Raw genomic sequence first — 115343 nt, 5'->3', positions numbered from 1 at the left:
ATATAGAATTTTGTCTTATCATCCATTAATGATTCTGGAACAGTTGGATAAATAACATGTTTTTTAATATCCTCTTGAATTTCTTCTAAAGATTTATCTTCAGCGTGTTGCGTTGACACAACAATAGTATCAATACGTTTAGGTTTATCATTTTCATCATATTCTACAGTGACCTGAACCTTACCATCCGGACGTAAATAGTCTATAATGTCATCTTTACGTACATCTGATAGACGTTTCGCTAATTGATGAGATAAGAAAATAGGTAACGGCATATAAGTATCTGTTTCGTTTGTAGCATAACCAAACATTAATCCTTGGTCACCTGCACCAGTTGCTTCAATTTCTTCTTCAGAAATATCATCACGGTATTCTAATGCTGTATCAACACCTTGAGCGATATCTGGTGATTGTTCATCAATGGCAGTTAAAACGGCCATCGTTTGTGAATCGTAACCATATTTAGCACGTGTATAACCAATTTCTTTAATGGTCTCTCTTACAACTTTCGGAATATCAACATATGTCGTCGTTGATATTTCACCTGAAATTAATGCCATTCCAGTTGTCACTGTAGTCTCACAAGCCACACGTGCATTAGGGTCGTCTTTAAGAATTTCGTCTAAGATTGCATCAGATACCTGATCAGCAATTTTATCTGGATGTCCTTCAGTTACTGATTCTGAAGTAAATAATCGTTTATTGTTAGTCATGTTTTGCTCCTTTTAAAATATATTACGATAATTCTCTTTTATTTGAGCTAAATAAAAGAGCCTTCTACTACTACCTAGATAGAGTGAAGGCTCTTATACGTCCATTCGCTCTTATCGTTCAGACATTATACGTCTGCAAACGGTTTGGCACCTTTCTTTTTATATGTAAAAAGAGGTTGCTGGGTTTCATTGGGTCCATGTCCCTCCACCACTCAGGATAAGAGAATCCGTTAAAATTAATACTACCTAATAAGAGAATTAATGTCAATTTATGATTTAAGTTATTTTAGTAATAATTTACGGTGGATTAATTAAATTGATATGTTATACTATTGAAATGTAAAGGCTTACATTATAACTATCTGGAGGGATTAAGTATGTCGATTGATACATACTCTGAAACGACTAAAATTAAACAATTATTAGAAAAACCATCAACAAAGTTTCAACTATCAACAACTCAACTTTACAATAAAATATTAGATAATAATGAAGGTGAACTTACTGAATTAGGTGCTATTAATGCTAGCACTGGTAAATACACTGGCCGCTCACCTAAGGATAAGTTTATCGTTACTGAACCTTCATATAGAGATAATGTAGATTGGGGAGACGTCAATCAACCTATCGATGAAGAAACATTTTTAAAGCTTTACAATAAAGTATTAGACTACTTAGGCAAGAAAGACGAATTATATGTTTTTAATGGTTACGCAGGTAGTGATAAAGATTCACGTTTGAAATTAACTGTCATTAACGAATTAGCATGGCATAATTTATTTGCACATAACATGTTCATTCGTCCTGAATCTAAAGAAGAAGCAAAATCAATCAAACCTAACTTTACAATTGTATCTGCACCACATTTCAAAGCTGATCCTGAAGTTGATGGCACGAAGACTGAAACGTTTGTCATTGTGTCATTTAAACATAAAGTGATTTTAATCGGTGGTACAGAATATGCTGGGGAAATGAAAAAAGGTATCTTTTCAGTAATGAATTACCTATTACCTATGCAAGATATTATGAGTATGCATTGCTCTGCTAACGTGGGAGAAAAAGGCGATGTAGCACTATTCTTTGGTTTATCAGGTACAGGTAAAACAACGTTGTCAGCTGATCCTGAAAGAAAATTAATCGGTGACGATGAACATGGTTGGAATAAAAATGGCGTGTTCAACATTGAAGGTGGTTGTTATGCAAAAGCAATCAATCTTTCAAAAGAAAAAGAGCCACAAATTTATGATGCTATTGAATACGGCACTATCTTAGAAAACACAGTCGTTAAAGAAGACGGTACTGTTGATTTCGATGATAATAAATTCACTGAAAATACAAGAGCAGCTTATCCTATTCATCATATTGATAATATTGTATTACCTTCAAAAGCAGCACATCCTAATACGATTATCTTTTTAACTGCAGATGCATTTGGAGTGATTCCTCCAATTTCAAAATTAAATAAAGATCAAGCAATGTATCATTTCTTAAGTGGTTTCACGTCTAAATTAGCAGGTACAGAACGTGGTGTAACAGAACCTGAACCATCATTCTCTACTTGTTTCGGCGCACCTTTCTTACCACTTCATCCTACAGTTTATGCAGATCTTTTAGGAGAATTAATTGATAAACATGATGTTGATGTTTATTTAGTTAACACTGGATGGACTGGCGGTAAATATGGTGTTGGTAGAAGAATTAGTTTACACTATACGCGTCAAATGGTTAACCAAGCTATCTCAGGGAAATTAAAAGATGCAGAGTTTACAAAAGACTCAACATTTGGTTTAAATATTCCAGTTGAAATTAAAGATGTACCAAAAACAATCTTAAATCCTATCAATGCTTGGAGCGACGCTGAAAAATATAAAGCACAAGCAAATGATCTTATCCAAAGATTTGAAGATAACTTCAAAAAATTCGGCCCTGAAGTCGAACACATTTCTGACAAAGGTGCTTTCAATAAATAAAAGTAAAACAGGCTGGGACATAAATATATATTTCAAGTTACATTCATATTTAGGCAGTAGTTGACTGTAAAGTCATTCTTTTTCTTAAAGAAATTAGAATGACTTACACATGAGTATTAACTCATGTGTTCAGATTAAGTTTAAGAGGTATACATGAACTTAAAAGTTCATGCATAAAACCGTCTAAGTAATGAATTACAAAGACGGTCTAATGTACCAAGCTTTTTCATTTCTAGTCAACCTTGCCGGGGGGACGGGCCCCAAACATAGAGAATTTCGAAAAGAAAATCTACAGACAATGCAAGTTGGGGATGGACAACGATAAAGAAATACTTTTTCTTTAGAAATTAGTATTTCTTATGCATGAGTTTCACTCATGTATTCCTATTTTAAAGTACACATTAGCTGTGGCTAATGCGTAAGAACCACTTCATATTCAATGATTAGTGGTTCTTTATTATTTCTGTCCCACTCCCTATTTTTTGTTTATTTCTATTTGAGTCATCCATTTATGTATGTACTTTAAAGTTTCTTTTAAAGCAAATGGTCGAGGTACATGTCCTTCTTCCATTTGATAAAGTGTATCATAATGCACACCAATGTCTTTCAATCGTCGTTCTAGATAATAAGCTTGATGAATACCTACCTGTTTATCTTTACCACCATGTACAATTAAAATCGGTGGACTTTGCGGTGTAATATATTGTATCGCTTCTCTAACTTCATATGCTTCATGATCTTTTTTAGGGTGCCCAACCATTCTTCTCAGCATCCCTCTTAAATCCACACGCTCTTCATACATTAAATGTATATCAGAAACACCACCCCAAATGATATAACTATCAACTGGTAAATCTTGAAATGTTAGCAAGCCTTGCAACCCACCACGAGAAAATCCAATCATATGTATAAACGCGTTGGGATATTTTGAATGTAATATGCGTATAAGTTCAGTGACATCATTTAAATCTCCTCGATAAAACTCATCTTTACCTTCACTACCATTATTACCTCTATAATAAGGACCCACAACAAGTGTCTGTTCATTAGCAAATTGCATTAAGCGAGCTGCTCGTACCCGACCAACTTGTCCTTTTCCGCCTCTTAAATAAACCACTATTCTATTAACTTTACTATATGGTGTCATCATTAGTGCCTTCACTTTTAGATGATCAACATCATAAGTGATTTCATCAAACTGGTGCGTAGCTATTTCAATCGGCATTCTTTTCGTTTTAATAAAGTCCAAGTGAAATCACCCTTTCAAAACAGTGTAAAATGGCGTCATCTTGTAGCAAAAAACTACGTTCACTATATGGTATGTCTTCTATAGAAGTAAAAAGACAAGGGCCATCTGTTTCTAAATAGTCAGTTCGATTGGCTAAAGATGAAACTTGAATAAAATAAACATCTTTGACAAACCTAGAGGCATCGTTAGTTTTCACAGTATATTGAGCAATGTACTGTATTTCTTCTATAAATGCACCGGTTTCTTCATATAATTCACGCTGGATAGCATCAATGCTTGATTCTCCATGTTCCCTTTTGCCGCCAGGAAATTCAATACCTCTATTTTTATGTCGAGTAAATAATAACTTCCCTTGGTATACTGGTATTGCAAGAACGTGATTACCTGTTGGATTATCTGTATTCGCTTTATATGTTAACTGCACTTCTCTTTGGTCTTTATCTAAAAACTTCAAGTACATCACATTCCTTTATAATATGTTAAAATAACTGTATTCAAAATTCTGGTTGGAGGCTTTTTTATGAAAAAAATATTCTTAGCCTTGATACATTTTTATCAACGCTATATTTCTCCATTAACACCACCTACATGTCGCTTTTATCCTACATGTTCAGAATATACGCGTGAAGCGATTCAATATCATGGTGCTTTCAAAGGATTATATTTAGGCATTCGACGCATACTCAAATGCCATCCACTACATAAAGGTGGCTATGACCCAGTACCGCTTGCTAAAAATAAGTCTAAACATCACCATTAATACATTCTAATTTACTTCTATCTACTACAGGGGGAATGAATTCAATCATTCCCTCTTTTAAAATACCTTCATTTTCCACAAAGTCATTTTCAAAATAATAGCCTGCTGGCGTCACATCACCAGGATAATCACCATATTGAGATAACATTGCAGTAAAATAACGACTCAATCCGTATTCATACATACCACCTACAACAATATTAATACCCCTATTTTTTAGATAATCAATGGTTTCTATAACACGGTCAATACCACCTAATCTAAACGGCTTGAGTACAACAGTATCAATTTGATAATGCGAAACAATAAACTGAATATCATCAATTGATGTTGCCTTTTCATCAATTGCAATAGGTAATTGCGGTTCATTATCAAACTGTTTTAAGGTATTAATATTAGCAAACGGTTCTTCTATATATAATATATTTTGATTCATATCTTTATTTATTTCTTGGTATTGATTGATATCGAGTGACTCATTTGCATCGATGACAATATCAAATGGAAATTCTAATGACTTTAATTTATTAATATCAGAAATTAATTGATTTGAATATTTCACTTTTATACGTTTAGGTTGCGTTTGCTTTAACGTCGCAAATTGGGCATCACTCCATCCACTGACGGTAGCACCATATTCAACCTTAAATGCTTTAAGTTTATAATACATTTGATATAACGCCATGACAACTGTACTGCGGGCTGCCGGACAATGATTTAATGTGTTCAATAGCGACTGCCATTCTTCAAATGAATATACATCCTTATTCTTAATTGATACAAACCACTGTTCGATCTGTTGTTTAACAGAAGATATAGTTTCCTTATCGTACCATGGTGTTTTAAAGGCGTTGCACTCACCAAAATACGTATCACCTGTTTCAGTAATCAGTTCGATGATTAAACATTCTCTTTTGTCTAATGACACTTTAGGTGTCACAATAGGTGATTTAAATGCCTGACTATACAAGTAAAACTTCAACTCATTAATCTTCATTTTCAGATTCCTTTGACATCACTTTATTTCTTTGTAGTTTACCTGTTGAAGTATATGGTAATTCATTTACTTCATAAAAGGCTTTAGGTATTTTATATTTAGCTAAATGTGTGGAGAAATGTTGTTGTAAATCATTTTTATCAAAGTGGTCTTGGGCGATATAATATAGTACCGGTACTTGACCCCAAGTGTCATCATTTTGACCAATACATACGGCGTCTTCAATTTCAGGAAAATGTTTAGCTACAGATTCAATTTGGTATGGATAGATATTTTCTCCACCACTAATGATTAAGTCTTTACGACGATCATAAATCATAACGAAGCCATCATCGTCAATTTCAGCAATATCACCTGTTTTAAAAAAGCCATCTTCAAATGTATCTGTTAAATTAGAAGGATATAAATAACCATTCATTACATTTACCCCTTTTATGAGTAATTCACCGTGACCATTTTGATCAGCATCTTTAATTTTAACTTTGACATTATCACTCGGTTTACCAACTGTATCATATCGTTGAGCCAACATATCTGGTGTCGCAGTTAAAAATTGTGAACATGTTTCAGTCATTCCAAACGAATTATAAATAGGCAAGCGATAATCTAATGCTTGTTGAATTAAATTTGAAGAAAGCTTTGCGCCACCTAACAGAATCTTTTCTAATTGATATGGCTTTTCTAAACCTGCATCCATTAACCATTTTAATGTTTGTGGCACAAGTGACACATGAGTAATATCTTCATTTTTAATAATATCAAGCATATTTTCTGTATTATATTTCTCTAATAGTCTGACAGTAAATCCTTCCATCACACTACGTAATATCACACTCAAACCTGATATATGATAAATCGGGAGTACAGATAACCATTTAGATTGTTGACTATATCCTAAGCTCCTTTTACATCCTTCTGCACTTGCTAGATGATTCTTAAACGTTTGAGGCACAGCCTTTTGTGGACCAGTCGTACCCGATGTAAACATGATTGATGCGATATTTTCTAATTTAAAAATATTCATTTGATCTTCTATTTGATTTAAAAGCTGAATTTCCTCAATATTGTATATATTAAAACCTTCTAATTCTAAAGATGTCGTTGTGATAATTGTATTAACATCGATTGAATTCATTTGAGCAATCATTTCATTAGTCGTTAACCGAGTATTAATCATCGCAATTTCAATATTAGCAAGCCAACATGCATGTATTAAAATCAATGACTCAATTCGATTATTAATATGTAAACCAATTCTTGACTGAGATAATTGGTTTAAATGTTGTGAAAGTCCATGCGCTTCATCATATAAAGCTTTGAATGTAAGCGAGTGTTGTCCATCAGTCACAGCTATTTTATTTTTATTCTTGATAGATTGTTCTTTTAACCAAAAGTCCACGAGTCATTCCTCCATTTATCATTACATATTTAATTATAACGATTTTAATTGAATCTATCAGTGGTCAAATCTTAAATTTCTAAATAAAGTATGTAGAAATAAATGTATATCTACACCCTTGCATTCAAGAATGTCCTTTTAAATTATAAAAACTACACCTTGGGAAATACGTATATAAAATAAGAAAAAAATCCCTAAAAAGATTAAAAAAGATTTATATTAAAGATACAAATTATAGGAGGTGAATCACAATGCAATTTATCACAGATCTTATCAAAAAAGCAGTAGATTTCTTCAAAGGTTTATTTGGTAACAAATAATCTGCATCATGATCATCCTGGAACTCAAGTTCCATAATCCTATGGCCCTAAAGCATACCTTATCGTATCGCTTTAGGGTTTTTCTTATATGTTTGATATGCTATATGTGGATTATGTGGATATAGTTTTATTTAATTGGTAGACAAAGTTTGAATGAAAAAGAATATATTATAAATATTATTGTTACTAAGATACTCAGATATGCTTCATATATGACTTTGAAATTATAAACAGACATAAAATAATTGCAATGTTTTCAAAATCAATTGCAAAATTTCTGATAACCTTAACCCCTTCTATTTTTATAATCCCAAATCTGGTGATTACTAACATTTATTATATTGTTAAACAGTGACTCATAATCATATTGACTTCTCTTATAACTTTCATTTGAATTTATCCATAAAAAAAATAGAGATTGAAATAGTAATACTTCAATCTCTATAATATAATTTTTTGTTTAATTGTATAAATTCTCATGATGTACCTCTTTAAATTAAAAAAGGAGGAAGAGTACAAAACTCAATCCTGCATAATACTATGATATTCATTATTACGCCTTGCCTCATAGTAAGACGGCTACTGTAATTAATGTATTTTGTTTTAAAGTCCACGCATGGTCGTTGACTTATATATATATTATAACATTTTTATTTTATTTCTCAATATATAATTCTAATGTTTTATTTCTTTTTTTAACGTTGTGTGGTTGTCTTTCTTTATGGTCTTCAATTTTTGATTGGGCAACTTTACTCACTTTTATTAGAATTTAGACTTTCATTTAAATTCTCTTATCCTCAAATTAATGCCTAATTTAAAAGAAAACAAAAATAAGCCTAGAATGGATTAAAACCATTCTAGGCGTTTTTACGGAGAGTGAGGGATTCGAACCCTCGAGACGCTTGTGGCGCCTACACACTTTCCAGGCGTGCTCCTTCGGCCAGCTCGGACAACTCTCCATCATAATATGATAAATAAAAAAACAGAAGCGATATTTCACTTCTGTTTGTATGACTCCTACGGGACTCGAACCCGTGTTACCGCCGTGAAAGGGCGGTGTCTTAACCGCTTGACCAAGGAGCCATGGCTCCACAGGTAGGACTCGAACCTACGACCGATCGGTTAACAGCCGATAGCTCTACCACTGAGCTACTGTGGAATAATAATGGAGCGGGTGATGGGAATCGAACCCACAACATCAGCTTGGAAGGCTGAGGTTTTGCCATTAAACTACACCCGCATGTGAAATGTAATACGATTATGGGGCGGTTGAAGGGAATCGAACCCTCGAATGTCGGAACCACAATCCGATGCGTTAACCACTTCGCCACAACCGCCAAAAATGACGAATGGTTCAGGACAGAGTCGAACTGCCGACACATGGAGCTTCAATCCATTGCTCTACCAACTGAGCTACTGAACCATAATATTAATAATGGCGGTCTCGACGGGAATCGAACCCGCGATCTCCTGCGTGACAGGCAGGCGTGTTAACCGCTACACTACGAGACCTATTAAAACTATGTATTGCGGGAGGCGGATTTGAACCACCGACCTTCGGGTTATGAGCCCGACGAGCTACCGAACTGCTCCATCCCGCGATAATATTATTTTTGACTACTTGATTATTGTACCATCATTAGCTTAATAAAGTCAACACTTTTTTAAAACTAAATTTACATTGTTTGAATTAATAAAACAATCGATACGTTCAAGTTGCTTTAATACGCTCTCGCTTAACACTTTATTAGTATATTAAGTTTGTTACTATTAGTCAATATTAATTCCAAATTAAAATGTGTAAAAATTACTACTTGATTTCATTTTATAACAAAAGTGTCTAAATGGCCTTCTATTATATTAACTTTCATCCAATATTGATACCTTTTCTATTAAATGATCATCTTCTATTTTTCATGTTTTCTGTTTTTCGTCCCTTACTGCTACTAAATGGATCACAATATCAAATGACTAACGCCATACTTATCTATTCTAAATAAGTACGGCGCATATTTAAAATTATATTATTAATTTCCCTACCCTATTGCGTCATAAATCCTTGCATACGATTTTGTAGTGATGTGAATGTAGTAAAACCATCCTCTTCCATAAAATGGCCACCATCTTCAACAACTCTCATACGTCCATCTAAGGTATCCATAAGTCGCTTCGTTTCTTTATATGAAACATGTGTATCATTTTTAGAACTCAAACCATAAAAATGATCTACTTTACTTTTAACTCGTTCATAATTAATCGTTACTCCATGTAAATCAATATTTTCATCTATGTCTACTGCATCATCTTTAAAACCAGCAATACTGAATAGCCCTTCAACATTTTGTTCTAATGTTTCTATAAATTTCAAAGTCGCTATCGTTCCAAATCCATGTGTTACAAAATATGTATCTTTCTTTCTTACATTTAATTGTTGTTGCATTTGCTTAACCCACATATCAATTTTAGCAGAAGTATTAGCTTCTAAATTAAAAAGAGAGACTTTATATCCTTCTAACGTTAAATTGTGACCTAACCATTCATACCAATGATTATGTGCATTTCCTACACTTGAATGAACAATGATGACATCTGTCATTTTTATCAACCTCACTTCTAGATTAAGTAGCAGTCTTTATCATGAACGTATTTATCTTTATTCTATATCAAAAGCACTTTAAAAAGACATTGTTATCCTTTTAAAGTGCTTTAATTAAATTATAAAACGTATTAACGTAATTCCTCTAGCATTTCATCAACCGCATTATGACCTTGTTGGATACAATCAGGTAGGCCAACCGCTTCAAATGGCGCCCCTGTAATTTTTAATCGCGGATAAGTTCGTTTAATATGTTCTTGAATTTTTCTAATTTGTTTAATGTGACCTACATGGTATTGAGGCATACTTTTCGGTAATCGATTGACTATTGTGAATTCAGGATCACCTTTAAATGTCATCATTTGTTTTAAATCACGACGTACTATAGAAACAATTTCTTCATCTGTGTGATCATCCACAACAGTATCACCTGGTTTACCAACATAAGCTCTTATTAAAACTTTGCCTTCTGGTGTTGTAAATGGCCATTTTTTAGATGTCCATGTACATGCCGTAATATCTGTATTACTTGTTCTAGCAATTACAAAACCAGTACCATCATAAGTATTTTCAATATCTTTTTCATCAAATGCTAGGACAACTGTTGCCACTGTTGTTGAATCCATCGTATTGAAATAATCAAACGCTGGATCATGATTGAACCATTGCATAAACACTTGTTGAGGTGTAGTGACTAATACACCATCATATACTTCATTTTTACCATCAACAACCACTTGATAGTCTCTTTGAGATACAATAATATCTTCAACTTTAGTGTTATATTGAATGTCTACACCTTGATTTTTAACAGCTTCTTCAAGTGCTTCGATAAATGAGCTTAAACCATGCTTGAACTGTTTAAATTGTCCTTTAGGCGCACCTGGGTATAATTGACGTTGTTTAATACGTTGTTCTTTTTCATCTTTCATACCTTTAATTAAGCTACCAAAGGCTTCTTCTTTTTCTTTAAAATTGGGAAATGTACTCATTAAACTTAAGTCATCTATATTTGTACCATAGATACCACCCATTAGTGGTTCAATTAAATTCTCAAGAACTTCATCACCTAAACGTTGTCTAAAGAAATCACCTACTGAAATGTCATCTTCTATCTCGATAGGCTTTTTAAATAAATCTAATCCAGCTCTAAGTTTACCTAATGGTGAAATTAATTTAGTTTTGATAAAAGGTTTAATATCCGTTGGTATGCCCATAATAGAACCACCCGGTATCGGATATAATTTATTTTTAGCATAAATGTATGATTGACCTGTCGTATTGGTAATTAAATCATTACCTAATCCAATTTCATTAGCTATATCAGTCATAATCGTTTTTCTACCTAAATAAGACTCTGGGCCTAATTCAATCGTATAGCCATCTTTACGGTATGTTTGGATTTTTCCACCTGGTCGATTGGTTGCCTCATAAATGGTTACATTTAAATGAGGATTTTGTTTTTTCATATAGTAAGCACTTGTTAAGCCGGTTATACCTGCACCGATGATTGCTACATTCTTACTCAAAATCATTCACGCTTCCTTCTATTAAAATACTGATTTAATTTCGTCTACAATTGCACCGATAAATAATGGATGCGTATTAGGCATGTCTGGACGATAATAATTTGCACCGATGTCGTCACAAACAACTTTACATTCATAGTCATTATCATATAAAACTTCTAAATGTTCGCATACAAATCCTACTGGTGTATAGATAAAGTTTTTATAGCCATGCGCATCATATAAATCTCTTGTTAAATCCTGTACGTCAGGCCCTAACCAAGGTGTACCAGTATTACCTTCTGATTGCCAACCTTCAGCAACATGGATAATATTTGATTTAACTTTTAATTGTTCTGCTGTGTCATGTAGCTCTTTAGGATATGGATCATTGTTTCTTTCAATTAATCCTTTAGGTAGACTGTGTGCAGATACAACTAATACAGTATCGTCATGTTCTTCAGATGGAATCTGTTTTAAAGTATCATTAATTTGGTTAGTCCAAAATTCTAAGAATTTCGGTTGGTGATAATAATGTTTAACATGATGTAATTGAATACCGTATTTTTCAGCCTCTTGATCAGCACGTTCATCATAAGAGCCGACTGAAAAGCTTGAATAATGTGGTGCTAAAACTACAGTTACTGCTTCAGTAATCCCATCATTATTCATAGACTCAACCGCTTCTTCTATATATGGTGAAATATGTTTAAGACCTAAATATAACTTAAATTCAACATCGTCATATGCGCCGTTTAAGGCATCTTTTAATGCTTCTGCTTGTCTGTCTGTAGTACCTGCTAATGGTGACAATCCACCAATAAATTCATAGCGGTTTTTTAAATCTTGTAGTTCTTCATCTGTTGGTTTTTTACCGTGTCTGATATCAGTATAATAAGGTTCAATGTCACTTTCTTTGTAAGGTGTGCCATAAGCCATTACTAATAATCCTATTGTTTTACTCATTTATAAAACCACCCTTTAATCTAATCATATTACTTACGTTATTCAAATTGAATTAATAGAACTACTGTTGAGTATAATCATGTACAAATTGACTTACTTTGCGAAGTGTTTCTGGTTGAACTTCTGGGAAGACACCATGCCCAAGGTTAAAGATATGTTTGCCTCTAGACATACCTTGGTCTAAAATGTCTTTTAATCTCTCTTCAATTACTTCCCATGGCGCTAATAGCAATGATGGGTCTAAATTGCCTTGTAATGTTTTGTTTACGCCCATTTGTTGAGCTTGCTGAATGGATGTTCTCCAGTCTAAACCTAGCACATCAATTGGTAAATCATTCCATTCGTTAATTAAATGACTCGCACCAACACCAAACAATATAACTGGAACTTGATGTTGACGCTTAATACCATTTACTAGTTTATCCATACCTGGCTTAATATATTTTCTATAATCCTGAACATTTAAAGCGCCTACCCAAGAGTCAAAGATTTGAACCAACTCGGCACCTGCTTCTATTTGTGCATTAACGTAATCTATGGAAATAGCAACCAAATGATCCATTAAAGCAAACCAAGTAGCTTCATCTCGATACATCATTGCTTTAGTTAAATTGTAATTTTTAGATGGTCCGCCTTCTATCATATATGAAGCTAAAGTGAATGGAGCACCAGTAAAACCAATTAACGGTACATTTAATTTTTCTTCAGTTAATATTTTTATCGTATCTAAAACATATGGTACATCTCGTTTTGGATCAATTTGAGAAAGTTTTTCAACATCTTGTACTGATTTAATTGGATTTTGTATCACTGGTCCGATTCCAGATTTAATTTCAACATCTACACCAATAGGTTTTAACGGTGTCATAATATCTTTATATAAAATCGCAGCATCTGTATTGTAATTATCAACTGGTAAGTGTGTGACATATGCACATAATTCAGGTTGATGCGTAATCTCGAATAACGAATATTTCTCTTTTAATTTACGGTATTCTGGTTGTGACCTCCCTGCCTGACGCATAAACCAGACTGGTGTATGGGATGTCTTTTCACCTTTTATCATTTTTAAAATCGTATCATTCTTGGTATGCACCATTTAGTCCCCCTAAATTAAAATCATTCTTATCTATAATATCATATTGTATGTTCGTTCGTATTTTATTGTGCTTAAATGTCATAAAAAAGACATAGTAAAATTATTTGGAAATATGAACTACTTACAAATTGTCATAATTTTTTATTTAGATATTGAAATTCAATATAATAACTCGTCATTTTATATCATGGATATAATATAATTCCATTTAATTTCAGTTTAATTTGTAATAAATCAATACATTCTTATACATTTATTTTAAAAATCAGACTTTTAAGGTAGAAAATAAAAAATGATAATCGTATAATTAATAAAAACAAGGGAGGTAACTGTCATGAATTTATATACATCTTATGGGACTTATGGATTTTTAAATCAAATTCAACTTAATAATCCAGACCATGATTTATTCCAATATTCAGCATCAGATACTTCAGTTATATTAGAAGAAACTGAAGGAAAATCTGTACTAAAACATCCAAGTGCATATGAAGTATTATATAGCGTGGGCGAATTTAATGAAGAACATTTTTACTGCGCTCTATTCATTCCTTCATCTGAAGATCATAAAAATCAATTAGAAAAACAATTACTTCATTTTGGTGCACCTTTTGACAATTTCGGCGGGTTCAAAAGTTATCGATTATTACGACCATTAGAAGGCAATACATATAAATTGTATTTTGGTTTTGCTAATCGTAGTGCATATGAAGACTTTAAGTCATCTGACTTATTCCAAGATCATTTTTCTAAAGCAGCATTAAATCAATTCTTTGGATATAGTGGCCAACATTCAAGTTACTTTGAACGTTACTTATATCCAGTAGATCATAATTAAAAATAAAAAAGTTGTCCTATAGCAAAGATATTACTTTTGCTATTAGGACAACTTTTTATTTAATCTCTTAATAATGTTTCTTGGTATTTTAATTTTTTAATCGTACTTCTAATCGTTAAATATCCAACTAAGAAGAATACGATTGAAAAGAAAAATAATGTTGGATTCGTAATTGAAAATGTAATTGTAAATATCAAACCAATAATAATCATAAGTCTATATAAAAACTTCTCATAACCTTTGATAACAATTGTATCAGGTACAGGCCAAACCTGTGGCCATAGTCCATAAGCTTGTTGAGTATAGAACTGAGACATTTGTAATAATGTGATATACATAAATAAACTACCTATTAATATAGAGATTACCGGATTTGAAAGCCATACCATTAATATCACTGCTATAAGTGTCAATCTTAATATGATACTGAAAGCATCTCTACCTCGTACAAAACTTCGTATAAATAAATATAAGTACATTTGATTAGCATTAAATTTCCGACCTTTCGGTACCGGTAAAATAAAATCTAAATAACTACGTCTAACCGCTGACTCTCTCAAATGTTTGACATCGGTAAACATATTTACAAATTTATAATAATTTGTATGATGTCTATGTTCTAATCCAATCATTCTATCCCATGGATATAATTGTTTGTCTGCTTTAGGTTTTAAAGTAGCAATCAATACTAAAATTAATAAAGTGACAATTAACGCTAAATACGTTTGTAATCCGAGGATCAAATAATAGTTCATACTTAAAATAATAAAAAAGCCTATATTCATTAACCAAGTTGATACACCTAATCGATAACCAATCCATCTTAGGCATAACACTAAATAAGGTAGAATGAGTGCGAATACTACAAAAACAATATAGTATTGCAAATGGTGATGATTCAATTTATAAAATAATGGCAATGGTACGATGAGTAATACCAATTGCGTTACTATTCTTGCAAAGTAACTATATTGTATACTTAATGTCATATAGCTTTTCATGTACTTTTCAAATGGTAATAAAAAGATTTGATCTGCTTCTTTTAATAATGTTCTTAATGGAAATAATGAAGCAATCGCCAAAATGATACTAGTTATAAGTGCATAATCAATATGCTCCGGTATATGTTTTAACCACTCACCATACCCCATGATAAAAGCACCAAACAAGATTAAAAGAAAGACTGTAAAATGACCATTAAAAATAAATTTATTATAGTAATTTTTTTCTTTACGTATCGCCTTTTGACGCTTTCTAAATAATATTGTTGCTTGATTATTCATTGGCATGTCCACCTTGAGTAACATGTATATAAATATCATCTAGTGTATGATGGTTGAGCCCAGTTTGTGCCCTTAATTCATCTAAATTTCCAAAAGCGACAACTTCACCTTTATCTAAAATAATAAAACGATCGCAATAGCGTTCGGCAGTTGCTAAGATATGTGTACTCATCAACACAGTGCGCCCTTCATTTTTCTTTTCTACCATTAAATCAAGCATGGACTGTATACCTAACGGATCTAAACCTAAAAATGGTTCGTCAATAATATACAATTCAGGATTTACGATAAACGCACATATAATCATCACTTTTTGTTTCATACCTTTTGAAAAATGGCTTGGAAAAACCTTTAATTCATCTTGTAATCTAAATATTTTTAATAACGGTTCTGCCCTTTTCATTGCTTCATCTTGTGATAGTCCATATGCCATTGCAGTCATTTCAATATGTTCTTGTAACGTTAATTCTTCATAAATAACTGGTGACTCTGGAATATATGATAATTTTCGACGATATGTTTCAATATCGTCAGTTATATTAGTGTTAGAAATTGATAATGATCCAGATGTAGGAGTTAAAAGTCCTAACATATGTTTGATAGTAGTACTTTTACCAGCACCATTTAGACCTATTAATCCAACGATTTCGCCTTCTCTTAATTCAAAATTGATATCTTTAATTACAGGTCGTTTACCGTAACCACCTGTTAGATGTTCTACTTTTACTGTCATAAGGCACCTCCACGAGACCTATTGTATCAAAAATTATGAATTACACCTAAAATTAGCTATGATGAATGACGAATTTTTGTTAGTAATGCTATAATATATTTTAAGATGAAGAGAAGAGGAGTGTAATCAACATGTCTGAAACGATTTTCAGTAAAATTATTACTGGTGAAATTCCTAGCTTTAAAATTTATGAAAATGATTATGTCTATGCCTTTTTAGATATTTCTCAAGTAACGAAAGGTCATACACTTTTAATTCCTAAAAAAGCTTCAGCAAATATCTTTGAAACAGATGAAGAAACAATGAAACATATTGGTGTTGCCCTTCCTAAAGTAGCGAATGCAATTAAAAAAGCATTTAATCCTGATGGCTTAAACATTATACAAAATAATGGTGAATTCGCTGATCAATCAGTTTTCCATTTACATTTCCATTTGATTCCAAGATATGAAAATGACATTGATGGCTTTGGTTATAAGTGGGAAACACATGAAGATGTAATAAATGATGAAACTAAAAAAGAAATTGCTGCTCAAATTCAAGCTCAATTTGAATAATCATGCTTAATTTGTATTAAAATGGGTATAAGATGAATAATACAATTATCCGAGATATAAAAGTGAGGAGATTTATAATGAAAGTAACACGCGTATTGTTTGGTATTGGCGTAGGTGTTGCCGCTGGTTTCGCAGTATCATTGCGTAATCGTGATGACCAAAGCGTTAAGAATAACACTATTGATGGCGGACAGCCAACTGGCGCTCAATCAGAGTTACAACGTGAACTAGAAACAATGAAACAATCATTTAATGACATATTAAATTATAGTTCACAAATTAAAAATGAAGGTACAGAGTTCGGTAGTTCAATCGGTGATGAAATTAAAACATTAATCGGTAACTTCAAGTCTGATATTAACCCTAATATTGAAAAGCTACAATCTCACATTGAGAATTTACAAAACCGTGGCGAAGAAATTAGTAATACATTTTCTAAAGAAAAATAAATAATTTATTGTATGGTATTCCCTATTCAAAAATGTAATCATCGATTGCAATTGTTGAATAGGGTTTTCTAATATATTGACACACCTATTAAAAAAATATTATTTGATTGATTTATCCTAAATTCCTATTGACTTCATCCATAATTCAATAGATAATACCATACATATATTGACTAAGAAATGAGGCATGTTGCATGTTTTTATGTACAAGACAAATTGATATTCATGAAAGATTTGGTATCCCTAGAATTGCATTCATGAGTATTGTTGGTACCATTATAATGTTTTTGTTTAGTTATGAAGTCATGTACTTTTTTAGTAACACGCCATTATCTGATAAACATTTCCTAATTGTGCTTTTACTTGTATTTTTTATGTATCCATTACATAAAGGGGTTCATTTATTATTTTTCCTACCCTTTTACAAATCATTTCGAATTCATAAATTAACACGAAAAAAATGGATTCCATATTTTAATACTTATGTAAACACACCCATCCATAAAGTTTATTTTTGTATCAATTTGATATTACCTTTTATATTAATATCATCATTATTTATTTTTTTATGTATGTATTTTCCACAATATGGACATTATTGTATGTTTCTATTAGCACTTAATTTTGGTTTTTCTGTACTTGATTTACTTTATTTAAAAATTTTAGTGTTTTCAAATTATGGGAATTATATTGAAGAACACCAATCTGGCATACACATTTTGAAGAAAGAAAAATTTATCGCTTCTATATAGGTTTAAATATAAACTGTCTTTCAAGTTATTATCTTGATTGACAGTTTTTTTATGGGGATTGTTTTTAATCTTTAAATTACCTAGTACTATAGTCCTAAAGAGAGGGTTTTGAATTGGTACCTTCCCTTTTATATGTTATATTTACGTTGATTATATACATAAAGGAGCTAACAACATATGAAAGCATTTAACAAAATCATGATACCAGTGACTGCTAGTGCCCTTTTACTAGGTGCATGCGGATCAGATGCGACAGATTCAAAAGAAAACACGCTCATATCATCTAAAGCTGGAGATGTTAAAGTTGAGGATGTTATGAAGAAAATTGGTAAAGACCAAATTGCTAGTAAATCATTCAGTATCGCTCTAGATAAAATTCTCGCTGATAAATATAAAGATAAAGTAGATACTAAAGATATTGATAAAGATATTAAAAAAGAAGAAAAGCAATATGGTGGTAAGGAACAATTTGAAAGTGTCTTAAAGCAACAAGGTATGTCAATGGATGATTACAAAGATCAAAAACGTTTATCCGCATATCAGAAAGAATTATTAAATGATAAGATAAAAGTGTCTGATAAAGAAATCAAAGATAATACTAAAAAAGCCTCTCATATCTTAATCAAAGTTAAATCTAAAGACAGTGATAAAGAAGGATTATCAGATAAAAAAGCAAAACAAAAAGCTGAAGAAATTCAAAAAGAAGTTTCTAAAGATCCAAGTAAATTTGGAGAAATCGCTAAAAAAGAATCTATGGATAAATCTAGTGCTAAAAAAGATGGTTCCCTTGGTTATGTAACAAAAGGACAAATGATGGAAAGCTTCGACAAAGCGCTATTTAAACTAAAAGAAGGCGAAGTTTCTAAAGTTGTCAAAACTGATTATGGTTACCATATCATTAAAGCTGACAAAGAAACTGACTTTAACTCAGAAAAGTCAAATCTGAAATCTAAAATTTTAGAACAAAAAATTCAAAAAGACCCTAAATTATTAACTGATGCTTATAAAGAAATCCTGGACGAATATAAAGTAGATTATAAAGATAGAGATATTAAAAAAGCTGTTGATGATACAATTTTAGATCCAGACAAGATTAAACAACAAGAACAACAATCATCACAAGGTGGCGCTAGCATGCAACAAGGTGCTCCAGGAATGACAGGATCATAATTCGTAATTAGCATAATAGATAGTAACATTTTGCAATCTTAAATACACATGTTATAATATATGTAACAAAGATTTCAGTATGGAAACACCAATCCCCTCACTATTTGCGGTAGTGAGGGGATTTTTTAGTGTAGCTACATATGTCGCCTATTTACTTGTCGTTACGATGGCGTAGCCATTGCGCAAATAATGTAACGATACAACCACTAATAACAGTAGTTGCGATATGAACAAAGATTTCAGTCATGGAAGTAACACCCCCTCTCATCGTCTTAATGACGCCTGAGAGATAGGCGACGATATAATTATATCATCTCTACTCACTTTTGAAATATACTGATTATAGATTAAATTAAAAAAGGTGATGAATTCATATTCGAGTTCATCACCTTTTTTTCATATTAATCTAATTGTATTGGATTGTAGAATTGTCTATTTTCAAGACCAAAAATTCGCTCTGTAAATTGACCTTTATCCGTTTTCTTAAATGCTTTTTCAAACATGTTCATTTTAGCATCTATATTATCTATGAAAAATAGAATCTCGGCTTCTTTTAAATGTGGCATTTTAGGTGAACCAAACTCTAACTTACCGTGATGAGCTAAGATCATATGTCTTAATAACATGACCTCTTCACCATCAATGCCAAGTTCTTTTGCTGCTTCAGCCACTTCATCGCTTGCAATAGAAATATGCCCTAATAAATTACCTTCCACTGTATACGTCGTAGCCACAGGACCGCTTAACTCTTTTACTTTACCTAAATCATGTAAAATGATGGCACTATATAAGAGACTTCTATTTAATAGTGGGTATATATCACAAATAGATTTAGCAACTTTTAACATCGTTAAAACATGATAGCTTAAACCACTAGCAAAGTTATGATGATGTGAACTAGCTGCTGGAAATGTAAAGAAGCTTTCTTGATACTTTTTAATTAAGTGTCTTGTAATACGTTGTAAATTAGCATTTTCAATATCTAACATATAATGTGAAAGTGCTTCTTGTATTTCAGCTGGAGACATAGGTGCACCATCTACGAAATCTTGTGTATTCATGTTATCTTCAGGTGTCGCTAATCGAATTTGATTCACTTTCATTTGTTTACGGCCACGATAATTAATGACATCACCTTTTACATGTACGATTTCTTCTGGCTTCAATGTCTGCATATCTTCCTTCGTAGCAGTCCATAATTTAGCCTCGATATCTCCACTTTTATCTTGTAAATATAGCGTCATGTAGTCTTTACCTTGAGCTGTCACACCTTGTGTTGCTCTGTGGATTAAAAAGAAGTGATTAACTGAATCACCGGGATTTAATTTTTCTACATTTCTCATTATTTCCCGCCTTTCTCTAATTTATTTAAAGTAATCATTTCTTTAGTTGGAACAATATTATCATTAGTACATGTAAAGTATATTACTTGATGTTCCGTTGATAATGTTCTTAAATAATTTATCATTCTTTCTTTACGATCTTTATCAAAGTGTACAAACGCATCATCCACAATAATTGGGAATGGGTAATAAGGTTTTAATACTTTGATCAAACTCAATCTAAGTGCAACATATAATAACTCTTTCGTAGATTGACTTAACTCTACAGGTTGGTACATTTGACCATTTTCATGTTTAACTTGAATGGCTTCTTCTGAATAATAAATATTAGTATAAGCTCCATTAGTAAGATTTGTGAATATAAGAATGGCTTCATTAATCACCTGTGGTAAACGTTTATCTTTAATTTGTTTGATATGTTCATCTACTAAACTTTGTAAGTAACTTAAACTTGCCCAATCTTTAGCTATGCTATTCATTCTATTTTTTAGACTATGATACTCATGACGTAGTTGTGTTAATGTCGTATCTGTTTCCATATGATTAATTTGAGCATTGAGATCACTAACTTCAGATTGCATATCAAGATATTGTTCATTATATTGATCAACTTGCTGTGCTAGTAATTGATTTTCTTCATTTAACTGTGCTGTGGTTTTATCACTTAATTGTGAACTAGCATCATATGAGTAATTTTGATTTTCAAGATATTTTGTTAAATCATTGAAACGCGTCAATTGATTAGTATATGTTTGATACTTTTCATGATGTTGATAGTATTCTTCTTCTGTTGAGACGCCGATATGATTAAATAATTCGTTAATCGTTTGATTATTTTCCTCTAAGTGTGCTCGTAGCTGTGATAACTCATCATTTAATAATTTACTTTGTTCAGTATTTTTATGCCATTTTTCATTACTATCCTCAGCGTTTTTAAGCCATTGTTTCACATCATGGAAGAACGACATTTTGTTAAAATAAGTAAATTGTGATTGTGTAACTGCTTCTGCATGATTATAAAATGCCTCTAAATCACTTACTATTTGATGACGCTTTGAATTTAATTCATCAATATACTGGTCGTTTGATTTGATTTGTCCCATTGTACCTATACTTTCAACAATTAGGCTATCTGATATTTTAGGCGAAAGATGTAACTCTTGTTTCGCAACTTCTATATTATGATTGATATCATTTAAACGTTGTTCTGCCTTAGATAAAGCATTGTTCATATAATTGGATTTTTCATCTAGAACATCTTTATTTTTTAATGCATGTTGCCAATGATCACGTGTACGTTGCTGTTCGTCTAAATCAAAGTCTAAATCATATTGATTTTCTAAAACTTCTAATTGGTTTTCTAAATCGTCAATTTCTTGTGTGATTGTTTCACTATAATCTACTTCCTTAGATTTCACTAGGAATATACCGATAACAAACACAACAGTTAATACTGCAAATATAACTCCAAAAATCATGTTTTGAGTTAAAAATGCAAAAACGGTCAACGCTGCGCCAACTATTGCTAGTAAAATAAATACCATACGCAACATTTTTTGTCGTTTGCTTTTACGCTCTTGTTCAATTTCAAATGTTTCTTTTAATTTTTCATAGAGGTTTTCTTTCTCGTTTAATTCAACAATTTGTTGTTTGTGCTCTTTTTTCTTTTCGAACGTTTCTTCTGGAACAAGTAGATTTTCTAATTGATCTAATTCATTGCTATTTGCGTTTTGTTCAATTTTATTATCTTCAATGCTACGTTCTAATTGTTGAATATAAGCCACTTGTTCTTGCTTGTTTTTAATTTGATCACTAATATGACTCTTCATTGCTTCTGAACTATCAACATCATGATAAGTTTCATTCCAACCGATATTCGATTGCATACTTTCTTTATCACGTTGTTTATCAGAAATTTCTTTTTCTATAGATCGTAATTCATATTCTTTTTGTTTAATCTCATTTTCTTGTTGATATAAACTATTAAAAGCATCGATATCAGACTGTTTAACAGGTTCTATAGATTGATTATCTTCTTTGATGTGAGACAATTGCTGTTCTCTTAAACTGATGTCTCTAAGCAAGGATTGTCTTTGTGCATTTGCAGCTTCATAACGATCAATTCCTTTTTCAGGGAAGTGTAATGGTTCAACATTGAGTGCATGTTCTAATTGTTTCCATTCTTGTGTTTGATCATGTAAAGCTACTTCTTTTTGTTTTTCTTCATGCATTTTAGAAAGTTGGTTCAAGTTTTGTTTAATATTATCAAGGCGTCGTGACGATTTATCCTTTTCATCAACTAATCTATGATAAGTATCAAGTTTTGCTTCTTCATCTCGAATTTGCGCTTCTAATTGTTTTAACTGATCCACTTGTTGATTAATAATTGGATTTTTACCCGACTTTTTATACAATTCGTCCTTCTTCTGACTTATCGTATCTCTCATGCTTGTAAATTCAGTAGATCCTAAAGCGCCCGCTTCGAGTAAATAGTCTTGTAACTGTTTTTCGTCTAAATTACGATGAATATCTTGCAAGCCTAAGACATCAAAAGAAAATATACCTTGGTATGTTTTTTTAGATATATAATTCAATTTCTTTTGTAACCATTCTTCATCTCGCACGCTACCATCTTCTAGGTATACTTTAACATCACCTTGGGCACTACCTTTAATACGTTCAACTTCAACGACATTTCCATCGTCTAATTGAAGCGTCAATTTACCACCATATTGATTACCTAATCTTGGTTCTAAACGCGGCTCTTTAGACTTCTTAGTGGGAAATCCAAATAATATAGAATGGATGAAAGCTTGAATCGTTGATTTGCCAGCTTCATTTTCACCAAAAATTTCAGTAAATGATTGGTTAAACTCAATATTTCGTTGAACAAATTGTCCATAGCCATATATCTCAAGTGATTTAATTATCATTTTGTTCACCTCTCATGTCTGCCTTTAATAAGTCTTCAGCATGATTGACTAGCTCTGTTTTATCAAATGTTGTATAGTCATCTAAATATTTAGATGCTCGTGGATTTAAATATAAATCTGACATTGCTTTATCGAATACTGTTCTATCATTTAATAAATCATTCGAAAATTCATTTACTAAAGGCGACTCGTCGTTCGTTTTATATTTTAAATTTAAATCCTCAATAAATACAAAATCTTTTTCATTTTCTTCATAATCTGTAATCATTTCTTCGACTTGTAATATATCTTGAGGTGACATCGTTGATTCACTATTGATAATGACATTTAAACGGTAAAATGCTTTCCCTTCTTCTCGTACTTTATCTTTAAATGCTTGAATTGCTTCATACAAACCTTGTTTAGTCGTTTCTGAAGTTTCAATTGTCGCTTCTTCAAATTTAATGGATTGTGTCGGATAGAACTGTGTAGTTAGCTTTAAATTATCCCCTTGGATAAGTAAACAACCTTTTTCACCTTTTTCATTAAAATGTCGACCTTGTATATTACCAGCATAATTAATAACTGGTAAGTCACTTAATTGTTGTCTTTCATGAATGTGACCTAAAGCCCAATAATGGTACAATTTACTATTTAAATCTTCTAGTCTAAATTCAGTATATCTATCTTTAACTGATGACTTACTATAAGTACCATGTAGCACACCTATATGTATACCTTGTTGTCCCTGACTAGATGGAAAGCTATCAATTTTGTTCTCATAACTTGCATCATTTTGATAACTAAATCCATGTATAAAAATGGTCTCTCCATCTTTAGTTATTGCTTGATAAGTTTCTACTTGATTTGAAAATACAGATACATTTTTAGGCCAATTTGATGATATCTTTGTAGATAACGGATCATGATTACCATGACAAATGTATACGAAAATTTGTTCTTTTTCTAATCGTTCGAATTGCTCTTTTAAAAACACTTCAGCTCGTAACGTACGATTTTCTTTATCGAATAAATCACCAGCAATGATAATAAAGTCTACTTCTTTTTCTAATGCTAAATCAACAATATGTTGAAAACTTTCATATGCACTTTTTTGAACATCCTCAAATATATTAGGACTCAAATGACTTTTAGATTTAAAAGGACTGTCTAAATGTAAATCCGCACAATGTATAAATTTAACCATAAGCTCTATTCTCCTTATTAAAGACACTTAATGACTGTAGACAATTAAAATGTATTTAACATAATAAAAATACATTTACTATTCTAATTATCGAATAAAAATCCAGTCACAATATTCCTTTATATCTAATCATTTTACCATATGTGAAACATAACAGTCGATGTTGAACATAGTTATTCATCAATAACATAAAAAAGCTACAGCACTTAAATAAGTACTGTAGCTTTGATAAAATGACTAACTATTAGTCAGCATAAATTTCATCTAAAGGTTTAACGATGATTTGGTTAATTTCTTGGAATACTTGGCTCATTTTTTGTTCAGCTTGCATTAATGAAGAGATGTTTTCATCTTTTTCAATTGCTTGAGCTTGTTCTTGAGCTTTTTGTAAGTCTTCCTCAGGAATTTCTTCACCTTGCATTTGTTTTTGTTGGAAATTCATTTGAGTTTCACGGAATTCATCAAATAATTTTTTTGATTCTTCGTTATCTTTTACTTTAGCATAAGCATCTTTAATAGCTTTGTATTCATCACTATCTCTTAATGCTTGCTCTAATTGATTTGCATAATCATATAAATTTACTGCCATTGTTCATTGCACTCCTTTGAGTTAATTTGTGTTTCAACACTCTTAATAAATGTAACACATATCATTTAGTTAGACAAAGATTGCGACTATACCTTGGAAAATTCCTATAATACCACCAAGTATAAAACCTAAAGACATGATTAATTTTAATTCTTTATTAGCAATATCGATAATGATTTTTTCAATATAGTCTAAATCAAAGGTATTGATTTGATCTTCAACAAGTTGTCTTAAATTAATTTTATGCATAATCGTTGTTAAGTTACTTGATAATTGATGAATAATGATGTTGGTCAGTTTGTTAGATAATTCGTTTTCTAAATATTGGATAAACTGAGGAGCCAATTCATTAATAGGTTTTCTTATTTTATCTTGTAAATTAAATTGCGTAATCATTAATGATGTTGCAGTTGTAGCAATGTTTTCAAATTGGTCTTCTGATACTAATTCCCCTAGTTGCTTATTTTTGAATGTTTCAAATTCATTTTGAATGACTTGATCAATAATTGACTTGGCTTTGGGATGATTTGTTAAACGAATTAATTCTTGTTGTATTCGATCAGCAATACTCTCTCGTGTCATGAACATTTGTAATAAACCTACAATTTTCCCTTTTTCATTAAAGAATGTTTCTAACATATCATTGATGTCCTTCGTTCCTTTTGGAGAAGATAAATATACTCGCGCACGTTCACAAATCAAATCACCAACATCATTGAGTCTATGTTGAATGAGCTCAACCAATTCTTGTGGTAATACATCTTTAACTTCAGATTGTTGATGAGATCTATAATAGTTCATTAAAATCGATTCTACTTCTTCATGAAGTTGATGTTCTATAAAATAATCGATATTAAAATCGAATTTTTCTGCAATATGGTGAATCGTCATATCATCTGATTTCAGTTGTTGTATCTGTTTTAAAATAATATCGTTAATCGCACTTTTAGCTTTTCCATCATTTAATTTTTGTCTCATGAGCTCTTCTGTAAGCAAATGTTCTTCTATAACTTGACCAATCTTATTTGCGATTTCATCTCTTCTTTTCGGAATTAAACCAGGTGTGAATGGAATTCTTATTTTAAAAATATAATATGGATTGAACGGGTGAAATAACATTTTGATAGCTATGACGTTAGTTACCCCACCAATAATGGCACCGACCACCATCATAAACAAAATGATTAATAAAGCGTGCATGACATAGACTCCCTTCAAAATATAAAAATCATGATTTATTATAGCATTTAATTTCCTTAGGTTTCGTTAGTTTAAACTTATGAAACTTTTTCATATATCTTTTAACTTAAAATGTATCTTTAAATAACCCATAATAAAATAAAAGCCTAAGTCATCATTGTTTGACGGCCTAGGCTAATATGTATAGTCAGTAACTAAAACATCTTCTATGTTAATAAAAATAAGTGATTAAATCATTTTACGATTCTACTATCACTTATTCGAGAAAAAATTAAATATGAACTAATTCTTCTTTAGCATTTCTATTGAAATAAGTTTCTGCTTCTCTCATTTTAGAAGTACCGAAAATAGGTTGTTTTTCAGGATTTAATACACGGTAAATATTGCTAACTTTATTACTTTGTAAAATATAACCGCTTCTAGTTTCAATTGTATTCCAATAAATATCACTAGTTGTTGAGTGATTTGGGTATGCACAATGATTTCTAGAAATAGTTTGGACGATTTCTAATGGATCACAACCAAACGTGCTATTTAAAACATCTGAATCTCTAAATAATGCACAAATTGAAACACATGTTGTCCAATTTGGTAATACACGTTCTTTTTCAATTTGAACTAACGTTTTCTTTGAAAGCCCAATAGTTTGAGCCATAGTATCTTGTGTATATCCTGCTTCTATACGAACCATTTTAAATTTTGTTTGAATTAAATCTGTAAAACTCTGTCTATCCATTCTATTATCTACCTTTCTTGAAGAGAATTTATATCCGGACACAAGAAATTGCAATTATACACATTTCTTGAAACACAAATTACATCTTAATATATTTTTAATGAAAATAAAAGAGTCAATTTCGTTTTAAGCTCATTTTTATTAAAGGCAAAATTATCAAAATACTTAAATTTTTAACATAATTTGTAAAAACTTAGTTATTTAACCATCATAAATTGAGCGTAATTATTACTTATATTTATTTTTTTAATTAAATCAGTTTATTTTCCATAGCATAAATTGCAGCTTGTGTACGATCACTCACTTGTAATTTACTGAATATATGGCTCACGTGTGTTTTAATTGTTTTTTCAGATACAAATAACGTATTAGCAATTTCTTTATTGGTCTTTCCTTTGACCATTTCTTTAAGTACTTCTGTTTCTCTTTTAGATAATTTATTTGTAAAATGTGGCTTAGAACTCATAGAATCTAAAACATGTTTGGCGTCTGGATGGATGATTCTCTTCCCATCAAGAACATTATGAATCGTTTCAATAAGTTTCTGTGGTTCTACGTCTTTCATTTCATAGCCATCAGCACCTTTTTCTAAAGCAGAAATGACATGTTCATCATCAACATAACTGGTTAATACCAGAATTTTAATGTTAGGGTAGTTATTTTTCAAATATTCCGTTATTTCAATACCATTCATATCTGGCATAACTAAATCTAATAGCACAATATCCGGTTGTTCATTATTTTCAAGGTAATCTAAAAACAATTTACCTTCAGCAAACCCCTGTACTACCTCTATATCTTCTACAGTAGATAATAAAAATTCTAAGCCTTGTCTGACAATATGATGATCATCGACTAATATGATTTTCTTCATCGCTATACTCCTTTAAATAATCAGTTCAATGGTATTTCTATTTCAATACGAGTACCTTTTGATGGCTTTGAATAAATACGTAATTGTCCTTTTAATATATCAGTGCGTTGTTGTAAGTGTTTTAAACCATTCGCTGTATTGGACATTTGCTTTTCATTGTCAAATCCTTTTCCCTCGTCTTGAACAATCACAAAAAGTTTTTCATTGGTTTGTTTTAAAGTTAAAGTTACTTCTTTCGTATGTGCGTGTTTTCTAACATTGTTCAGACATTCTTGAACCATGCGATAAACATTCTCTTCAATCATATTTGTTACATCAATCAAACCATCCACATGAACGGTCAAATTTAACTGTAGTAATTCACTATAATGATTTAATGCATGTAACATACCTTGCTCTAATCCAACAGGTTTTAATTGCCATATGAGTGCACGCATTTCATTAACCGCATTTTGACTTGTTTCCTCTATAGTTTTAAAAGCTTTTTTTGACATCTCTTCGTTTGAAATACCATAGGCAGCATGTGCAGTTAATTTTAATGAAAATAACATTTGGTTAACCGAATCATGCAAATCTCTGGCTAACCGATTTCTTTCATTAATTCGGGCATTTTCCTTTTCTTTATCGGTTAACATGATTCGCTTGATTGCCGAACCAATTTGAAAGGCCACTGATTCTAACAGTGCTAAATCTTCCTGGCTATAATGACTTTTGTTTGGCGTTGCAACATTTAATAATCCAAATTGTTCTTCACCAGATCTAAGTGGCACTGTTGCGTGATGTGTAATACCATCTGTTTCCTCATGATGCGCTCGATTTGCCAAATTAATTCTTGAACAATTAATGATATTAGAGGCTTTCGTCAGTTTTTCATTTTGATAAGCACGTACACACCAACAAGACCCATCAGTCATATAGTGGCATTGATTTTTAGAGAGTGCGCCTGGTAAGTTCACACTAGAGACTAATTCATGGTTTCCAGATTGATTGATAAAGAAAATCCAACCCGTCGTAAAGTCACTTCCTTCAATCAAATATTGAATTGCACCTTGCATCATACTGTATATTTCTGTTTCTTCATTCAAAAATTCTGCAATTTCTTTAAGGAGAGCGATACGTGTTGGTTTTTCCATAAATACCTCCAAAAATATTTCGAATATCTATTCTATTATACCGTTTCATGTAATATAAAAAAACCGCTCAATGTCATAATGAATCATGACGGCGATTCAAAGGATACTAATTACTTTAATTTTATATTGCAATAATACATTTTGTGATATGATTAAAAGTAACTATAGGAGGATTTTATGAAATTTACAATACCTGAAAATTATGATCAATATACATTGAGAGAGATTTTCCAAGATTTAAAGTTACCTAAAAAAGACTTACACTTATTAAATATGTGTAAGGATATTACTATTAATAAACAAACAAGTCGTTTATCTGATAAGGTCAATTCCGGCGATGAAGTATTTATACCTACACCGGAAGAAAAAAGTAATTACTTACCAAGTTATCGATATGCACAAGTTTATTATGAAAATGACGACTTTGCGATTGTGTTAAAACCTAAAGGCGTCAAAACACATCCAAATGACCTAAAAGAAAGTAATACGCTAATGAATCATCTTATTTATACTATTGATAGTGATTATGTAGAACCCATACATCGATTAGACCAAGAAACTGTAGGTTTATTAATTGTGGCAAAAAATCCGTTAATGAAAAAGATATTAGATAGAATGCTAGAAGAAAATGACATCACTCGTATTTATAAAGCACATGTTAAAGCTTTATTACCAATTAAACCACAAACAATTGATATGCCAATTGGTAAAGATAAGTTTCATCCAAATAAGAAACGTATATCTAATACAGGTCAGCGTGCGATCACACATATTTTATCTTCAAATATGATTAAAGAAAATGTATGCGAGTTAGAAATTAAATTAGATACTGGACGCACACACCAAATTCGTGTACATCTAGCAGAAATTGGACACCCTGTAATTGGAGATCCATTATACGGAGATTCAACATTAAGACAATTAGAATTACATAGTTATAAAATCGAATTAGAACATCCATTAACTAAAGAATGGATATCAGTTAGTTTAGATGATGATATTTCATAAAAAAAAGCTAGGAAGATTAATGTAATTTAATCTTCCTAGCTTTTAATAATTATATTGTTTCTAGTGAGGGTCTACCATATCTTCTGGTTTAATCCATTCTTCAAATTGTTCTTCAGTTACATAACCAGATTGAATGGCTGATTCTTTAAGTGTTAAGCCTTCTTTATGTGCATTTTTAGCTATTTGTGCAGCTTTCTCATATCCAATATGTGGATTTAAAGCAGTAACAAGCATTAATGATTGATTTAAGTAATTATCAATATTTTCCTCAATAGGTTCAATACCTACAGCACAGTTATTATTAAATGTTTCCATACCATCTGCTAATAAGTATATAGATTGTAATGTATTGTGTAAAATAACTGGTTTAAATACATTTAATTCAAAGTTACCTTGTGAACTTGCGATACCTACTGCAGTGTCATTACCCATCACTTGCACTGCTACCATTGTTAACATTTCACATTGTGTTGGATTAACTTTACCTGGCATAATTGAAGAACCCGGTTCATTTTCAGGAATTGAGATTTCAGCTAAACCTGCTCTTGGACCTGAAGCTAACCATCTTACATCATTAGCAATTTTCATTAAATCTCCAGCTAGTGCTTTTAATGTACCATGCAATTGAACAACTTCATCATGTGCAGTTAATGCATGGAATTTATTTTCTGATGATACAAATGCATAACCTGTATTTTCTGAGATAAATTTAGCAACTTTGTCACCAAACTCTGGGTGTGCATTGATTCCTGTACCTACGGCAGTACCACCAATTGCTAAGTTTAGAATGTGTTGTTTAGACTCATTTAATAATGTTTCACATCTATCTAACATATAACGCCAACCACTAATTTCTTGCCCTAATTTAATTGGTGTAGCATCTTGTAAATGTGTACGACCAATTTTAATAATAGATTCAAATTCATCTTCTTTTTGTTTAAAAGTTTGACGTAAATGTTTTAACGCTGGTACTAATTTAGTTTCAACTTCATGATATAGTGCAACGTGCATCGCTGTTGGAAATGTGTCATTAGAACTTTGAGATTTATTCACATCATCATTGGGATGGATTGACTCATCACTTTTTTGTTCTTTTAAATATTCATTTGCTACATAACTAACTACTTCGTTCACGTTCATATTACTTTGTGTACCACTTCCTGTTTGCCATACAACTAGTGGGAAATGTTCATCTAATTCACCATTTAAAATTTTATCACAAGCATATACGATAGCATCTTTTTTAGCATCACTTAATTTTCCTAATTCGTTGTTAGCTAATGCAGCACCTCTTTTAAGTTGTGCAAATCCATATACGACTTCAATAGGCATTTTCTCTTTACCTACTGGGAAGTTTCTTTTACTTCTTTCTGTTTGAGCACCCCAATATTTATCTGCAGGTACTTCAATTTCTCCAAATGTATCATGTTCAATACGTACTGACATTTTATTCTCCCCTTATTATCATTGTTTAATCCTAGTATATCACTATTCAATTTGTCATATCAATTTAGAAGTAAAACGTTTACATATATTTTTTGTATAAAAAAACTCTAGTTACTAATATAAATTTAGTAAAAAACTAGAGCTTAATTATATATTATTGAAATTTTTGTTTTGTTGCTTGAACAGTCGCGATTGCTGTTAAAATATATAAAATCGCACTTATTACAATCGTAAATGGACTTATTTTAATTAATATACTTAAAATACCTGTTAAGCTATTATAAAACCCATCTAATGTATACATTAAAATACCTGTTATAGCTAAACAGCATATTACACTGATGATAATGCCAGATTGATTACTTTTTATAAATGTTTGAGCACTGACATCATCAATTAAACCATTCGAAAGATTTAACTGTAATTGTACTATTTTAAATAAAACTGGCAAGTATAGTGCGCCTAGTGCTAATGGAAATGCCTTGATTGAAATTAAACTTACAATAACAGTTGCGATCATTAAATATTTCCAATACTTCCCTAGCATATGTAATCTCCTTTTAAACATGATTCTTCAATATCTTATCATAATGCAAGAATTGATGGATGACATCCATTAAAATATTATTTCGTCTTTTCTATAAAAAATACTCTTGCAATAGAATTTTCACTATTACAAGAGTTAATATTTAATCTTGATCTAAATCAGAACGAACATCTGAATCATGAGATTGATTTAATTTTTCTTCATCATTTTCTTCAGAAATTTGTTCCATTTCTTTTCCTAAGTCTTTTAAATCATCTAAATCGGTTACCATTGCATTTTCTTCTTCGTGGTAATTCGTTTTAGAATCTTTATTTTGAGTCATATAGATAACCTCTTTCTGACTTATTCTTTATGCAAAGCGAGCTGTGAAGTATTCTTTCACGTCTTCAGGTAATCCAGCTGCTGCTTCTTTATCTAAAATAACGTTAACCATACGGTGCGCTTTTAAGTCTGCAGGTTCAAAATTAGATTTTCCATTTTCGTTATATAATTTTTCGACTACTTCACGTTTATTACTACCAGTAACAACTAAGAAGATTTCGCGTGCTTCTAATAACCCTTGTCTTACACTTACATCTAAATTACCATTTTCATCAATTGAAACAACTTGTAAGACTAATTTACCTTTATTTTCCTTTGTTTTAATTTTATCTGAAATAAAGTCATTAGCATCTTGGTTGTATGATAATGAATAAATTTGGCTTTGTGGTACACCTAACGCTTCATAATATGATTGATTTTCATCATAATCTAAAATATTAATTTGACTGAAATCAACTGCATGTAAATCAACATTCTTTTTTAATTCATCTAATACAGGTGCATGATCTTTTGTTAAATGAACACCTGCGATTGTCATTGGGTTGTTATTAAATTGTTTTCTCAAAATGTCTGCTGTATATTCAGCTACTCTTTGTTTATCTTCAAATACTTTAAAGTTCATTGCCATTTTAAAATACACTCCTCTTAGTTTGCTTACATAGAATAGTATGGTTAATATTAATTCATTTATACCCTAATTATTTATCGTTCAAACTAACCTATGATTATAGAATACTATTTTCTCATCAATTAATATAACATGTAGTCAACTTTTCGTTCATCTACTTTGAATTTCAAACATCTTTATTATGATAAGCCAGGAAATGATTGTTGTCTTAAAGCTTCGTAAATCAATAACGCTGCTGTATTTGAAAGATTTAATGAACGAATTTTATCACTCATTGGAATTCTTAATGCAGTATCTTGATACTTATCTTTGACCCAATCTGGTAATCCAGTTGTTTCTCTACCAAAAATAAAATAATGATTATTGTTCGTATCAGAAAAATCAAAGTCACTATATGTTTGCTTACCAAATTTTGTTAACAAATAGTATTCACCATTAGTTGATTCAAAAAATGATTCTATATCTTCATGATATGTAATATTAACATGTTCCCAGTAATCTAATCCTGCTCTTTTTAACATCTTATCATCTGTACTAAATCCAAGTGGTTTAATCAAATGTAAGTGCGTATTGGTACCAGCACAAGTTCTAGCTATATTACCAGTATTTGCAGGGATTTCGGGTTGAAATAATACAATATGGTTTGTCATTTATTTTTCTCTCCTCATTTCCAAGCCTTTTAACATTTCAACTTGGACTTCTTCAATTTCATTTTCATAATGTGTATGAATAAATTCGCGTGCATTTTCACCTTCAATTTGACCGATTGCCCAATATGCAGTCCCTCTAATCATAGGTCTAGGATCATTTAACGCAACTTCTTTTAAATCAGGTATAGCACCTGTTTCATTAAAATGAACTAAAGCTAATATAGCATTACGTTGTATAGGTTTTTTACCTCTCCACGCACCTGCTAAATGACCATATGTATTTTTAAATTCTTTATTACTCATTTGTAATAATGGGACTAATCTAGGTTTCAAAATTTCAGGTTCTAAAATAATGTCGTCATGTTCTGTATTAATGCCTTTATTTTTAGGACAAACTTGTTGGCATGTGTCACACCCATATAGTCGATTGCCGATTTTATATCTGTATTCATCAGCCAAATAACCTTTAGTTTGCGTTAAAAAGCTAATACATTTTTGACTATTTAATTGGCCATTGCCAACTAAAGCACCCGTAGGACATCTATCAACGCAAATGGTACAATCTCCACAACTATCTAAAATAGGATCATCTGGTTCAAAAGGTATACTAACAAGCATTTCACCTAGATAGGTCCATGTGCCTAAATCAGGATTAATAATAAATCCATTTCGTCCTGCAAATCCGAGTCCTGCACGTTCAGCTACCGCTCTATCTGATAATACCCCAGTGTCAACCATCGACTTAATTTCAACATCAGGTACTTTTGATTGGATATATGTTCCCAATAGATCCAATCGTTTTCTCATTATTGTATGATAATCTTGTCCCCATGAAGCACGTGCAAACATGCCGCGTCTATCACCACGTACACTTTTAGGTGCTCCTTTAAGTTTATTGGGATATCCAACTGCTATCGCAATAATAGATCTCGCTGTCGGTAAGCTTAATTTAGGTTCCGTTCTTAATGCTATATCAGATTCTTCAAACCCAGAAGCATATCCTTTTGAGTGATAATCTTCTAGCTTTTGTTTCAATTCATCAAATGGATCGGCAGTCGTAAAACCAATACTGTCAATACCAATTGTATGTGCGTATTCAATGATATCTTTTTTTAACTGCTTTACATCCAAAATTCTGCCCCCACATTATAAAAATATACTCTTGTTATTTTAACATATGAATAAATAGTGATGTATGATTATTGATTAAAAGTATGTAAGACATTGACTTTGTTACATCATTTAATATTTATTCAATTAACGTTAATCATTAAAAACATGTAACAATTGACTGTTAGCTTATCAAAAAATGAAAGTCTGAGAAATTGACATCTCTCAGACTTTCATAATTTAATTTTTTAACTATTTTATATTTATAATACTCTAGATAAGAAATTTTTAGTTCTTTCATGTTGTGGCTTTTCAAATATTTCCTGTGGTGTACCAGATTCAACAACAACGCCATCCGCCATAAATATTACTTTATCACTGACATCTTTTGCGAATCCCATTTCATGTGTAACGACAACCATTGTCATTCCTTCTTTTGCTAAATCCTTCATAACCTTCAAAACATCCCCAACTACTTCAGGGTCAAGTGCAGATGTCGGTTCATCAAATAAAATAACATCTGGGTGCATAGCTAATGCTCTTGCTATCGCAACTCTCTGCTTTTGTCCACCAGAAAGTTGATTAGGATAAACATCTGCTTTATCTTTTAATCCTACCTTATCTAGTAATTCAATCGCTTGTTCATTTAGAGTTGAATCATCATTCTTTTTTAACAATTTAGGGGCTAACATAATATTTTCCTTAACCTTTTTATGAGGAAATAAATTAAAGTTTTGAAACACCATGCCCATTTTTTGTCGTAACTGCTCTAATTGAACACCCTTTTTTGTTAAATCGTTTCCTTCAAATATGACATGACCTTTAGTGGGTGTTTCTAATAAATTCATACATCTTAATAAAGTACTTTTCCCACTACCTGATGGGCCAATGATAGCTACGACTTCACCTTTATTAATATCTAAATTAATATCTTTCAATACTTCATTGTTACCAAATTTTTTATTTAAATTTTGAATTTTAATCACTGGCTTTCATTCTCCCTTCTATAAAGTTCATGATGCGTGATAATGCAAAGGTTAGAATAAAGTACATTCCTGCTGCGACCAATAATGGTGTAAAAGGATCAAATGAAATACCTTGAACCACTTGTGCATTAAACATAATTTCTCCAACACCTATTGTTGATACAATTGATGATTCTTTAATTAAAGTAACAAATTCATTACCTAGTGCAGGTAAAATATTCTTAATAGCTTGTGGCATAATAACTGATTTCATCGTTTGGTTGTAACTCAAACCTAAACTGCGTGCAGCTTCTGTTTGTCCTTTATCGATGGAATTAATACCCGCACGAAATATCTCTGCAATATATGCTGATGAGTTTATAACTAACGCAATTGTTCCACAAATTAAAGCAGAAATATCTAGTCCAAGTGCTGCAGTAGTACCAAAAAATACTATGAAAACTTGTACTAATAATGGTGTACCTCTTAAGAATTCTATATATATTGAAGCAATCCAAGATAATGGTTTAAATTTACTTAATTTCATTAGTGCGATAAACGCTCCTAAAATAGCACCTAATACTACACCAATAAATGAAATTAAAATTGTATTTTCTAATCCTTTAATAAAGAAACTTTTATATTTTGTGTAAAAATTACCATCATCCTGCATGTCGTTTGCTGCTTTAGACATATACTTATCAATTAAATTCTTATCATTTACTTCATTGATTGTCTGATTTAATTTTTTTAATAGAATTGGTGAATTTTTAGGTACTGCAATACAAGTTGGTTTCTTTTCTTCATTAAATTTCACATCTGAAAATGCAAGTTCAGGATTTTGTTTTATGTATGCTTCTGCTACAGGTTTTTCAAGAATTGCTCCTACAGTTTTACCACTTTTCACAGATAAAATAGTTTCTGGTAATTTATTTAATGAAGTAACATCTGCATTTTCAATTTCAGTCTTAGCTATTTTTTCTTGATCTGTCCCTTTTTGAACTGCAATTTTTTTATCTTTAAAATCGCTAATAGATTTTAAATGATTTTTTTCATTTTTCTTAACTAACATAATATTATTAGTCATCATATATGGTTTAGTAAAGCTTACTTCTTTTTCACGTTCAGGTGTCGTTGTCATTCCAGAAATAATAATATCAATTTTGCCAGTTTTAAGCGCACCTAGTAAACTATCAAATTGCATATTAATAATTTTCAGTTTGAGATGATTATCTTTAGCAATCTTCTTAGCTAACTCTATATCGACACCAGCATATTCAGTTTTCCCATTTGCATTCTTTTCAAATTCCATCGGTGCATAATCAGCTGATAAGCCAACACGAAGTTCTCCACTCTCTTTTATTTTCTGCCAATTTGTATCATTTTCTTCAGCATTAATATTGGGTTGTTTCATTGTTAATGTTGAACCTACTATAATTAAAAATACCAAAAATACTTTAATAAAATATTTCATTAAAGCAACCCTCCTTTATAATATTCATTATTATACAAATACTTACATTAATATGCAATATTTATTTTTAAATACCATAAAAAAAGTGCAGCCTTAACGGCTACACAGAGTTTTGTTTAATCTTTAGGAATTTCAAATTTATATATTTCGTCACTATATGATTGTATAAATTTTTTACATAATTCATGTACTATAAATCCACTGATAAATGGAATAATAAAGTACCCTACAACTAGCATGATAATATTTGTCATTTGATCTCCAGGCATACGGTTTAAAGCATTTATAGGTCCAACAAGGCCAGTATATCCAAATCCAGCAGATAAAGGTGTACCTTTGATACCTATGAAATAAGCAATAATACCAGTAACAACTCCATTAATGATTAGAGGAATAGCTATGATTAAATGTTTTAAATAAACAGGTATCATCATTTTAGCTGCACCAATAAGCAATACCAAATTGACCCCAATAGAATTAACTCTTAAAGATCCAAATAAAAATGTAACACAAGCAGCAACAATACCCATATTCGCCGCACCACTACCTAATCCAGTTAAACCTATCGCAGTAGCAATGGCTACTAATGAAATTGGTGTAACCATAAGTAAAGAGAAAGTCACACTAATTAAAATTGACATCGTTAATGGATTAAGATCAGTAAATGAATTAATCAATTTACCAATTGTATGAGTAACGACTTGAACATATGGTAATGTCATCATACCAATAGTTCCACTAACAACTGGAATTAAAACTGGTAAAATAATCATTTCAAATGAGCCCAATTTTCCTTGGAATAATAAATATAAAAAACAGGCAATCATCACTACTAAAATAATATTGATTATATCCCCAATACCTTTAATCATAATGCCTTGATTATTAAATATTATTGCGCCTGAACCTAACATAGCAGAAGTACCAACAATAGCAGCACCTGACCCATTGAATTTAAATTGATGAGCTGCTAAAACTCCTACTATAAATGCCATAAAAGACTGTATAACCGTAACAAGACGAAAGATAGTCTCTAAGATCTCATTACCATCTTTAAAAAATTTAAGTAACTCTCCTAATAAAGCGTTAGGTAATAAGGCAATTACAACTCCTGCACCAACTGCATTTAGAATATTACTAAAGAAAATTTTACCACCCATTTTAGTACTATTTTTACTCATAATGAACCTCCAAAGCATAATAAAATTATCATATATCATATTACAAAATGATACAAACTAAAATATGATAAAGATAATCTACTTGAACTCTATACAGAAATTTATTGATATAAAAAAAGTGGTAAATGTGTTTACACAAATACCACTTTTCCTCATACTTTATCTATTTTATACCGGCGGTCGGGATCGAACCGACACTCCAAAAAGGAACGGGATTTTGAGTCCCGCGCGTTTGCCAATTCCGCCACGCCGGCTCAATATAAAGAAAAAACTTCCACTTGGAAGTAATATTGGAGCGGAAGATAGGACTTACACCTATACCTCATTCCGGGAAGGAATGTGTTCTAAGAATTGAACTACTCCCGCTTAATATAAAATTGGAGCGGAAGATAGGACTTACACCTATACCTCGTTCCGGGAAGGAACGTGTTCTTAGAGTTGAACTACTCCCGCTTGATATAAATTATGGAGCGGAAGATAGGATTTGCACCTATACCTCGTTCCGGGAAGGAACGTGTTCTAAGAGTTGAACTACTCCCGCTTGATGTAAATTATGGAGCGGAAGATAGGACTTACACCTATACCTCGTTCCGGGAAGGAACGTGTTCTTAGAGTTGAACTACTCCCGCTTAATATAACCTGGAGGCGGCAACCGGATTTGAACCGGTGATAAAGGTTTTGCAGACCTCTGCCTTACCACTTGGCTATGCCGCCAATAACTGGGCTAGCTGGATTCGAACCAGCGCGTGACGGAGTCAAAGTCCGTTGCCTTACCGCTTGGCTATAGCCCATTAATAATAAGGGCGGTTGAAGGGAATCGAACCCTCGAGTGTCGGAACCACAATCCGATGCGTTAACCACTTCGCCACAACCGCCATGGCAGGGGCAGTAGGAATCGAACCCACATCAAAGGTTTTGGAGACCTCTATTCTACCGTTGAACTATGCCCCTATTTAGATGGTGGAGGGGGCAGATTCGAACTGCCGAACCCGAAGGAGCGGATTTACAGTCCGCCGCGTTTAGCCACTTCGCTACCCCTCCAAGAGATGGTGCCGGCCAGAGGACTTGAACCCCCAACCTACTGATTACAAGTCAGTTGCTCTACCAATTGAGCTAGGCCGGCTTGTGAAATGGTTCAGGACAGAGTCGAACTGCCGACACATGGAGCTTCAATCCATTGCTCTACCAACTGAGCTACTGAACCATAATATTAATAATGGCGGTCTCGACGGGAATCGAACCCGCGATCTCCTGCGTGACAGGCAGGCGTGTTAACCGCTACACTACGAGACCTATTAAAACTATGTATTGCGGGAGGCGGATTTGAACCACCGACCTTCGGGTTATGAGCCCGACGAGCTACCGAACTGCTCCATCCCGCGATAATAATAAATAATAAAAACGGAGGAAGAGGGATTCGAACCCCCGCGGCCCGTTAAGGCCCTGTCGGTTTTCAAGACCGATCCCTTCAGCCGGACTTGGGTATTCCTCCATGATTATAGGTAAATTGCTATTAAATTAAAATGGCGGTCTCGACGGGAATCGAACCCGCGATCTCCTGCGTGACAGGCAGGCGTGTTAACCGCTACACTACGAGACCAAATATAAAACGGAGGAAGAGGGATTCGAACCCCCGCGGCCCGTTAAGGCCCTGTCGGTTTTCAAGACCGATCCCTTCAGCCGGACTTGGGTATTCCTCCAAAATTATATGGACCTTGCAGGACTCGAACCTGCGACCGAACGGTTATGAGCCGTTAGCTCTAACCAACTGAGCTAAAGGTCCTAAATATAATCTTACAACTAATAGTAGTGGCGGTGGAGGGGATCGAACCCCCGACCTCACGGGTATGAACCGTACGCTCTAGCCAGCTGAGCTACACCGCCGTTATCTAGTTTGTAAATTTAATATGGTGGAGACTAGCGGGATCGAACCGCTGACCTCCTGCGTGCAAAGCAGGCGCTCTCCCAGCTGAGCTAAGCCCCCATATATATAATAATTGTTGCTATCGGGAAGACAGGATTCGAACCTACGACCCCTTGGTCCCAAACCAAGTGCTCTACCAAGCTGAGCTACTTCCCGTAGAATAAGCGCGCCCGATAGGAGTCGAACCCATAACCTCTTGATCCGTAGTCAAACGCTCTATCCAATTGAGCTACGGGCGCATATTAATAATAAGATGGTGCCGAGGACCGGAATCGAACCGGTACGGTGATCTCTCACCGCAGGATTTTAAGTCCTGTGCGTCTGCCAGTTCCGCCACCCCGGCACTAATAATGGAGCAGAAGACGGGATTCGAACCCGCGACCCCAACCTTGGCAAGGTTGTATTCTACCGCTGAACTACTTCTGCATATGCGGGTGAAGGGAGTCGAACCCCCACGCCGTAAGGCGCTAGATCCTAAGTCTAGTGCGTCTGCCAATTCCGCCACACCCGCTATTAAAATGGTGAGCCATAGAGGATTCGAACCTCTGACCCTCTGATTAAAAGTCAGATGCTCTACCAACTGAGCTAATGGCTCTAAAGATGGTGCCGGCCAGAGGACTTGAACCCCCAACCTACTGATTACAAGTCAGTTGCTCTACCAATTGAGCTAGGCCGGCTATAAATGGTGGAGAATGACGGGTTCGAACCGCCGACCCTCTGCTTGTAAGGCAGATGCTCTCCCAGCTGAGCTAATTCTCCAGTATATTTGCCTGGCAACGTCCTACTCTAGCGGAACGTTAGTCCGACTACCATCGGCGCTAAGGAGCTTAACTTCTGTGTTCGGCATGGGAACAGGTGTGACCTCCTTGCCATTGTCACCAGACAAATGGAATGTATTATACATTCAAAACTAGATAGTAAGTAAAATGATTTTGCTTCGCAAAACATAAATTTTGATTAAGTCTTCGATCGATTAGTATTCGTCAGCTCCACGTGTCACCACGCTTCCACCTCGAACCTATTAACCTCATCATCTTTGAGGGATCTTATAACCGAAGTTGGGAAATCTCATCTTGAGGGGGGCTTCATGCTTAGATGCTTTCAGCACTTATCCCGTCCATACATAGCTACCCAGCTATGCCGTTGGCACGACAACTGGTACACCAGAGGTATGTCCATCCCGGTCCTCTCGTACTAAGGACAGCTCCTCTCAAATTTCCTACGCCCACGACGGATAGGGACCGAACTGTCTCACGACGTTCTGAACCCAGCTCGCGTACCGCTTTAATGGGCGAACAGCCCAACCCTTGGGACCGACTACAGCCCCAGGATGCGATGAGCCGACATCGAGGTGCCAAACCTCCCCGTCGATGTGAACTCTTGGGGGAGATAAGCCTGTTATCCCCGGGGTAGCTTTTATCCGTTGAGCGATGGCCCTTCCATGCGGAACCACCGGATCACTAAGTCCGTCTTTCGACCCTGCTCGACTTGTAAGTCTCGCAGTCAAGCTCCCTTATGCCTTTACACTCTATGAATGATTTCCAACCATTCTGAGGGAACCTTTGAGCGCCTCCGTTACCTTTTAGGAGGCGACCGCCCCAGTCAAACTGCCCACCTGACACTGTCTCCCACCACGATAAGTGGTGCGGGTTAGAAAGCCAACACAGCTAGGGTAGTATCCCACCAATGCCTCCACGTAAGCTAGCGCTCACGTTTCAAAGGCTCCTACCTATCCTGTACAAGCTGTGCCGAATTTCAATATCAGGCTACAGTAAAGCTCCACGGGGTCTTTCCGTCCTGTCGCGGGTAACCTGCATCTTCACAGGTACTATGATTTCACCGAGTCTCTCGTTGAGACAGTGCCCAAATCGTTACGCCTTTCGTGCGGGTCGGAACTTACCCGACAAGGAATTTCGCTACCTTAGGACCGTTATAGTTACGGCCGCCGTTTACTGGGGCTTCGATTCGTAGCTTCGCAGAAGCTAACTACTCCTCTTAACCTTCCAGCACCGGGCAGGCGTCAGCCCCTATACATCACCTTACGGTTTAGCAGAGACCTGTGTTTTTGATAAACAGTCGCTTGGGCCTATTCACTGCGGCTCTTCTGGGCGTTAACCCTAAAGAGCACCCCTTCTCCCGAAGTTACGGGGTCATTTTGCCGAGTTCCTTAACGAGAGTTCGCTCGCTCACCTTAGAATTCTCATCTTGACTACCTGTGTCGGTTTGCGGTACGGGCACCTGTTATCTATCTAGAGGCTTTTCTTGGCAGTGTGAAATCAACGACTCGAGGAAACAATTTCCTCTCCCCATCACAGCTTGACCTTATGAGTGCCGGATTTGCCTAACACTCAGTCTTACTGCTTGGACGTGCAATCCAATAGCACGCTTCGCCTATCCTACTGCGTCCCCCCCATCGATTAAAACGATACTAGGTGGTACAGGAATATCAACCTGTTATCCATCGCCTACGCCTGTCGGCCTCAGCTTAGGACCCGACTAACCCAGAGCGGACGAGCCTTCCTCTGGAAACCTTAGTCAATCGGTGGACGGGATTCTCACCCGTCTTTCGCTACTCACACCGGCATTCTCACTTCTAAGCGCTCCACATGTCCTTGCGATCATGCTTCGACGCCCTTAGAACGCTCTCCTACCATTGTCCTACGGACAATCCACAGCTTCGGTAATATGTTTAGCCCCGGTACATTTTCGGCGCAGTGTCACTCGACTAGTGAGCTATTACGCACTCTTTAAATGATGGCTGCTTCTAAGCCAACATCCTAGTTGTCTGGGCAACGCCACATCCTTTTCCACTTAACATATATTTTGGGACCTTAGCTGGTGGTCTGGGCTGTTTCCCTTTCGAACACGGACCTTATCACCCATGTTCTGACTCCCAAGTTAAATTGATTGGCATTCGGAGTTTGTCTGAATTCGGTAACCTGAGAAGGGCCCCTCGTCCAAACAGTGCTCTACCTCCAATAATCATCACTTGAGGCTAGCCCTAAAGCTATTTCGGAGAGAACCAGCTATCTCCAAGTTCGATTGGAATTTCTCCGCTACCCTCAGTTCATCCGCTCACTTTTCAACGTAAGTCGGTTCGGTCCTCCATTCAGTGTTACCTGAACTTCAACCTGACCAAGGGTAGATCACCTGGTTTCGGGTCTACGACCAAATACTAAACGCCCTATTCAGACTCGCTTTCGCTACGGCTCCACATTAGCTGCTTAACCTTGCATCAAATCGTAACTCGCCGGTTCATTCTACAAAAGGCACGCCATCACCCATTAACGGGCTCTGACTACTTGTAAGCACACGGTTTCAAGTTCTCTTTCACTCCCCTTCCGGGGTACTTTTCACCTTTCCCTCACGGTACTGGTTCACTATCGGTCACTAGAGAGTATTTAGCCTTAGGAGATGGTCCTCCCAGATTCCGACGGAATTTCACGTGCTCCGTCGTACTCAGGATCCACTCAAGAGAGTATATATTTTCGACTACAGGATTATTACCTTCTTTGATTCAACTTTCCAGATGATTCGTCTAATATATACTTTTGTAACTCCGTATAGAGTGTCCTACAACCCCAACAAGCAAGCTTGTTGGTTTGGGCTCTTCCCGTTTCGCTCGCCGCTACTCAGGGAATCGATTTTTCTTTCTCTTCCTCCGGGTACTAAGATGTTTCAGTTCTCCGGGTCTGCCTTCTGATATGCTATGTATTCACATATCGATAACATGACATAACTCATGCTGGGTTTCCCCATTCGGAAATCTCTGGATCAACGCTTACTTACAGCTCCCCAAAGCATATCGTCGTTAGTAACGTCCTTCATCGGCTTCTAGTGCCAAGGCATCCACCGTGCGCCCTTAATAACTTAATCTATGTTTCCATCCTACAGGAAACGCGTTATTAATCTTGTGAGTGTTCTTTCGAACACTAGCGATTATTTCTTATGAATTCAAGCTTTAAAACTCTAATTCACTCGGTTTTGCTTGGTAAAATCTATTTTACTTACTTATCTAGTTTTCAATGTACAATTATAATGGTGGAGACTAGCGGGATCGAACCGCTGACCTCCTGCGTGCAAAGCAGGCGCTCTCCCAGCTGAGCTAAGCCCCCAAATAAATATTAATTAATGGTGGGCCTAAGTGGACTCGAACCACCGACCTCACGCTTATCAGGCGTGCGCTCTAACCAGCTGAGCTATAGGCCCATTAATTATTTGTAAAACAAACAATCAAAACTGAATACAATATGTCAATGTTATTCCTTCATCTTCTTCGAAGATGTTCCGAATATATCCTTAGAAAGGAGGTGATCCAGCCGCACCTTCCGATACGGCTACCTTGTTACGACTTCACCCCAATCATTTGTCCCACCTTCGACGGCTAGCTCCATAAATGGTTACTCCACCGGCTTCGGGTGTTACAAACTCTCGTGGTGTGACGGGCGGTGTGTACAAGACCCGGGAACGTATTCACCGTAGCATGCTGATCTACGATTACTAGCGATTCCAGCTTCATGTAGTCGAGTTGCAGACTACAATCCGAACTGAGAACAACTTTATGGGATTTGCTTGACCTCGCGGTTTAGCTGCCCTTTGTATTGTCCATTGTAGCACGTGTGTAGCCCAAATCATAAGGGGCATGATGATTTGACGTCATCCCCACCTTCCTCCGGTTTGTCACCGGCAGTCAACTTAGAGTGCCCAACTTAATGATGGCAACTAAGCTTAAGGGTTGCGCTCGTTGCGGGACTTAACCCAACATCTCACGACACGAGCTGACGACAACCATGCACCACCTGTCACTTTGTCCCCCGAAGGGGAAAACTCTATCTCTAGAGCGGTCAAAGGATGTCAAGATTTGGTAAGGTTCTTCGCGTTGCTTCGAATTAAACCACATGCTCCACCGCTTGTGCGGGTCCCCGTCAATTCCTTTGAGTTTCAACCTTGCGGTCGTACTCCCCAGGCGGAGTGCTTAATGCGTTAGCTGCAGCACTAAGGGGCGGAAACCCCCTAACACTTAGCACTCATCGTTTACGGCGTGGACTACCAGGGTATCTAATCCTGTTTGATCCCCACGCTTTCGCACATCAGCGTCAGTTACAGACCAGAAAGTCGCCTTCGCCACTGGTGTTCCTCCATATCTCTGCGCATTTCACCGCTACACATGGAATTCCACTTTCCTCTTCTGCACTCAAGTTTTCCAGTTTCCAATGACCCTCCACGGTTGAGCCGTGGGCTTTCACATCAGACTTAAAAAACCGCCTACGCGCGCTTTACGCCCAATAATTCCGGATAACGCTTGCCACCTACGTATTACCGCGGCTGCTGGCACGTAGTTAGCCGTGGCTTTCTGATCAGGTACCGTCAAGATGTGCACAGTTACTTACACATTTGTTCTTCCCTGATAACAGAGTTTTACGATCCGAAGACCTTCATCACTCACGCGGCGTTGCTCCGTCAGGCTTTCGCCCATTGCGGAAGATTCCCTACTGCTGCCTCCCGTAGGAGTCTGGACCGTGTCTCAGTTCCAGTGTGGCCGATCACCCTCTCAGGTCGGCTACGTATCGTTGCCTTGGTAAGCCGTTACCTTACCAACTAGCTAATACGGCGCGGATCCATCTATAAGTGACAGCAAAGCCGCCTTTCACTATTGAACCATGCGGTTCAATATGTTATCCGGTATTAGCTCCGGTTTCCCGAAGTTATCCCAGTCTTATAGGTACGTTATCCACGTGTTACTCACCCGTCCGCCGCTAACGTCAAAGGAGCAAGCTCCTTATCTGTTCGCTCGACTTGCATGTATTAGGCACGCCGCCAGCGTTCATCCTGAGCCAGGATCAAACTCTCCATAAAAAATTATGATGTTTGATTAGCTCATAAAACTAAATTAATTGTTGTAACTTTCGTTACATTATTAGAATTAACGTTGACATATTGTCATTCAGTTTTCAATGTTCTTTTTTTCGCTTACAATATCTCATTATATCGCGTTTGTTTTATGAAGTCAACAATAAATTTAAATTCTTTTTTAAGAACTTTGTTATTAATGACTCAACAAAATCTATAATATAATGTTTGAATTGAAAGTTCAATAGTCAAAATTACACTTTATCAACATTTACTTTAAAAAGTTAATGAAATCTTTTCAAATAGTTAATATCGTTTTGACGACTTTTATATATTACCAAGTAATTATATTAACGTCAACGCATTTCAACTATTTAATTTGTAAAAATTTACTCGAAGTATACCTTATTTTAATTTAAAGTGAACTATCATTTTTTAAAGTGTAATCCTCATCTCAAAATTGATCCCTATTTTACAATAACTCTTCTTTCGTATCTGACTTAAGTTTTCTAAGTACATGTTATATTTTTTTCATATAAAACATTTACATTACTTTTTTATTCTTTTAAATATATAAAAACCATGTTTGACTATTATGAGTCAAACATGGTTTTTAATTATTATTTACTATTGATTTATCTTTATGAGTATATGATGCCTATTCTTCTTTATCTTTGCATTCTTTACATATTCCATAAATTTCCATTCGATGATGTGTTACGTCAAATTCAGTAACATGTTGTGCTAGCTGTTCCACTTCGTCTAATTGTGGATAATGGAAGTCAACTATTTTACCGCATTTTTCACAAATAATATGGTAATGATTGTGAGTATTGAAATCAAATCGACTTGATGCATCACCGTATGTGAGCTCTTTTACAATGCCTATATCTTTGAATACTCTTAAATTATTATATATTGTCGCAACACTTATATTAGGAAAATCTGGTGAAAGTGCTTGATAAATTTCGTCGGCACTAGGATGTGTTTTTGAAGAAATCATGAATTTCAAGATTGCTTGTCTTTGAGGTGTTATACGTATACCAGCTTTTCTTAAAGACGCAATTGATTCTTCAAGTTCATGTTCTATTGATTCTAATTCCGCGCTCATTTTTTTCACCATCTTTCTAGTTAATAATGATTATTACTTAATACTAATATAACTGTTACAATTTACAAATGTCAATAAAACAGTTGTATTTTCATTAATATCCTTTTTCTAGATCCACTTCATTCTCAATTACGCTGCTATAATTGAGAAAATGTTCCAAGTTTTTAATAAATATTTTTGTAACGTCCTCATTAATACCTTGATCATTTCCTGTAATATGCGCAGTTATAGTTACGTTGTCTAGTTCATATAATGAGTTATCTGGTGTTAATGGCTCTTTTTCAAATACATCTAAGTAAGCATGTCTGATTTCATTATTGCTTAATGCTTCAATCAATGTATCTTCCTCAACTATTGTACCTCTACCGACATTAATAAACATTGTACTTGCTTTCATTTTTTCAAAGTCTTCATATTTTAATAAATGAATCGTTTCATTTGTTTCTGGTAAACTATTGATTACTATATCGCCTTTTTCTAATAAGTCACTTAGATATTCAATTTTGTGTACTTCATCAAACCATTTTTTCTGTTTGCCTGATTTACTTACACCTATAACCTTCATATCAAAAGCTTTCGCTAACTTTGCTGTTCGTTGTGCGATTGCTCCTGTGCCTAAAAACAATATGCAATCACCATTTAATCTTCTGCCTGTCATTTTCGAATCATATATCTTGTTTTGTTGATTAATATAAGACGTTCTCATTTTCTTATAATCATCTAAAATAAATGCAATGATGAATTCAGATAGTTGTTTTGCTTGTACTCCCCTACTATTAGTTAACGTAATATTGTGTTCCTTAATATATTTTAATGGTAAAGAATTAACACCAGTAGCATACCAAGCAATCCACTTAAGATTTGGGCAATCCTCTAACAATGTTTCATCTAGATTTCCATCATATCCAATTAAGATATCGAGTGATTGTCTGTCTTCATTTGGTATATTTTTAGCTTTCTTAATAAATTTAAATTCTACCTGCGGAAATGTTTCTTTTAATTTATCTTCTAACTCTCCTAATCTAAACAGACTAACTACTTTCATCAATATCACTCCAAAATGTTTTTTAGTTCTTCAATTTGGGTCTTAACTTTTACTTTTTCAATAACATCTTTAACTATGCCCTGCTCATCTATAACAAACGTTGTTCGAACTATGCCCATGCTTTCTTTACCGAATGATTTTTTCAATTGATATACACCGACTTCATTGGAAAGTTGATAGTCTTGATCTACGAGTAAATCAAAGTTAAGCTTATGTTTCTCTATAAAATTTTGATGCTTTTTCTTAGAATCACCACTCACACCATAGATATTCACATTCAAATCATTAAACATTTCGATATTATCTCGAAAATCACAAGCTTCTGTAGTACAAGTTGGTGTATTATCTCTAGGATAGAAATATAATATTGTCACTTGACCTTTTATCGTTTCATTAGTAATGCGTTCTCCATTTTGATTTTCTAATGAAAATTCTGGGAATTGATCACCTTTTTTTAACATTTAATCACCTGTTTCTTCATTATGTTAATTTTATGATACGATAATAAACGACAATATTAAATTAAAAGAGGTTGATAATATGAACTTTACTGAAAGTGAACGACTTCAGGAATTATCGAATGAATATATTTTAGGTGGCGTAAACTCTCCATCTCGTTCTTATAAAGCAGTTGGTGGTGGAGCACCAGTAGTAATGAAAGAAGGTAAAGGGGCTTATTTATATGATGTAGATGGCAACAAATTTATAGACTATTTACAAGCATATGGTCCTATCATTACTGGTCACGCGCATCCTCACATTACAAAAGCAATTCAAGAACAAGCTGCTAAAGGTGTATTATATGGAACACCTACTGAATTAGAAATTGAATTTAGTAAGAAATTGCGAGAGGCCATTCCTTCTCTTGAAAAAATTAGATTTGTAAACTCTGGTACTGAAGCTGTTATGACTACTATAAGAGTTGCACGTGCCTATACTAAACGTAATAAAATCATTAAATTTGCCGGTTCATATCATGGACATTCGGATTTAGTACTAGTTGCCGCTGGTAGTGGTCCTTCACAACTTGGCTCCCCTGATTCTGCAGGTGTCCCAGAAAGCGTTGCTAAAGAAGTGATTACTGTACCATTTAACGATATTGAATCATACAAAGAGGCAATTAATCACTGGGGTGACGACGTTGCTGCCGTTTTAGTAGAGCCTATAGTAGGTAACTTTGGTATGGTAATGCCAGAACCAGGATTTTTAGAAGAAGTTAATCGTATTACTCACGAAAACAATAGTTTAGTCATTTATGATGAAATCATTACAGCGTTCAGATTTCATTATGGTGCTGCTCAAGACTTACTTGGTGTCATCCCTGATTTAACTGCTTTTGGTAAAATTGTAGGTGGTGGTTTACCAATCGGAGGTTATGGCGGCCGACAAGATATAATGGAACATGTAGCGCCACTTGGGCCAGCTTATCAAGCAGGTACTATGGCTGGTAACCCATTATCAATGAAAGCAGGTATTGCTTTACTTGAAGTTTTAGAACAAGACGGTGTTTATGAGAAATTAGATAAACTAGGGAAACGATTAGAAGACGGTCTATTACAATTAATTGAAAAACATCAAATCACCGCAACAATTAATCGTATATACGGTTCTCTCACATTGTACTTTACTGATGAAAAGATTACCCATTATGAACAAGTAGAGAATTCTGATGGTGAGGCTTTTGCAAAATTCTTTAAATTAATGCTTAATCAAGGTATTAATTTAGCTCCTTCTAAATTCGAAGCTTGGTTCTTAACTACAGAACATACTGAAGAAGACATTGATCAAACACTTAAAGCAGCTGATTATGCGTTTAGTCAAATGAAATAATTTTTAGTTATTCAAGCGGCTGTGATAAAAGAGTCCTTACCTATAATCCTGCTTTGGGGATGCCGTTAATTAATCCAAGACATAAACTTTGTCTTGGATTTTATTTATATAAAGCATTATAATTTCGGTTTGTTAGACTATGTCTAATTGAAAATAAATCACATTTTCTATTTATGAAATTTTATATTTATAGCATGTTAAGTATTGGCTACCTTACCTCTTATTATTAAACTACTCTATTTATTAAAATAAACGCCATAGTTAATGCAATTTAATTGTCATGAGTAATGCTCATATTCACTTGAAATTTATTGTCAGTCAGTGTATAACAATAATGAATACGAATTTATTATTATATTCAATAAAACTTAAAAGGAGCGCTATTTTTGAGACTTGGAGCTCGGATTTTAAAAACTGGTATAGCAATTATATTAGCTATGTCTATCGCTTCTTTACTACCTGATAATGTTGGTCTTAAATCATTAGCCGGCGTCAGTGCTGTTGTTGCAATGCAACCCAGTGTCTATAAGTCGATAAAAACAGTTTCAGACCAAGCTATAGGTAACATTATTGGTGCGTTATTGGCTGTCACTATGGTGACGATCTTTAGTGATAATTTCATTATTATGGGTGTCACAGTTATATTATTAATTGCAATTTTATTCAGATTTAACTTAGCCCATGTTGCTACATTAGCAAGTGTAACTGCATTAATCATTATGGGACAACATACAGGGTCTTTCTATGTTGCCGCTTTCTTTAGATTTGTTTTAGTGATGATTGGTGTACTAAGTTCTTCAATTGTGAACTTGTTATTCTTGCCCCCTAAATTCGAAACGAAAATCTATTATAATTCTGCTAACATTTCGTCTGATATATTTGTATGGTTTAAACTCGTATTAAATGATACATCCGAATTTCATAATATTAAACAAGATGGCGATCAACTCAATACTAGGATCAATAAACTAGAGCAGATTTATAATTTTTATCACGAAGAAAGACCACTATTTAAAAAGCATATCCACGCACAATATCGAAAGAAAATTTTATTCAAAGAAGTAGTAAGAACGACTAGATTAGCTTATGAAGTGTTAAATAGAATGTCACGTTATCAAAATGACTTACATCAACTAAATAATCAATTATTATTACAGATTAAATTAGAATTGGATTCACTTATTGCTTTCCATGAACAAATTTTAAAAAGTTTATCTAAAAAAGCAAAATATAATGTGGCTCAATTTCAATATGAAGTTGATAATCCACAAAAGAAAGATTTAATGGATGCCTTTCAAAATGAATTAATCCATAATCCATATCAAACGCTTTATTCCTATGCCAATATTATGCAAATCATCGCAGCTATTGAAGAGTATCGATATCATTTAGAACATTTAGATCGTTTACGTATTAGTTTCTTCACATATCACCGTTCAGATTCTGATATTGATATCGCTGATGAAGATTTTGATTTATAAACCTCAATGAATGTTAGCAATAAATATCCAATTCAAACAGAAAGAAGAGCTTAAGGCACTAAAATGCTTTAAGCTCTTCTTTGTCATATTTATAAATTTTGAATACTGTATAAGTGTTCATATGCACCTTTTTTATCGATTAATTCTTGATGAGTGCCCGTTTCGACAATTTGTCCATTTTGCATCACTACAATCTTATCTGCATGTGTGATTGTTGATAATCGGTGTGCCACGATTAAAGTAGTACGATCTTTACTTAACACATCAAGTGCTTCTTGAATAATCGCTTCACTTTCTAAATCTAATGCACTTGTTGCTTCGTCTAATATTAGTATTGGAGGATTATTTAAGAAAATTCGTGCTATTGATAGTCTTTGTTTTTGCCCACCTGATAATTTGACACCGCGTTCCCCTACTTCAGTGTCATATCCATCTTGTAAATTCATAATAAAATCATGAGCATTGGCCATTTTAGCCGCTTCAACAACTTCTTCATCTGTCGCATCAGGTCGACCTAATAAAATATTTTCTTTTACAGTGTCAGAAAATAATATATTATCTTGTTGAACTAAACCAATTTGATTTCTAAGGCTACCTGTTAAGAAGTCTTTAATATTATGTTGATCAACTAGTATTTCACCATCAGTAACGTCATAAAATCTTGGTATTAAATTGATTAAGGTAGATTTTCCTCCACCACTCATTCCTACAAAAGCAACTGTTTCTCCTTTATTTATTGTAAGATTAATATCTTTTAAAACTTCTTGTTCATTCTCATTATATTTGAAACTTACATGTTTTAATTCGATTTGACCTTGTTTAATCTCTATAGGTTGTGCACCTACACCGTTTTTAATGTCATAATCTTCATCAATTAATTGAAATACACGATCCATTGAAGCGAAACTTTGTGTAAGTGTAGTAAATGATGAAACTAAACGTCTTAAAGGTCCAAACAATTGTTCAAGATATCCAACAAATGCGGCTAAGGTACCTACTGTAATAGATCCACTAATAGCTAAATACGCACCTACACCAATTACTATTATTGGACCTATATCAGTTACAGTGTTAATTGCTGCAAATGAATATGCATTCCATCTTGTATGTTTGAAGGCTTTTTGTAAAAAGTTTTGATTTCGGTTATCAAAATTTTGTGCTTCATTGTCTTCAATAGCGAAGCTTTTGATAACAGACATACCTTGAACACGTTCATGTAAAAAACCTTGCACTTCTGCTAATGCTTGAGATCTAACTCTAGTTAACTTTCTTAATCTTCCAAAGAAGAAATATACAGTTAAAATATAAAATGGGAATATAAATATTGCTGCAAATGTTAATTTAACATCAAGGAAGAACATAATCGTTAAAGCAATAATAATTGTAATACAATCTAACCAAATGTTCATAAGACCTGTTAAGATAAAATCTTTAGTTTGTTCCACGTCATTAATTACTCGTGATATCACTTGTCCAACTTGATTGTTGGCATAAAATCGAGCACTTAATGCTTGTAAATGATTGTATAACTGTTTACGAATATCATATAAAATTTTATTACTTGTCCATTGTGCTAAATATTGTCTTATAAATTCAATTGGTGGCCTTACAATTAAAAAGATAAATAAAGCTATACCTATGGCAATTGCTAAATGTGAATATTTTTCACTAGCGCTTAGGGAGTGATTGTTAATAACACCATCAATCGCATATTTTATAAGTAATGGAATTAACATCGGTATACCGAATTTAATAATACCAACAATAATAGTAGCAATGATTCGATATTTGTATGGTTTTACAAATTCTAAATATCGTCTAATCATTTGTTGTAATCCCCCCACTTTTATTTGATTTTGATTTATTTAAAATGGAACAGAGGTTGGATACGGTAAATACTTTTTGAATAACAACTCATCGCAACTATCACTAATAATTAGAAAAATAGTTAATGAATGTTATTCTACGGTAATTTACTTACATATCTCAACCTCTGAATGATATGATTATCAAGTTTAGCTATGTTGATAGAGATTGGTTCATATCAAATTATCTTTTTAAATAATCCAATGCAACATGGAATAATATAAACCATCTCTATATGTTTTACATCTTATTTGCTTAATAATCTCTAATTTTCTTATATCGCTCTTTCCATACTTTAATAAAGTCTGGTGCGAACGGGCCTTTTTTCTGTTCAATCCATTGTTGTAAAATATCCACACTACGTCTCAATATAACATCTATATCATGAGGGTAGTTCATTTGATTCATATGTTGTTCATACTCATCTTCATCTAATAAATGATATTTACCATTAGGATAAACTTTAATATCAAGGTCATAGTCTATATATTTTAAAGCTTCCTCATCACATACAAACGGTGAAGACAAGTTACAATAGTAGTAAACGCCGTCTTCACGAAACATACAAATGACATTAAACCAGTATTCTGAATGAAAGTATACAATTGCTGGTTCTCTAGTAATCCATGTACGACCATCACTTTCTGTTACTAGTGTATGATCGTTACCACCGATAATTACATGATCAGTTCCTTTTAAAATAGTTGTTTCAGACCATACACGATGGATGTTACCATCATGCTTATAACTTTGAATCTTTATATCTTGTCCTTCTTTAGGTATGGATTCTTTTACCATACTCCACACCACCTTTATACTTTTTAACCATCTAGATTATATCATATTTATAAAGTACTTCTGAACTTTGATGCAATTAAATTTATGCTTTAAATTCATTTATTTTTCTATAGTTACCCTTCAATAAATTGATAAATCTTAGCCATAGGTACTGGAAAAGTAAATTGATCACGTTGTTCTAAATCGAACCATATCATATGATCAGGTAGAGATACTGATTCAATCTCAAGTTCCTCTGGTACACTATACACCTTAATATGCCATATTAAATGTGTGAATTGATGTTTTAATTTAAAAATAGGTTCAGATAAAGGCTCAATCTGGTGATTTAATTGCTTTGATATTTGGTCAATCGCATGGGCTGTTTCAAACATTGGAAATTCCCACATACCATTTAATAATCTTTCTTGTCTTTTTTCTAATAAATATTCACCACGACTATTACGAATTAGAAAAACACTTTGCTCAATCGTTTTCTTTTTAACAGTCTTAGTTTTAACTGGTAAATCTAATACAGTTCCTTTATCATATGCTTCACAATTTTCTTGTACTGGACAAAACATGCAAAGCGGATTTTTAGGTGTACAAATTAAAGCACCTAGTTCCATCATAGATTGGTTAAATGTACCAGCTTCTTCTTGTACATATGGTAGTAATTCTTGTTCATATGCTTTACGAGTAGATTGTAGTTTTATATCTCTACTGTCATTATTCAGTCTAGACCATACTCTAAATACATTGCCGTCAACGGTAGGGAGTGGATGGTCAAATGCAATACTCATAACCGCTGCTTGTGTATAGGGGCCAACGCCTTTTAAAGATTTAAAATGTTCAGGATCCGATGGCACAATACCTTGATAATCATGTTGAACTTCTTTAATCGCATGATGAAAGTTTCGCGCACGACTATAGTATCCTAACCCTTCCCAATATTTGAGTACTTCATCTTCATGTGCCTCACTTAAATCAGCAATAGTAGGGAAGCGTTGTATAAATCTATCATAATAATCAATAACTGTTTTAACTTGAGTTTGTTGCAACATGACTTCGCTTAACCATATATAATATGGATTCGTCGTTTCACGCCAAGGCATAGAGCGTTGATTTTGATTAAACCATTGCATTATATTATTTTTAAAATTGTCTTCTAAATACATATATTTCCCTTCCTACAACATTTATGATGTTTTAAATTAAGCACAATGGCTATTTTACATACATGTTATATAAAGTAATGTGAGTTGATTTTGTTATTCCAACTTTTAGATTATAATATATTATAAATTAAGACGAAATGAGTGAACATATATGGATACAGCCACGCATATCGTGATTGGTGTTGGTCTTACAGCACTTGCAACACAAGATCCTGCTATGTCTGATACATTTGCGGCAACCGCTACAACATTAATTGCAGGATCACTGATACCTGATGGAGATACAGTATTAAAACTAAAAGATAATTCAACTTATATTTCACACCATAGAGGTATTACACACTCTATACCATTTACAATCTTATGGCCTATTTTAATCACATTTTTAATTTTTGTCATATTTAACCATACGAACCCTTTACATGTATGGATGTGGGCTCAATTAGCTGTTTTCTTGCATGTATTTGTTGATATCTTTAATTCTTATGGTACACAAGCATTAAGACCTATTACAAATAAGTGGATTCAACTAGGTGTAATTAATACTTTCGATCCAATAATATTTATTATTTTATGTATTGGCGTGGCATTATGGACATTTGGTGTACATCCATACTTAGCCTTTTTCCCAATTATCGGGGTACTCATTATATACTACATTGTACGATTTAAAATGCAATCATTCTTAAGAAAACAAGCATTAAAGCAAATAAAACAAGAACATAATCCAGTTAAAGTTTTCGTTATTCCTACATTAAAATTCATGGAATGGCGTATAGCGATTCAAACAGATGAACATGATTATGTTGGTAGATCCTATGGTAGAAATATTGTTTTTAGTGATAAGGTCAAACGTCAACATTTATCAATTGATTCATTATTATGGAAAGTTAAAAACAATAAAGATATTAGAACATTTTTAAATTTCTCATCTATTTATCGTTGGCAAACAACACCATTAGAAGATGGTACTACTGAAATTAGATTAATGGACTTGAGATATTTAAATAACGATCATTACGCATTTGTTGCAATTGCCCATTTAACTCAACAAGATGAAATCGATCACTCTTACATTGGATGGGTATTTAGCGAAGATAAACTTCAACGTAAATTATTTGCCAAATAAAATAGCCAAGGCACTTGGATGACTTCAATCTCCAAGTCCTTGGCTATTTTTCTCGTTATTTCTTTTGATTAGTCTCTACTTTTTCATTTTTATTTATTTCATTTAAGCTTTCTTTCTCATCATTAGATTGAACTACTTTTTGTAATTTTATATTTTGATTTCTATATTTCGCATGAGCTACATAACGTGACAATGCAAAATTAATAATAGAAATGATCGCAATAAAACATACCATGTATAGGTGGTAAGGAATGTTTGCTACGCTCACATTTCCAAATAACACTGATTGCGCCAATCCATTAACCACATAATATAAAGGATTTAACATTAATAAATGTTCTACAAGTGACAAGTGTGTCTTTGGCATATAGATAATAGGTAATATAAAAAATTCTACTATACAAAAGATATAGAAATATTTATCAATTTTATAATTAAGAATTTTCAATAGACCAAATGTCACTGACAATAAACTTATAAGCACTATAGCAACAAATACAAAGTATAACGTAGCTATTAATGAACTTTCATAGTTTATAGGTTTCAATAATGCAATGATAGTCATTAGTATAAATATAACTACACTTCCAACTATAGCGGTAATTACAGTAGGTGTTACTGGTGTAATATGAAAAGATTTCGTAATTAAATAATCTTTAGCGTATAATCTATAACAACCGTATAAAGTGAGCATGATAAAGATAAATGCAAATAGTGTTAATAGTCTATATAACCAAATGCCATGGATAACTTCTGTAGCATTTGTAAATTTAAAAAATAGTTCTGCTATTAAAATAAACACTAAGCCAACTATAAAACTTAAAGTAAACCACTTCCATAAACTTTTAATCCTTTTTATGGTGTATGTTAAAAGATGTGGTAAGTTTTTAAAATATAATATTATATTATCGATCATGTTTACACCTACAATTCAATATATATCCATTTATTATCTTTTAAATCAGCAATAAAGTAACCATCTCCTGATTTACAAATCCAAATATCCTTTTTGATATTAAACTTATCTTTGAGCTCGCTTTTATCAACAATCGGAATGACAAATCCATTTAATTGATTCTCATCATTAAATAGCATTTTAATCGGTTGTGATGTAATATCAGCCACAAAACGATTATCATCTTCAGGTACTAGTGATTTTTTCACAGAATCATGGTCTTTATGTAAATGGCTGTTAAAATAATCCACATATTTACTGTAATTGGATTTAATAAATGGAGACAATGTTTTAAAACTATGTTTTTCATATAAACCTGCTGGATTAAAGTATTCTAATTGATTCTTAGCTATAGTATAACGTTTACCACTAACATCAACACGATAATTTTTACTGTTTTCACCATCAATAGTCACGACACTGTATTTGGGCAAAGTTAAATTGCTTGAACCAGAAAGTTTACTACTGCCCTTTAATGCAATTCCGTAAGCCAATTTATCCTCATATGTATCTTTTGATTGTGATTGAAGTGTAGCTTGGTTATTTTCAGGTACGTTAACAATGCCTAAATTATTCAATATAAATATGCCCATTAGTGCTAAACCTAAAATAAAGCTAACCATTAAAGTCCAAAATCTTACCAAGAATACCGGTGGTTTCGCATGATTATATCGTTCAATTCGTTTAAAATTATAAGTCATTTCTGGCATTCTTGTTCTACTTTTTTTCCAATCGAGATCAAATGATGCAAGTTCTTCTTTTGATTCAATACTTTTTCTATCTTTTTCATGCTCTTTAAAGGTAGGAATAACTTGATTAACAGAGCCTTCCATACGAATTTGACCATGAGAAACCCATGTAATATAGTTACTTACTTGTTCTATTTTATCAATGTCATCATCGATGAAGACCATTGTTTGATTATTATCTATGTATTCATTAGATAGTTCAACTGCTCTATCCATAAATGTTTCATCTAAATATTGAAGCACATGATTTAAAATGATGATGTTAGATTTGCATGATCTCGCCACGCTTAATAACAATTGCGCAAATTCCTGTTTTGACATTTTAGAAATAACTTGTTGCTCATTTACATGAGCATATTGTATAACTTGATCTGCTTTATGATTTGATATTTGATAAGGAAATAGTTCAACGATATGAGTGACATAATCCTTAACAGTTTGATGAATCATGCGTCTATCTTCGATATCTCCATAATATATATGATCCAGTTGTACTAATTTACCTTTATCTGGTTCGATAGATCCGGATAACAACCTTCCTATTAGCCTTTTTGATGAACCTGGTTCTCCAATAATACCTAAAGATTCTCCTTGGTATATATGTAGTGAAATATTATTTAAATCAATGTCTTCTGCGCCGTAACCAAAAGGTAAGTACCATTTTTTAGTTTTTTTGTTTCTATAATAGTGAGTGACTTTCAGTAACTTTAAAACGATTGAACTTCCCATTTTATTTCATCCTTCTACAATTTTAATAATGCAATTGGTAATCCTTCTTCGGGTTCACTACTTTTAATTCTGAAGCCCCAAGCAAATATACCTTTCAGTCTTTCTACTTTAAAATATTGATCACTACCATCATTTAATTGATAAATACGGCCTAACTCAATTTGGTTACGATCAACAAGGTAGCTTTCTGCTACAATGACTTTACTTTGATAGACGTCATATTCATTTAAAATACCGTTCATTTCTGCTTTTCTCATTTTTTCTTTATATGTTTGAATTTCATGTCTTAATTCTTGTTCAGACATCTCACTCAATTTCTTCTGTTCCATGTTCGATACCACTTTCTTCTAATTTAGATTTAATTTTATCATATTTATAGCCTTTTCTCATAAGCGTTTCTATCGTTTTTCTAATAACTTGTTGACCTTCATATTTTCTTTGTTGCTTGTTATATACTTTTTCTAAATCTGTTTGTAACATATAATCAAGTTGGTCTTCGTCTTCTGTGAAATCTAATTCATCCATAGCTTCTTTAATTCTTTCCATCGTATACCCTTTTTGCATCAATGATTGCATGACTTTTTGTTTTAGCTTAGACGTCGGACCTTTTTTAGTTCGTATTACTTTATTCGCAACTTTAACTATATCCTCTAGTGGCTGCTGTTCTAAATAAATTTCTGTATATTGGTCAATGATATTAGGTTCTATACCAGCTTGATACAACTTTTGCTTATATATTTCAGGACCTTTATCAGTTGTATTAATCATTGTATTTTTTAAACTTTCTGCATAGTCATCATGGTCTATTAGTTTTTCTTGGTAACAATAATCTATGACTTGTTGAATTGCCCCTTCAGAAACTTCGTTTTTTAATAAATGCTGTCTAACTTCTTTTTCAGTGCGTTTTCGATATGATAGAAATTGAATTGCATCATTTAAACCTCTACGATAATGATCATGCTTTTGTATTTGTTCCATATCTGAGGGCTCTAGTATTTGATCTTTCTTTAAATTAAATTTAACTAAAGTATCAATATCAATGCCCATTTCAAACTCGTTATCAAGATATAGATTAAATCTTTCTTTATTTTTCTTTTGAACTTCTAACTTAGTGATTTTAGGCATCATACACCTCCACTTGCGTATTGTATATTACATATTATGACATAGTTTGATGATTATCTAAAAACCATTGCTTTACAAAAAAATAAACACCCTATCAACTACACAATATTAGAACATCATTTACACATTACTGTAATTGAGTCAGTTTATATTGCGCGTGATAGGGTACTTTTTAGTTACCTAATTGTGCCATTGCTTCTTCATATTGTTCATCAGAAATATAATGAAGTTGCTTCATCTTTTCTAAGTTTGTTTTAACTCTATTTATAAAATTATCAGACATATCTTCGATATTATAAACACTTGGTGCATTGACTTTACTAGCTAATATAGCACTTTGCAATACACTAATTTGCTTTAAGTTTTGATTGTTTTTGTTAGTAGTTGCACCGAAATAATGATTGGCTGCACCTTCAACCGTATATTGATTATCACCAAAATATATATTATTTAAATAAAAACTTAGTATTTGGTTTTTATCATATTGTTTCTCAACTTTGTGTGCAACAAATAATTCTTTTAATTTTCTTGTAAATGAACGTTCATTATCGTAATAATAATTTTTAACAACTTGTTGTGTAATCGTGCTACCACCTTGAACATCATGATCACTTAATGTTGAAAATAATGCACGCGAAGTACCCTTAAAATCAAATCCATGGTGCTTATAAAATCGTTCATCTTCTAACGAAATAAATGCACCTCTTACATATTCAGGCATTTGATCAGCAGCAACGTAATCATTTTTATTTTCTATCGATTTTAAATCATCTACATTAGCTCTAGAAGACATAAAATACATTAATCCTAAAAATAGAACAATAATAATTGTTAATATGATTAAAATTCTTAAAAAAATACGTTTACTTTTTTTCTTTTTAGGTGGTTTTCCTACTGGTTGATAATAAGTATTATAGTGAGGTTCACGCATATCTTGTTGATACGTTTCATTCGATTGTGCAAATCTATCGCTTCTTTTCATGCATTTGCTCCTTTACTTAAACTCACTGTTATAATTTGAGTTTACCAGTAGTTAAGAGGATTAGCTATACTTTATCTTAAAAATCAGTCCCAGGGTGTACTTGATTCTATACGTTTTTACTTAAAATTGTCAAAAAAATGATTATAACTTCTGATCATTAATATTTAAATTCTATAAACAAAGCCTGTTGAAATTAATCAACAGGCTTTTGTGAACTCTTATTAAACTCATAAATTAGTCTTCTAGTTGTTTAACAATTTCTCTGTTAAAATCATCTAAATCATCTGGTGTACGACTCGTTACAATGTTGTTATCTACAACTACTGATTCGTCTACAACATGAGCACCCGCATTAGATAGGTCTTTTCGAACATTTAATACTGCTGTTAATGTTCTACCATTTAAATCATCAGTATCAATTAATACTTGAGGACCATGGCAAATTGCGAAAGCAGGTACATCATTTGTTGTGAAATATTTAGCAAAAGTGCCGTATCTACCTTCTGCATCACCACGTAAATGGTCTGGTGCAAATCCACCTGGTATTAATAAACCATCGTAATCTTCTGGTTTAGCATCGGCAATACTTACTTGAACTGTTGCTTTTTCACCATGTTTACCTACAACCTCTTGGTTTTCGTTATCTCCAACAATAACAGTTTCAATGCCAGCATTTTCTAATGCTTCTTTAGGGCTTGTTAATTCTATATCTTCAAATTCATCTGCTAAAATAATAGCTACTTTTTTACTCATAATGTAATCACCTTTCTATTGTTCGATTATATTTATTACTTTCACTCTTTTAGGTGAATTTAAACATCATCTAACAATTGAAAAATAATCGTCACTAAAGTGTCACTATTATTAATTACCTAATAATTATTTTGAAACTTGTTTCACTTTTTCTTCTAATTGGTCTAATAATCCAATCCACTCATCAATGTCTTCAACGCGTACTTCATCAGGGTTTACGTGATCAATATCTTCAATAAATTTGTTTAATCGTGTTTTAATTTGGTCAATCGTTTGTTGTTCACTCATATTAAATAAGCGCTCCTTTGATTTGTTTTTTTGATAATATCATCCTAACAGAATTTGACAAAAAGGGATATAATCTTAATAATGTTTACTGTACTTTTTACAAAATTTAAAGAGCAAGACTTGGTAAAAGTTAGATATACATATATTTTGTAATGAACAAATACATACTAATGATTTACATTTTTTCACATCTAATTTTATACTAACGTCTCCTCTTTTAGGAGTAATTATCATGTTAACAACTAATAAACAACCTATTTCAATATATAACGATCCTTGGGAAGCCTATAATGATGTCATTGATAATGGGCAACTTACTTTAAGTAATATAGAGTTTACAACTACTAATTTATGTAATATGAGATGTAGTCATTGTGCGGTTGGTTATACACTTCAAACAAAGGACCCCGAACCCTTACCCATGGATATTATATACCGTAGATTAGATGAAATACCAAATTTACGTACGTTATCAATTACAGGTGGCGAACCCATGTTCTCAAAAAAATCCATCAAAAATGTTGTTAAACCATTATTAAAATATGCACATCAGCGTGGGATTTACGTTCAAATGAATTCAAATTTAACATTGCCACAAGATAGATATCTAGATATCGCTGAGTATATCGATGTGATGCATATTTCTCATAACTGGGGTACTATCCAAGAATTTACAGATGTGGGATTCGGTGCTATGAAAAAACAACCACCTTTGAAAGCGAAACTCAAACTATATGAACAAATGCTTGATAACGCTAGCACGCTCTCTGAGCAAGGTATGTTCGTTTCCGCAGAAACAATGTTGAATCAAAGTACTTTACCCTATTTAAATAAAATCCATCAAGAGATTGTGAACGATATGAAATGTAGTCGCCATGAGGTACATCCAATGTACCCTGCTGACTTTGCTAGTTCATTAAATGTGTTGTCATTAAAAGAAATGAAAGAAGCAATACATCATTTATTAGATATTAGAAACGAAGATACATGGATGCTTTTTGGTACATTACCTATTTATCCATGTATTAATGACGAAAATGACCAACTTTTATTACAACGATTAAGAAATGCTAAAAACGTTACGATGCGAAATGACCCAGATGGTCGTAGCCGTTTAAATGTAAATGTATTTACAGGTAATGTCATTGTTACTGATTTTGGTGATGAAAATGGTACTATCTCTAATATTCAAAAAGATAAACTGACTGATGTTTTTAATCAATGGCTCAATTCTGATTTAGCACAATCACTCAACTGTCATTGTGCTGAATATCAGTGCTTAGGACCCAATGTTTTAGTGAAAAATATGTACTACCCTAATACAGATTTCAGAGAAAATGAAAAAGCAATGCATGCTAAACATATTTTCTCGTAACGCCTAATTTGTATAGCATTTTAATTTAAAACAGATATAGCTTAAAATAAAGTACCTCTATCTCAATGTGTTTCAATGCATTGAGATAGAGGTACTTTTATTATGAATTAATTTAAGTATTATCTTTCAATATGTTGGATTTTTGATAAATACTCGATTGTATTTTTGCTTTCATCACGACGTTCTTTGCGACGGGCCACACGTTGTGGCGCAGTTTCATGGAACCATTTTTCAACTTTATCTTCTGGATAGACTTGAGGTACTTGTGTTGGTTTACCACTTTGGTCCAATGCAACGAAAGTTAAAAAGCTGAGGGCAGCTAATTTTCGTTCACCTTCGAACACATCTTCAATAATAATTTGTACACATACCTCCATTGAACTACTACCTGTGTACGAAACCATCGCTTCATATGATAAAATATCCCCATTTTTAATCGGTAGTAAAAAATCAACAGAATCTGTCGATGCTGTAACAACTGAGTTACCAGCATGTTTCATTGCAGTAATTGCTGCAATTTCATCAACATTAGCCATTAATGTACCACCAAACATTGTATGATGATGATTTGTATCTTGTGGGTAGACTTGTCTAGACTTCAAACTTTTAGATTCTGACATTGCTTTTTTAGTCACTTGTTGTTTTGCCATTCATATCTTCCTATCTCTTAATGAATTTTGACTCCTCATATTTTATATAACATGATGTTTAGTTTGCCCAATTACCATTTTCAAATACGAGTTCTTTTGTATCATCTTCTAATATGCCATAAATAGTTAAATCTGCACTTCCAATCATAAAGTCTTCATGCACATTTGAATCATTTAAACCACTTGCAATTTTTTCTTCGGTAGTCATTTCTGTCCCACCTTCAATATTGAACCCATATGCTGAACCTATTGCTAGATGACAAGATGCATTTTCATCAAATAACGTATTATAAAAGATTGTATTACGATTAGAAATTGGTGAATCATCTGGTACTAACGCAACCTCACCTAATCGTTTAGCACCTTCATCTGTATCCAATAAGTCTCTTAACACATCTTCACCTTTATCTGCTTTAAAATCAATGATTTCTCCATCTTTGAATGTCAATGTAAAGCCATCAATAATATTACCATTAAAACTTAAAGGCAATTTATTTGTCACATATCCATTAACGTTGTTTCTATCTGGTGCAGTGAATACTTCTTCAGTAGGTATATTAGCAATAAAAGCCTGTTGATCACCATTGACATAACTAGTCGCATCTTCCCAAATATGTCCTTTTGGTAAGCCAACAACTAAGTCTGTACCTTCTGATAGATAGTGTAATGCTTTATATTGTTTTTTCTGCAATTTATCAGCATGCACACTTAAATTCTTGACATGAGATTGCCAATTTTGAATCGGATCGTTACCATCAACTCGTACAATATCAAACACTTCATCAACAAAAGTTGTATATGCGTCTTCCACTGATTTATCAGGATAAACGCGTTGTGCCCAAGCTTTAGATGGAAATGCTGCTACGACCCATGGAAATTGATTCTTTTGACTCGCTTCCATATAACCTTTATACGCTTTTGAATATTGTAATTGATATGCTTTTAATTTACTTGCATCGATACCACTTAATAAATCTGGATCTTCAGTTAAAATTGCTAGATTTGCAGCCCCTCTTTTTACAAAGTCCATTCTAGCTTCAACATCATATGACTTAACGTCGTTATTTTCAAAGTGGTCTAGAGATTCATGTTCAAATTTTAATCGTTTTAAACGTGGATCAGCATACTCAACTCTTACATCTGAAGCACCAGCAATGTATGCCTCTTCAACGACTAAATGAGTCAGTTCCAATGCTTCAACTGATGATCGAATAAATACGGGTTGCTTATCTTGGACATTCATCCCTACTCTAACTAATAGCTGTGCATATTGTCTTAATTTGTCTTGATAGTTACTCATTTAGGTTCCCCCTTATTGTCGTAATTGTCCTAGTGCATCTGCAATTGCAGTGACTTCGCTAGGTGAAAAAGAATCTTTTGAAGTGACAAATTGGTGAATTTCTTTAATTTCATCATGATTTGCCTCTTTAAATTTATCTGGATCGATAAGTGCTTTATTGACAATATTTAATTTTTGTCTAATCTCAGTAATCATCTCTTCATTAGATAATGCCACGCGTCTCACCTCTTTATATTAGTAATCATATTCTATCAAACTAACATACTTTATGGAACTTTAATAGAAATTGAAAAAATTTACTTTCTAATTGTTTGAAGAACCATTAAAATGGGGATATAATTACATGGTTTGGAGGAATCAATATGGTAGACGTTGCTTTTGTATGTCTTGGAAATATTTGCCGTTCTCCAATGGCTGAAGCTATCATGAGACAAAGACTTCAAGACAGAGGCATTAAAGATGTTCAAGTACATTCTCGTGGCACTGGAAAATGGAATTTAGGAGAACCTCCACATGAAGGTACTCAAAAGATTCTTAATGAACATCAAATTCCTTTTGATGGTATGATTAGTGAGCTATTTGAACCAACAGATGATTTTGACTATATTATTGCAATGGATCAAAGTAATATAGAAAATATCAAAGCAATTAATCCTAACATTCAAGGACAATTGTTCAAACTGTTAGAATTTAGTAATATGGAAGAAAGTGATGTACCAGATCCATACTACACAAACAATTTTGAAGGTGTATATAAAATGGTACAATCATCTTGTGATCATTTAATTGACTACATCGTAAAAGATGCAAATTTGAAAGAGGGGTAAAAAATTATGGAAAACAAATTCATTCCTGGTGTATTATTAGGCGCTGTTATCGGTGGCGCAGCAACATTAGCTGATAAATCAACTCGTAATTCATTAAAACAATCATTCTCTAATGTTAAAGAAGGCAAAAAATCTCAAAAACCTTCTAAAGTGAGTAGCATTAAAGATGAAGTAATGTACTGGAAAGATGTTATCGAAGAAATTCGTCGTAACAATCCAGAATTAGAACGTTCTATTAAAGATGCTAAAGACACATTTGTTAATAGAAAAAATGAACGTATTAGTAAGTAATGGAATGCCAAATGGGCAATTTTATTGAATATTGGCTTTATAGCCAATGAGTAATCTAGCTATATAAAATAGTGAAATACTTCTAATATTATTGTCCCACTCCATTAATACGGGGGTGAGTTTAAGAATTCATTTCCAAATGAGTTCTTTCTCACTCCCTTTCTTTACAACTAATCATAAATTAAAATTGCATTTAAAATTCGATGTCAAAGGACTAAAGGAGATTGTTATGTCAAAGAAAGAAAAAACAAGTTCCAAATTCCTTAACTCTGCAAAAGAATACGAAGAGCATAAGGATGACAAAAATAGTGATAATAAAATTAAAGTAGACCGTACATATATTGAACCACAGGAGTTTCAATCTAAGGAACCTAAGAAAGATAATCAAGTTTTCTTCTTATCAAGATTAAACAAACCTGCTAAATATACAAAGAATTCAAATTTCTTTTCATATTTAGTTTATCGAATTGGTAAAGATGATGCTTCAGGTTTAGCAGCACAAATGACTTATCATTTCGTTCTTGCGATGTTCCCTATGTTGATTTTCTTATTAACATTGTTACCATTCTTTAATATTGAACAAAGCCAAATTACTAGCATGTTAAGCAGTGCACCATCTGAAACATCATCAATCATAAAAGGTGTTATTGGCGATGTAACGAAGAACTCAAGTGGTGGCTTACTATCTGTCGGTTTGATCTTAGCAATTTGGTCAGCTTCAAACGGTATGACAGCAATTATGAACTCATTTAACGTTGCTTACGATGTTGAAGATAGTCGTAACGGTATTTTACTAAAACTTCTAAGTGTTGTATTTACAGTAGTAATGGGTGTTGTATTTGCTATCGCAATGGCATTACCAACATTAGGTTCTGCAATAAGTCATTACTTATTCGGGCCATTAGGCTTAGATTCTGAAGTGAAATGGGTATTCAATTTAATAAGAGTGGTATTACCACTTATCATCATTTTAGTTTTATTTATTGTGCTATATTCAGTTGCACCTAATGTAAAAACAAAAATCCTATCTGTATTGCCAGGTGCTATTTTTACTTCTATCATTTGGTTACTAGGATCATTTGCATTTGGTTGGTATATTTCTAACTTTGGTAACTATTCTAAAACGTATGGTAGTATCGCAGGTATCATTATTTTATTAATTTGGTTATACTTAACAAGTTTCATCATTATTATAGGCGCAGAAATCAATGCGATTATTCACCAACGTCATGTAATTAAAGGTGAAACACCAGAAGAAGCAGCATTGAAACATGATGATAACAACCAAAACCATTACAACGAAGATACAACTTATGAATATAATGATCATCGTGAAATTGGTAAAGATGAAGATTATAATATTGATAAAGATGCTAATGACAAGTATCAAGAAGATCAAAGTACAATGAAAGATAAAATTGTTAATAAAATTAAAAATAATGATTCTGAAGATAAACATTCTTAATCATAAAATTAAAGGCCAAGTGGAATTGATAAACATCATCCACCTGGCCTTTTTATAATTATTGAATTAAGTTATGTTGGAAAGCATAAATGACTGCTTGTGTTCTATCTTGAACTTCTAATTTACTTAGAATATTACTTACATGTGTTTTAACTGTTTTTATTGTAATGTGAGATGCACTAGCAATCTCTTGATTGGAGTAACCTTTAGCAATTAACAATAAAATTTCCATTTCTCTTTCTGTTAACATTTCATATAGCTCAGCGCGTTTTTTCATTCTGTTACGCATTTTAACTAATACTTCTGGTTCAAACACCGATTCACCATTGTATGTTTTACGAACCGCTTCTGCGATATCACTAGCACTTGTAGTCTTTAAAATATAACTATCTACACCAGCATCTAAAGCTCGATATACTTCTTTATCTTCAATGAAACTTGTAAGCATTACTACTTTGATGTGAGGTAAATCCTTTTTTATTTCTGTTGTCGCTTCTACACCATCCATATCATCCATCAGTAAGTCCATTAGAATTAAATCTGGTTGTAACTCGTGTGCCTTTGCAATTGCATCTTTCCCAGACTCTCCTTCTCCCACTACTTCAATGTCAGATTGTGTTGATAAGTAACTTGATATACCTATTCTAACCATCTCATGGTCGTCTACAAATAATACTTTAATCGCCATACGAATCCTCCTTGTTTAATGGTGCTTTAACTTCAATACGTGTACCAGAGTCTGGTAACGATACGATATGGAAGGTAGCACCAATTTCTAGTGCACGTTCACGCATATTCTTTAATCCATAACTTTGTTCAAGTTTCTCATCTACATTAAAACCTTTACCATTATCTTGTATACGTAAAAGCAGATAATCTTGCTTATTAAATAATTCAACCGTTACTCTTGTGCCATTAGAATGTCTCAATGTATTTGAAATTGCTTCTTGTGTAATTCTGAATAAATGATCCTCAATTCCTTTTGGCACTTTAAATTCTTGAATTTCATGCACTACTTTCATTGGTACTTTCTTTTGAAGGTCAATGACTAAATCTTTAATACCTTCACCTAATGATTTATCTTTTAATCCTAATGGTCTTAAATGAAGTAACAATGCTCTCATCTCTAGTTGTGAATCTTGGACCATCTTTTCAAGTACGGGTATTTGTTGATCTAATGGTGGTTCTAACTGTGTTTCTTTTATTGCAGATAACATCATACTCGCAGCGAATAATTGTTGGCTTACAGAATCATGTAATTCTCTAGCTAAGCGTTGTCGCTCATCTTCAATAATCTTTTTAACTTTAACATCATTCATATTGTAATTTTCGTTAGTTAAATTTTGTGTTTTCATTCTTAATCGATGTAACTCTTGATTTAACGGGACAAGTGTATGATATATTTCTAACGTCTCGCTATACAATTCAATATTTTGATCATTAATTCCAACAGTTTCCCCTTCAATTGATCGCTCAATTTGAGTTTTAATCCAATCATTCTGTTGATTAATTTTATATGCTAGAACTGATCCAACTATAATACATAATAATATAACTATAATATTTAAAAATAAGAACACTGGAATACCGAAAATTTGTGTATAAAACATTCCTTGAAAGTAAATGATGTTGACAAAAACTTTATCAATAAATAAGAACGCCGTTAACATACTATATATCAATATCAGCATTGACCCAATAGCTCTTATATAGTGATTCATCTATATATCACCTCTAGGTCACCAATAAATGTTGATACATAGACATTAACCGTATAATTTTCTTCTTTTGTCTTCTCTTCAACATGAATATTATTATTCTCTATCTTATATAATTTTTCATTTATATTTGCTGAACCATAAAATGCAGTAGCATGGATATTAATATTATAATTTAATGGCACAATCACTTGAACTTTACCTAATATATGTCTCACAACAATAGTATTGTTATCTTTAATATTCGCGGCTTTAGTCAAATCGATATGAATATCTCCAATTCCATGTTGGATTTGAACATCTTCCCACTTATATACATATACTGGTGTACGTTGCTCACCAAACCATTTCTGCTTAATAAATGCTGGCGATGTAACTTCTTCTTCAGTTGCTGTTACTTTTAAAGGTTTAAATTTATAAATTAAGTACCTTACAATTAATATCAATAAAAATATAAACAAAATGATAATCGTATATTTATTAGATAATAAGGTGAATGCAATTAATAAAGTACCAATCCAAAAGGATAACAAACCTCGTACTTTATGAAAGTAAATATATCCTACATAGACAAGTACACATCCTAAAAGTAAAACGAGTAAAAAGCCTATTTTTTCAAAGAATATATAATAAAAATTAGCAATAATCATTAATGCTGTAAAAACTATCAACAATTCTGTTGATATATATTTATGTGTCATGATTCGCCACCTTTCTATGCCACAGCACTCATATAATGAATTAAATGACATTCTTTTTCTATAGTCATTTTCTCTTTTGCTTGTTCACTTATTTTAGACTCAATTTGAGCACAATACGCTTCAATTTGATTTAAATTATTTCTTAATGACGCAATTTCATTATCATGTACCTCTTCTGCACATCTAATATTATATAAATCTGCGATATCTATATATTTATTTTCTAATGCTAAAGAAATACTGTCAATTAACTTTTTGAGTTGCATTCGCTTTTCACTTAAATAAGCTATATACTCTTCAATATCTTTCAATTTTTTGTCTAATTTCATTTTATAATCATCAATATTGTATCGTAATGATGTTTTAAATATTTTATTTAAGTAAATCTCCATGTAATTCATAGAACCACCTCGCCCTTGATTAGGTTCTATTATAAAACAATTCCGAAACCATCAGTAATAGGCTCCGGAACCATATCTTGTTAGTCCTTTAGTCTTAGTCTAAGTAAAATGAATAACTTTACTATCTAAAGGAAGAATATACTTTAATCTTCAATTTTAGTTGTTAATAAAGGACCCTCTTTGGTAACGATAACAGTATGTTCTATTTGTGCAACATAGCTTTTATCTCTTGTTTCAAATGCCCATTCATTTTTACCTTCAGTCACAAATGTTGCTTTAGATGAAATAAATGGTTCTACTGCAATAACAAGTCCTTCTTTTAAAAGTGTTTTATCTTTAGGATCATAGTAGTTCATGACATGATTAGGTGCTTCATGTAATGATTGACCAACGCCATGACCTGTTAGATTCTTAATAACTGTTAAATCATTTTGACGTGCTGTTGCATGCACAGCTTTACCAATATTACTCAATTTTGTACCTGGTTTTACTTTAGCCATTGCATTTTCAAATGCCATTGTTGCAACGTCACAAACTTTTTGTTTCATTGGATCACTTGCTTCACCTACCACAAATGAAATGCCAGTATCTGCATAATACCCATTTTTCAATGCTGAAACGTCAATATTAACTAAATCACCTTCACGAATCACACGTTTTCCAGGTATGCCATGTGCCACTTCTTCGTTGACACTGATACATGTCTGACCTGGAAAATTCTCATCATGAATTGGCGCTGAAATCGCACCATGTTCTTCGAATAAAACTTTAGCAATATTGTCTAACTCTTTTGTTGTAATACCTGGTTTAGTTTCAGCTTGCATTGTGTCTCTTACTTTTGCACAAATATAGCCAATTTCTTTTAAAGCTTGTAATTCCTCATCTGTTTTTACAATCATTTTTATCCCGTTCCTTTTTATTTATTATTCTATCTTATTATAGCAAAAATTTTTTGATATACTAAACATGAATGCATAGAAATGACTTTATTTTGTTTGATTAAGAAAGAGAATTTGTAAAAGCGTAAATCGTTTTAAAAATTCCCTTTTCAAGGGGGACAACATTTTGAATGAAAAATGGTATAAAAATCTCATTGGTGCACGCACTATCAAGACAGGTTTAGCTACATTTTTTACAACTGTCTTTTGTATGCTATTAAATCTCACACCAATATTTGCCATATTAACTGCTATAGTAACAATAGAACCTACTGCTAAAGCCTCAATTAAAAAAGGCTATCGCCGTTTACCTGCTACAGTTATTGGCGCATTATTTGCAGTTATATTTACATTTATATTTGGCGACCAATCGCCATTTGCTTATGCATTAAGTGCAACATTGACGATTTTAGCTTGTACTAAACTCAATTTGCAAGTAGGTACGACAGTAGCAGTATTAACGTCAGTTGCAATGATACCAGGTATACATGAAGCTTATGTATTTAACTTCTTTTCACGTTTATTAACTGCCTTAATTGGATTAGTTACAGCAGGTCTAGTCAATTTTATGATTTTACCACCTAAATATTATAATCAGTTAGAAGATCATCTTTATGACTCTGAAGAAAAAATGTACGCATTATTTAATCAACGATGTCATGAATTGTTACTTGGTCGATTTCAGTCTGATAAAAGTAATAAAAAGATTATTCAAATCAGTAATTTAAACCAGAAAATCGATATGCTAACTGGGTATCAACGTGATGAGCTCACATATCATCAGAACAAGGCTGATGATTGGAAAAAACTAAATAAATTAACGAATAGAGCTTATACTAATCGATTACTGATGACCCATTTAGCGAACATTATTTATTTACCTAAAGATGCACACGTATTCTTTACACCTGAAGAAAAAATGGCGATTCTAAAAATTAGTACAAGTATTAGCCAAATTCTATGTGATGGTACATTTAAACGTGAACGAAAATCCGCTTCAACACTAAAATCATCAGTGAAGCAGCTAGAAGAATTTGATCAAAATCAGATTAAAAGTCACCTTATTTATGAAATATTGTTAATCTATAAAATATTAGATCATCGTTATGCTTAAGGTGATGTCAAATATAAGAAAGAAGAGGTTGCGACTCGTTATAAAAGTCGCAACCTCTTCTTTTAAATTATTTACTTTTATTTGCACGATCTATTAAAACTTGTTTGGCAGCTTCTTCTTCAGTATTATCTATTTCTTTTGGTTCAAATGGTATACCTTTTCTTTCACAAGCTTTTTCTAATAAATAATCTGTAACTTCATGGTTTTTAGGTAAGATAGGACCATGTAGATAAGTTCCTAGTAAATTCTTATAGTGGATACCCTCTTTACAATCCGTATCATTATTACCATAACCATGTGTCACTCGACCTAGGGTACCAAATTGGTGATAAGTTCTTCCCCCGTGATTCTCAAAACCAACAATTGTTCCGAACGTATCACTTTCGATAATGATATCACCAGTTAATCGATCTTCTCTAGATTCAGTATAGAAATCTAAAATACCTAACCCATCTAATTCTGTACCATCTGGTGTAATATATTTAGTTCCTAAAAATTGGTATCCACCACAAATAGTTAAACCAGGCATTCCATCCTCAATAGCTTCTTTTAATGGAGTTTTAATTTTACTTAATTGTTTTGTAGCAAGTGATTGTTCACGATCACTGCCACCGCCAATAAAGAAGATGTCACAATCATCAAATGTTACACCCTCTGTTTCATTAATTTCTACCACATTCACTTTAATATTTCTTTTTTTGGCTCTTATTTTTAAGGCAATAATATTACCAATATCACTATATAAATTTAATTTATCGGACATAAAATGATATATCGTTAATTCGTGCTTCATTATGATTGTCCTCCTTCAAAAGAACGATTCAATTGTTCTAGCATCGGTGATAATGAAGTATAGTTCGGTATCGCTACTGTAAACCCTGTAAAGTCTATTGTTTTAGCAGTTGCTTTATATATATCCCTTTCAAGAATTACAGGTACATCCACTTCAGCTAATTTTAATCTTAGTTGTAATTCTTCAGCACGATTACCTGTAACAATAATTGCTTCAATATCTTGATGACTCAGTTTTTCAAAGTCTGCATCATAAATCCATGACGTATCTCTTCCATCTGCAGCATTATCATTTAAACTAATAACATATACTTTACGTCCTTCTAATTGCTCGCCAACTGATAAACTTGCATTCATTCCTGCTGGATTTTTAGCTAAGTTAATCATCGCTTCTTTTTGATTTAAAGAAAAATACTGCATACGGCCATTGTCAGATGTATAAGTTTCAAATCCTTTTTGAATAGATGCATCATTTAATCCTAATTCTCTTAACACAGTATAGGCTGCAAGCGCATTGTATGCATTAAAATCACCAGCAATTTTCATATTAAATGTGGCATTTCCTATATTTAATTTTAGGAACGGTGATGTTTCGAAGGAAGATACTTCATATTTAGGTTGTTCACGTTTGAAGCCACATTCACAATGATAATGACCAATTTGATTATAATGTATGTAATCATATTTAAGTAAACGACCACAATTTGGACAATATCTACTTTCATTCATTGTACTTTGTTCAAATTCATGAGCATGTGCTTTCATACCATAGTAAATACGAGTCTCACTTGCTATTTTAAGTCGACTTACAAATGGATCATCTGCGTTTAATAATAGTTTTATACCTTTATCACTAATTGATTTAGCAATATTATTTACCATGATGTCTATTTCACCAAAACGGTCCATTTGGTCTCTAAAGAAGTTTGTAAATACCATCATAGATGGCGTTACTTCTTTAAGTACTCTCGGTATCGATCCTTCATCTATTTCAATAATAGCGATTTTAGTTTGCTTTGTTGTTTGCATAATGAAGGCAGATGTAATACCTGCTGCCATATTGGCACCTTCATTGTTATGAATAATATCAATTTGATTAGCCTTTAATGTATGTCCAATTAAGTTAGATGTTGTTGTTTTACCGTTTGTACCACTTATGAAGACAATATCATCAACTTGTTCTGATAATTTTCTTAATATATTTTGATCCACTCTACGTGCGATTTGACCTGGTAAGTCAGTTCCATTTTTACCCACGGCTCTACTTGCCTTGCGCGCTAACTTCGCTAAATGGGTTGCAGTCCATTGTCTCATTTGTTTCCTCCCTATTACTATTCACTCGCATAATTATAACATGCAGAGGGTATAACTAAAAAGATTCTCAATTAAAAAGATAAAAATGCACTCCAGATTATAATAATTATTATTTACGAATGAGAATAAGTTTGTTATACTCATTTTAGTCAACAGAGAAAGAAAATGAAAATTTTCATATGAGGTGAATATTATGTTAAACAAAGAATTATTAGAAGCATTAAATGAACAAATGAATCACGAGTATTTTGCTGCTCACGCATATATGGCAATGGCATCTTATTGCGATTCTCAATCATACGAAGGATTTGCAAACTTCTACATTCAACAAGCTAAAGAAGAAAGATACCATGGTAAAAAAATCTATGATTATATTAACGATCGTGGTGGACATGCGAAATTTACTGCATTACCAGCACCTAAAGTAGATTTTAGTTCTATTTTAGAAACATTTAAAGACGGTCTAGCTCAAGAGCAAGATGTAACAAAACGTTTCTACAATTTATCAGAAATCGCACATAAAGATAAAGATTATGCTACAATTTCATTCTTAAACTGGTTCTTAGACGAACAAGTCGAAGAAGAATCAATGTTCGAAACTCATATCGATTACTTAAATCGAATTGGTGATGACTGTAATACTCTATATTTATATGAAAAAGAATTAGCTACTCGTACATTTGACGAAGAATAATTTAAAATAACTCTTTAAATCATTGATTAACAACAGAGGGACTGTCAATTAACCTAATAAGTTAATTGGCAGTTTTTTTCGTGAAATTTCAAAAATCATTTTTCAAAACACATTCCCTAATTAGAATGTTTATAGATGTTAACCTTTTCCCTTTTACTATCCATTATAGCTTTGATATATTAAAATATATTTTATGATCTTTGATAGAAAGGAGCGATACAATGAGCGAGAATGCATTTGTCGCACTAGACTTTGAAACTGCTAATGGAAAACGTACTAGCATATGTTCAGTAGGTATGGTTAAAGTAATAGAAAATCAAATTACAGAATCCTTCCATACTCTAGTCAATCCAAATGATTATTTTTCTGAACAAAATATTAGTGTACATGGTATACATCCAGAAGATGTAGCATCCTCTCCAAATTTTTCATATGTATATCCCTATATGATGCAGTTTATCGATCAACTTCCAGTCGTGGCGCATAATGCTGCATTTGATATGAATGTACTCCATCAAAGTATTCAAGCCATAGGGTTAGAAACACCTCATCTTACTTATTTTTGTTCATATCAATTAGCAAAAAGAACAGTACAATCACATCGCTATGGCTTAAAACACATGATGGACTATTATCAACTTGATTTCCATGGGCATCATGACGCGTTGAATGATGCGAAAGCTTGTGCAATGATCACCTTTAGATTATTAAAACATTATGATGATTTACCAAGCATGCTCAATATCTATGGTAAAGATTTAAAAGATAAAGGCTAATAATGTAGACATTATCTTACATTACTAGCCTTTTATATAAAATCATATATAGTCATATTGCGATATGCTGATTGCTCTAGGTTACCTACTGTAACACCTATTAATCGTATAGGTACATCAGGATCTTTCAAATCAGTATAAAGTGAATAGGCAATATTATAAATATCTGTTTCTGAATTAACAGGATCCCTTAAACTGGTTTGCTTTGATAACGTCTCAAATTGATAGGTTTTAATTTTCACCGTCACAGTTTTACCTGATTTTTGTAACTTATTTAATCTTTCCGCCGTTTTTCCAGATAATTCCCAAACCTTTCTTAAAATCTCATCATCATCATTAACATCTGTTGCAAAAGTACGTTCTGTTCCTACAGATTTTCGTATTCGGGTCGATTTTACCTCATTATGGTCAATACCTCTTACTTTATTGTATAAACCCCTCCCTCTTTTTCCAAACAAACGTATTAATTCAAATTCATCCTTATTGTATAAGTCTTGACCATTAAAAATTTGATTATCATGCATGACCTTTTCCGATGCTTTTCCAACACCTGGAAATTCACCAATATCCAAATTCATTAAAATGTCATGTACATTATTATAATCTATTACTGTGAGGCCATTAGGCTTATTCATGCCACTTGCCAATTTCGCTAAAAATTTATTATAAGATACCCCCGCAGACGCTGTTAATTCAGTTTGTTCTAATATATCTCTTCGTATAAAATTAGCTATTTTAGAAGCTGGTAGATCAGGTCTCACTAAATGTGTAATATCTAAATAAGCTTCATCTAAAGATAAGGGCTCTACAATTTCAGTATAACTGCGAAATATGTCCATAATTTTCTTAGAAGCTTCCCTATAAGCATCAAAGCGACTCGTTACATAATAACCATTAGGACATAGTTTATGTGCTTGTGACATGGGCATGGCAGAATGCACACCATATTTTCTAGCTTCATAAGATGCAGTAGAAACGACCCCTCTGTTACTTGCCTTTCCTCCAACAATTACTGGTTTCCCTTTTAGTTTCGGATTATCTCTCATTTCAACTTGCGCAAAAAAGTAATCCATGTCAATGTGAATAATTCTTCTTTCTTCCATTATTTCACCACACTTTCACTTTTAGTATTATCTTACTTTTATTATAAAATGTATGACGACGATTCACGAATTTCATGCTTTTAAATTAAGGCATTAAAATAAGCCATCTTCTCTTTTAAGAAAGATGACTATAATGATTGACTATTCTTGATTCATTTGACTAGGTTTGTGTTGATATAGATATAATCCTTCATCATATTTTTGAATATATTTAAAATTACTGGCAAGTGCTAACGACACTAATAAAACATCAAGCACGCAATAGCCAATATGGATACTAAACATAAATATCAACGAGGAATATGCATAAGTCTTAATTAGTACAAGTAAAAGTGAACTTATTAATACAAGAGGCGCTAACATGATTGTGCTAAATTGCCATCTGTTAAAGCAAGTTTCAGTAAATTGTAATAACATTGTTCCCTTTTTATATTTCATTTTAGGCTTTTCACCTTTAGAAAATAAAATAAATAATACACGATGTATCAACTCATGAATAATTAATAAAACTAAAAAGCCAGCAAAACCATAAACTAAGTTCATAACAATATTTTGTTCTATAATATGTGTCACGGTATAAGCCCACTTATATGTAAATAATATGACAAACATAATTAAAACAATTTGCATTAATACAAAGCGACGAATATTAATTTTATGTGGAAACAAATCAATTTTATGCACAACCAACCCTCCATTTTTCTCTAAAATCAACTTTAGTATACATTGTTTAGGATTGATACTAAAGGTATTTTCAAGAAAGTAAGTTGCTTGTAATATAATTTTAATAATCGTCTTGTTTTAGCAATCAACTTCTTCAAATATCTCGACAAATGATATTATTTTCTTTCAAATAATGCCACTGTTTCAATATGTGTTGTTTGCGGGAACATATCAACAGGTGTAATTTCTTTTAAATCATACTGATGATTAAGTATGTGTGCATCACGTTGTTGTGTAGACGGATTACATGATATATATACAATTCGTTTAGGATTAAGTTCTAATATTGTTTCTAAGAACGTTTCATCGCAACCCTTTCTTGGTGGATCGACCATAACAACATCTGGTCTTATTCCTTCTGCTTTCCATTTTAGAATAACTTCTTCAGCTTTCCCACAGACAAAAGTTGTATTTTCTAATTGGTTTTTAGTCGCATTTTGATTTGCATCATTAATTGCTGAAGGTACTACTTCGACACCATATACGTGTCGAGCATTTTCAGCCATGTATATAGCGATTGTACCGATACCACAATATGTATCAAGTACAATTTCATCCCCGGTTAATTGGGCATAATCTAATGCTTGTTGATATAATTTTTCTGTTTGATGTGAATTGATTTGATAGAACGATTGATCACTTATATTGAAAGTGACTTCACTTAATTGATCTTCAATTTCTTCTTCACCATAAAGCGTAATAGATTGAGGCCCCATTATCACATTTGAATGTGCATCATTAATATTTTGTTTAATACTTGTGACATTAGGATATTTTCGAACTAGTGCATCCACCAGAGATTCAGCTTGTTTGAACGCCTTACCATTGGTCACTAATATAATCATTAATTGATTCGTGTAATGTCCTGTTCTCACTACTAAATGACGAAGTAATCCTTTTTTAGTTTTTTCATTATAAACGCTTATATTTAGCTCAGATATCAGTTGTTTTAGATCGTTCATCACTTGTTGATGTTGTTGATCCTGAATTAAACAACTTTCCATATCAATGATGTCATGACTTCGTTGTCGGTAAAATCCCATTATTGGTTGCTGATCCTTACTTAAACCAACGGGGATTTGTGATTTGTTTCTATATCGCCAAGGGTCTTCCATACCAACAGTATCTTTGATAACTGTATTTGTAAATTTTGCTTTTCTGTGAAATAAATTAACCACCTGTTCTTTTTTCATATTGAGTTGTGCTTGATATGACATATGCTGAAGTTGGCATCCTCCGCATTTGTAATAATATATACATGGTGGCTCTACTCGAGCATCACTTTCAGTAATCACTTTTATTAATTTTCCAATTGCAAAGTTTTTCTTTACTTTAATCACTTTATACTCAATCTTCTCATCTATTAACGTATTTGGGATAAATATCGGATATCTATCAATTTTTACAACGCCATGGCCTTCATGTGTTAAATCTACAACCTGGCCTGTTAGTACATCATTTTTCTTCAATGTTTCCACTTTATTTCCCCCACATATAAAAAGGTTAGGACATATCATCTTGCCTATCCTAACCTTGTGTTCTTTAAATATTTATTAAACTTCGTCTTCTGAATTATGTTGATAATCCTCAGCCTTCATCTGTGGTGTTACTGTTGGTTGATCAAGTAATTCTTCATTATGAATATCATGAGGTGTAAATACATCGATATGTCTTTCTAAATTTAAGAAATTAGCTGGTAATTTGCCGCCATATTCACCATCAACATTTAATTGCATTTCAGTATATGATGAAATATTAATAGATTTTGCTTTTTCATATATCACTTTAGGATGCTTTGTATGTTCGCCTCTTGAAGCTAAAGTCATGATGTGACCTAATTCTGCTAAGTTCGCCTTTTCTACTATTATTAATGTATAGTAACCATCATCTAACTTTGCGTCAGGTACTAATTTTTCAAAACCTGCCATTGAATTAGTTAGTCCTAGTAAGAATAGCAATGCTTCTCCCTGAAAGACTTTATCATCATATTCGATTCTTAAATCAACAGCCTTCATTTGCGGTAACATTTCGAATCCTTTAATGTAATACGCAAATGACCCGACGATAGATTTTAATTTACTTGGTGTTTCGTATGAGACTTGTGTCAGTTGACCACCTGCTGCTAAGTTAATGAAGTAACGACTGTTCATTTTACCTATATCAACTTTAGTACTGTGTCCTTCAATTATCACATCAAGCGCACCCATTATGTCGTTTGGCAAATGCAACGCTCGTCCAAAGTCATTAACTGTGCCCATAGGTATAACACCTAATTTCGGTCTATTAGGTTGCTCAGCGATTCCATTGACTACTTCATTTAATGTACCGTCGCCACCCGCTACTATTAAAATATCATATTGTTGTTTAAGTGCTCGCTCTGCTTCTAAAGTAGCATCACCTTCGCGCTCTGTAGCATAAGCACTTGTTTCGTATCCAGCTTTTTCTAGTTTAATTAAAACATCAGGTAGCATTCGTTTAAATAGCTCTTTACCAGATGTCGGGTTATAAATAATTCTTGCTCGTTTTCTCATATCATATCCCTCGACTTCATATACTCATATTTAATATTAAATGATTTACACTCGAGTTGAAAGTATTTTTTAGAACTTGATAGTAATTTATTGTTTAGAAGCGCTTATATATGAGCTTTGCTAAAGTTTTCAAATATAACTATATTAAAGTGTTTAATTTAACTTTTGTATTAATTATTATTCATACGTTTTGTTTTATATCTAAATGCTTTCAATCTTAGTTAAGGACTACTTATTTCTCCACCAAAAAGAATGACATTCAAAAAACTCCTACAACGAATAGTTTACACTAAACGTTATAGGAGTGAAAATCAAATTATTTATCTTTTATCTAGCTCTTGTTTAAGTAATTGGTTTACTTTTTGAGGGTTTGCTTGTCCTTTAGAAGCTTTCATAATTTGACCAACTAAGAAGCCCATTGCTTTACCTTTACCATTTTTATAATCTTCAACTGATTGAGGATTATTATCTAATGCTTCATTAACAAATTTTAATAAAGTAGCTTCGTCTGAAATTTGAACTAAACCTTTATCTTCCATAATTTGTTTCGCATCTCCACCATTTTCTGCTAATTCAGGGAAGACTTTTTTGGCAATCTTACTGCTCATTGTGCCGTCTTCGATTAATTTAATCATACCTGCTAAGTTTTCTGGTGTTAATTTTGTATCTTGTAATTCTACTTGATTTTTATTCAAGTATTCATTTACGCCACCCATTAACCAGTTAGAAGTTAATTTCACGTCTGCACCATGTTCTATAGCACCTTCAAAGAAATCAGACATTTCTTTAGTAAGTGTTAAAACATGCGCATCGTATTCAGGTAATCCTAAATCATTAACATATTTAGCTTTACGTTCATCTGGTAATTCTGGAATTGTTTGACGAACACGCTCTTTCCATTCGTCATCTACATATAATGGTACGATATCTGGCTCAGGGAAATAACGATAATCGTCAGATCCTTCTTTAACACGCATTAAGATTGTTTTACCTGTTGATTCATCAAAACGACGCGTTTCTTGACCAATCTCTCCACCATTTAACAATTCTTCTTCTTGGCGTTTTTCTTCGTATTCTAAGCCTTTACGAACATAGTTAAATGAGTTTAAGTTTTTCAATTCAGCTTTTGTACCGAATTCTTCTTGGCCATATGGACGTAATGAAATATTAGCATCGCAACGTAATGATCCTTCTTCCATTTTACAATCAGATACACCTGTATATTGAATAATTGAGCGTAACTTTTCTAAATAAGCATACGCTTCTTGAGGTGAACGGATATCTGGTTCAGATACGATTTCGATTAATGGTGTACCTTGACGGTTTAAATCAACTAAAGAATACCCATCTTTATGTGTTGATTTACCAGCATCTTCTTCCATGTGTAAACGAGTAATACCAATACGTTTTGTTTTACCGTCTACTTCGATATCGATATATCCATTTTCACCGATTGGTTCATCAAATTGAGAAATTTGATAAGCTTTTGGATTATCAGGATAAAAGTAGTTTTTACGGTCAAATTTAGAATTTGTAGCGATATCCATATTTAAAGCCATTGACGCACGCATTGCCCAGTCTACTGCTCTTTTATTAACAACAGGTAGAACACCAGGATATGCAAGGTCAATTACGTTTGTATTTGAGTTAGGTTCTGCTCCAAAATGTGCAGGTGATGGAGAGAACATTTTTGAGTCTGTTTTTAGCTCAACATGAACTTCAAGTCCGATAACTGTTTCAAAATGCATTATTTCCACTCCTTATAATTTTTCATAAGCGTCATGTAGGTTGAATTGTGTTTCATATTGATATGCAACACGATATAACGTCTTTTCATCGAACGGTTTACCAATAAATTGTAATCCAATTGGGCGTCCGTTTGATTGTCCACAAGGAACAGAAATACCTGGTAAACCTGCTAAGTTAACTGGTGTAGTTAATAAATCATTGGCATACATTGTCAATGGATCATCAATCTCATCACCTAAATCAAACGCTGTTGTTGGTGCAGTTGGACCTACAACAATGTCATATTTTTCAAAGATTTTATCAAAGTCATTCTTAATTAAAGTTCTTACTTTTTGTGATTTCTTATAAAATGCATCATAATAACCTGAACTTAACGCGAATGTTCCTAAGAAGATACGGCGTTTAACTTCGTCACCAAAACCTTCTGATCTAGACATTTTATAAAGTTCTTCAAGTGATTGTGCTTCTTTGGAGTGATAACCATAACGGATACCATCAAAGCGAGCTAAGTTTGCTGATGCTTCTGATGATGCAATAACATAATATGATGGAATACCATATTTCGTATTAGGTAATGATACCTCTTCTACTTCAGCACCTAATGATTTTAATGTTTCTACTGCATTTTTTACTGATGCTTTAACATCTTCGCTAACACCTTCACCTAAATATTCTTTAGGAAGTGCTACTTTTAAGCCTTTAATATCTTTTCCAATTTCAGAAGTAAAGTCAACATCATCAACCGGAGCGCTTGTTGAATCATTAGCATCTAAACCAGAAATAGCTTCTAGCACTAATGCGTTATCTTTAACGTTACGAGTTAATGGTCCAATTTGGTCTAATGATGAAGCGAATGCGACTAAGCCAAAACGTGACACACGTCCGTATGTTGGTTTCATACCCACGATACCGCAATAAGATGCAGGTTGACGAATAGAGCCACCAGTATCTGACCCTAGACTAAATGGTACTAAACCTGCTGCTACAGCCGCAGCTGAACCACCTGAAGAACCACCTGGTACAGCAGAATGATCAAATGGATTCACTGTTTTCTTAAAGTAAGATGTTTCAGTAGAACCACCCATTGCAAATTCGTCCATGTTTAATTTACCAATTAAAACTGCATTTTCATTATGCAATTTATTCATAACAGTTGATTCATAGATAGGTACAAAACCTTCCAACATTTTACTTGCACATGTTGTTTCTAAATCCTTAGTTATAATGTTGTCTTTAATCCCCATTGGAATACCAAATAATTTACCTTCCATTTGGTCTTTGGCTTGTAATTCATCTAATTCTTGCGCTTTTTTCATCGCATTTTCTTTATCTAAAGCTAAGAAAGATTTGATTGTAGGATCAGTTTCTTCAATAGCATCATAAATATCACTTACAATTTGTGAAGGTTTAATTTCTTTATTTTTAATTAAAGTTAATAAATTCTCAACAGACTCATAGCGAATACTCATCTTAAGCGTCCTCCTCATTCATGATGGCTGGAACTTTAAATTGTCCATTTTCAGTTTCTTTTGCATTTTTTAATGCTAATTCTTGAGGAATGCCCTCGATAGCTTTATCTTCACGTAATACATTTTGTAAATCTAATACGTGGTATGTTGGTTCAACACCTTCAGTGTCTGCACTATCATTTTGTTTAGCAAAATCTAAAATACTCTCTAATGTATTGGCCATTTCATCCGTTTCTTCAGGAGAAATTTGAAGTCTGGCTAAATTAGCTATATGTTCAACTTCTTCGCGTGTTACTTTAGTCATTAAATAAAAGCCTCCTTATTACTCATTCATCACTAAATTGTATCAAATATTCATTTAAAAATCTAAGTATTTATTGCATAATGCCAATTTAAATCACTGTCCTCACTTTTTTGAACATGTTTTTAGTCATTTCCATTACATAATCCAATAATCAAAGATTGATTCATTTAGGTGTAACTTATTTATATGTATTTATCATATATTTCTATTAAAACACTAGATTTTATATTAATCATTTATGATTATGCAATATTTATAAGTGGGAATATTAATTAAAATTTATAATGTAAGCGCTATATCGCTGTTTTGTCAGTTCTTTAAAAATAAAATTTTATTTTTCCACTTTTCTAAACATTTAACTATAATGTATAATATTACATGTGACACAAATCAATGAATTATAAGAGGGAGTGGTTAATATGCTATATTTGGGGACTGCACTAAATCAACAAGTTGATGCAAATTGGCAAACTTACATCATGATCGCCATTTACTTTATTATTCTGCTTATTATAGGTTTTTATGGCTATAAACAAGCAACTGGTAATTTAAGTGAATTCATGTTGGGTGGTCGTAATATAGGTCCTTACATAACTGCACTATCCGCAGGAGCTTCGGATATGAGTGGTTGGATGATCATGGGATTACCAGGTTCTGTTTATAGTACTGGTTTGTCAGCCATTTGGATAACAATCGGTCTAACACTGGGTGCTTATATTAATTACTGGGTTGTAGCGCCTAGGCTAAGAGTTTATACAGAAATTGCAGGAGATGCCATTACACTCCCTGATTTCTTTAAGAACAGATTAAATGACCAACAAAATATTATTAAAATTATTTCAGGATTAATTATCGTTATATTCTTCACTTTATACACACATTCTGGTTTTGTTTCAGGCGGTAAATTATTCGAAAGTGCCTTTGGATTAAATTATCATTTTGGATTAATTCTCGTCGCTGTTATTGTTATCTTTTATACATTTTTCGGTGGTTATTTAGCTGTATCTATTACAGACTTTTTCCAAGGTGTTATTATGTTAATCGCTATGGTCATGGTACCTATTGTAGCAATGATGCAGTTAAATGGATTTGATACTTTTAGTAAAGTAGCAGCAATGAAACCAACAAATATGGATTTATTTAGAGGCACGACATTAATTGGTATTATTTCTCTATTTTCATGGGGATTAGGATATTTCGGTCAACCTCATATTATTGTTAGATTTATGTCTATTAAATGTCATAAATTATTACCAAAAGCGAGACGCTTAGGAATCAGTTGGATGACGATAGGCTTACTTGGTGCGGTTTGCGTAGGATTAACAGGTATTGCCTTTATCTCTGAACGTCATATTAAAATGGAAGACCCAGAAACATTATTTATTATTATGAGCCAAATACTATTCCACCCACTAGTTGGCGGATTTTTACTTGCAGCGATCCTTGCTGCTATTATGAGCACTATTTCATCTCAACTTTTGGTTACTTCAAGCTCATTAACTGAAGATTTTTATAAATTGATTAGTGGGGAAGAAAAAGCAGCAACACATCAAAAAGAATTTGTAATGGTAGGACGATTATCTGTATTAGTTGTAGCTATCGTAGCCATCGCTATTGCTTGGCATCCAAATGATACAATTCTCAATTTAGTTGGTAATGCTTGGGCAGGTTTTGGTGCATCTTTTAGTCCATTAGTATTGTTCTCATTATATTGGAAAGGTTTGACGAGAGCTGGTGCTATTAGCGGTATGATTAGTGGTGCTTTAGTTGTGATTATATGGATAGCATGGATTAAACCATTAGCTTCTATAAATGAATTATTTGGTATGTATGAAATTATTCCAGGTTTTCTTGTAAGTATTATTGTGACATATATTGTAAGTAAATTAACGGCTTCACCTGGAGAATTTGTAAATCAAGACTTAGCTAAAGTAAAACAAATTGTTAAAGAAAAATAAAAAATACGCGTAGAAAAGGCCAACCTTTTCTACGCGCTTTTTACTTTTATAAATTAATTATGATAAATGTGAACCTGTGGTTCTTTATCATCTTTATTTTTACTAATTAGTGCTCTTGGATTGTTACCATCTTTAATTCTAATTTCATACTCATCTATATCATCAAAGTATTTATTAGCTTGTTCTGTCACATATTGTGTGATTCCAATCGTTTCAGCCTGACCATAATAGTCAATTGGTAAATCCACTGTTAACTGTTTTGCTTTTTTATCTACAAATTTCACTTTACCTACTGCTTGAGTAAAGTTAGAGAAATAAGATTGTAGGTTATCATTAAATTGTTTAAAGTTATTATTTAATGATTCATCATATTTACCTGCTGTAGATGAAGGTAATAAAGCAGTTGTCTCATTAATTGTTTTCCAATCATTGATTTTCGTTTGACCATCATCAGCAGTTGCGCCTGCCATAAATTCACCCGGCGTAATAGACTCTTGGCTACTTTGTTTATATATAGCAAAGTGAATTGGAATATCTTTTAAGTCACTATTTTCTCTTAATCTAGATAATATTTCACTCGCCATTGCTTTACCTTGCTTCTCTATTTCTTTGTCATCTAACTTCTTGCTATACGTTTCGCCATCTTTCTCTTTCTGATAATAATATTCACTATTCATAGCTAAACCAATGGTCATACCCTTAATATTTTTACCTTTAGTATCACTATTACCATAGAAATCCTGTTCTAAAATATTAGATAAATAGGCTGGCGATTTTTCAGCTATTTTAGTTGGATTTGTTTCTCCTTGATGAGAAGGATTAAGGCCTAAATTTTCATTAGCTTTTTTATCTTTCTTCTCTTTATCACTCATTTTTTCTATTTCTTTTTTAGTATATTTGGGATCAAGATAAGCATTGATTGTCTTTTTATCTAAAAATTGCCCATCTTGATATAAGTATTTGTTTGTAGGAAAAACTTCTTTACTTAGTTCTAACAGACCACTCTCAAAGCCTTCGCTGTTATAGCTATTTGCCATATTATCTTGTAATAACCCACGTGATTGACTTTCTTTAAATGGTAAAATCGTACGATAATTATCGCCTTGTACGTTTTTATCTGTAGCCACTTGTTTGACCTGAGATGAATGACTTCCTTTAGTATGATCTGCTTCTTGGTCAGATGATTTATCTTTATCGTTACTGCATGCGGTTAAAATAAAAATTGTCGAGATAAGTAAAATTATTGTTCGCTTCATCGACGTACCTCACTCATTGTTTATTTCATTTTGTTTTGTTGCAAATTCTTCTTCAGTCCATATTTCCGTTCCAAACTTTTCTGCTTTAGTTAATTTAGAACCTGCATCAGCTCCAGCAATGAGTATATCTGTACTCTTAGTGACACTGTTCGTCACTTTCGCACCTTGCATTTGCAACCACTGCGAAGCCTCATTACGTGTCATTTGTTCTAATTTACCAGTTAATACAATTGTCTTACCACTAAAATCAGGATGTCCTTCAATTTCAGTAGTTTTAACACCTTTATATGTCATATTAACATCTTTATCTTTTAATTTTTGAATTAATGCACGAATGTCATCATTTTCTAAATAAGTGACTACTGATTGTGCTAATTTACCACCAATATCATGAATGGCAATCAATTCCTCTTCAGTTACTGTCAAAAGACGATCCATAGTTTCGTACTTTTCAGCTAGAACACGACTTGCTTTTACACCTAAATGACGAATGCCTAAACCAAACAATAAATGTTCTAACGACTGTGATTTAGCTTGTTTTATAGCTTCTAATAAATTTTCAACTTTTTTACTTCCCATACGTTCAAGAGGTAATAAATCTTCTTCTTCCAAATAAAAGATATCGGCAACATCTTTAATCAAATCATTTTCATATAACTGTTGAATAATTTTAGTACCTAAACCATCAATATTCATAGCCTGACGTGAAACAAAGTGAATAAGACCTTCGATCAACTGCGCTTGGCATTTAGGATTAATACATCGTAAAGCCACTTCGCCTTCTATTCTTACTAACTCATGACCACAACTTGGACAATGCGTCGGCATATGATACGTTTCAGCATCTTCAGGTCGACGGTCAATAATACTTTTCACAACTTCTGGGATAATATCGCCTGCCTTTTTGACAACAACACTATCACCAATTCTGATATCTCTTTCATGTATTAAATCCTCATTATGTAATGAAGCCCTTGATACAGTCGTACCTGCCACTCTCACTGGTTCGAGGATTGCCGTAGGTGTAACAACACCTGTACGTCCTATACTTAATTCAATGTCTAATAACTCTGTAACAACTTCTTCAGCAGGAAACTTATAAGCAATAGCCCATCGAGGTGATTTTTGGGTGAATCCCATTTCATCTTGTTGTTCCAAATCATTGACTTTGATAACGATGCCATCTATATCATAAGGTAAGGTTTCTCTTTCAGCTGTCCATTTTTCAATATATTTAAGCACGCCGTCTATATCAGATACTCTCTCACGTTCATGATTTGTCTTAAATCCTAATTGATCTAATTCATCTAATGCACCACTTTGAGTAGTCGCTTCAAAGTCAGTAAAATCGTTAATACTATATAAGAATACACTTAACTTTCTTTTAGCAGCTAGCTTAGAATCTAGTTGGCGTAACGACCCTGCTGCTGCATTACGAGGATTTGCAAAAGGTTGCTCGCCATTCTTTTCTTTTTCTTCATTTAAATTCATAAATGATTTTCTTGGCATATATGCTTCTCCACGAACTTCAAAATTAAGTGGTTCTTTAATTTTTAATGGAATGGCATGAATCGTTCTTAAATTTTCAGTTATATCTTCACCCGTTGTACCATCACCACGAGTTAATCCTTGTACGAAACGGCCGTTTTCATATTTTAAAGAGACCGCTAAACCATCTATTTTAAGTTCACACATATATTCTACTTTGCCAATATTTTCTCGTATACGTTGATCAAACTTTCTTAAATCTTCCTCATTGAAAGCATTACCTAAACTAAGCATAGGCGTATCATGATTCACTTTTTCAAAGGATGATTGTGCTTCGCCACCTACTCGCACTGTAGGTGAATCTGGTGTCTTAAATTCAGGATGTTCTTCTTCAATATGAATGAGTTCGTGTAATAATTTATCGTATTCACTATCTGGCACTGATGGGTTATCTTGAACATAGTATTCATAACTATATTGGTTTAATAAATCATGTAATTCATCTACACGATTTTGTAATTGACTCATCCACTAGTCCTCCTTTTTCTCAATTGGTGCAAATTGTGCAAGTAATCGTTTAGGTCCTTCTGATTTAAAAATAATATCTAATTCGACAGAACCATTCTTTTCGTTAACGTTACTAACCATTCCTTCTCCCCATGCTTTATGAGTCACTTTGTCTCCTACCTTCCAATCTGAAGATGTGACTTGTTTCTTAGATGACGTTGTACGTTTACTAAATCCACGTTTTTGAGTTGGTTTTGCTTTAGGTTGAATCGTTTGTCGTTTACTACCAGAATGACTCTCCATTAAATCTTCAGGTATTTCTTTTAAGAAACGTGATGGCATATTTGATTGAGAACGACCAAATAACATTCGAGTTGTTGCATTCGTAATATATAACGTTTCCTCTGCTCGTGTAATTGCTACGTAACAGATACGTCGTTCTTCTTCCATTTCGTGGTCATCATCACTTTTAATTGCTCTTATATGCGGGAATAGCGACTCTTCCATACCCATGATAAACACAATTGGAAATTCTAAACCCTTGGCAGAGTGCATCGTCATTAATGTAACACCCGATTCTGTATCCGCTTCATCAATATCAGCTACAAGTGATAAATCCGTTAAAAAGTTGATTAATGATTGCTCTTCTAATGGCGTGTTTTCTTCATAGTCTTTGGGAACCGACATAAATTCGTCCAAGTTTTCTAAACGACTACGTGATTCAAGTGTTTGTTCTCTATCAAGCATATCTCTGTAACCAGATTTGACTAGTACTTCTTCTACGATTTCGCTAATTTCAAGAAACTCTTGCTCTTTAATAAGATTTTGAATCATTTCGTAAAAAGCGATACATTCTTGAGTTACTTTTTTAGATAATCCAATAAAATCAACTTCACCTAATGCGTCAAACATACTGATATTATTTTGAACTGCATAAGTTTGAATTTTTTCAACTGATGACGGTCCTACACCTCGTTTAGGTACATTAATAATACGTTGTAAACTAATATCATCATTACTATTGGCAATCACTCTTAAATAACTTAATAAATCTTTAATTTCTTTACGATCATAGAATTTTTGTCCGCCAACCATTGTGTAAGGAATGTTTGATTTCATAAATGTTTCTTCAAGTACACGCGATTGTGCATTGGTTCTATATAAAATAGCCATATCACTATATTTTTTACCATTACGTTGATGCTTCATAATTTCACGAACAACATATTCTGCTTCATCACGTTCAGTTGTTGCTTCATAATAATTAATTTTATCTCCGCCTGTATTAGCAGTCCATAACCCTTTAGGCTTTCTTTCAGTATTGTTTTTAATGACTTCATTAGCAGCATTTAAGATTGTTTTTGTTGAACGATAGTTTTGTTCTAGGAAGATTGTTTTGGCGTCTGGATAATCTTCTTCGAATGACAAGATATTTTGAATATCAGCACCACGCCAGCCATAGATAGATTGGTCTGAATCACCTACAACACATAAATTTTTAAACTTGTTCGCTAGTAATTTAATTAGCGTATATTGTGCTTTGTTCGTATCTTGATATTCATCAACATGAATATATTGGAATTTGTTTTGATAATATTCTAAAGCTTCTGGTACTCTTTCAAATAAATTAATCGTTGTCATAATTAAATCATCAAAGTCCAACGCTTCATTTCTTGAAAGTTGACGCTGATAGCCTTTATACACAGTAGCAACCATTTGTGAATGATAATCATTAGCTTCTTTTTGAGCATCTTCTGGCGTTTTTAATTCATTTTTTAAATTGCTAATGGCACCAATAAACATACGTGGTTCAAAACGTTTACTATCGATATTTTCATTCTTTAAAACATCTTTGATCACTGATTTTTGGTCAGTTGGATCAATAATCGTGAAATTACGTTCTATGCCGATACGATCTGCATCTCGACGTAATATACGAACGCACATAGAGTGGAATGTAGACATCCATATTACTTGTGCTTCTTCGCCTACTAATTGTTCTACTCTAGCTTTCATTTCTTTAGCAGCCTTATTTGTAAACGTTATGGCTAAAATATTGTAAGGTGATACATCTTTCTCGTCTAATAAATAAGCGATTCTATGTGTTAACACACGTGTTTTACCAGATCCTGCACCTGCCATAATCAATAGTGGCCCTTCTGTAGTTCTGACAGCTTCACTTTGCTCTGCATTCATATTCTTTACTAATGAATTCATTTACTAGACTCCTTTATCTTAACTGTTTTTAATGCTTTCTTTATATCTTGATATACAATATCACCAACGACGATTGTATCAGCAAACTCAGCCATTTCTTTTGCTTGTGATAACGATGTTATTCCGCCACCATAAAATAATTGTGTTGTCGTTAGTGTATTTGCTACTGACTTCACTTTCTCTACATCCCCATATTCACCACTATATTCGAGATACATTATAGGGAAACGATATAATTCATTGGCCATTAATGCATATGAATCTACATCATCTATATCTAATTGCGTATTTGCTTTTGTTTTTTGCGCAACTTTACTATTTTCATTTAGTACTAAATAACCTTCAAAGACGACTTCTTCAAAGTTAATAACATGACCAAATTCCTTTAAAGCTTCTAATAGCATTTCATTATGATACTTTACATTGTTACTATTTAAAACAGTAGGTACAAAGTAAAAATCAAAACCTGGCATAACACTCTCTAAGTTAGAAATTTCAAGAACAAGTGGTAATGGATAACGTCGTACTCTACTCATTAAATGAATGACGTTATCTTCAGTTACGTTATCAGTGCCACCGATGATGATAGCATCTGTATTTGACATACCAATCGCATCTAAATCATCGTCTGAAATAGGCTTAGCAGGGTCTAATTTAAATACATGACGCCATTGTTTAATATCATACATTACGTGAAACTCCTTTTTTTAACATACCTTAAATTATATCATTTTTAACATGCTAGTTCTAAACAGATCATATGAAATTGTATAACTTATTTTTCACTTTTGATACTAAAAAAGAAACGATCGTTAACATATTAAAGATGTTGAACTTTAATAGTTACGATCGTTTTGCATTATTTTATTCTTTTGTATCGATATTAAGGCGATCTAATATCATTGTGTATGCATCATTGCCCCATTGTAAAGAACGCTTCACTCGAGAAATCGTTGCCGTTGACGCGCCTGATTCTTGTTCAATTGTTGCATATGTGTATCCTTGTTTAATCATTTTAGCAACTTGAAGTCGTTGAGAAAGTGATTGAATTTCGTTCACTGTGCATAAATCATCGAAAAACTGATAACATTCTTCTCTATTCTCTAATGTAAGGATTGCATCAAATAATTCATTTAACGCATCCCCACGTAATTTTTCAATTTGCATCATAACAGCTCCTATATGCATATTCTTTTTACTATTTTAACTTACTAACAAGGTAAAGTGTAGTAGTTTTAATTGAATTTGTATAGGATTTAATTATAATTTCTAATGTTATTCTAAGCCTGCTCTTTTAAAGATGGTGTCGACTTGGTTTAAATGGTGTTTTGGATTGAAACATTCATCTAATTCTTCTTTAGATAATACATCTGTAATCTTACTATCTTGTTCTATTAATTCTCTGAAAGGTGTTTTAGTTTCCCAAGATTTCATAGCCTTAGGTTGCACTGTATCATACGCTTCTTCACGTACCATACCTTTATTGATTAGAGAAAGTAATACGCGTTGTGAATAAATTAATCCAAATGTTTTATTGATATTCGCTTGCATATTATCCTCATATACTGTTAAACGATCTACGATATTTGTAAATCTATTTAATGCATAATCTAAGGCAATTGTTACATCAGGTAACATGATACGTTCAGCGGATGAATGTGAAATATCTCGTTCATGCCATAATGGTACATTTTCATAAGCGGTAGTGATATAACCGCGAATCACACGAGAAATACCCGTAATATTTTCAGAACCAATTGGATTACGTTTATGTGGCATCGCTGAAGATCCTTTTTGCCCTTTAGCAAAAGCTTCTTCAACTTCACGTGTTTCAGTCTTTTGTAGGTTTCTAATTTCAACTGCAAATTTTTCTAATGAAGTCGCAATAAGCGCCAATGTTGCGATATAGTAAGCGTGACGGTCACGTTGTAAAGTTTGAGTTGAAACAGGTGCTGCACCTAAGCCTAAATGTTTACACACATAGCTTTCTATTTCTGGTGGAATGTTCGCAAACGTACCTACCGCACCACTCATTTTTCCTACTTCTATTTCTTCACGTACATCTTTAAAACGTTTTAAATTACGTTTCATTTCTGTATACCATAATGCCATTTTGACACCGAACGTTGTTGGCTCGGCATGTACACCATGCGTTCTACCCATCATTAATGTATATTTGTAATTTTTAGCTTTTTCTTCTAAAACTTTTATGAATCTTTCTAAGTCTTTTTCAATAATATCATTTGCTTGTTTAATGACATAACTAAGTGCTGTATCTACAACATCAGTTGAAGTTAAACCATAATGAACCCATTTTCTTTCGTCACCTAATGTTTCTGAAACCTGTCTAGTAAATGCTACGACATCATGTCTTGTTTCTAATTCTATTTCTTTAGCACGCGCTACATCAACTTTTGCATTTTGACGAATTTTTTGAACATCTTCTTTAGGAATATATCCAAGTTCACTCCATGCTTCAGATGCTAAAATTTCTACTTCAAGCCAAGCTTCATAACGGTTTTGGTCTGTCCAGATAGACGACATTTCTTCTCTAGAATAACGTTCAATCATTTTTTAAACTCCTATCGTATGTATATTCATATTTCAAATTCCAAAATCTGTACATTAAAAGTAAAATAAACACAAAAGTTCGTCTTTGACGATTTACTTTAATTCTAACAGAATACCTATCGATTGTATAATTCTAATTAACTTATATTCCTATTTTATTTCATATTTTTGTCAAACACAATTCCAAAATCAAAACCACTCAAAGCAACTTATTGAGTGGTCTCTGTCATGTGTTATTCAGTTATCTTCTTACCAATAAAAATTATGTCTTGTTTTAAAACTTCTAAACTTCCATCTTTATTTTCTTTATAAATTGGCTTTTCAATGCGTCTTGTTGGCATATAACCATCGGCTTTCATTCTTTGTAGGCAATCAGCAATCGTCTCATTATCATTTACTTTATACTTCATGCTCAACAACACTTTCTAATTCTTCTGGTTCGTAAGCTTTAAGTTTACGTTTACGTACACCTTTAACCCAGAAGCCACCGTGAATATTTCTTGGCTCATAAGCAATGATAAAGGCTTTAGGATCTAAGTTTTTAATTGTATCCATTAACTTTAATTCATATTTTCTTGGCGTTAATATTTGCATTACCATTCGGCTTCCATCTCGTCCAAACGCTTCATAGTGTGTAACACCATACCCTAAGTTACGGAGTTCATTAGGTAAATCTAACTCGTATTCAGAAGATGTCACATTAACTACAGTATAACCGAGTGCCAATTTTTCTTCGATTTTCATACCCACAATGATACCTATTGAAAAACCAAATGCATAAGCAACAATATTTTGAATTTGATCTAAACTAGACATTACCAACCCTAGACCTACGACATAAATTAAGACTTCAACAAAACTTACAATCGCAGCCACATAACGGTAACCTTTTAAAGTTAAAATGGTTCTCATTGTTAAACATGTGACGTAACACACATTGATTACAAAGATAGCAAACACCATCAACCAAGGGTTTTGAGCAATCGCTGACATATTATTCCTCTTTTCTTACTTGAAATTCAAATTATTTTAACAGTCATTTTAAGCTTTGTCACGTCAAATTTAACTTTAATATTATAAAATGATTAATAACGTTATTTTTTATGAAAATGATAAAAAAGTACGTTCTATTCTTAGGTTAGTTTATAGATTACTTTCTAATTTTTAGGCCAAGTATAACGTGTATAAGCAAGTTCGCGTTTATGTGCATTTTTAACATAATGATTTTCAATCGTTTCTTTCGCTTCACTAGAAACCTCTTTGCCCTCTAAATAATCATCTATATCGTTATATGTTACACCTAAGGCTTCTTCATCAGGCAATTGAGGTTTGTCTTCCTCTAAATCTGCTGTAGGTGTTTTTTCATATAAATGTGCTGGCGCACCTAAATATTTAAGTAATGATCGACCTTGACGCTTGTTCAGACCAAATAGCGGCGCGATATCAGCTGCACCATCACCATATTTAGTATAAAACCCAGTGATATTTTCTGCAGAATGGTCAGTTCCCACAACAATACCTGATTGGTTTGAAGCAATTGAAAATTGTACTTTCATTCGTTCTCTTGCTTTTTCATTCCCTTTTTGGAAATCTGTTAATTGAATCCCTGCTTCTTGTAATGATTTTACACTTGTATCGACTGCAGGTTTAATATTAACAGTAATTGTTTGGTCAGGATTAATAAAGGTTAACGCGTCTTCAACCTCATCAGCGTCTGATTGCACACCATAAGGCAGTTTAACCGCTATAAATTGACATTCTCTGCCTTCTTCACGTAATTCGTTAACTGCTAATTGAACAAGGCGACCAGCTAATGTTGAATCTTGCCCACCAGAAATACCTAGCACTAATGATTTGATAAATGAATGAGATTGTACGTAACTCTTAACAAACTGTTTAATCTCTTGTACTTCTTTTTCAACATCAATTTGAGGTTTTACTTTCATCTCTCTTACTACGATATCTTGTAAATTACTCATGGTCTTCCTCCATTTCTTTTACATGTTCGGCCACTTCAAAGATGCGTTTATGTTTATTTTCCCAACAAGCTGTACTTAAATCAACTGGATACTCTTGGGGATTCAAGTAACGTTTGTTTTCATCCCAAAATGTTTTAAGTCCTTCTGTTAAATAAGCTTGTGCATCATGAACACTTGGTAAATCATAAACGAGTTGACCATTTTCAAAAATAGCATGATGTAAATCAATCGCTTCAAATGATTTTATAAATTTCATTTTAAATGTATGTACAGGATGGAATAATTTTAATGGCTTTTCTTTAGTTGGATCTTCTCCGTGTAAAGTAATATAATCCCCTTCTGCTTTACCTGTTTTCTTATTAATGATTCGATATACATTTTTCTTACCAGGAGTCGTTACTTTTTCTGCATTATTAGATAATTTGATACGATCACTGTATTCTCCATCACTATTTTCAATAGCAACTAATTTGTATACTGCCCCTAATGCTGGTTGATCAAATCCAGTAATAAGCTTCGTACCTACACCCCATGAATCTACTTTAGCACCTTGGGCTTTAAGACTTGTTATTGTTTCTTCATCTAAATCATTGGAGGCTATAATTTTGGCATCTTTAAATCCTGCTTCATCTAGCATACGACGTGCTTCTTTAGAGAGATATGCGATATCTCCTGAATCCAAACGTATACCAATAAAATTGATTTTATCGCCCAATTCTTTAGCAACTTTAATAGCTGTAGGTACACCCGATTTTAACGTATGGAAGGTATCTACTAAGAATACGCAGTCTTTATGACGTTCCGCATATTTTTTAAATGCAATGTATTCATCACCGTAAGTTTGAACTAGTGCATGTGCATGAGTACCTGATACAGGTATACCAAACAATTTTCCTGCTCGTACATTACTTGTGGAATTAAAACCACCAATATAAGCAGCTCTAGCACCCCATAATGCTGCATCTAACTCTTGACCACGACGTGTCCCAAATTCCATAAGAATATCGTCATTCGCTATTTGACGAATACGACTTGCTTTCGTAGCAATGAGCGTGTGGAAGTTAATAATATTTAATAATACTGTTTCCAGTAATTGTGCCTGAATTAAAGGGGCTTCTACTCTCATCAATGGTTCGTTTCCAAAACATATTTCTCCTTCTTGCATTGAATGAATATGTCCTGTAAATTTTAAATTTTTCAGATAATCTAAAAAATCATCCTGATAACCAATTGATCTTAAATATTCAATATCTGTATCTGAAAAACCAAAATTATCCATAAAATCTATAACACGTTTAAGTCCATTAAAAACTGCATAACCACCATTAAATGGCATACTTCTAAAGTACAAATCAAACACAGCCATTCTTTCATGAATACCATCATTCCAATAACTTTCAGCCATATTAATTTGATATAAATCATTTTGTAACATCAAACTGTCGTCTTCAAATTGGTACACTCGTATCTCTCCATTTCGACCATTCTTTTATCATTATTTTATCATAATTCAATTTAACTAGGTAACAACTGAATTGGTTTTACTAACTACACATGAATGATTTCAAAATTTACTTTCAAGCATTTTATGACTTTACCCATACATCTATGACGTTGCGACAAATTCGTGACAATTATCATTAATGAATGTGTAAATCAATCGTGTCGATTATAATACTTATGAGGTGTTTGAAATGTTAATAGATAAAGCAACAACATTTATCCAAACGATGTATTCTGAATTAAATTATACGCAAGATGAAGTTGATAAGAGACTTAAAGAAATTAATCAAGAGATTGAAAAAACTGGTACCTACACACATACATTAGAAGAATTAACTTATGGTGCTAAAATGGCTTGGAGACATTCAAATCGGTGTATCGGTAGATTTTTTTGGGAGTCACTTAATGTCAAAGATGCTAGAGATATCAATGATGAAACACATTTTTTAGAAACTATTGAAGTCCATATTATCAAGGGCACTAACGATGGAAAGATCAAACCTTATATAACTATATTCAGTCCTGACAAACCTCCTAAGATTTACAATAATCAATTAATACGTTATGCAGGTTATGAGGATTGTGGCGACCCATCTGAACGTGATGTGACACGATTAGCACAACATTTGGGATGGCTAGGAGAAGGTGGCGACTTTGACGTGTTACCCCTCATTTATCAAATCAATGACGGCCCAATTAAATTTTATGAATATCCTAAATCCATCATCAAAGAAGTCTCAATTGAGCATGAACATTATCCTAAATTGAAAGATTTAAATTTAAAATGGTATGCAGTACCTATCATTTCGAATATGGACTTACAAATTGGTGGCATTATCTATCCTACTGCCCCATTCAATGGTTGGTATATGGTTACTGAAATTGCAGTAAGGAATTTTACTGACAGTTATCGTTATGATTTATTAGAAAAGGTTGCAGAAGCGTTCGAGTTTGATACACTTAAAAATAATTCTTTTAATAAGGATAGAGCACTTATCGAACTTAACTACGCAGTTTATCATTCATTCAAATCACAGGGTGTTTCAATTGTGGATCATTTAACAGCTTCTAGACAATTTGAAATGTTTGAAAAGAATGAAGCAAAGCATCAGAGATCAGTAACAGGTAAATGGTCATGGTTAGCACCACCTATTTCCCCGACACTAACTAATAATTATCATCATGGTTTTGATAATACGATGCGTGATCCAAACTTTTTCTATAAACAATCAAGTGAGACAAAGTGCCCTTTCCATTAAAACATCATTAGAGGTGAAGGCATGCAAATATATTATTTAGGTCCAAAAGGTACATTTTCCTATTTAGCTTCTCAGAGGTTTGTTAATCAAAATCGAATACAACATTATGACTTTGTACCAAAAGCTAATTTATATGAAGTGATCAAATATGTTTCTCAAGATAACGCATCAATAGGAATTGTACCAATTGAAAATTCAATAGAAGGCACAATTAATATCGTTGCTGATTCACTTGCACAACAAAATGTATATGCACATGGCGAATTACATTTAGATATAGATTTTGCTTTATATGGTAAAGCCGGTAGTCAAATTAGTGATATCAAGAAAGTTTATTCGATAGCTCCAGCCATTAGTCAAACCTCAAATTATATTATGAAACATCAATTTGACTATGATTATGTTGATAGCACTGTTAAAGGATTTGATATGATTAATAAACATACGGGGGCTATCGCTCCACTAGCTAACGAGAATGATTATGATTTTGAAATTTTAGATACACATATCCAAGATTTTGCTCATAATGCGACACGATTTTTAATCATTAAAAACCATGCTAATTTCGATAGTAATACGAATACGTCAATGTTCCTAATCACACCAAAATACGATAAGCCTGGCCTTTTAGCGAGTATTTTAAATACTTTCGCTTTATTTAATATCAATTTATCATGGATTGAATCACGGCCTCTGAAGACTAAACTAGGCCAATATCACTTTTTTGTTCAGGCAGATGCACCTGTATCACAAGATGTCAAAAAAGTGATGACTATCCTTAATACACTTGATTTTGAAACCAAGCTTGTTGGTTCATTTTATAAATAAGATAATAAAGAACGCTTCTCCCTTACTCTAATAATTAGGGAAAAGCGTTTTTATATTATTTTATGTTTTCTACATTCTTTTTTTCTATAGACACTAAATGATCGTCTTGATTCAATGTTAAATCATCGATATCTTCGAGATGTATTTTTTGAGATTTATCATTAAATGTATTGCCTGCAATAAATATTTGCGTATGTTTTACATTATTATAACTTCTAATGTGTATAGCATCCTTTTCCATTTTTCCAATAAATTCATTGCCAATTACATTAAAATTAGAACCTGCTTGTGTCCCCATGTCTTTTCCAGTATAAGGATCCGCTGCGTTTTTACCATCTTTGACACCTAAAAAACGTATGCCCCCTACACAATTTATGAACTTATTTTTAGATATAAATGTATTTTGAGATTTTAGCGGCGTTAATGCATATTCTTGAATTTGATCAAACACATTGTCTCTGATATGAATATTTTCATAATAACGATGATATCTACTTGCATGTGACCCGATTGCCCTATTCCAAGGTTTCATTTTTGGGTCATCTGACGGTCCAAAATAACAATTTTCTATAATGGCATTTTTAGTTATTGTCCCATCGGTTGTACCAAATTTTGGAAAAGCACCAGGCATTTGGATATCCAGTTGAACCGCTTCCGAAAAGAATCTATCACCATCAATATCTAAGAAACCTTCAAAAGAACAATTCGCTATTCTTAATCCATTTAAACCACATGCATCTATGGCATGTCCACCTACAATATTTTTAAAAGTCACACCTATAAATTGAATGTCTTCTGCATGCCCCATGCATACAGCGGTGTTGTTATATGGAAAATGAGAGCCATTCATATCAAATGTGCCCCCCTTAATATGTATATGACTATTTCCTTTGTATTCATGATAGAAAATATATGGTTTCCCATTCTTTAATAGTGCATCTTTGCTATATCTCAATAATACTGTTTCATCATCTAAAAGCAGTGTTGTAGAATCATAAATCACTAACGCTTTGCCAATATGATAAGTCCCTTTTGGGATATACACCGTATGTTCACCATTTTTTGCTTTGTTCAATGCTTTTTGAATTGCTTTTGTATCTTTTACTTTATTATGACCTTCTGCGCCAAAATCTTTCACATTTATGAACATCCAATTTCTCCTTTGTTTCATATTTAATTGTAGTCCTCTTGATAAATATATATACTATGATTAATCTTATAAAACATTTTTTAAGCAATTAGATGAAATTTTTAATTAACTTAATAAAATTGAATGATATGATCGAAGACAATGATTATTTTTTATTTTGGGAAGGATGTTATTAAATGGAGAAAAAAGCTTTAATTGTAGTAGATTACTCAGTAGACTTTATTGCATCTGATGGAAAGTTAACTTGTGGTGAACCTGGACAAAAATTAGAAACATTTATTACAAATCGCATTCATCACTATATTAAAAATAATGAAGATATCTTTTTTATGATGGATTTACATTATGAAAATGATAATTACCACCCAGAATCTAAACTATTCCCACCACATAATATTGAAGGTACTTCAGGACGACAACTTTATGGTTCAGTTGGAGACATTTATGAAGCGAATAAATATCAAAGCAATATTCATTACTTTGATAAAACACGTTATGATTCATTTTACGGTACACCTTTAGATAGTTTATTACGTGAAAGAACAATTAGCACATTAGAAATCGTTGGTGTCTGTACTGACATTTGCGTTTTACATACTGCTATTTCCGCATACAATTTAGGTTATAAGATTCATGTGCCAAAGAAGGGTGTTGCTTCCTTTAATCTATCTGGACATGAATGGGCATTAAATCATTTTCAAAACTCATTGGGCGCAGAGGTAGAAGAATAAGCTATAGTCATGCTAAAATAACTATATAATATCAATAAAATAACTAATGAATAAGGGAGACATATATCCATGGCAAACACTTACATTTTTGGACACAAAAACCCAGATACTGACGCAATTTCATCAGCAATTATTATGGCTGACTTTGAACAATTAACAGGTAATGCAGGCGCTAAAGCTTATCGCTTAGGTGAAGTTGGAGCTGAAACTCAATACGCATTAGATCACTTCAATGTTGATGCACCAGAGTTATTAGAAGATAATTTAGACGGTCAAGATGTTATTTTAGTTGACCACAACGAATTCCAACAAAGTGCTGATACAATTGCTGATGCTACAATTAAGCACGTTGTAGATCATCACAGAATTGCAAACTTTGAAACAGCTAGCCCACTTTATTACAGAGCAGAACCAGTAGGTTGTACAGCCACAATTCTTTACAAAATGTACAAAGAACGTGGATTTGAAATTAAACCTGAAATTGCTGGACTTATGATTTCTGCAATTATTTCAGATAGTTTATTATTTAAATCTCCTACTTGCACTGATGAAGATGTCAATGCAGCTAAAGCTTTAAAAGATATTGCAGACGTCGACCTAGATGCATATGGTTTAGACATGCTTAAAGCAGGTGCTTCTACTACTGATAAATCTGCTGATGTATTATTAGATATGGATGCTAAATCATTTACTATGGGAGATTACGTAACACGTATTGCTCAAGTTAACACAGTTGATATTGATGAAGTATTAGATCGTAAAGAAGAATTAGAAAAATCTATGCTAGAATCAAGCGCTGAAGAAAAATATGATTTATTCGTTTTAGTTGTAACTGATATCATTAACAGCGATTCTAAAATTTTAGTTGTTGGTGCTGAAAAAGATAAAGTTGGCGAAGCATTCAACGTTAAATTAGAAGACGATATGGCATTCTTAACAGGTGTTGTATCTCGTAAAAAACAAGTTGTACCTCAAATTACTGAAGCTTTGACTAAATAATTTATTAGTAATATAGAAATATATTTGATTGTACTGAACCTGGGACATGATTTGATGTCTCAGGTTAATTTTTTATATTATACTTAATTATTTTTGTGTGAATCGGGTAAAGATATGTTAAGCATTTTTTTCTTGAGGATATTGTTATCTCAAATCCAACTTAAGGAGGTTCAACTTTTGAATTCAATTGATCAACTATTTGAAAATAGCAAAGCTTTTTTCAAAACACATCAAACAAAAGATATTAAATTTAGAAAGCAACAATTAAAGTTGTTAAGTAAGAGTATTAAACATCACGAAAATGAGATACTTGAAGCTTTGCAAAAAGATTTAGGTAAAAGTAATGTTGAAGCATATGCTACTGAAATTGGTATTTTGTTAAAAAGCATTAAATTAGCCCGTAAAGAGCTTAAAAATTGGTCTAAAACAAAACAAGTAGATACACCACTTTATCTTTTTCCTACTAAAAGTTATATCAAAAAAGATCCTTATGGCACTGTTCTTATTATCGGTCCCTTTAATTACCCAGTGCAATTAACATTTGAACCGTTAATTGGTGCGATTGCAGCTGGTAACACAGCGATTATTAAACCATCAGAATTGACACCTCATGTATCTTCAGTCATTCGTAAAATTGTTGAAGATGTTTATAAACCTGACTATATTGCTGTAGTTGAAGGTGGTATTGAAGAAACAGACCACCTTATTCACTTACCGTTCGATTATATGTTCTTCACTGGTAGCGACAAAGTAGGTAAAATCGTTTATCAAGCCGCAAGTGAAAACCTCGTTCCTGTAACACTTGAATTAGGTGGTAAATCTCCTGTAATTATCGATGAAACAGCTAATTTAAAAGTAGCTAGTGAGAGAATTGCTTTTGGTAAATTTACAAACGCAGGACAAACTTGTGTTGCTCCAGATTATATTTTAGTAGACCGAAAAGTAAAAGATGATTTTATCAAAGCATTAAAACAAACTCTAAATGAATTTTATGGTAAGACCATTCAATCTAGTCCTGATTATGGCAGAATTGTAAATCATAAGCATTTTAATCGCTTAAATGATTTACTACAACACCATAAAGAGAATGTCATTTTTGGTGGTCATAGTGATGAATCCGATTTATTCATCGAACCCACTATTATTGATGATATTCAAACTTCAGATTTAATTATGGAAGAAGAAATCTTTGGTCCATTATTACCAATCATCAGTTATGATCAATTTGATGAAGCTTTCGAAATAATCCAGTCTCGCCCTAAACCTTTGAGCCTTTATTTATTTAGTGAAGATGAAAATTCAACGCACCGTGTGCTTAACGAACTTGCCTTTGGTGGTGGTGCTATTAACGATACATTGATGCACCTAGCAAATCCTAATTTACCTTTTGGCGGTGTAGGTCTATCGGGTATCGGTAATTATCACGGCAAATACTCATTTGATACATTTTCTCATGATAAATCATATACTTTTAAATCGACACGCTTAGAGTCGAGCCTATTTTTCCCACCTTATAAAGGTAAATTTAAGTATATTAAAGCATTTTTCAAAAATTAAAAAAATAAATCCCTTAAGCAATATCGCTTAAGGGATTTATTTTTTAGAACATGACACAAACACCTTCTGGTGCCTGAGTTGATTGATCTTTTAACGTCAATGTGCCTTTTTCTTTATCTCTTTCAAATACCGTTAATTTAGATTGGCCTTCTTGATGTGCACAAACTAAGTAATCATCTGATTCTGTGATATTAAAATCTCGTGGGAATTCATCACCACTTTTGACAATATCAACCAATTCAAGTTTAGCCCCATTTTCTAAGACTTTGTAAATTGCAATGCTATCATGACCACGATTACTTACATATAAGAACTGTTGGTCATGCGATAAATGTACTGCTGCAAGTTTAGTTGCACCATCAAAATGTTCTGGAATTGTTAAATGACGTTCTAATTCTTTAAAACGACCATCTTCATATTTAGTCACGCTAACAATATTTGATAATTCATGTATGACATATGCATATTTTCCATTTTCATGAAATGCAATATGACGCGTACCATCAGCTGCATTAAATTCTGAAACAGCATGTTCTTTCAAACCATTTTCACTAAATGTGTATGACACAAGTCGATCTGTACCTAAATCAGCTGCTACTACATATTGACCATCTGGTGTCTCGTTTAAAAAATGCACATGAGGATGTTCTTGTCTTTCATGAGGTCCAAGTGGATAGTCATGCGCTAGCTCCTGAATCAATCTCTCTATTTCACCAGTAGTCGGATTTAATTGATAAATTCGAGCTAATCCTGCACCATAAATTGCTTCAAATAGAAACTCACCATTTGTTGATACTTGAACATAACATCCTGTTCCCTTTTGAGAAGCCAAACATTTATTGATTAATGTTAATTCGCCATTTTCTGCTATTCTAAAACTTGCGACACCACAATTGTCTCCTTCTTTTGTAATAGCATATAGAAAATGATTATTTCTTGTTACATACGTTGATGCTTCTAGTTGGTAACCAGTCGCCACTTCAACTATTTGCCCATTTTGTTCGTCTAAATCAAATTGATAAATCCCTTGTCCATTCTTCTTCGTATATGAACCAATATAACCTTTAGTCATTTCGTCAACGCCTCCTTATCACTTACCTCTATTCTATTAAATTTATATATATAAAGACAAACGTTTGGGTATGATTTTAGTTATAAACCTCTATACTTAAATTTTATATCTTGATAACCACACATGATTCTAGCGAAATACCACTTGCAAAACAGAACGTATGTTCGTATAATAAAAGTATAAATATTGAGGTGATTGAAAGATGATTAAGGATTTAAATAATAATCAGTTGGACTATCGAAATATTCCGCGCAACCAATTGAATAGAAATATTCCAAAAGGCCGTGGCATGGTTAAATGGGCACCATTTGCTACCTTACCTGAACAATTTGAAACGATTCATCAATATATCATCGATCAAAATAAGGTTGATCGTCCTGTGCTTTCCGACGATCAATTATCTGATTTGAATTTTCGTTTACATCAGTCCTTGCAGTTAAATCAACCAGTAGTCGTACAGTATTATGATGATGGATACTTTAAATCTATCGAACTTAATATTGAACGTATTGATGCTATAACTTTTGAAGTTGAAGGATATCCATCTCATTCTTCTGATAAATTCAAACTTTCTTTATTAGACATTGTACGTATTTCCCCTACTTAATTTCTTTTAAAGCAAATAAAAAAGCCACTGATGACGATTTCATCAGTGACGCTTTCATTAATTTAATCTTTAAATTAATTATTATTTTCGATATCTGAAACGATTTCTTTAGTTTTTCTTTCGATATCTTCAAAGTCTTTTTTGAAAATATAAGCAAATGCAACTACACCTACACCTACAACAACTGTAGTGATAGCTACTAAACTAAATACAAATTTAAATAAACCTTTAATAAAGTTCCACATTAAAATTCACCTCTATATTTTATATGCATATCTACAATACATTATGATAGCATATTTATCGTTATCAATAAATACATACCCTTTTTACTATTTTTATAAGCTCACTTTATAAAAATTTTTATGATAAGATGTAACTATAAAAAAGACGACTGATTTATTCATCAGCCGTCAGTGCAATATTATAATTATTTGTGCCACCAATTATAAATTGCGCCTTTTATATAATCATATTTACTACGCATGATATCATCCCAAAATAAATTATTTCTCAATGCTATCAGTAACTAATTACAATTTTATTATATATATAATTACATAAAATAACAATTAATGTAACATTAACATTATATTACAAAGTGTAAATTTTGAATAAGGAGTACTTTCATATGCAAAACGTTCAATCTGAAATTATGTGCTATAGAGGTTCACATTATGATTTAGGTATACACACTGCCAAATGGTTAAAACAAACTGACCTCTTAAAAAACAGAGAAAAAGAATGGAAAAAGCGAATTCCTAGATTTGATATAGATGTTAACGAAACACATTCTATTTTTCAAACGTATGCACCTAAAATTTGGGAAGAACTCATGGGTATGCAAGATGTATTAAAGTTACCAACACGTCAAATGATTTTAAACTTTGCACATTATCGTTTTACTGATTTAAAAGAAAGTGGTTGTACCGTATTTAACGGAACCAATTATTTAGTAAGAAATTATGATTATCATCCTGCTACTTACGATGGCAGATATTTATTATATCAACCTAATGATGGCGGATTAGCACAAATTGGTCCAACATCAAGAGTAACTGGACGAATGGACGGAATGAACGAAGCTGGTTTAGTAATGGCTTATAATTTTATGCATCGTAAAAAGCCAGCAAATGGATTTGTATGTTATATGGTAGGTAGATTAATATTAGAACTCTGTAAAAATGTCGACGAAGCGATTCAACTGTTAAAAGAGATACCACACCGTAGTTCATTTAGTTATATTTTAATGGATCAATCTTTAAATCATGCCATCGTAGAAATTACACCTCGTGATATCAATGTCAGATATGATACTATTTGTACAAATCATTTTGAATTACTAACGCATGAAAATAGAAATTATACTAAAGAATCTAAAGAACGACTAGCACGTGTCATTAACCAAACACATACACAACTTGATAAGCATCAAGCATTCAAATTATTTAATGATCCACAATACGACATATATAGTAAACTTTTCAACAGTTGGTCTGGTACCATTCATACATCGATGTACGAACCACAATCACTTACGGCATGGATGTCTTTAGGTGAGAATCAGATACCTTCAAGTATAGATTTTAATACTTGGCTTAAAGGCGAAGAGCTCACGCAACGTACATTTGAAGGCGTCATTGATACAGATTTAACTTTTGCCACACATTAAAAAAGTACAAAACGAGAACAAATAGACCTGTCTCGTTTTGTACTTTATCTTCCTTTATTTTATGACTATATCTCCATCAACCGTATAAAATTCAAGAATATTGTCACTCTTCCCTACTTTACTTTCATGAAAATGTTTATTCTCAATTAAAGACTTTCCTTTACCTGGTTGTAATTTCAACAAAGTATTTTCTGGTTTATCTTTATAAGAATAATGAATATCGCCTTTTTTAGTAGATGCCTTGATATCGTTTCTTGATGACATATTATTAAAATGAATATCTCCTTCTCCTAATAAAAAAATAGAATCGCTAATATTGCTGTTATAAACATTAATAAAACCGTTATTTAAGTTTACATGATTATTTTTTAAAGTAGAATTTTTTATAGATAATTGTGAGCTATTAGCCTTAATATCTGAATCATTAACACTTAGATTTTTTAAATCCATATGAGAATTTGTACTCAATATTTTTAAATGATTAGTAGTAATGTTGTCAATGTTAAAATTACCACCTCTAGATACATAAGAAAAAGTATTTAATTTTATATTTGGCACCTCAATAACAATCTGATTGTCATCTTTTCTAAACGGATTCAAATTAATAGCATACCCTCTATTAACATTTTTTACTTCTGAAATTTTCAGAGTCTTATTCTTTTTATCTAAGTTTACTTTATTATCCCCATTATATTTCACTTTAAATTTAGACCCGTTAACCACTTTGACATTAGCGTATTCCGTGTTAATTGATATATTTTTAAAATTAGAGTTAGAATATGATTTATTAATTTTCGTTTCTTCATAATTCTGTTTATCAAAGGTAAACCAGCAAACTGTAGCACCTATAAAGAAAACAAGAAAAATGATAAGACCTGAAAACATTATCTTTCTCATCTTTTAACGCTTCCTTTAACTGTTTTAATATACCATCTCAAATATTTTAGAATGAGTCTATATATCGTTTCTAATACTTTAAATGTTATAACAATCAACATTAATCCGAGTCCTGTGTATGCTATTGAAAAAAGAATATTACTCACTGAATCATGTATCCCTTTATAGAAAGACGAAAAGACTAAAATTAAAGGTGCACAAATTAATAGCACGGAAACAACAAACAAAATTACGAATATCATACATATAAAGAACACTGGAATTAAAACTAAAAATACTGATAGCAAACCTAAACTTAATGAAGCCGTAACAGCTCGTAACGTATTATGAAATGTTGGTTTATATTCAGCATATTCAATCGCGCTATGCGCTTTTACCTGTTTAGCTATATCATTAGGCTCTTTTAGCGCTTTAACTATTTCCGCTTCAGATTTACCTTTCAGTTCCTCTTCATAAAAGTAATGTTCATAATCATACATTTTTTTATCTTTTTCTTTTCTAGGTAGTTCGTCTAATGAGACTTCTAATTCATTCAAAAATGTAATTTTATCCATAGTATTGTCACTCTTTCTATCTATTTTTTCAATTAGTTGCAATACTAATGTTCAACTATTTAGTTACTTACTAAAGAATTCAATCCGCTTCACGATATCATCTTTATATAAAATATTTAATTTCAAATGATGTTCACGATCTCGATAAGTCATTGATTGATAGTTCTTACCTATTTTACTTTTTTGATAATCACTACCTAAATTATGAATAACTTCATCAATATGACTCCCAATTCTAATACCAAAATTTGTATGTATCTCTTTATCTTTAACAAGTACAATGCCTTTAACAACGTGTTTCTTTTTATGAACTTTAACTGTTAAATCATCATGCTTTTTATGATTATAAAATGTGTAACGATCTACTTTAATATTTTTATTTACATTAAAATCTTTTTTATGAAATTGTTCATTTAAATGTATTCCATTTATTGATGCACCTGATAAATCAACGGTTTTTATATTTTTATAAAATGAAAGACCTATCAGAAGTAAAATGGCTAATATTAAGAATAGCATACTAATTATCCATCGATTCTGAATGCGCAAAGATGTTCACCACTTTCAACTTATTATAATAAATATAGCATAAGGTGTATTTAGTTTCATCTCACGGTAGGTATTTGCTAAAATGAGAGAATTTTTAAAATATTTTAATTTATTTACATTATGAAAATTGGTATAATATATAAAATGATTAAAGGAGGTTTTTTCGATGACCAATTTAGAAACATATTTTAAAAACAGTCAAGACATCGGACCTTATATTGAGCAGATGCAAGACAATAAAGACAATCTCGTTTCAATTTATGATTCCTTTAAGTTACCTGAAGATGATGAAAGATTACAGAAATTAAAATCATCTAACTATTCTAAAGTATTGGTAATTACCGAAGACTGGTGTGGCGATGCCATGATGAATCTTCCAATACTTAAACATATTGCTGAAGCCCTAGAATTAGAAGTCAAAGTGTTCCATAGAGATGATGATACACATCTTATAGACCAATATTTAACAAATGGAAAATCACGTTCAATTCCTATTTTTGTATTTTTAAATGATAATTTTGAACAAGAAACAGTTTGGGGTCCACGTGCTAAAGAAGTTCAATCATTTGTTACTAATTTGCGCGAAGATACTTTACCAAGTAAAGATCATCCGGATTATGAAGATAAAGTTAAAGAAACACATTTAATTATTTCAAATCGATATAAAACAGATTCCACTTTCTGGAAAGCAGTTTACAACTCAATTATTGATCAAATGATTTATAAATAACACCTATATATAACGAAGCTATTTGAGTAAGATAGCTTCGTTTTCTTTTGAAATCTCCCGTTTTAACGCCTTATTCTCTCTTAAATTAAAACATTAAAAACCGGGACTATAAAGCCCCGGTAATCACTTATTCTAAATATCTCTTTTAGCTGCATATAATACATTAACAATAAATAGCACTACGATTGATGCTATAGAAATAAACCATTGCCAATGTGTAAATGAAACATCGGACTCAGTCATTTTTTGTGTTAAATATGTGAATGGAATGTATTTAAATGACTTATGAATGTCATCACCGATGTTTGGAATTAAACCTACTAGCGGTTGGATAAATGGCACGATTAATAATAAGAAAATGCCTAACGTAAAGATAACAGCTGGTTTTTCAACTGCTAATGTAATTAAGAATAAAAATAATCCAAAGAATAGGAAAAAGATAAGATAGAACCAAATGTTAGTTAAAAAGTTATCTCCATCAATACTTTTACCTTTAGTTGTAGCTTCAATTACAATAATCACTATATATTGAACAAGTGTAAATAAAAATGAAATTAGAATCATAGAAATCGTTTTAGCAACAATATAACCAATTCTACTACTCATCTTATTCATATATAACTGAATCGTACCTTGTGAGTAATCTCGTGTAATTGTTTTGATAATAAATAATAAACCTGCAAATAAGAATAACCAATTGGCCATGATAAATACCATTGTATAGTCCACTTTATGACCAGGACTATAATTTGCCATCATAACAGCTTGAAAGACAGTTAAGCCTATAACAAGTATAAACGCAATGTATGTGAGCGGACTTTTAAAAATACTTATTAAATCATGCTTTACTAATTGTAAAGATCTCATTATTTATCACCTCTTTGATTAATATTAAAGTAAGTATCACGTAATGAACTTTTACGTGTTTCAATATATTTAGGATAAATATTGAGTTTCGCTAACGCTTCTAGCACATCTTTATAATTTTTTTGCGCTTTAATGATGATTTCTCCATTTTCTTTATTAGACTGTTGAACATGGAATTTTTCTGTCAACATTTCTAATGCCTTTTGATAGTCTTCTGTATCGATTGAAATTATCGTACTATCTTTTGGTCCACCATCTTTCATATTGACATCTTGTACGAATGTACCATCTCTTAAGAATACAGCCCTATCACAAATGAGTTCAATGTCCTCTAATTTATGACTAGAAATCAATATCTTCATTTCTAACTGTTTAACCAATGATTGAATTGTCTTCAATACATCAATTGAACCATCTGGATCCATACCATTTGTAGGTTCGTCTAAAATAAGGTATTTAGGTTTATTCATTAATGAAACTGCTATAGCTAATTTTTGTTTCATCCCCATTGAATATTTCTTCACTTTTTTCTTGATATACGGTCTCATACCGAATGCGTCAATGATATGATCTGCATATTCTTTGTCGAATCCTTTACCTAATACTTGTGCAAATAATTTTAAATTATATAATCCTGTTTTATTATCATATAGTTTAGGATGCTCGATTAAATATCCAACATTTTCATTATTTGGTAAATTAACTTTTCCTTCATAATTGATAATATTGCCATTCATTACTTTCATTAGCGTTGTTTTACCTACACCATTTTTACCGATTAATCCTACGATTTGACTGTTTCCAAAATCAAAGTCTATATGATCTATAACTGTATTTTGGCCATATTTTTTTGTTATTTGTTCTAACTTCATCGTAGACCTCCTTTAAAGTGTATGTTTCTTAATTTTATTTAGTTGTAACACGTAATTAATGATTAAAACTATAATACTTAACAGTACAAATCCATAATTTAAAAAATAAGAGTAAAATTGTGGAATTTGACTATGATTTAAAAATATATAATTAATTAAAATCAATGTGACGGATAATAGAAATGGTAATACGAACATAATCAAAATGATATAAGCAATATATGATACTCCTTCAGTTTTATACTCAGTACTTTTTCTAAAAGCTATTGGTATCGATAAGAAGTTCGCTACAATATAGGCATATGTAGTTGAGAAATATATGGCATTGGCTCGAATAGAATCTGATTCATAACCATATAAAGTAATCACAATTGCACCAAATAAAGTAAAGAAGATACATGTTAAATAATTGGCATTTAACATATCCTTCTTGGATACTGGTAAACTTCCGAAAAATAAGTTTGCACGGTTCCCACCTAATCGTCGATGAAATCTAAACAAATGACCTGCATCGAGAATAGAAATAATCATTAAAATTAATCCAAGTGGTATTGCCATAACAGAATTCATGAGCGGATTAGGTTTCATTAAGAAACTATATATTGGATAAAATCCAATCAATGCTATATACAAAATGAGCGTCCAATATCTTAATTTTATATTTCTAATTAACAATTGCTTCATTTCTTATCCTCACTTTCTAAAGTAAGGGTCTCAGATAATTTATTCTTATATTTCTCTAAATAAATCATTAATTCTTCGATACTAGGTTTTTGTACTTCAATTTCGTTTCCGAATATTTCTTTAAATGTTTGTGCATGTTGTGTTAAAGCTGTATATCCAGTTTTCCTAGTTTCTCTGTATATTAATAATTCTTCCAATTCTTCATCTAAATCATTATGATTACCTTTAATAATTTGAAATTTACTCATTAACGATTCAATTGAATCATTTAATATAATTTCACCGTCTCTGATATATACTAAATAATCAGCAATCTTTTCCAAATCTGAAATAATATGTGTAGAAATGAAAACTGTCTTATCTTCATCAATTAGTTCTTGTTGAATAATTTCTAATACTTCATTTCTTACAATTGGGTCCAAACCCGAAGTAGGCTCATCTAAAATAAATAACTCAGCATGATGACTAAATGCAATAGCTAGTGACAGTTTCATTTTCATACCTGTAGAAAATTGATTGATTTTCTGATTATATGGTAAATCAAATTTACTTAAATAATTTTTAAACAAATGCCTATCCCAATCTTTATAAAAAGGAGAAATGATATTTTCTAACTTTTTTATAGTCCATTTTTCATTGAAGTAAGTTTCTGAATAAGCAAATCCTATTTTATTTTTTATCTTAATAGGATTCGTTAACATACTGTCACCTAATATTGAAATGGTTCCCCCATCATATTGTAATAAATCCATAATTAATCGTATGACTGTCGTTTTCCCTGCACCATTTCCACCAATAAACCCTGTTACAAATCCTTGAGGTACATAGAATGATACGTCCTTTAATTTAAATTTCTGTCTAGAATAATTAACATGGTTCAATTCAATAGCATTCATTATTCTTCCTCCTCATAAATTAAAGAAAGAATTTCTTGCAGTTCTTCTAATGACATCCCAATTGTCTTTGCTTCTTTCGTCATCGATTTAGCTAAATTTTCAATCACATAGAACTGCTTTTCTTTTAGAATTGAATTATCCTGTTCTTTAACAAATGTTCCCTTACCTCTAATCGTAGTAACAAAACCATCTTTTTCCAAATCTTCATATGCACGTTTGGTCGTAATTAAACTAACTTGTAAGTCCTTTGCAAGTTCACGCATAGATGGTAAATGCTCTCCAGCAGAAACGTATCCTTTCAAAATGTTTTCTTTAATTTGTTGTTTGATTTGTTCATAAATGGGATATTCACTGGTGTTTTTCAAAATAATTTTCATTGATGTCCCCCTTTTCTTCTGTATATACTCAATATACACACTATACACAAATTTGTAAAGTGTATATAAAAATTCTCTTAATATATGGCAATGTAATATCAAATTATGTATATACAATATATACAGATTAAAAAACAGCATGTAAATTACACACTGTTTTCTAACAATTAATTTCTAAATTGCTTACTTTTTATGATTATTTTTTCGACGATCATTATTTCTACTTATAAAAGCGCATATCATAAACATAATAGCAGCAAGTAATAATTTTATTCCAGACGATTCATTACCTGTAGCTTGCAAATAATAACCTATAATGAATAATATGATTGCTAACACTACAAATATTTTAGTCATGTGCTTCATTGTATTCACCTCATTATTTCAAATTATATCAAACTATCAGTTTTTCCTAAAATCGGTCAAACGTTATATTGATTGCGATATATTTATTACGATGTTAATATATATTTGTATCCACAAATTATACTACACTACCCCAAGTCTGGTACCAGCAGGCTTGGGGTATTTTGTGTATGGTCATCTATTTATCTTTCCAATTGATTTCCAACCAAATTCGAAAGATAACAAGTAGGCCACCTGTTAATAAAGTTATAATTCCATCTTGCCACCACGTCATTATACTACACCTCCCAAATGCAAAGTGTCATAAATGTCGATGACCTATACTTATCTTAACATAAAATAGAACATATGTTCGTATATTTTACTGAATAAATATTATTAACCAAATCTTTTATAACAATACTTTATCTTTGGACAATTTCAAGATACTATAAAGATAATGACTTTAATTTAAAAAAGAGAGGTTATTCAATATGAACCCATTAGCCCAAAATTTAAATGAACAAC

The 115343-nt window shown here is 32.5% G+C and carries 111 protein-coding genes, 38 tRNA genes, 3 rRNA genes and 1 riboswitch (2 of these 153 running past the window's edge); of the genes, 29 read left to right on the top strand and 123 right to left on the bottom strand.

What is annotated here, in order from left to right:
• Positions 1-713, bottom strand: the 5' portion of a protein-coding gene (gene metK, locus EL082_RS04920; protein ID WP_015364877.1) for a methionine adenosyltransferase. The gene continues 487 nt to the left of window position 1, outside the view; the window shows 713 of its 1200 coding nt (coding positions 1-713); the start codon lies at positions 711-713; the stop codon falls past the left edge of the window.
• A 108-nt stretch (positions 714-821) separates the two neighbouring features.
• Positions 822-937: riboswitch (SAM riboswitch) on the bottom strand.
• A gap of 153 nt (positions 938-1090) precedes the next feature.
• Here metK and pckA point away from each other — a divergent pair.
• On the top strand, positions 1091-2683 hold the full coding sequence (gene pckA / locus EL082_RS04915; RefSeq protein WP_002466245.1) for a phosphoenolpyruvate carboxykinase (ATP): 1593 nt from the start codon (positions 1091-1093) through the stop codon (positions 2681-2683).
• 475 nt (positions 2684-3158) lie between these two features.
• Here the strand turns inward: pckA and EL082_RS04910 are convergent, their stop codons facing one another.
• Entirely contained in the window at positions 3159-3908 is a 750-nt protein-coding gene (locus EL082_RS04910; RefSeq protein ID WP_161767517.1) for an alpha/beta hydrolase family protein, read from the bottom strand.
• A gap of 10 nt (positions 3909-3918) precedes the next feature.
• Entirely contained in the window at positions 3919-4392 is a 474-nt protein-coding gene (gene ytkD / locus EL082_RS04905; RefSeq protein ID WP_049414668.1) for an RNA deprotection pyrophosphohydrolase, read from the bottom strand.
• 60 nt (positions 4393-4452) lie between these two features.
• Here ytkD and yidD point away from each other — a divergent pair, with 60 nt between their 5' ends.
• Entirely contained in the window at positions 4453-4692 is a 240-nt protein-coding gene (gene yidD / locus EL082_RS04900) for a membrane protein insertion efficiency factor YidD (protein WP_002452125.1), read from the top strand.
• Here yidD and menC read toward each other — a convergent pair.
• Together menC and menE are read right to left on the bottom strand one after the other, a co-directional pair.
• Positions 4676-5689: an o-succinylbenzoate synthase gene (gene menC / locus EL082_RS04895; RefSeq protein WP_002466818.1), complete on the bottom strand. Its 1014-nt coding sequence runs from the start codon at positions 5687-5689 to the stop codon at positions 4676-4678. The two genes, yidD and menC, sit on opposite strands and share 17 nt — an antisense overlap.
• A complete protein-coding gene (gene menE, locus EL082_RS04890) occupies positions 5679-7088 on the bottom strand; it encodes an o-succinylbenzoate--CoA ligase (protein WP_002466826.1) in 1410 nt (469 codons plus the stop codon). Before menE ends, menC begins: the two co-directional genes overlap by 11 nt.
• A gap of 251 nt (positions 7089-7339) precedes the next feature.
• Between menE and EL082_RS12160 the strand changes: the two genes are divergently transcribed.
• Positions 7340-7408, top strand: a complete 69-nt coding sequence (locus EL082_RS12160) for an epsilon family phenol-soluble modulin (RefSeq protein WP_100066984.1) — start codon at positions 7340-7342, stop codon at positions 7406-7408.
• An 870-nt stretch (positions 7409-8278) separates the two neighbouring features.
• Here the strand turns inward: EL082_RS12160 and EL082_RS04880 are convergent.
• The 12 genes from EL082_RS04880 to hemE all read right to left on the bottom strand — a co-directional run bounded on the left by EL082_RS04880 (position 8279) and on the right by hemE (position 13577).
• Positions 8279-8367: transfer RNA gene (locus EL082_RS04880), tRNA-Ser, on the bottom strand.
• A 52-nt stretch (positions 8368-8419) separates the two neighbouring features.
• Positions 8420-8491: transfer RNA gene (locus tag EL082_RS04875), tRNA-Glu, on the bottom strand.
• A gap of 1 nt (position 8492) precedes the next feature.
• Positions 8493-8567, bottom strand: a tRNA-Asn gene (locus EL082_RS04870).
• A 7-nt stretch (positions 8568-8574) separates the two neighbouring features.
• A tRNA-Gly gene (locus EL082_RS04865) sits at positions 8575-8648 on the bottom strand.
• Positions 8649-8669: 21 nt separating this feature from the next.
• Positions 8670-8745, bottom strand: a tRNA-His gene (locus tag EL082_RS04860).
• Positions 8746-8758: 13 nt separating this feature from the next.
• Positions 8759-8831, bottom strand: a tRNA-Phe gene (locus EL082_RS04855).
• A gap of 13 nt (positions 8832-8844) precedes the next feature.
• Positions 8845-8920 (bottom strand) — tRNA-Asp (locus EL082_RS04850).
• A 15-nt stretch (positions 8921-8935) separates the two neighbouring features.
• Positions 8936-9009: transfer RNA gene (locus EL082_RS04845), tRNA-Met, on the bottom strand.
• A 440-nt stretch (positions 9010-9449) separates the two neighbouring features.
• Positions 9450-10004 carry an RBBP9/YdeN family alpha/beta hydrolase gene (locus EL082_RS04840; protein ID WP_049416186.1) on the bottom strand — a complete coding sequence of 185 codons (555 nt, stop codon included), beginning with the start codon at positions 10002-10004 and terminating at the stop codon, positions 9450-9452.
• A gap of 131 nt (positions 10005-10135) precedes the next feature.
• Positions 10136-11533, bottom strand: a complete 1398-nt coding sequence (gene hemY, locus EL082_RS04835; protein ID WP_015364876.1) for a protoporphyrinogen oxidase — start codon at positions 11531-11533, stop codon at positions 10136-10138.
• A gap of 21 nt (positions 11534-11554) precedes the next feature.
• Positions 11555-12478: a ferrochelatase gene (gene hemH / locus EL082_RS04830; RefSeq protein WP_049416181.1), complete on the bottom strand. Its 924-nt coding sequence runs from the start codon at positions 12476-12478 to the stop codon at positions 11555-11557.
• Positions 12479-12539: 61 nt separating this feature from the next.
• On the bottom strand, positions 12540-13577 hold the full coding sequence (gene hemE, locus EL082_RS04825) for a uroporphyrinogen decarboxylase (protein ID WP_002466820.1): 1038 nt from the start codon (positions 13575-13577) through the stop codon (positions 12540-12542).
• Positions 13578-13911: 334 nt separating this feature from the next.
• Between hemE and traP the strand changes: the two genes are divergently transcribed.
• On the top strand, positions 13912-14415 hold the full coding sequence (gene traP / locus EL082_RS04820) for a signal transduction protein TRAP (protein WP_002466817.1): 504 nt from the start codon (positions 13912-13914) through the stop codon (positions 14413-14415).
• Positions 14416-14474: 59 nt separating this feature from the next.
• Here traP and ecsB read toward each other — a convergent pair whose 3' ends face one another.
• Positions 14475-15698, bottom strand: coding sequence for an ABC transporter permease EcsB (gene ecsB, locus EL082_RS04815; RefSeq protein WP_049416178.1), 1224 nt, complete (start codon positions 15696-15698; stop codon positions 14475-14477).
• Positions 15691-16431 (bottom strand): ABC transporter ATP-binding protein EcsA, encoded by a 741-nt coding sequence (gene ecsA, locus EL082_RS04810; RefSeq protein ID WP_002466806.1) that lies wholly within the window; start codon positions 16429-16431, stop codon positions 15691-15693. The genes ecsB and ecsA overlap by 8 nt, the downstream gene beginning before the upstream one ends.
• 131 nt (positions 16432-16562) lie before the next feature.
• Here ecsA and EL082_RS04805 point away from each other — a divergent pair, with 131 nt between their 5' ends.
• The 4 genes from EL082_RS04805 to prsA all read left to right on the top strand — a co-directional run bounded on the left by EL082_RS04805 (position 16563) and on the right by prsA (position 19359).
• Positions 16563-16988 (top strand): HIT family protein, encoded by a 426-nt coding sequence (locus EL082_RS04805; RefSeq protein WP_002466803.1) that lies wholly within the window; start codon positions 16563-16565, stop codon positions 16986-16988.
• A 77-nt stretch (positions 16989-17065) separates the two neighbouring features.
• The gene (locus EL082_RS04800) at positions 17066-17437 is read left to right on the top strand and encodes a YtxH domain-containing protein (protein WP_002452114.1); all 372 of its coding nucleotides are present in this window, start codon (positions 17066-17068) and stop codon (positions 17435-17437) included.
• Between the two features lie 194 nt (positions 17438-17631).
• Entirely contained in the window at positions 17632-18189 is a 558-nt protein-coding gene (locus EL082_RS04795; RefSeq protein ID WP_002466819.1) for a DUF3267 domain-containing protein, read from the top strand.
• 177 nt (positions 18190-18366) lie between these two features.
• Positions 18367-19359, top strand: a complete 993-nt coding sequence (prsA, locus tag EL082_RS04790; RefSeq protein WP_002466825.1) for a peptidylprolyl isomerase PrsA — start codon at positions 18367-18369, stop codon at positions 19357-19359.
• 151 nt (positions 19360-19510) lie between these two features.
• On the opposite strand, the gene EL082_RS04785 is transcribed toward prsA, so the two are convergent.
• From EL082_RS04785 to EL082_RS04745, 9 genes are all read right to left on the bottom strand, one after another.
• A complete protein-coding gene (locus tag EL082_RS04785; RefSeq protein ID WP_126474883.1) occupies positions 19511-19606 on the bottom strand; it encodes a type I toxin-antitoxin system Fst family toxin in 96 nt (31 codons plus the stop codon).
• A gap of 154 nt (positions 19607-19760) precedes the next feature.
• Positions 19761-20702 (bottom strand): 3'-5' exoribonuclease YhaM, encoded by a 942-nt coding sequence (yhaM, locus tag EL082_RS04780; protein ID WP_002466800.1) that lies wholly within the window; start codon positions 20700-20702, stop codon positions 19761-19763.
• On the bottom strand, positions 20702-23635 hold the full coding sequence (locus EL082_RS04775) for an ATP-binding protein (protein ID WP_103286322.1): 2934 nt from the start codon (positions 23633-23635) through the stop codon (positions 20702-20704). Before EL082_RS04775 ends, yhaM begins: the two co-directional genes overlap by 1 nt.
• The gene (locus EL082_RS04770) at positions 23625-24821 is read right to left on the bottom strand and encodes a metallophosphoesterase family protein (protein ID WP_002466812.1); all 1197 of its coding nucleotides are present in this window, start codon (positions 24819-24821) and stop codon (positions 23625-23627) included. Before EL082_RS04770 ends, EL082_RS04775 begins: the two co-directional genes overlap by 11 nt.
• A gap of 244 nt (positions 24822-25065) precedes the next feature.
• Entirely contained in the window at positions 25066-25410 is a 345-nt protein-coding gene (locus tag EL082_RS04765) for a YlbF/YmcA family competence regulator (protein WP_002452107.1), read from the bottom strand.
• Positions 25411-25479: 69 nt separating this feature from the next.
• Positions 25480-26610, bottom strand: coding sequence for a DUF445 domain-containing protein (locus EL082_RS04760; RefSeq protein ID WP_002466808.1), 1131 nt, complete (start codon positions 26608-26610; stop codon positions 25480-25482).
• A 271-nt stretch (positions 26611-26881) separates the two neighbouring features.
• On the bottom strand, positions 26882-27346 hold the full coding sequence (xdrA, locus tag EL082_RS04755) for an XRE family transcriptional regulator XdrA (protein WP_002452105.1): 465 nt from the start codon (positions 27344-27346) through the stop codon (positions 26882-26884).
• A gap of 250 nt (positions 27347-27596) precedes the next feature.
• Complete coding sequence (locus tag EL082_RS04750; RefSeq protein ID WP_002466822.1) at positions 27597-28220, bottom strand: response regulator; 624 nt, start codon at positions 28218-28220, stop codon at positions 27597-27599.
• A 20-nt stretch (positions 28221-28240) separates the two neighbouring features.
• Positions 28241-29353 (bottom strand): GAF domain-containing sensor histidine kinase, encoded by a 1113-nt coding sequence (locus EL082_RS04745; RefSeq protein ID WP_002466816.1) that lies wholly within the window; start codon positions 29351-29353, stop codon positions 28241-28243.
• 177 nt (positions 29354-29530) lie between these two features.
• On the opposite strand from EL082_RS04745, the gene EL082_RS04740 reads away from it, so the two are divergent.
• Positions 29531-30361, top strand: a complete 831-nt coding sequence (locus tag EL082_RS04740) for an RluA family pseudouridine synthase (protein ID WP_049416173.1) — start codon at positions 29531-29533, stop codon at positions 30359-30361.
• Between the two features lie 60 nt (positions 30362-30421).
• Here EL082_RS04740 and fumC read toward each other — a convergent pair whose 3' ends face one another.
• From fumC to bcp, 45 genes are all read right to left on the bottom strand, one after another.
• Entirely contained in the window at positions 30422-31807 is a 1386-nt protein-coding gene (gene fumC / locus EL082_RS04735) for a class II fumarate hydratase (RefSeq protein ID WP_002466811.1), read from the bottom strand.
• A 154-nt stretch (positions 31808-31961) separates the two neighbouring features.
• Positions 31962-32354: a hypothetical protein gene (locus EL082_RS04730; protein WP_015364871.1), complete on the bottom strand. Its 393-nt coding sequence runs from the start codon at positions 32352-32354 to the stop codon at positions 31962-31964.
• 142 nt (positions 32355-32496) lie between these two features.
• Positions 32497-32676 carry an SAS053 family DNA gyrase inhibitor gene (locus EL082_RS04725; RefSeq protein WP_002466824.1) on the bottom strand — a complete coding sequence of 60 codons (180 nt, stop codon included), beginning with the start codon at positions 32674-32676 and terminating at the stop codon, positions 32497-32499.
• A gap of 27 nt (positions 32677-32703) precedes the next feature.
• A complete protein-coding gene (locus EL082_RS04720; protein WP_015364870.1) occupies positions 32704-33303 on the bottom strand; it encodes a 6-phosphogluconolactonase in 600 nt (199 codons plus the stop codon).
• Between the two features lie 179 nt (positions 33304-33482).
• Positions 33483-33953 (bottom strand): tRNA (uridine(34)/cytosine(34)/5-carboxymethylaminomethyluridine(34)-2'-O)-methyltransferase TrmL, encoded by a 471-nt coding sequence (gene trmL / locus EL082_RS04715; protein ID WP_002466802.1) that lies wholly within the window; start codon positions 33951-33953, stop codon positions 33483-33485.
• Positions 33954-35084, bottom strand: a complete 1131-nt coding sequence (gene queG / locus EL082_RS04710) for a tRNA epoxyqueuosine(34) reductase QueG (protein WP_002466804.1) — start codon at positions 35082-35084, stop codon at positions 33954-33956.
• 242 nt (positions 35085-35326) lie between these two features.
• Complete coding sequence (locus EL082_RS04705; RefSeq protein WP_002466809.1) at positions 35327-36049, bottom strand: amino acid ABC transporter ATP-binding protein; 723 nt, start codon at positions 36047-36049, stop codon at positions 35327-35329.
• Positions 36042-37442: an ABC transporter substrate-binding protein/permease gene (locus EL082_RS04700; RefSeq protein WP_232013285.1), complete on the bottom strand. Its 1401-nt coding sequence runs from the start codon at positions 37440-37442 to the stop codon at positions 36042-36044. The genes EL082_RS04705 and EL082_RS04700 overlap by 8 nt, the downstream gene beginning before the upstream one ends.
• Positions 37443-37618: 176 nt before the next feature.
• Positions 37619-38683 (bottom strand): PTS sugar transporter subunit IIC, encoded by a 1065-nt coding sequence (locus tag EL082_RS04695; protein WP_002466798.1) that lies wholly within the window; start codon positions 38681-38683, stop codon positions 37619-37621.
• Between the two features lie 171 nt (positions 38684-38854).
• A tRNA-Leu gene (locus tag EL082_RS04690) sits at positions 38855-38937 on the bottom strand.
• A gap of 37 nt (positions 38938-38974) precedes the next feature.
• Positions 38975-39049: transfer RNA gene (locus EL082_RS04685), tRNA-Gly, on the bottom strand.
• A gap of 12 nt (positions 39050-39061) precedes the next feature.
• Positions 39062-39136: transfer RNA gene (locus tag EL082_RS11910), tRNA-Gly, on the bottom strand.
• 13 nt (positions 39137-39149) lie between these two features.
• Positions 39150-39224, bottom strand: a tRNA-Gly gene (locus tag EL082_RS04680).
• A gap of 13 nt (positions 39225-39237) precedes the next feature.
• A tRNA-Gly gene (locus tag EL082_RS11905) sits at positions 39238-39312 on the bottom strand.
• Between the two features lie 11 nt (positions 39313-39323).
• Positions 39324-39397, bottom strand: a tRNA-Cys gene (locus EL082_RS04675).
• Positions 39398-39402: 5 nt separating this feature from the next.
• A tRNA-Gln gene (locus EL082_RS04670) sits at positions 39403-39474 on the bottom strand.
• Between the two features lie 11 nt (positions 39475-39485).
• Positions 39486-39558 (bottom strand) — tRNA-His (locus EL082_RS04665).
• Between the two features lie 2 nt (positions 39559-39560).
• Positions 39561-39634 (bottom strand) — tRNA-Trp (locus EL082_RS04660).
• Positions 39635-39641: 7 nt separating this feature from the next.
• Positions 39642-39724, bottom strand: a tRNA-Tyr gene (locus EL082_RS04655).
• 6 nt (positions 39725-39730) lie between these two features.
• Positions 39731-39806 (bottom strand) — tRNA-Thr (locus EL082_RS04650).
• An 8-nt stretch (positions 39807-39814) separates the two neighbouring features.
• Positions 39815-39887 (bottom strand) — tRNA-Phe (locus EL082_RS04645).
• Positions 39888-39900: 13 nt separating this feature from the next.
• Positions 39901-39976: transfer RNA gene (locus EL082_RS04640), tRNA-Asp, on the bottom strand.
• A gap of 15 nt (positions 39977-39991) precedes the next feature.
• Positions 39992-40065 (bottom strand) — tRNA-Met (locus EL082_RS04635).
• 20 nt (positions 40066-40085) lie between these two features.
• Positions 40086-40175, bottom strand: a tRNA-Ser gene (locus EL082_RS04630).
• A gap of 32 nt (positions 40176-40207) precedes the next feature.
• Positions 40208-40283, bottom strand: a tRNA-Asp gene (locus EL082_RS04625).
• A gap of 10 nt (positions 40284-40293) precedes the next feature.
• Positions 40294-40383 (bottom strand) — tRNA-Ser (locus EL082_RS04620).
• Between the two features lie 9 nt (positions 40384-40392).
• A tRNA-Ile gene (locus EL082_RS04615) sits at positions 40393-40466 on the bottom strand.
• Positions 40467-40493: 27 nt separating this feature from the next.
• A tRNA-Met gene (locus tag EL082_RS04610) sits at positions 40494-40567 on the bottom strand.
• A gap of 24 nt (positions 40568-40591) precedes the next feature.
• Positions 40592-40667, bottom strand: a tRNA-Ala gene (locus tag EL082_RS04605).
• Between the two features lie 22 nt (positions 40668-40689).
• A tRNA-Pro gene (locus EL082_RS04600) sits at positions 40690-40763 on the bottom strand.
• 9 nt (positions 40764-40772) lie between these two features.
• A tRNA-Arg gene (locus EL082_RS04595) sits at positions 40773-40846 on the bottom strand.
• A 15-nt stretch (positions 40847-40861) separates the two neighbouring features.
• Positions 40862-40950 (bottom strand) — tRNA-Leu (locus EL082_RS04590).
• 8 nt (positions 40951-40958) lie between these two features.
• Positions 40959-41033: transfer RNA gene (locus EL082_RS04585), tRNA-Gly, on the bottom strand.
• A 3-nt stretch (positions 41034-41036) separates the two neighbouring features.
• A tRNA-Leu gene (locus tag EL082_RS04580) sits at positions 41037-41118 on the bottom strand.
• An 8-nt stretch (positions 41119-41126) separates the two neighbouring features.
• Positions 41127-41202 (bottom strand) — tRNA-Lys (locus EL082_RS04575).
• Positions 41203-41208: 6 nt separating this feature from the next.
• Positions 41209-41284, bottom strand: a tRNA-Thr gene (locus EL082_RS04570).
• A gap of 6 nt (positions 41285-41290) precedes the next feature.
• Positions 41291-41366, bottom strand: a tRNA-Val gene (locus tag EL082_RS04565).
• Positions 41367-41375: 9 nt separating this feature from the next.
• Positions 41376-41490 (bottom strand): 5S ribosomal RNA (gene rrf / locus EL082_RS04560).
• A 70-nt stretch (positions 41491-41560) separates the two neighbouring features.
• A 23S ribosomal RNA gene (locus tag EL082_RS04555) occupies positions 41561-44483 on the bottom strand.
• A gap of 163 nt (positions 44484-44646) precedes the next feature.
• A tRNA-Ala gene (locus tag EL082_RS04550) sits at positions 44647-44722 on the bottom strand.
• A 17-nt stretch (positions 44723-44739) separates the two neighbouring features.
• Positions 44740-44816, bottom strand: a tRNA-Ile gene (locus EL082_RS04545).
• Between the two features lie 94 nt (positions 44817-44910).
• Positions 44911-46463, bottom strand: a 16S ribosomal RNA gene (locus EL082_RS04540).
• Together the 16S, 23S and 5S rRNA genes with 30 tRNA genes alongside form the textbook arrangement of a ribosomal RNA operon.
• A 652-nt stretch (positions 46464-47115) precedes the next feature.
• Positions 47116-47568 (bottom strand): peroxide-responsive transcriptional repressor PerR, encoded by a 453-nt coding sequence (perR, locus tag EL082_RS04535; RefSeq protein ID WP_002452366.1) that lies wholly within the window; start codon positions 47566-47568, stop codon positions 47116-47118.
• 94 nt (positions 47569-47662) lie between these two features.
• Positions 47663-48613: a phosphoglycerate dehydrogenase gene (locus EL082_RS04530; RefSeq protein ID WP_002466115.1), complete on the bottom strand. Its 951-nt coding sequence runs from the start codon at positions 48611-48613 to the stop codon at positions 47663-47665.
• A gap of 5 nt (positions 48614-48618) precedes the next feature.
• Positions 48619-49074 carry a thioredoxin-dependent thiol peroxidase gene (gene bcp, locus EL082_RS04525; RefSeq protein ID WP_002466137.1) on the bottom strand — a complete coding sequence of 152 codons (456 nt, stop codon included), beginning with the start codon at positions 49072-49074 and terminating at the stop codon, positions 48619-48621.
• 79 nt (positions 49075-49153) lie between these two features.
• Here bcp and EL082_RS04520 point away from each other — a divergent pair, with 79 nt between their 5' ends.
• Together EL082_RS04520 and EL082_RS04515 are read left to right on the top strand one after the other, a co-directional pair.
• Entirely contained in the window at positions 49154-50443 is a 1290-nt protein-coding gene (locus EL082_RS04520; protein ID WP_049415956.1) for a glutamate-1-semialdehyde 2,1-aminomutase, read from the top strand.
• A gap of 386 nt (positions 50444-50829) precedes the next feature.
• Positions 50830-51924, top strand: a complete 1095-nt coding sequence (locus EL082_RS04515) for an FUSC family protein (protein ID WP_002466118.1) — start codon at positions 50830-50832, stop codon at positions 51922-51924.
• A gap of 89 nt (positions 51925-52013) precedes the next feature.
• Here EL082_RS04515 and EL082_RS04510 read toward each other — a convergent pair whose 3' ends face one another.
• The 3 genes from EL082_RS04510 to mutY all read right to left on the bottom strand — a co-directional run bounded on the left by EL082_RS04510 (position 52014) and on the right by mutY (position 55745).
• On the bottom strand, positions 52014-53750 hold the full coding sequence (locus EL082_RS04510; protein WP_002466149.1) for an ABC transporter ATP-binding protein: 1737 nt from the start codon (positions 53748-53750) through the stop codon (positions 52014-52016).
• 295 nt (positions 53751-54045) lie between these two features.
• The gene (gene ntdP, locus EL082_RS04505; RefSeq protein ID WP_002452360.1) at positions 54046-54588 is read right to left on the bottom strand and encodes a nucleoside tri-diphosphate phosphatase; all 543 of its coding nucleotides are present in this window, start codon (positions 54586-54588) and stop codon (positions 54046-54048) included.
• A 113-nt stretch (positions 54589-54701) separates the two neighbouring features.
• Complete coding sequence (mutY, locus tag EL082_RS04500; RefSeq protein ID WP_002466100.1) at positions 54702-55745, bottom strand: A/G-specific adenine glycosylase; 1044 nt, start codon at positions 55743-55745, stop codon at positions 54702-54704.
• Between the two features lie 151 nt (positions 55746-55896).
• On the opposite strand from mutY, the gene EL082_RS04495 reads away from it, so the two are divergent.
• Complete coding sequence (locus tag EL082_RS04495) at positions 55897-56874, top strand: metal-dependent hydrolase (protein WP_002466098.1); 978 nt, start codon at positions 55897-55899, stop codon at positions 56872-56874.
• Between the two features lie 55 nt (positions 56875-56929).
• Here EL082_RS04495 and EL082_RS04490 read toward each other — a convergent pair whose 3' ends face one another.
• The 7 genes from EL082_RS04490 to EL082_RS04460 form a co-directional block, all read right to left on the bottom strand.
• Complete coding sequence (locus EL082_RS04490; RefSeq protein WP_002466145.1) at positions 56930-57790, bottom strand: hypothetical protein; 861 nt, start codon at positions 57788-57790, stop codon at positions 56930-56932.
• Positions 57791-57798: 8 nt separating this feature from the next.
• The gene (locus tag EL082_RS04485; protein WP_002466103.1) at positions 57799-59307 is read right to left on the bottom strand and encodes an ATP-binding cassette domain-containing protein; all 1509 of its coding nucleotides are present in this window, start codon (positions 59305-59307) and stop codon (positions 57799-57801) included.
• A 14-nt stretch (positions 59308-59321) separates the two neighbouring features.
• Complete coding sequence (locus EL082_RS04480; RefSeq protein WP_015364863.1) at positions 59322-59636, bottom strand: YfhH family protein; 315 nt, start codon at positions 59634-59636, stop codon at positions 59322-59324.
• Positions 59614-60432, bottom strand: a complete 819-nt coding sequence (recX, locus tag EL082_RS04475; RefSeq protein WP_015364862.1) for a recombination regulator RecX — start codon at positions 60430-60432, stop codon at positions 59614-59616. Before recX ends, EL082_RS04480 begins: the two co-directional genes overlap by 23 nt.
• Before the next feature lie 172 nt (positions 60433-60604).
• On the bottom strand, positions 60605-61414 hold the full coding sequence (sgtB, locus tag EL082_RS04470; RefSeq protein ID WP_002466157.1) for a monofunctional peptidoglycan glycosyltransferase SgtB: 810 nt from the start codon (positions 61412-61414) through the stop codon (positions 60605-60607).
• Positions 61415-61648: 234 nt separating this feature from the next.
• Positions 61649-62167, bottom strand: a complete 519-nt coding sequence (locus EL082_RS04465; RefSeq protein ID WP_015364861.1) for a type 1 glutamine amidotransferase domain-containing protein — start codon at positions 62165-62167, stop codon at positions 61649-61651.
• A gap of 126 nt (positions 62168-62293) precedes the next feature.
• The gene (locus EL082_RS04460) at positions 62294-62455 is read right to left on the bottom strand and encodes an SE1561 family protein (RefSeq protein WP_001830395.1); all 162 of its coding nucleotides are present in this window, start codon (positions 62453-62455) and stop codon (positions 62294-62296) included.
• Between the two features lie 232 nt (positions 62456-62687).
• Here EL082_RS04460 and yfkAB point away from each other — a divergent pair, with 232 nt between their 5' ends.
• Positions 62688-63830 carry a radical SAM/CxCxxxxC motif protein YfkAB gene (yfkAB, locus tag EL082_RS04455; protein ID WP_002466151.1) on the top strand — a complete coding sequence of 381 codons (1143 nt, stop codon included), beginning with the start codon at positions 62688-62690 and terminating at the stop codon, positions 63828-63830.
• Between the two features lie 119 nt (positions 63831-63949).
• On the opposite strand, the gene EL082_RS04450 is transcribed toward yfkAB, so the two are convergent.
• Genes EL082_RS04450 through EL082_RS04440 form a run of 3 tightly spaced genes read right to left on the bottom strand, consistent with a single transcriptional unit; the run spans position 63950 to position 65996 of the window.
• Positions 63950-64480 carry an acyl-CoA thioesterase gene (locus EL082_RS04450; protein WP_002452295.1) on the bottom strand — a complete coding sequence of 177 codons (531 nt, stop codon included), beginning with the start codon at positions 64478-64480 and terminating at the stop codon, positions 63950-63952.
• 58 nt (positions 64481-64538) lie between these two features.
• The gene (locus tag EL082_RS04445; protein WP_015364860.1) at positions 64539-65780 is read right to left on the bottom strand and encodes an aminopeptidase; all 1242 of its coding nucleotides are present in this window, start codon (positions 65778-65780) and stop codon (positions 64539-64541) included.
• 12 nt (positions 65781-65792) lie between these two features.
• Entirely contained in the window at positions 65793-65996 is a 204-nt protein-coding gene (locus EL082_RS04440) for a DUF1128 domain-containing protein (protein WP_002466135.1), read from the bottom strand.
• Positions 65997-66142: 146 nt separating this feature from the next.
• Between EL082_RS04440 and EL082_RS04435 the strand changes: the two genes are divergently transcribed.
• From EL082_RS04435 to EL082_RS04425, 3 genes are all read left to right on the top strand, one after another.
• Complete coding sequence (locus EL082_RS04435; protein WP_002466141.1) at positions 66143-66607, top strand: low molecular weight protein-tyrosine-phosphatase; 465 nt, start codon at positions 66143-66145, stop codon at positions 66605-66607.
• Between the two features lie 6 nt (positions 66608-66613).
• On the top strand, positions 66614-66898 hold the full coding sequence (locus tag EL082_RS04430; protein WP_103286364.1) for a YtxH domain-containing protein: 285 nt from the start codon (positions 66614-66616) through the stop codon (positions 66896-66898).
• Between the two features lie 229 nt (positions 66899-67127).
• Entirely contained in the window at positions 67128-68363 is a 1236-nt protein-coding gene (locus EL082_RS04425; RefSeq protein ID WP_015364859.1) for a YihY/virulence factor BrkB family protein, read from the top strand.
• A 58-nt stretch (positions 68364-68421) separates the two neighbouring features.
• Here the strand turns inward: EL082_RS04425 and vraR are convergent, their stop codons facing one another.
• The 5 genes from vraR to map form a co-directional block, all read right to left on the bottom strand.
• A complete protein-coding gene (vraR, locus tag EL082_RS04420) occupies positions 68422-69051 on the bottom strand; it encodes a response regulator transcription factor VraR (RefSeq protein WP_002466112.1) in 630 nt (209 codons plus the stop codon).
• Complete coding sequence (gene vraS / locus EL082_RS04415; RefSeq protein ID WP_002466111.1) at positions 69041-70084, bottom strand: sensor histidine kinase VraS; 1044 nt, start codon at positions 70082-70084, stop codon at positions 69041-69043. Before vraS ends, vraR begins: the two co-directional genes overlap by 11 nt.
• Positions 70081-70782: a cell wall-active antibiotics response protein VraT gene (gene vraT, locus EL082_RS04410; protein ID WP_103286363.1), complete on the bottom strand. Its 702-nt coding sequence runs from the start codon at positions 70780-70782 to the stop codon at positions 70081-70083. Before vraT ends, vraS begins: the two co-directional genes overlap by 4 nt.
• A 14-nt stretch (positions 70783-70796) precedes the next feature.
• Complete coding sequence (locus tag EL082_RS04405) at positions 70797-71183, bottom strand: DUF2543 family protein (protein WP_002466133.1); 387 nt, start codon at positions 71181-71183, stop codon at positions 70797-70799.
• Between the two features lie 143 nt (positions 71184-71326).
• Positions 71327-72082 (bottom strand): type I methionyl aminopeptidase, encoded by a 756-nt coding sequence (map, locus tag EL082_RS04400; protein WP_002466104.1) that lies wholly within the window; start codon positions 72080-72082, stop codon positions 71327-71329.
• A gap of 166 nt (positions 72083-72248) precedes the next feature.
• On the opposite strand from map, the gene EL082_RS04395 reads away from it, so the two are divergent.
• Positions 72249-73235 carry an FUSC family protein gene (locus EL082_RS04395; protein ID WP_015364857.1) on the top strand — a complete coding sequence of 329 codons (987 nt, stop codon included), beginning with the start codon at positions 72249-72251 and terminating at the stop codon, positions 73233-73235.
• Positions 73236-73302: 67 nt separating this feature from the next.
• Here the strand turns inward: EL082_RS04395 and gatD are convergent, their stop codons facing one another.
• Together gatD and murT are read right to left on the bottom strand one after the other, a co-directional pair.
• Positions 73303-74028 (bottom strand): lipid II isoglutaminyl synthase subunit GatD, encoded by a 726-nt coding sequence (gene gatD, locus EL082_RS04390; RefSeq protein WP_002466154.1) that lies wholly within the window; start codon positions 74026-74028, stop codon positions 73303-73305.
• Complete coding sequence (murT, locus tag EL082_RS04385; RefSeq protein WP_002466150.1) at positions 74028-75341, bottom strand: lipid II isoglutaminyl synthase subunit MurT; 1314 nt, start codon at positions 75339-75341, stop codon at positions 74028-74030. The genes gatD and murT overlap by 1 nt, the downstream gene beginning before the upstream one ends.
• A gap of 193 nt (positions 75342-75534) precedes the next feature.
• On the opposite strand from murT, the gene ftnA reads away from it, so the two are divergent.
• Together ftnA and EL082_RS04375 are read left to right on the top strand one after the other, a co-directional pair.
• Complete coding sequence (ftnA, locus tag EL082_RS04380) at positions 75535-76035, top strand: H-type ferritin FtnA (RefSeq protein ID WP_002466148.1); 501 nt, start codon at positions 75535-75537, stop codon at positions 76033-76035.
• Positions 76036-76256: 221 nt separating this feature from the next.
• Complete coding sequence (locus tag EL082_RS04375) at positions 76257-76811, top strand: 3'-5' exonuclease (RefSeq protein WP_002466136.1); 555 nt, start codon at positions 76257-76259, stop codon at positions 76809-76811.
• 32 nt (positions 76812-76843) lie between these two features.
• Here EL082_RS04375 and dinB read toward each other — a convergent pair whose 3' ends face one another.
• From dinB to gatC, 7 genes are all read right to left on the bottom strand, one after another.
• Positions 76844-77914: a DNA polymerase IV gene (dinB, locus tag EL082_RS04370; protein ID WP_002466110.1), complete on the bottom strand. Its 1071-nt coding sequence runs from the start codon at positions 77912-77914 to the stop codon at positions 76844-76846.
• Between the two features lie 141 nt (positions 77915-78055).
• The gene (locus tag EL082_RS04365) at positions 78056-78598 is read right to left on the bottom strand and encodes a DUF3267 domain-containing protein (protein ID WP_002466107.1); all 543 of its coding nucleotides are present in this window, start codon (positions 78596-78598) and stop codon (positions 78056-78058) included.
• Positions 78599-78753: 155 nt separating this feature from the next.
• A complete protein-coding gene (gene rlmD, locus EL082_RS04360; RefSeq protein WP_002466102.1) occupies positions 78754-80115 on the bottom strand; it encodes a 23S rRNA (uracil(1939)-C(5))-methyltransferase RlmD in 1362 nt (453 codons plus the stop codon).
• A 75-nt stretch (positions 80116-80190) separates the two neighbouring features.
• On the bottom strand, positions 80191-81168 hold the full coding sequence (locus EL082_RS04355; RefSeq protein WP_002466146.1) for a diacylglycerol kinase: 978 nt from the start codon (positions 81166-81168) through the stop codon (positions 80191-80193).
• A gap of 320 nt (positions 81169-81488) precedes the next feature.
• A complete protein-coding gene (gatB, locus tag EL082_RS04350) occupies positions 81489-82916 on the bottom strand; it encodes an Asp-tRNA(Asn)/Glu-tRNA(Gln) amidotransferase subunit GatB (RefSeq protein ID WP_002452275.1) in 1428 nt (475 codons plus the stop codon).
• 12 nt (positions 82917-82928) lie between these two features.
• A complete protein-coding gene (gene gatA, locus EL082_RS04345) occupies positions 82929-84386 on the bottom strand; it encodes an Asp-tRNA(Asn)/Glu-tRNA(Gln) amidotransferase subunit GatA (protein ID WP_002466125.1) in 1458 nt (485 codons plus the stop codon).
• A 1-nt stretch (position 84387) separates the two neighbouring features.
• Entirely contained in the window at positions 84388-84690 is a 303-nt protein-coding gene (gatC, locus tag EL082_RS04340) for an Asp-tRNA(Asn)/Glu-tRNA(Gln) amidotransferase subunit GatC (protein WP_002452273.1), read from the bottom strand.
• A 419-nt stretch (positions 84691-85109) separates the two neighbouring features.
• Here gatC and putP point away from each other — a divergent pair, with 419 nt between their 5' ends.
• Positions 85110-86648, top strand: a complete 1539-nt coding sequence (gene putP, locus EL082_RS04335) for a sodium/proline symporter PutP (RefSeq protein ID WP_049415937.1) — start codon at positions 85110-85112, stop codon at positions 86646-86648.
• A 53-nt stretch (positions 86649-86701) separates the two neighbouring features.
• Here the strand turns inward: putP and EL082_RS04330 are convergent, their stop codons facing one another.
• The 10 genes from EL082_RS04330 to EL082_RS04285 form a co-directional block, all read right to left on the bottom strand.
• Positions 86702-87904: a CamS family sex pheromone protein gene (locus EL082_RS04330; RefSeq protein ID WP_015364854.1), complete on the bottom strand. Its 1203-nt coding sequence runs from the start codon at positions 87902-87904 to the stop codon at positions 86702-86704.
• A gap of 9 nt (positions 87905-87913) precedes the next feature.
• Positions 87914-89920 carry an NAD-dependent DNA ligase LigA gene (gene ligA, locus EL082_RS04325; protein ID WP_002466117.1) on the bottom strand — a complete coding sequence of 669 codons (2007 nt, stop codon included), beginning with the start codon at positions 89918-89920 and terminating at the stop codon, positions 87914-87916.
• Between the two features lie 3 nt (positions 89921-89923).
• Positions 89924-92116 carry a DNA helicase PcrA gene (gene pcrA / locus EL082_RS04320; RefSeq protein WP_002466142.1) on the bottom strand — a complete coding sequence of 731 codons (2193 nt, stop codon included), beginning with the start codon at positions 92114-92116 and terminating at the stop codon, positions 89924-89926.
• Positions 92113-92805: a heptaprenylglyceryl phosphate synthase gene (gene pcrB, locus EL082_RS04315; RefSeq protein WP_002466119.1), complete on the bottom strand. Its 693-nt coding sequence runs from the start codon at positions 92803-92805 to the stop codon at positions 92113-92115. The genes pcrA and pcrB overlap by 4 nt, the downstream gene beginning before the upstream one ends.
• Before the next feature lie 175 nt (positions 92806-92980).
• The gene (locus EL082_RS04310; RefSeq protein ID WP_002452267.1) at positions 92981-93283 is read right to left on the bottom strand and encodes a YerC/YecD family TrpR-related protein; all 303 of its coding nucleotides are present in this window, start codon (positions 93281-93283) and stop codon (positions 92981-92983) included.
• A 108-nt stretch (positions 93284-93391) separates the two neighbouring features.
• Positions 93392-94687: an adenylosuccinate lyase gene (gene purB / locus EL082_RS04305; RefSeq protein ID WP_015364852.1), complete on the bottom strand. Its 1296-nt coding sequence runs from the start codon at positions 94685-94687 to the stop codon at positions 93392-93394.
• A 233-nt stretch (positions 94688-94920) separates the two neighbouring features.
• Complete coding sequence (locus tag EL082_RS04300; protein ID WP_026088922.1) at positions 94921-95103, bottom strand: NETI motif-containing protein; 183 nt, start codon at positions 95101-95103, stop codon at positions 94921-94923.
• Positions 95087-95680, bottom strand: a complete 594-nt coding sequence (locus EL082_RS04295) for a DUF2179 domain-containing protein (protein ID WP_002452264.1) — start codon at positions 95678-95680, stop codon at positions 95087-95089. The genes EL082_RS04300 and EL082_RS04295 overlap by 17 nt, the downstream gene beginning before the upstream one ends.
• A 164-nt stretch (positions 95681-95844) precedes the next feature.
• Positions 95845-96666, bottom strand: a complete 822-nt coding sequence (gene nadE / locus EL082_RS04290) for an ammonia-dependent NAD(+) synthetase (protein WP_015364851.1) — start codon at positions 96664-96666, stop codon at positions 95845-95847.
• Positions 96659-98128, bottom strand: coding sequence for a nicotinate phosphoribosyltransferase (locus EL082_RS04285; protein WP_002466130.1), 1470 nt, complete (start codon positions 98126-98128; stop codon positions 96659-96661). The genes nadE and EL082_RS04285 overlap by 8 nt, the downstream gene beginning before the upstream one ends.
• 232 nt (positions 98129-98360) lie before the next feature.
• Here EL082_RS04285 and EL082_RS04280 point away from each other — a divergent pair, with 232 nt between their 5' ends.
• The gene (locus tag EL082_RS04280) at positions 98361-99428 is read left to right on the top strand and encodes a nitric oxide synthase oxygenase (RefSeq protein WP_103286362.1); all 1068 of its coding nucleotides are present in this window, start codon (positions 98361-98363) and stop codon (positions 99426-99428) included.
• A 21-nt stretch (positions 99429-99449) separates the two neighbouring features.
• The gene (locus EL082_RS04275) at positions 99450-100256 is read left to right on the top strand and encodes a prephenate dehydratase (protein WP_002466139.1); all 807 of its coding nucleotides are present in this window, start codon (positions 99450-99452) and stop codon (positions 100254-100256) included.
• A 55-nt stretch (positions 100257-100311) separates the two neighbouring features.
• On the opposite strand, the gene EL082_RS04270 is transcribed toward EL082_RS04275, so the two are convergent.
• Positions 100312-101406, bottom strand: coding sequence for a glycosyl hydrolase family 28-related protein (locus EL082_RS04270; protein ID WP_103286361.1), 1095 nt, complete (start codon positions 101404-101406; stop codon positions 100312-100314).
• 176 nt (positions 101407-101582) lie between these two features.
• Between EL082_RS04270 and EL082_RS04265 the strand changes: the two genes are divergently transcribed.
• The 3 genes from EL082_RS04265 to EL082_RS04255 all read left to right on the top strand — a co-directional run bounded on the left by EL082_RS04265 (position 101583) and on the right by EL082_RS04255 (position 104693).
• The gene (locus EL082_RS04265; RefSeq protein ID WP_002466155.1) at positions 101583-102137 is read left to right on the top strand and encodes a cysteine hydrolase family protein; all 555 of its coding nucleotides are present in this window, start codon (positions 101583-101585) and stop codon (positions 102135-102137) included.
• 69 nt (positions 102138-102206) lie between these two features.
• On the top strand, positions 102207-103136 hold the full coding sequence (locus EL082_RS04260; protein ID WP_002466143.1) for a manganese-dependent inorganic pyrophosphatase: 930 nt from the start codon (positions 102207-102209) through the stop codon (positions 103134-103136).
• A 177-nt stretch (positions 103137-103313) separates the two neighbouring features.
• Positions 103314-104693 carry an aldehyde dehydrogenase gene (locus EL082_RS04255; RefSeq protein WP_002466121.1) on the top strand — a complete coding sequence of 460 codons (1380 nt, stop codon included), beginning with the start codon at positions 103314-103316 and terminating at the stop codon, positions 104691-104693.
• 43 nt (positions 104694-104736) lie between these two features.
• On the opposite strand, the gene pglS is transcribed toward EL082_RS04255, so the two are convergent.
• Complete coding sequence (pglS, locus tag EL082_RS04250) at positions 104737-105765, bottom strand: 6-phosphogluconolactonase (RefSeq protein ID WP_103286360.1); 1029 nt, start codon at positions 105763-105765, stop codon at positions 104737-104739.
• 202 nt (positions 105766-105967) lie between these two features.
• On the opposite strand from pglS, the gene EL082_RS04245 reads away from it, so the two are divergent.
• Positions 105968-106372: a YolD-like family protein gene (locus EL082_RS04245; RefSeq protein ID WP_002466101.1), complete on the top strand. Its 405-nt coding sequence runs from the start codon at positions 105968-105970 to the stop codon at positions 106370-106372.
• Between the two features lie 74 nt (positions 106373-106446).
• On the opposite strand, the gene EL082_RS04240 is transcribed toward EL082_RS04245, so the two are convergent.
• Complete coding sequence (locus tag EL082_RS04240) at positions 106447-106617, bottom strand: hypothetical protein (protein ID WP_002466153.1); 171 nt, start codon at positions 106615-106617, stop codon at positions 106447-106449.
• Positions 106618-107003: 386 nt separating this feature from the next.
• On the opposite strand from EL082_RS04240, the gene EL082_RS04235 reads away from it, so the two are divergent.
• Complete coding sequence (locus tag EL082_RS04235) at positions 107004-108044, top strand: C45 family autoproteolytic acyltransferase/hydrolase (protein ID WP_002466108.1); 1041 nt, start codon at positions 107004-107006, stop codon at positions 108042-108044.
• Positions 108045-108098: 54 nt separating this feature from the next.
• Here EL082_RS04235 and EL082_RS04230 read toward each other — a convergent pair whose 3' ends face one another.
• The 3 genes from EL082_RS04230 to EL082_RS04220 all read right to left on the bottom strand — a co-directional run bounded on the left by EL082_RS04230 (position 108099) and on the right by EL082_RS04220 (position 110044).
• Positions 108099-108941: a DUF4097 family beta strand repeat-containing protein gene (locus EL082_RS04230; protein WP_049415921.1), complete on the bottom strand. Its 843-nt coding sequence runs from the start codon at positions 108939-108941 to the stop codon at positions 108099-108101.
• Positions 108938-109495: an HAAS signaling domain-containing protein gene (locus EL082_RS04225; protein ID WP_015364847.1), complete on the bottom strand. Its 558-nt coding sequence runs from the start codon at positions 109493-109495 to the stop codon at positions 108938-108940. Before EL082_RS04225 ends, EL082_RS04230 begins: the two co-directional genes overlap by 4 nt.
• A gap of 63 nt (positions 109496-109558) precedes the next feature.
• On the bottom strand, positions 109559-110044 hold the full coding sequence (locus EL082_RS04220; RefSeq protein ID WP_026088924.1) for a hypothetical protein: 486 nt from the start codon (positions 110042-110044) through the stop codon (positions 109559-109561).
• 166 nt (positions 110045-110210) lie between these two features.
• Here EL082_RS04220 and EL082_RS04215 point away from each other — a divergent pair, with 166 nt between their 5' ends.
• Complete coding sequence (locus EL082_RS04215; protein WP_002466160.1) at positions 110211-110774, top strand: thioredoxin family protein; 564 nt, start codon at positions 110211-110213, stop codon at positions 110772-110774.
• A 132-nt stretch (positions 110775-110906) separates the two neighbouring features.
• Here EL082_RS04215 and pmtD read toward each other — a convergent pair whose 3' ends face one another.
• From pmtD to EL082_RS12025, 7 genes are all read right to left on the bottom strand, one after another.
• A complete protein-coding gene (gene pmtD / locus EL082_RS04210; protein WP_002466127.1) occupies positions 110907-111641 on the bottom strand; it encodes a phenol-soluble modulin export ABC transporter permease subunit PmtD in 735 nt (244 codons plus the stop codon).
• Positions 111641-112513: a phenol-soluble modulin export ABC transporter ATP-binding protein PmtC gene (gene pmtC / locus EL082_RS04205; protein ID WP_002466134.1), complete on the bottom strand. Its 873-nt coding sequence runs from the start codon at positions 112511-112513 to the stop codon at positions 111641-111643. Before pmtC ends, pmtD begins: the two co-directional genes overlap by 1 nt.
• A 12-nt stretch (positions 112514-112525) precedes the next feature.
• Positions 112526-113197, bottom strand: a complete 672-nt coding sequence (gene pmtB, locus EL082_RS04200; RefSeq protein ID WP_002466128.1) for a phenol-soluble modulin export ABC transporter permease subunit PmtB — start codon at positions 113195-113197, stop codon at positions 112526-112528.
• The gene (gene pmtA, locus EL082_RS04195) at positions 113194-114093 is read right to left on the bottom strand and encodes a phenol-soluble modulin export ABC transporter ATP-binding protein PmtA (protein WP_002466097.1); all 900 of its coding nucleotides are present in this window, start codon (positions 114091-114093) and stop codon (positions 113194-113196) included. The genes pmtB and pmtA overlap by 4 nt, the downstream gene beginning before the upstream one ends.
• Complete coding sequence (pmtR, locus tag EL082_RS04190) at positions 114093-114470, bottom strand: PSM export ABC transporter transcriptional regulator PmtR (RefSeq protein WP_049415918.1); 378 nt, start codon at positions 114468-114470, stop codon at positions 114093-114095. Before pmtR ends, pmtA begins: the two co-directional genes overlap by 1 nt.
• 183 nt (positions 114471-114653) lie before the next feature.
• The gene (locus EL082_RS04185; RefSeq protein ID WP_002466152.1) at positions 114654-114836 is read right to left on the bottom strand and encodes an SE1626 family protein; all 183 of its coding nucleotides are present in this window, start codon (positions 114834-114836) and stop codon (positions 114654-114656) included.
• Between the two features lie 178 nt (positions 114837-115014).
• Positions 115015-115110: a Trp-rich small protein gene (locus tag EL082_RS12025; protein WP_015364845.1), complete on the bottom strand. Its 96-nt coding sequence runs from the start codon at positions 115108-115110 to the stop codon at positions 115015-115017.
• Positions 115111-115309: 199 nt separating this feature from the next.
• On the opposite strand from EL082_RS12025, the gene EL082_RS04180 reads away from it, so the two are divergent.
• Positions 115310-115343, top strand: the start of a protein-coding gene (locus EL082_RS04180; protein ID WP_002466099.1) for an aminotransferase class I/II-fold pyridoxal phosphate-dependent enzyme. It continues 1253 nt past the right edge of the window; 34 of the gene's 1287 nt are visible here — the first part of the coding sequence; its start codon is at positions 115310-115312; its stop codon lies beyond the right edge, outside the window.

The sequence above is a fragment of the Staphylococcus warneri genome (assembly GCF_900636385.1).
Lineage (GTDB): Bacteria > Bacillota > Bacilli > Staphylococcales > Staphylococcaceae > Staphylococcus > Staphylococcus warneri.
Note: the sequence above shows the minus strand (reverse complement) of the source record. Positions and strands in the feature narration are given on the sequence as shown.

Coding starts and splice junctions, on each gene's coding strand:
- EL082_RS04730 (WP_015364871.1), bottom strand. CDS start 32,354: ATGCTAGGGAAGTATTGGAAATATTTAATGATCGCAACTGTTATTGTA.
- EL082_RS04740 (WP_049416173.1), top strand. CDS start 29,531: ATGAAATTTACAATACCTGAAAATTATGATCAATATACATTGAGAGAG.
- EL082_RS04530 (WP_002466115.1), bottom strand. CDS start 48,613: ATGAAAGTAGTTAGTCTGTTTAGATTAGGAGAGTTAGAAGATAAATTA.
- EL082_RS04745 (WP_002466816.1), bottom strand. CDS start 29,353: ATGGAAAAACCAACACGTATCGCTCTCCTTAAAGAAATTGCAGAATTT.
- menC (WP_002466818.1), bottom strand. CDS start 5,689: ATGAAGATTAATGAGTTGAAGTTTTACTTGTATAGTCAGGCATTTAAA.
- fumC (WP_002466811.1), bottom strand. CDS start 31,807: ATGTCAGTACGTATTGAACATGATACATTTGGAGAAATTGAAGTACCT.
- pcrB (WP_002466119.1), bottom strand. CDS start 92,805: ATGTATGATATTAAACAATGGCGTCATGTATTTAAATTAGACCCTGCT.
- EL082_RS04425 (WP_015364859.1), top strand. CDS start 67,128: ATGTCAAAGAAAGAAAAAACAAGTTCCAAATTCCTTAACTCTGCAAAA.
- EL082_RS04770 (WP_002466812.1), bottom strand. CDS start 24,821: ATGGTTAAATTTATACATTGTGCGGATTTACATTTAGACAGTCCTTTT.
- EL082_RS04215 (WP_002466160.1), top strand. CDS start 110,211: ATGACCAATTTAGAAACATATTTTAAAAACAGTCAAGACATCGGACCT.
- EL082_RS04750 (WP_002466822.1), bottom strand. CDS start 28,220: ATGAAGAAAATCATATTAGTCGATGATCATCATATTGTCAGACAAGGC.
- yfkAB (WP_002466151.1), top strand. CDS start 62,688: ATGTTAACAACTAATAAACAACCTATTTCAATATATAACGATCCTTGG.
- pmtR (WP_049415918.1), bottom strand. CDS start 114,470: ATGAAAATTATTTTGAAAAACACCAGTGAATATCCCATTTATGAACAA.
- purB (WP_015364852.1), bottom strand. CDS start 94,687: ATGATTGAACGTTATTCTAGAGAAGAAATGTCGTCTATCTGGACAGAC.
- perR (WP_002452366.1), bottom strand. CDS start 47,568: ATGAGCGCGGAATTAGAATCAATAGAACATGAACTTGAAGAATCAATT.
- EL082_RS04840 (WP_049416186.1), bottom strand. CDS start 10,004: ATGACAGATGTCATCATTGTTCATTCAAGTGTAGGAAATGCACATAAT.
- EL082_RS04910 (WP_161767517.1), bottom strand. CDS start 3,908: ATGCCGATTGAAATAGCTACGCACCAGTTTGATGAAATCACTTATGAT.
- EL082_RS04795 (WP_002466819.1), top strand. CDS start 17,632: ATGTTTTTATGTACAAGACAAATTGATATTCATGAAAGATTTGGTATC.
- EL082_RS04805 (WP_002466803.1), top strand. CDS start 16,563: ATGTCTGAAACGATTTTCAGTAAAATTATTACTGGTGAAATTCCTAGC.
- map (WP_002466104.1), bottom strand. CDS start 72,082: ATGATTGTAAAAACAGATGAGGAATTACAAGCTTTAAAAGAAATTGGC.
- pmtB (WP_002466128.1), bottom strand. CDS start 113,197: ATGAAGCAATTGTTAATTAGAAATATAAAATTAAGATATTGGACGCTC.
- pcrA (WP_002466142.1), bottom strand. CDS start 92,116: ATGAATTCATTAGTAAAGAATATGAATGCAGAGCAAAGTGAAGCTGTC.
- EL082_RS04355 (WP_002466146.1), bottom strand. CDS start 81,168: ATGAGAAAACGAGCAAGAATTATTTATAACCCGACATCTGGTAAAGAG.
- pmtC (WP_002466134.1), bottom strand. CDS start 112,513: ATGAAGTTAGAACAAATAACAAAAAAATATGGCCAAAATACAGTTATA.
- EL082_RS04445 (WP_015364860.1), bottom strand. CDS start 65,780: ATGAGTAACTATCAAGACAAATTAAGACAATATGCACAGCTATTAGTT.
- murT (WP_002466150.1), bottom strand. CDS start 75,341: ATGAGACAATGGACTGCAACCCATTTAGCGAAGTTAGCGCGCAAGGCA.
- gatB (WP_002452275.1), bottom strand. CDS start 82,916: ATGCATTTTGAAACAGTTATCGGACTTGAAGTTCATGTTGAGCTAAAA.
- EL082_RS04330 (WP_015364854.1), bottom strand. CDS start 87,904: ATGAAGCGAACAATAATTTTACTTATCTCGACAATTTTTATTTTAACC.
- EL082_RS04785 (WP_126474883.1), bottom strand. CDS start 19,606: ATGACTGAAATCTTTGTTCATATCGCAACTACTGTTATTAGTGGTTGT.
- ntdP (WP_002452360.1), bottom strand. CDS start 54,588: ATGGTAAAAGAATCCATACCTAAAGAAGGACAAGATATAAAGATTCAA.
- EL082_RS04245 (WP_002466101.1), top strand. CDS start 105,968: ATGATTAAGGATTTAAATAATAATCAGTTGGACTATCGAAATATTCCG.
- EL082_RS04510 (WP_002466149.1), bottom strand. CDS start 53,750: ATGATTAGACGATATTTAGAATTTGTAAAACCATACAAATATCGAATC.
- pmtA (WP_002466097.1), bottom strand. CDS start 114,093: ATGAATGCTATTGAATTGAACCATGTTAATTATTCTAGACAGAAATTT.
- EL082_RS04405 (WP_002466133.1), bottom strand. CDS start 71,183: ATGAATTACATGGAGATTTACTTAAATAAAATATTTAAAACATCATTA.
- EL082_RS04485 (WP_002466103.1), bottom strand. CDS start 59,307: ATGGGAAGTTCAATCGTTTTAAAGTTACTGAAAGTCACTCACTATTAT.
- EL082_RS04235 (WP_002466108.1), top strand. CDS start 107,004: ATGCAAAACGTTCAATCTGAAATTATGTGCTATAGAGGTTCACATTAT.
- gatA (WP_002466125.1), bottom strand. CDS start 84,386: ATGAGTATTCGCTATGAGTCTGTTGAGAATTTATTAACTTTAATTAAA.
- dinB (WP_002466110.1), bottom strand. CDS start 77,914: ATGGAAGAAAGAAGAATTATTCACATTGACATGGATTACTTTTTTGCG.
- vraS (WP_002466111.1), bottom strand. CDS start 70,084: ATGAATCACTATATAAGAGCTATTGGGTCAATGCTGATATTGATATAT.
- EL082_RS04480 (WP_015364863.1), bottom strand. CDS start 59,636: ATGGAACAGAAGAAATTGAGTGAGATGTCTGAACAAGAATTAAGACAT.
- ligA (WP_002466117.1), bottom strand. CDS start 89,920: ATGAGTCAATTACAAAATCGTGTAGATGAATTACATGATTTATTAAAC.
- recX (WP_015364862.1), bottom strand. CDS start 60,432: ATGCCTAAAATCACTAAGTTAGAAGTTCAAAAGAAAAATAAAGAAAGA.
- ytkD (WP_049414668.1), bottom strand. CDS start 4,392: ATGTACTTGAAGTTTTTAGATAAAGACCAAAGAGAAGTGCAGTTAACA.
- EL082_RS04230 (WP_049415921.1), bottom strand. CDS start 108,941: ATGAGAAAGATAATGTTTTCAGGTCTTATCATTTTTCTTGTTTTCTTT.
- EL082_RS04765 (WP_002452107.1), bottom strand. CDS start 25,410: ATGGCAGTAAATTTATATGATTATGCAAATCAATTAGAGCAAGCATTA.
- EL082_RS04270 (WP_103286361.1), bottom strand. CDS start 101,406: ATGTTCATAAATGTGAAAGATTTTGGCGCAGAAGGTCATAATAAAGTA.
- trmL (WP_002466802.1), bottom strand. CDS start 33,953: ATGACAAACCATATTGTATTATTTCAACCCGAAATCCCTGCAAATACT.
- vraR (WP_002466112.1), bottom strand. CDS start 69,051: ATGGCGATTAAAGTATTATTTGTAGACGACCATGAGATGGTTAGAATA.
- EL082_RS04260 (WP_002466143.1), top strand. CDS start 102,207: ATGGCAAACACTTACATTTTTGGACACAAAAACCCAGATACTGACGCA.
- EL082_RS04185 (WP_002466152.1), bottom strand. CDS start 114,836: ATGAAGCACATGACTAAAATATTTGTAGTGTTAGCAATCATATTATTC.
- vraT (WP_103286363.1), bottom strand. CDS start 70,782: ATGACACATAAATATATATCAACAGAATTGTTGATAGTTTTTACAGCA.
- hemH (WP_049416181.1), bottom strand. CDS start 12,478: ATGAGTAAAACAATAGGATTATTAGTAATGGCTTATGGCACACCTTAC.
- bcp (WP_002466137.1), bottom strand. CDS start 49,074: ATGTTAAAAAAAGGTGATCAATTCCCAGAATTTTCATTAGAAAATCAA.
- EL082_RS04720 (WP_015364870.1), bottom strand. CDS start 33,303: ATGGCAATGAACTTTAAAGTATTTGAAGATAAACAAAGAGTAGCTGAA.
- EL082_RS04435 (WP_002466141.1), top strand. CDS start 66,143: ATGGTAGACGTTGCTTTTGTATGTCTTGGAAATATTTGCCGTTCTCCA.
- EL082_RS04465 (WP_015364861.1), bottom strand. CDS start 62,167: ATGAGTAAAAAAGTAGCTATTATTTTAGCAGATGAATTTGAAGATATA.
- EL082_RS04430 (WP_103286364.1), top strand. CDS start 66,614: ATGGAAAACAAATTCATTCCTGGTGTATTATTAGGCGCTGTTATCGGT.
- yidD (WP_002452125.1), top strand. CDS start 4,453: ATGAAAAAAATATTCTTAGCCTTGATACATTTTTATCAACGCTATATT.
- EL082_RS04295 (WP_002452264.1), bottom strand. CDS start 95,680: ATGTCAGCGATTGCTCAAAACCCTTGGTTGATGGTGTTTGCTATCTTT.
- EL082_RS04225 (WP_015364847.1), bottom strand. CDS start 109,495: ATGGATAAAATTACATTTTTGAATGAATTAGAAGTCTCATTAGACGAA.
- EL082_RS04760 (WP_002466808.1), bottom strand. CDS start 26,610: ATGCACGCTTTATTAATCATTTTGTTTATGATGGTGGTCGGTGCCATT.
- EL082_RS04725 (WP_002466824.1), bottom strand. CDS start 32,676: ATGACTCAAAATAAAGATTCTAAAACGAATTACCACGAAGAAGAAAAT.
- xdrA (WP_002452105.1), bottom strand. CDS start 27,346: ATGGATAGACAGAGTTTTACAGATTTAATTCAAACAAAATTTAAAATG.
- ecsB (WP_049416178.1), bottom strand. CDS start 15,698: ATGAATAATCAAGCAACAATATTATTTAGAAAGCGTCAAAAGGCGATA.
- gatD (WP_002466154.1), bottom strand. CDS start 74,028: ATGAAGCACGAATTAACGATATATCATTTTATGTCCGATAAATTAAAT.
- gatC (WP_002452273.1), bottom strand. CDS start 84,690: ATGACTAAAGTAACACGCGAAGAAGTTGAACATATAGCTAATTTAGCC.
- nadE (WP_015364851.1), bottom strand. CDS start 96,666: ATGAGTAATTTACAAGATATCGTAGTAAGAGAGATGAAAGTAAAACCT.
- mutY (WP_002466100.1), bottom strand. CDS start 55,745: ATGTATTTAGAAGACAATTTTAAAAATAATATAATGCAATGGTTTAAT.
- traP (WP_002466817.1), top strand. CDS start 13,912: ATGAATTTATATACATCTTATGGGACTTATGGATTTTTAAATCAAATT.
- EL082_RS04275 (WP_002466139.1), top strand. CDS start 99,450: ATGCAAATATATTATTTAGGTCCAAAAGGTACATTTTCCTATTTAGCT.
- putP (WP_049415937.1), top strand. CDS start 85,110: ATGCTATATTTGGGGACTGCACTAAATCAACAAGTTGATGCAAATTGG.
- EL082_RS12025 (WP_015364845.1), bottom strand. CDS start 115,110: ATGACGTGGTGGCAAGATGGAATTATAACTTTATTAACAGGTGGCCTA.
- pmtD (WP_002466127.1), bottom strand. CDS start 111,641: ATGAGATCTTTACAATTAGTAAAGCATGATTTAATAAGTATTTTTAAA.
- EL082_RS04700 (WP_232013285.1), bottom strand. CDS start 37,442: ATGAAACAACCCAATATTAATGCTGAAGAAAATGATACAAATTGGCAG.
- EL082_RS04375 (WP_002466136.1), top strand. CDS start 76,257: ATGAGCGAGAATGCATTTGTCGCACTAGACTTTGAAACTGCTAATGGA.
- EL082_RS04265 (WP_002466155.1), top strand. CDS start 101,583: ATGGAGAAAAAAGCTTTAATTGTAGTAGATTACTCAGTAGACTTTATT.
- EL082_RS04450 (WP_002452295.1), bottom strand. CDS start 64,480: ATGGCAAAACAACAAGTGACTAAAAAAGCAATGTCAGAATCTAAAAGT.
- EL082_RS04775 (WP_103286322.1), bottom strand. CDS start 23,635: ATGATAATTAAATCACTTGAGATATATGGCTATGGACAATTTGTTCAA.
- EL082_RS04240 (WP_002466153.1), bottom strand. CDS start 106,617: ATGTGGAACTTTATTAAAGGTTTATTTAAATTTGTATTTAGTTTAGTA.
- EL082_RS04520 (WP_049415956.1), top strand. CDS start 49,154: ATGAACTTTACTGAAAGTGAACGACTTCAGGAATTATCGAATGAATAT.
- EL082_RS04310 (WP_002452267.1), bottom strand. CDS start 93,283: ATGCAAATTGAAAAATTACGTGGGGATGCGTTAAATGAATTATTTGAT.
- EL082_RS04460 (WP_001830395.1), bottom strand. CDS start 62,455: ATGAGTGAACAACAAACGATTGACCAAATTAAAACACGATTAAACAAA.
- yhaM (WP_002466800.1), bottom strand. CDS start 20,702: ATGAGAAATGTAGAAAAATTAAATCCCGGTGATTCAGTTAATCACTTC.
- hemE (WP_002466820.1), bottom strand. CDS start 13,577: ATGGTGCATACCAAGAATGATACGATTTTAAAAATGATAAAAGGTGAA.
- EL082_RS04800 (WP_002452114.1), top strand. CDS start 17,066: ATGAAAGTAACACGCGTATTGTTTGGTATTGGCGTAGGTGTTGCCGCT.
- sgtB (WP_002466157.1), bottom strand. CDS start 61,414: ATGAAAAGAAGCGATAGATTTGCACAATCGAATGAAACGTATCAACAA.
- EL082_RS04495 (WP_002466098.1), top strand. CDS start 55,897: ATGGATACAGCCACGCATATCGTGATTGGTGTTGGTCTTACAGCACTT.
- prsA (WP_002466825.1), top strand. CDS start 18,367: ATGAAAGCATTTAACAAAATCATGATACCAGTGACTGCTAGTGCCCTT.
- pckA (WP_002466245.1), top strand. CDS start 1,091: ATGTCGATTGATACATACTCTGAAACGACTAAAATTAAACAATTATTA.
- EL082_RS04280 (WP_103286362.1), top strand. CDS start 98,361: ATGTTAATAGATAAAGCAACAACATTTATCCAAACGATGTATTCTGAA.
- EL082_RS04695 (WP_002466798.1), bottom strand. CDS start 38,683: ATGAGTAAAAATAGTACTAAAATGGGTGGTAAAATTTTCTTTAGTAAT.
- ecsA (WP_002466806.1), bottom strand. CDS start 16,431: ATGACAGTAAAAGTAGAACATCTAACAGGTGGTTACGGTAAACGACCT.
- pglS (WP_103286360.1), bottom strand. CDS start 105,765: ATGACTAAAGGTTATATTGGTTCATATACGAAGAAGAATGGACAAGGG.
- EL082_RS04490 (WP_002466145.1), bottom strand. CDS start 57,790: ATGATCGATAATATAATATTATATTTTAAAAACTTACCACATCTTTTA.
- ftnA (WP_002466148.1), top strand. CDS start 75,535: ATGTTAAACAAAGAATTATTAGAAGCATTAAATGAACAAATGAATCAC.